General features: G+C 61.1%; 113 protein-coding genes, 3 tRNA genes and 1 pseudogene (2 of these 117 cut by a window edge). 41 read left to right on the forward strand and 76 right to left on the reverse strand.

Annotated elements, in window-relative coordinates:
• A protein-coding gene (locus tag ACZ41T_RS03830) for a CoB--CoM heterodisulfide reductase iron-sulfur subunit A family protein (RefSeq protein ID WP_464923155.1) crosses the window boundary here: on the reverse strand, positions 1 to 848 show its 5' portion. It extends 436 nt beyond the left edge of the window; the window shows 848 of its 1,284 coding nt (coding positions 1-848); its start codon is at positions 846 to 848; its stop codon lies off the left edge, out of view.
• A 434-nt stretch (positions 849 to 1,282) separates the two neighbouring features.
• Here ACZ41T_RS03830 and ACZ41T_RS03835 point away from each other — a divergent pair, with 434 nt between their 5' ends.
• From ACZ41T_RS03835 to ACZ41T_RS03845, 3 genes are read left to right on the forward strand one after another with little or no spacing between them, the layout of a single operon-like run.
• Positions 1,283 to 1,528, forward strand: coding sequence for a hypothetical protein (locus tag ACZ41T_RS03835; protein ID WP_464923156.1), 246 nt, complete (start codon positions 1,283 to 1,285; stop codon positions 1,526 to 1,528).
• A gap of 42 nt (positions 1,529 to 1,570) precedes the next feature.
• Positions 1,571 to 2,218: a rhodanese-like domain-containing protein gene (locus tag ACZ41T_RS03840; protein ID WP_464923157.1), complete on the forward strand. Its 648-nt coding sequence runs from the start codon at positions 1,571 to 1,573 to the stop codon at positions 2,216 to 2,218.
• A gap of 38 nt (positions 2,219 to 2,256) precedes the next feature.
• Complete coding sequence (locus ACZ41T_RS03845; protein ID WP_464923158.1) at positions 2,257 to 2,949, forward strand: rhodanese-like domain-containing protein; 693 nt, start codon at positions 2,257 to 2,259, stop codon at positions 2,947 to 2,949.
• 76 nt (positions 2,950 to 3,025) lie between these two features.
• Here ACZ41T_RS03845 and ACZ41T_RS03850 read toward each other — a convergent pair whose 3' ends face one another.
• Both ACZ41T_RS03850 and ppa read right to left on the reverse strand, forming a co-directional pair.
• Positions 3,026 to 3,577: a metallophosphoesterase family protein gene (locus ACZ41T_RS03850; RefSeq protein WP_464923159.1), complete on the reverse strand. Its 552-nt coding sequence runs from the start codon at positions 3,575 to 3,577 to the stop codon at positions 3,026 to 3,028.
• 111 nt (positions 3,578 to 3,688) lie between these two features.
• Positions 3,689 to 4,237 carry an inorganic diphosphatase gene (gene ppa, locus ACZ41T_RS03855; RefSeq protein ID WP_464923160.1) on the reverse strand — a complete coding sequence of 183 codons (549 nt, stop codon included), beginning with the start codon at positions 4,235 to 4,237 and terminating at the stop codon, positions 3,689 to 3,691.
• A gap of 94 nt (positions 4,238 to 4,331) precedes the next feature.
• Here ppa and mfd point away from each other — a divergent pair, with 94 nt between their 5' ends.
• The 4 genes from mfd (at position 4,332) to ACZ41T_RS03875 (ending at position 9,973) form a co-directional block, all read left to right on the forward strand.
• Positions 4,332 to 7,754 carry a transcription-repair coupling factor gene (mfd, locus tag ACZ41T_RS03860; protein WP_464923161.1) on the forward strand — a complete coding sequence of 1,141 codons (3,423 nt, stop codon included), beginning with the start codon at positions 4,332 to 4,334 and terminating at the stop codon, positions 7,752 to 7,754.
• 8 nt (positions 7,755 to 7,762) lie between these two features.
• Positions 7,763 to 8,998, forward strand: coding sequence for a DUF1015 domain-containing protein (locus ACZ41T_RS03865; RefSeq protein WP_464923162.1), 1,236 nt, complete (start codon positions 7,763 to 7,765; stop codon positions 8,996 to 8,998).
• Between the two features lie 88 nt (positions 8,999 to 9,086).
• Positions 9,087 to 9,395: a flagellar biosynthesis anti-sigma factor FlgM gene (gene flgM / locus ACZ41T_RS03870; RefSeq protein WP_464923163.1), complete on the forward strand. Its 309-nt coding sequence runs from the start codon at positions 9,087 to 9,089 to the stop codon at positions 9,393 to 9,395.
• Between the two features lie 368 nt (positions 9,396 to 9,763).
• Positions 9,764 to 9,973: a heavy-metal-associated domain-containing protein gene (locus ACZ41T_RS03875; protein ID WP_464923164.1), complete on the forward strand. Its 210-nt coding sequence runs from the start codon at positions 9,764 to 9,766 to the stop codon at positions 9,971 to 9,973.
• Between the two features lie 21 nt (positions 9,974 to 9,994).
• Here the strand turns inward: ACZ41T_RS03875 and ACZ41T_RS03880 are convergent, their stop codons facing one another.
• Genes ACZ41T_RS03880 through ACZ41T_RS03900 form a run of 5 tightly spaced genes read right to left on the reverse strand, consistent with a single transcriptional unit; the run spans position 9,995 to position 14,914 of the window.
• Positions 9,995 to 12,088: an EAL domain-containing protein gene (locus ACZ41T_RS03880; RefSeq protein WP_464923165.1), complete on the reverse strand. Its 2,094-nt coding sequence runs from the start codon at positions 12,086 to 12,088 to the stop codon at positions 9,995 to 9,997.
• A complete protein-coding gene (locus tag ACZ41T_RS03885; protein ID WP_464923166.1) occupies positions 12,088 to 13,044 on the reverse strand; it encodes an ABC transporter substrate-binding protein in 957 nt (318 codons plus the stop codon). Before ACZ41T_RS03885 ends, ACZ41T_RS03880 begins: the two co-directional genes overlap by 1 nt.
• Complete coding sequence (gene dnaQ / locus ACZ41T_RS03890; RefSeq protein WP_464923167.1) at positions 13,041 to 13,739, reverse strand: DNA polymerase III subunit epsilon; 699 nt, start codon at positions 13,737 to 13,739, stop codon at positions 13,041 to 13,043. The genes ACZ41T_RS03885 and dnaQ overlap by 4 nt, the downstream gene beginning before the upstream one ends.
• 7 nt (positions 13,740 to 13,746) lie before the next feature.
• Entirely contained in the window at positions 13,747 to 14,187 is a 441-nt protein-coding gene (gene rnhA, locus ACZ41T_RS03895) for a ribonuclease HI (RefSeq protein ID WP_464923168.1), read from the reverse strand.
• Positions 14,177 to 14,914 carry a class I SAM-dependent methyltransferase gene (locus tag ACZ41T_RS03900; protein WP_464923169.1) on the reverse strand — a complete coding sequence of 246 codons (738 nt, stop codon included), beginning with the start codon at positions 14,912 to 14,914 and terminating at the stop codon, positions 14,177 to 14,179. The genes rnhA and ACZ41T_RS03900 overlap by 11 nt, the downstream gene beginning before the upstream one ends.
• A 29-nt stretch (positions 14,915 to 14,943) precedes the next feature.
• On the opposite strand from ACZ41T_RS03900, the gene gloB reads away from it, so the two are divergent.
• Together gloB and ACZ41T_RS03910 are read left to right on the forward strand one after the other, a co-directional pair.
• The gene (gloB, locus tag ACZ41T_RS03905; RefSeq protein ID WP_464923170.1) at positions 14,944 to 15,714 is read left to right on the forward strand and encodes a hydroxyacylglutathione hydrolase; all 771 of its coding nucleotides are present in this window, start codon (positions 14,944 to 14,946) and stop codon (positions 15,712 to 15,714) included.
• Between the two features lie 328 nt (positions 15,715 to 16,042).
• The gene (locus tag ACZ41T_RS03910; protein WP_464922210.1) at positions 16,043 to 16,990 is read left to right on the forward strand and encodes an IS110 family RNA-guided transposase; all 948 of its coding nucleotides are present in this window, start codon (positions 16,043 to 16,045) and stop codon (positions 16,988 to 16,990) included.
• Positions 16,991 to 17,111: 121 nt separating this feature from the next.
• Here the strand turns inward: ACZ41T_RS03910 and ACZ41T_RS03915 are convergent, their stop codons facing one another.
• The 5 genes from ACZ41T_RS03915 to ACZ41T_RS03935 form a co-directional block, all read right to left on the reverse strand.
• The gene (locus ACZ41T_RS03915) at positions 17,112 to 17,309 is read right to left on the reverse strand and encodes a hypothetical protein (RefSeq protein WP_464923171.1); all 198 of its coding nucleotides are present in this window, start codon (positions 17,307 to 17,309) and stop codon (positions 17,112 to 17,114) included.
• Positions 17,310 to 17,326: 17 nt separating this feature from the next.
• Positions 17,327 to 19,288, reverse strand: a complete 1,962-nt coding sequence (locus tag ACZ41T_RS03920) for an ABC transporter ATP-binding protein (protein ID WP_464923172.1) — start codon at positions 19,286 to 19,288, stop codon at positions 17,327 to 17,329.
• Positions 19,285 to 20,691, reverse strand: coding sequence for an ABC transporter permease (locus ACZ41T_RS03925; RefSeq protein ID WP_464923173.1), 1,407 nt, complete (start codon positions 20,689 to 20,691; stop codon positions 19,285 to 19,287). The genes ACZ41T_RS03920 and ACZ41T_RS03925 overlap by 4 nt, the downstream gene beginning before the upstream one ends.
• A 145-nt stretch (positions 20,692 to 20,836) precedes the next feature.
• A complete protein-coding gene (locus ACZ41T_RS03930) occupies positions 20,837 to 21,814 on the reverse strand; it encodes an ABC transporter permease (RefSeq protein ID WP_464923174.1) in 978 nt (325 codons plus the stop codon).
• On the reverse strand, positions 21,814 to 23,970 hold the full coding sequence (locus ACZ41T_RS03935) for an ABC transporter substrate-binding protein (protein WP_464924020.1): 2,157 nt from the start codon (positions 23,968 to 23,970) through the stop codon (positions 21,814 to 21,816). Before ACZ41T_RS03935 ends, ACZ41T_RS03930 begins: the two co-directional genes overlap by 1 nt.
• Positions 23,971 to 24,046: 76 nt before the next feature.
• Between ACZ41T_RS03935 and fabI the strand changes: the two genes are divergently transcribed.
• A complete protein-coding gene (gene fabI / locus ACZ41T_RS03940) occupies positions 24,047 to 24,829 on the forward strand; it encodes an enoyl-ACP reductase FabI (RefSeq protein WP_464923175.1) in 783 nt (260 codons plus the stop codon).
• Between the two features lie 67 nt (positions 24,830 to 24,896).
• Here the strand turns inward: fabI and ACZ41T_RS03945 are convergent, their stop codons facing one another.
• The 9 genes from ACZ41T_RS03945 to ACZ41T_RS03985 all read right to left on the reverse strand — a co-directional run bounded on the left by ACZ41T_RS03945 (position 24,897) and on the right by ACZ41T_RS03985 (position 33,657).
• Positions 24,897 to 26,792, reverse strand: a complete 1,896-nt coding sequence (locus ACZ41T_RS03945; RefSeq protein WP_464923176.1) for a SurA N-terminal domain-containing protein — start codon at positions 26,790 to 26,792, stop codon at positions 24,897 to 24,899.
• 130 nt (positions 26,793 to 26,922) lie between these two features.
• Positions 26,923 to 26,999 (reverse strand) — tRNA-Asp (locus ACZ41T_RS03950).
• A gap of 72 nt (positions 27,000 to 27,071) precedes the next feature.
• Positions 27,072 to 27,147: transfer RNA gene (locus tag ACZ41T_RS03955), tRNA-Val, on the reverse strand.
• Positions 27,148 to 27,208: 61 nt separating this feature from the next.
• On the reverse strand, positions 27,209 to 27,481 hold the full coding sequence (locus ACZ41T_RS03960) for an HU family DNA-binding protein (protein ID WP_464923177.1): 273 nt from the start codon (positions 27,479 to 27,481) through the stop codon (positions 27,209 to 27,211).
• 149 nt (positions 27,482 to 27,630) lie between these two features.
• Positions 27,631 to 30,048 (reverse strand): endopeptidase La, encoded by a 2,418-nt coding sequence (gene lon, locus ACZ41T_RS03965; RefSeq protein WP_464923178.1) that lies wholly within the window; start codon positions 30,046 to 30,048, stop codon positions 27,631 to 27,633.
• 232 nt (positions 30,049 to 30,280) lie between these two features.
• Complete coding sequence (clpX, locus tag ACZ41T_RS03970) at positions 30,281 to 31,552, reverse strand: ATP-dependent Clp protease ATP-binding subunit ClpX (protein ID WP_464923179.1); 1,272 nt, start codon at positions 31,550 to 31,552, stop codon at positions 30,281 to 30,283.
• A 13-nt stretch (positions 31,553 to 31,565) separates the two neighbouring features.
• A complete protein-coding gene (gene clpP / locus ACZ41T_RS03975) occupies positions 31,566 to 32,222 on the reverse strand; it encodes an ATP-dependent Clp endopeptidase proteolytic subunit ClpP (protein WP_464923180.1) in 657 nt (218 codons plus the stop codon).
• Positions 32,222 to 33,520: a trigger factor gene (gene tig, locus ACZ41T_RS03980; protein ID WP_464923181.1), complete on the reverse strand. Its 1,299-nt coding sequence runs from the start codon at positions 33,518 to 33,520 to the stop codon at positions 32,222 to 32,224. Before tig ends, clpP begins: the two co-directional genes overlap by 1 nt.
• A 52-nt stretch (positions 33,521 to 33,572) precedes the next feature.
• Positions 33,573 to 33,657, reverse strand: a tRNA-Leu gene (locus ACZ41T_RS03985).
• Between the two features lie 116 nt (positions 33,658 to 33,773).
• Here ACZ41T_RS03985 and hpnC point away from each other — a divergent pair.
• From hpnC to ACZ41T_RS04010, 5 genes are read left to right on the forward strand one after another with little or no spacing between them, the layout of a single operon-like run.
• A complete protein-coding gene (gene hpnC, locus ACZ41T_RS03990; RefSeq protein ID WP_464923182.1) occupies positions 33,774 to 34,580 on the forward strand; it encodes a squalene synthase HpnC in 807 nt (268 codons plus the stop codon).
• 2 nt (positions 34,581 to 34,582) lie between these two features.
• Positions 34,583 to 35,428, forward strand: a complete 846-nt coding sequence (gene hpnD / locus ACZ41T_RS03995; protein ID WP_464923183.1) for a presqualene diphosphate synthase HpnD — start codon at positions 34,583 to 34,585, stop codon at positions 35,426 to 35,428.
• A complete protein-coding gene (gene hpnE / locus ACZ41T_RS04000) occupies positions 35,425 to 36,696 on the forward strand; it encodes a hydroxysqualene dehydroxylase HpnE (RefSeq protein ID WP_464923184.1) in 1,272 nt (423 codons plus the stop codon). Before hpnD ends, hpnE begins: the two co-directional genes overlap by 4 nt.
• Entirely contained in the window at positions 36,693 to 37,436 is a 744-nt protein-coding gene (locus tag ACZ41T_RS04005) for an SDR family NAD(P)-dependent oxidoreductase (RefSeq protein ID WP_464923185.1), read from the forward strand. The genes hpnE and ACZ41T_RS04005 overlap by 4 nt, the downstream gene beginning before the upstream one ends.
• Positions 37,424 to 37,657, forward strand: coding sequence for a hypothetical protein (locus ACZ41T_RS04010; RefSeq protein ID WP_464923186.1), 234 nt, complete (start codon positions 37,424 to 37,426; stop codon positions 37,655 to 37,657). The genes ACZ41T_RS04005 and ACZ41T_RS04010 overlap by 13 nt, the downstream gene beginning before the upstream one ends.
• A 116-nt stretch (positions 37,658 to 37,773) precedes the next feature.
• Here ACZ41T_RS04010 and ACZ41T_RS04015 read toward each other — a convergent pair whose 3' ends face one another.
• From ACZ41T_RS04015 to hisD, 14 genes are all read right to left on the reverse strand, one after another.
• Positions 37,774 to 37,983 carry a hypothetical protein gene (locus tag ACZ41T_RS04015; protein ID WP_464923187.1) on the reverse strand — a complete coding sequence of 70 codons (210 nt, stop codon included), beginning with the start codon at positions 37,981 to 37,983 and terminating at the stop codon, positions 37,774 to 37,776.
• A gap of 63 nt (positions 37,984 to 38,046) precedes the next feature.
• On the reverse strand, positions 38,047 to 39,249 hold the full coding sequence (locus ACZ41T_RS04020; RefSeq protein WP_464923188.1) for an ammonium transporter: 1,203 nt from the start codon (positions 39,247 to 39,249) through the stop codon (positions 38,047 to 38,049).
• Positions 39,250 to 39,397: 148 nt separating this feature from the next.
• The gene (gene tatC / locus ACZ41T_RS04025; protein WP_464923189.1) at positions 39,398 to 40,258 is read right to left on the reverse strand and encodes a twin-arginine translocase subunit TatC; all 861 of its coding nucleotides are present in this window, start codon (positions 40,256 to 40,258) and stop codon (positions 39,398 to 39,400) included.
• Positions 40,255 to 40,731: a Sec-independent protein translocase protein TatB gene (gene tatB, locus ACZ41T_RS04030; protein ID WP_464923190.1), complete on the reverse strand. Its 477-nt coding sequence runs from the start codon at positions 40,729 to 40,731 to the stop codon at positions 40,255 to 40,257. The genes tatC and tatB overlap by 4 nt, the downstream gene beginning before the upstream one ends.
• Positions 40,732 to 40,802: 71 nt before the next feature.
• Positions 40,803 to 41,021, reverse strand: a complete 219-nt coding sequence (gene tatA, locus ACZ41T_RS04035) for a Sec-independent protein translocase subunit TatA (RefSeq protein WP_464923191.1) — start codon at positions 41,019 to 41,021, stop codon at positions 40,803 to 40,805.
• A gap of 19 nt (positions 41,022 to 41,040) precedes the next feature.
• Positions 41,041 to 41,379 carry a histidine triad nucleotide-binding protein gene (locus ACZ41T_RS04040; protein WP_464923192.1) on the reverse strand — a complete coding sequence of 113 codons (339 nt, stop codon included), beginning with the start codon at positions 41,377 to 41,379 and terminating at the stop codon, positions 41,041 to 41,043.
• Positions 41,372 to 41,689, reverse strand: coding sequence for a phosphoribosyl-ATP diphosphatase (locus ACZ41T_RS04045; protein ID WP_464923193.1), 318 nt, complete (start codon positions 41,687 to 41,689; stop codon positions 41,372 to 41,374). Before ACZ41T_RS04045 ends, ACZ41T_RS04040 begins: the two co-directional genes overlap by 8 nt.
• Positions 41,686 to 42,087 carry a phosphoribosyl-AMP cyclohydrolase gene (gene hisI / locus ACZ41T_RS04050; RefSeq protein ID WP_464923194.1) on the reverse strand — a complete coding sequence of 134 codons (402 nt, stop codon included), beginning with the start codon at positions 42,085 to 42,087 and terminating at the stop codon, positions 41,686 to 41,688. The genes ACZ41T_RS04045 and hisI overlap by 4 nt, the downstream gene beginning before the upstream one ends.
• Complete coding sequence (hisF, locus tag ACZ41T_RS04055; protein WP_464923195.1) at positions 42,084 to 42,839, reverse strand: imidazole glycerol phosphate synthase subunit HisF; 756 nt, start codon at positions 42,837 to 42,839, stop codon at positions 42,084 to 42,086. The genes hisI and hisF overlap by 4 nt, the downstream gene beginning before the upstream one ends.
• Before the next feature lie 17 nt (positions 42,840 to 42,856).
• On the reverse strand, positions 42,857 to 43,612 hold the full coding sequence (gene hisA / locus ACZ41T_RS04060; RefSeq protein ID WP_464923196.1) for a 1-(5-phosphoribosyl)-5-[(5-phosphoribosylamino)methylideneamino]imidazole-4-carboxamide isomerase: 756 nt from the start codon (positions 43,610 to 43,612) through the stop codon (positions 42,857 to 42,859).
• 29 nt (positions 43,613 to 43,641) lie between these two features.
• Positions 43,642 to 44,328, reverse strand: a complete 687-nt coding sequence (hisH, locus tag ACZ41T_RS04065; protein ID WP_464923197.1) for an imidazole glycerol phosphate synthase subunit HisH — start codon at positions 44,326 to 44,328, stop codon at positions 43,642 to 43,644.
• Between the two features lie 61 nt (positions 44,329 to 44,389).
• Positions 44,390 to 44,977: an imidazoleglycerol-phosphate dehydratase HisB gene (gene hisB, locus ACZ41T_RS04070; RefSeq protein WP_464923198.1), complete on the reverse strand. Its 588-nt coding sequence runs from the start codon at positions 44,975 to 44,977 to the stop codon at positions 44,390 to 44,392.
• A gap of 30 nt (positions 44,978 to 45,007) precedes the next feature.
• The gene (gene hisC, locus ACZ41T_RS04075) at positions 45,008 to 46,072 is read right to left on the reverse strand and encodes a histidinol-phosphate transaminase (protein ID WP_464923199.1); all 1,065 of its coding nucleotides are present in this window, start codon (positions 46,070 to 46,072) and stop codon (positions 45,008 to 45,010) included.
• Positions 46,073 to 46,085: 13 nt separating this feature from the next.
• Positions 46,086 to 47,390 (reverse strand): histidinol dehydrogenase, encoded by a 1,305-nt coding sequence (gene hisD / locus ACZ41T_RS04080; RefSeq protein ID WP_464923200.1) that lies wholly within the window; start codon positions 47,388 to 47,390, stop codon positions 46,086 to 46,088.
• A gap of 333 nt (positions 47,391 to 47,723) precedes the next feature.
• On the opposite strand from hisD, the gene infA reads away from it, so the two are divergent.
• Positions 47,724 to 47,984 carry a translation initiation factor IF-1 gene (infA, locus tag ACZ41T_RS04085; RefSeq protein WP_464923201.1) on the forward strand — a complete coding sequence of 87 codons (261 nt, stop codon included), beginning with the start codon at positions 47,724 to 47,726 and terminating at the stop codon, positions 47,982 to 47,984.
• A 103-nt stretch (positions 47,985 to 48,087) separates the two neighbouring features.
• Here the strand turns inward: infA and ACZ41T_RS04090 are convergent, their stop codons facing one another.
• The 3 genes and pseudogenes from ACZ41T_RS04090 to ACZ41T_RS04100 form a co-directional block, all read right to left on the reverse strand.
• Positions 48,088 to 48,399: a hypothetical protein gene (locus ACZ41T_RS04090; protein WP_464923202.1), complete on the reverse strand. Its 312-nt coding sequence runs from the start codon at positions 48,397 to 48,399 to the stop codon at positions 48,088 to 48,090.
• A gap of 11 nt (positions 48,400 to 48,410) precedes the next feature.
• Positions 48,411 to 48,950 (reverse strand): annotated as a pseudogene (locus ACZ41T_RS04095) (Mu transposase domain-containing protein); the annotation flags it as partial.
• A 230-nt stretch (positions 48,951 to 49,180) separates the two neighbouring features.
• A complete protein-coding gene (locus ACZ41T_RS04100) occupies positions 49,181 to 50,731 on the reverse strand; it encodes a transposase (RefSeq protein ID WP_464921023.1) in 1,551 nt (516 codons plus the stop codon).
• 435 nt (positions 50,732 to 51,166) lie between these two features.
• Between ACZ41T_RS04100 and ACZ41T_RS04105 the strand changes: the two genes are divergently transcribed.
• Positions 51,167 to 52,258: a tellurite resistance/C4-dicarboxylate transporter family protein gene (locus ACZ41T_RS04105; protein WP_464923203.1), complete on the forward strand. Its 1,092-nt coding sequence runs from the start codon at positions 51,167 to 51,169 to the stop codon at positions 52,256 to 52,258.
• A gap of 401 nt (positions 52,259 to 52,659) precedes the next feature.
• Here the strand turns inward: ACZ41T_RS04105 and ACZ41T_RS04110 are convergent, their stop codons facing one another.
• From ACZ41T_RS04110 to ACZ41T_RS04135, 6 genes are all read right to left on the reverse strand, one after another.
• A complete protein-coding gene (locus ACZ41T_RS04110) occupies positions 52,660 to 53,715 on the reverse strand; it encodes a tetratricopeptide repeat protein (protein WP_464923204.1) in 1,056 nt (351 codons plus the stop codon).
• Positions 53,699 to 54,199, reverse strand: a complete 501-nt coding sequence (locus tag ACZ41T_RS04115) for an FKBP-type peptidyl-prolyl cis-trans isomerase (RefSeq protein WP_464923205.1) — start codon at positions 54,197 to 54,199, stop codon at positions 53,699 to 53,701. Before ACZ41T_RS04115 ends, ACZ41T_RS04110 begins: the two co-directional genes overlap by 17 nt.
• Before the next feature lie 6 nt (positions 54,200 to 54,205).
• Entirely contained in the window at positions 54,206 to 54,556 is a 351-nt protein-coding gene (locus ACZ41T_RS04120; RefSeq protein WP_464923206.1) for a hypothetical protein, read from the reverse strand.
• Between the two features lie 142 nt (positions 54,557 to 54,698).
• On the reverse strand, positions 54,699 to 56,570 hold the full coding sequence (gene aprA, locus ACZ41T_RS04125) for an adenylyl-sulfate reductase subunit alpha (protein WP_464923207.1): 1,872 nt from the start codon (positions 56,568 to 56,570) through the stop codon (positions 54,699 to 54,701).
• Complete coding sequence (gene aprB, locus ACZ41T_RS04130; RefSeq protein WP_464923208.1) at positions 56,570 to 57,049, reverse strand: adenylyl-sulfate reductase subunit beta; 480 nt, start codon at positions 57,047 to 57,049, stop codon at positions 56,570 to 56,572. Before aprB ends, aprA begins: the two co-directional genes overlap by 1 nt.
• Positions 57,050 to 57,088: 39 nt before the next feature.
• The gene (locus tag ACZ41T_RS04135) at positions 57,089 to 57,859 is read right to left on the reverse strand and encodes an adenylyl-sulfate reductase (protein WP_464924021.1); all 771 of its coding nucleotides are present in this window, start codon (positions 57,857 to 57,859) and stop codon (positions 57,089 to 57,091) included.
• Between the two features lie 19 nt (positions 57,860 to 57,878).
• On the opposite strand from ACZ41T_RS04135, the gene ACZ41T_RS04140 reads away from it, so the two are divergent.
• Positions 57,879 to 58,352 carry a hypothetical protein gene (locus ACZ41T_RS04140; protein ID WP_464923209.1) on the forward strand — a complete coding sequence of 158 codons (474 nt, stop codon included), beginning with the start codon at positions 57,879 to 57,881 and terminating at the stop codon, positions 58,350 to 58,352.
• Between the two features lie 110 nt (positions 58,353 to 58,462).
• Here the strand turns inward: ACZ41T_RS04140 and ACZ41T_RS04145 are convergent, their stop codons facing one another.
• The gene (locus ACZ41T_RS04145) at positions 58,463 to 59,080 is read right to left on the reverse strand and encodes a SagB/ThcOx family dehydrogenase (RefSeq protein WP_464923210.1); all 618 of its coding nucleotides are present in this window, start codon (positions 59,078 to 59,080) and stop codon (positions 58,463 to 58,465) included.
• Positions 59,081 to 59,279: 199 nt separating this feature from the next.
• Here ACZ41T_RS04145 and ACZ41T_RS04150 point away from each other — a divergent pair, with 199 nt between their 5' ends.
• On the forward strand, positions 59,280 to 59,528 hold the full coding sequence (locus ACZ41T_RS04150; protein WP_464923211.1) for a hypothetical protein: 249 nt from the start codon (positions 59,280 to 59,282) through the stop codon (positions 59,526 to 59,528).
• A gap of 63 nt (positions 59,529 to 59,591) precedes the next feature.
• On the opposite strand, the gene ACZ41T_RS04155 is transcribed toward ACZ41T_RS04150, so the two are convergent.
• Positions 59,592 to 60,098 carry a 3'-5' exonuclease gene (locus ACZ41T_RS04155; RefSeq protein ID WP_464923212.1) on the reverse strand — a complete coding sequence of 169 codons (507 nt, stop codon included), beginning with the start codon at positions 60,096 to 60,098 and terminating at the stop codon, positions 59,592 to 59,594.
• A 328-nt stretch (positions 60,099 to 60,426) separates the two neighbouring features.
• Between ACZ41T_RS04155 and ACZ41T_RS04160 the strand changes: the two genes are divergently transcribed.
• A complete protein-coding gene (locus ACZ41T_RS04160; RefSeq protein WP_464922210.1) occupies positions 60,427 to 61,374 on the forward strand; it encodes an IS110 family RNA-guided transposase in 948 nt (315 codons plus the stop codon).
• Positions 61,375 to 61,544: 170 nt separating this feature from the next.
• Entirely contained in the window at positions 61,545 to 62,846 is a 1,302-nt protein-coding gene (gene msrA / locus ACZ41T_RS04165; protein WP_464923213.1) for a peptide-methionine (S)-S-oxide reductase MsrA, read from the forward strand.
• Positions 62,847 to 62,950: 104 nt separating this feature from the next.
• On the opposite strand, the gene ACZ41T_RS04170 is transcribed toward msrA, so the two are convergent.
• Entirely contained in the window at positions 62,951 to 63,133 is a 183-nt protein-coding gene (locus tag ACZ41T_RS04170; protein ID WP_464923214.1) for a type II toxin-antitoxin system RelE/ParE family toxin, read from the reverse strand.
• 91 nt (positions 63,134 to 63,224) lie between these two features.
• The gene (locus ACZ41T_RS04175; RefSeq protein WP_464923215.1) at positions 63,225 to 63,497 is read right to left on the reverse strand and encodes a hypothetical protein; all 273 of its coding nucleotides are present in this window, start codon (positions 63,495 to 63,497) and stop codon (positions 63,225 to 63,227) included.
• 318 nt (positions 63,498 to 63,815) lie between these two features.
• Between ACZ41T_RS04175 and ACZ41T_RS04180 the strand changes: the two genes are divergently transcribed.
• From ACZ41T_RS04180 to ACZ41T_RS04190, 3 genes are all read left to right on the forward strand, one after another.
• Positions 63,816 to 64,004: a hypothetical protein gene (locus tag ACZ41T_RS04180; protein ID WP_464923216.1), complete on the forward strand. Its 189-nt coding sequence runs from the start codon at positions 63,816 to 63,818 to the stop codon at positions 64,002 to 64,004.
• An 80-nt stretch (positions 64,005 to 64,084) separates the two neighbouring features.
• A complete protein-coding gene (locus ACZ41T_RS04185) occupies positions 64,085 to 64,273 on the forward strand; it encodes a hypothetical protein (RefSeq protein WP_464923217.1) in 189 nt (62 codons plus the stop codon).
• A 222-nt stretch (positions 64,274 to 64,495) separates the two neighbouring features.
• Positions 64,496 to 64,831 carry a hypothetical protein gene (locus ACZ41T_RS04190; RefSeq protein ID WP_464923218.1) on the forward strand — a complete coding sequence of 112 codons (336 nt, stop codon included), beginning with the start codon at positions 64,496 to 64,498 and terminating at the stop codon, positions 64,829 to 64,831.
• A 261-nt stretch (positions 64,832 to 65,092) separates the two neighbouring features.
• Here ACZ41T_RS04190 and ACZ41T_RS04195 read toward each other — a convergent pair whose 3' ends face one another.
• Positions 65,093 to 65,449, reverse strand: coding sequence for an RnfH family protein (locus ACZ41T_RS04195; RefSeq protein ID WP_464923219.1), 357 nt, complete (start codon positions 65,447 to 65,449; stop codon positions 65,093 to 65,095).
• Positions 65,446 to 65,880 (reverse strand): type II toxin-antitoxin system RatA family toxin, encoded by a 435-nt coding sequence (locus tag ACZ41T_RS04200; protein WP_464923220.1) that lies wholly within the window; start codon positions 65,878 to 65,880, stop codon positions 65,446 to 65,448. The genes ACZ41T_RS04195 and ACZ41T_RS04200 overlap by 4 nt, the downstream gene beginning before the upstream one ends.
• Positions 65,881 to 65,929: 49 nt before the next feature.
• Between ACZ41T_RS04200 and smpB the strand changes: the two genes are divergently transcribed.
• From smpB to mnmH, 3 genes are all read left to right on the forward strand, one after another.
• Positions 65,930 to 66,379: an SsrA-binding protein SmpB gene (gene smpB, locus ACZ41T_RS04205; protein ID WP_464923221.1), complete on the forward strand. Its 450-nt coding sequence runs from the start codon at positions 65,930 to 65,932 to the stop codon at positions 66,377 to 66,379.
• A gap of 98 nt (positions 66,380 to 66,477) precedes the next feature.
• On the forward strand, positions 66,478 to 66,711 hold the full coding sequence (locus ACZ41T_RS04210; protein ID WP_464923222.1) for a hypothetical protein: 234 nt from the start codon (positions 66,478 to 66,480) through the stop codon (positions 66,709 to 66,711).
• A 234-nt stretch (positions 66,712 to 66,945) separates the two neighbouring features.
• Positions 66,946 to 67,983, forward strand: coding sequence for a tRNA 2-selenouridine(34) synthase MnmH (gene mnmH / locus ACZ41T_RS04215; RefSeq protein ID WP_464923223.1), 1,038 nt, complete (start codon positions 66,946 to 66,948; stop codon positions 67,981 to 67,983).
• Here mnmH and ACZ41T_RS04220 read toward each other — a convergent pair whose 3' ends face one another.
• Genes ACZ41T_RS04220 through ACZ41T_RS04240 form a run of 5 tightly spaced genes read right to left on the reverse strand, consistent with a single transcriptional unit; the run spans position 67,984 to position 74,865 of the window.
• Positions 67,984 to 68,391, reverse strand: coding sequence for a hypothetical protein (locus tag ACZ41T_RS04220; RefSeq protein ID WP_464923224.1), 408 nt, complete (start codon positions 68,389 to 68,391; stop codon positions 67,984 to 67,986).
• A 15-nt stretch (positions 68,392 to 68,406) separates the two neighbouring features.
• Entirely contained in the window at positions 68,407 to 70,548 is a 2,142-nt protein-coding gene (locus ACZ41T_RS04225; RefSeq protein ID WP_464923225.1) for a RelA/SpoT family protein, read from the reverse strand.
• Complete coding sequence (locus tag ACZ41T_RS04230) at positions 70,545 to 72,890, reverse strand: DNA internalization-related competence protein ComEC/Rec2 (protein ID WP_464923226.1); 2,346 nt, start codon at positions 72,888 to 72,890, stop codon at positions 70,545 to 70,547. Before ACZ41T_RS04230 ends, ACZ41T_RS04225 begins: the two co-directional genes overlap by 4 nt.
• Positions 72,891 to 72,902: 12 nt before the next feature.
• Positions 72,903 to 73,628 (reverse strand): lipoprotein-releasing ABC transporter ATP-binding protein LolD, encoded by a 726-nt coding sequence (gene lolD / locus ACZ41T_RS04235; protein WP_464923227.1) that lies wholly within the window; start codon positions 73,626 to 73,628, stop codon positions 72,903 to 72,905.
• Positions 73,621 to 74,865, reverse strand: a complete 1,245-nt coding sequence (locus tag ACZ41T_RS04240; protein ID WP_464923228.1) for a lipoprotein-releasing ABC transporter permease subunit — start codon at positions 74,863 to 74,865, stop codon at positions 73,621 to 73,623. Before ACZ41T_RS04240 ends, lolD begins: the two co-directional genes overlap by 8 nt.
• Before the next feature lie 179 nt (positions 74,866 to 75,044).
• Here ACZ41T_RS04240 and ACZ41T_RS04245 point away from each other — a divergent pair, with 179 nt between their 5' ends.
• Entirely contained in the window at positions 75,045 to 76,043 is a 999-nt protein-coding gene (locus tag ACZ41T_RS04245; RefSeq protein WP_464923229.1) for a hypothetical protein, read from the forward strand.
• Between the two features lie 19 nt (positions 76,044 to 76,062).
• Here the strand turns inward: ACZ41T_RS04245 and ACZ41T_RS04250 are convergent, their stop codons facing one another.
• The 3 genes from ACZ41T_RS04250 to ACZ41T_RS04260 all read right to left on the reverse strand — a co-directional run bounded on the left by ACZ41T_RS04250 (position 76,063) and on the right by ACZ41T_RS04260 (position 76,963).
• Positions 76,063 to 76,236, reverse strand: a complete 174-nt coding sequence (locus ACZ41T_RS04250; RefSeq protein ID WP_464923230.1) for a hypothetical protein — start codon at positions 76,234 to 76,236, stop codon at positions 76,063 to 76,065.
• A gap of 85 nt (positions 76,237 to 76,321) precedes the next feature.
• Positions 76,322 to 76,618: a hypothetical protein gene (locus ACZ41T_RS04255; protein ID WP_464923231.1), complete on the reverse strand. Its 297-nt coding sequence runs from the start codon at positions 76,616 to 76,618 to the stop codon at positions 76,322 to 76,324.
• A gap of 192 nt (positions 76,619 to 76,810) precedes the next feature.
• Positions 76,811 to 76,963, reverse strand: a complete 153-nt coding sequence (locus ACZ41T_RS04260) for a hypothetical protein (RefSeq protein WP_464923232.1) — start codon at positions 76,961 to 76,963, stop codon at positions 76,811 to 76,813.
• A 177-nt stretch (positions 76,964 to 77,140) separates the two neighbouring features.
• Between ACZ41T_RS04260 and ACZ41T_RS04265 the strand changes: the two genes are divergently transcribed.
• The 4 genes from ACZ41T_RS04265 to ACZ41T_RS04280 all read left to right on the forward strand — a co-directional run bounded on the left by ACZ41T_RS04265 (position 77,141) and on the right by ACZ41T_RS04280 (position 88,891).
• Positions 77,141 to 78,118 (forward strand): IS1595 family transposase, encoded by a 978-nt coding sequence (locus ACZ41T_RS04265; protein ID WP_464923233.1) that lies wholly within the window; start codon positions 77,141 to 77,143, stop codon positions 78,116 to 78,118.
• 9 nt (positions 78,119 to 78,127) lie between these two features.
• Positions 78,128 to 79,132 carry a YihY/virulence factor BrkB family protein gene (locus tag ACZ41T_RS04270; RefSeq protein ID WP_464923234.1) on the forward strand — a complete coding sequence of 335 codons (1,005 nt, stop codon included), beginning with the start codon at positions 78,128 to 78,130 and terminating at the stop codon, positions 79,130 to 79,132.
• A gap of 317 nt (positions 79,133 to 79,449) precedes the next feature.
• On the forward strand, positions 79,450 to 88,011 hold the full coding sequence (locus tag ACZ41T_RS04275; protein WP_464923235.1) for a glycoside hydrolase family 94 protein: 8,562 nt from the start codon (positions 79,450 to 79,452) through the stop codon (positions 88,009 to 88,011).
• 193 nt (positions 88,012 to 88,204) lie between these two features.
• The gene (locus tag ACZ41T_RS04280; RefSeq protein ID WP_464923236.1) at positions 88,205 to 88,891 is read left to right on the forward strand and encodes a hypothetical protein; all 687 of its coding nucleotides are present in this window, start codon (positions 88,205 to 88,207) and stop codon (positions 88,889 to 88,891) included.
• A gap of 86 nt (positions 88,892 to 88,977) precedes the next feature.
• On the opposite strand, the gene ACZ41T_RS04285 is transcribed toward ACZ41T_RS04280, so the two are convergent.
• The gene (locus tag ACZ41T_RS04285; protein WP_464923237.1) at positions 88,978 to 89,172 is read right to left on the reverse strand and encodes a hypothetical protein; all 195 of its coding nucleotides are present in this window, start codon (positions 89,170 to 89,172) and stop codon (positions 88,978 to 88,980) included.
• 459 nt (positions 89,173 to 89,631) lie between these two features.
• Here ACZ41T_RS04285 and ACZ41T_RS04290 point away from each other — a divergent pair, with 459 nt between their 5' ends.
• The 3 genes from ACZ41T_RS04290 (at position 89,632) to ACZ41T_RS04300 (ending at position 94,471) form a co-directional block, all read left to right on the forward strand.
• On the forward strand, positions 89,632 to 91,095 hold the full coding sequence (locus ACZ41T_RS04290) for an ATPase domain-containing protein (RefSeq protein ID WP_464923238.1): 1,464 nt from the start codon (positions 89,632 to 89,634) through the stop codon (positions 91,093 to 91,095).
• 25 nt (positions 91,096 to 91,120) lie between these two features.
• On the forward strand, positions 91,121 to 92,602 hold the full coding sequence (locus tag ACZ41T_RS04295) for a hybrid sensor histidine kinase/response regulator (protein ID WP_464923239.1): 1,482 nt from the start codon (positions 91,121 to 91,123) through the stop codon (positions 92,600 to 92,602).
• 363 nt (positions 92,603 to 92,965) lie between these two features.
• The gene (locus ACZ41T_RS04300; RefSeq protein WP_464923240.1) at positions 92,966 to 94,471 is read left to right on the forward strand and encodes a putative bifunctional diguanylate cyclase/phosphodiesterase; all 1,506 of its coding nucleotides are present in this window, start codon (positions 92,966 to 92,968) and stop codon (positions 94,469 to 94,471) included.
• 44 nt (positions 94,472 to 94,515) lie between these two features.
• Here ACZ41T_RS04300 and ACZ41T_RS04305 read toward each other — a convergent pair whose 3' ends face one another.
• The 7 genes from ACZ41T_RS04305 to ACZ41T_RS04335 all read right to left on the reverse strand — a co-directional run bounded on the left by ACZ41T_RS04305 (position 94,516) and on the right by ACZ41T_RS04335 (position 102,946).
• Complete coding sequence (locus ACZ41T_RS04305; protein WP_464923241.1) at positions 94,516 to 94,674, reverse strand: DUF3309 family protein; 159 nt, start codon at positions 94,672 to 94,674, stop codon at positions 94,516 to 94,518.
• Between the two features lie 318 nt (positions 94,675 to 94,992).
• A complete protein-coding gene (locus ACZ41T_RS04310) occupies positions 94,993 to 96,591 on the reverse strand; it encodes a methyl-accepting chemotaxis protein (RefSeq protein WP_464923242.1) in 1,599 nt (532 codons plus the stop codon).
• 85 nt (positions 96,592 to 96,676) lie between these two features.
• Positions 96,677 to 97,105, reverse strand: a complete 429-nt coding sequence (locus ACZ41T_RS04315) for a type 2 periplasmic-binding domain-containing protein (RefSeq protein ID WP_464923243.1) — start codon at positions 97,103 to 97,105, stop codon at positions 96,677 to 96,679.
• 10 nt (positions 97,106 to 97,115) lie between these two features.
• A complete protein-coding gene (locus ACZ41T_RS04320) occupies positions 97,116 to 98,315 on the reverse strand; it encodes a porin (protein ID WP_464923244.1) in 1,200 nt (399 codons plus the stop codon).
• A gap of 466 nt (positions 98,316 to 98,781) precedes the next feature.
• Complete coding sequence (locus tag ACZ41T_RS04325; RefSeq protein WP_464923245.1) at positions 98,782 to 100,239, reverse strand: phospholipase D family protein; 1,458 nt, start codon at positions 100,237 to 100,239, stop codon at positions 98,782 to 98,784.
• Between the two features lie 7 nt (positions 100,240 to 100,246).
• Complete coding sequence (locus ACZ41T_RS04330) at positions 100,247 to 100,657, reverse strand: type 1 glutamine amidotransferase family protein (RefSeq protein WP_464923246.1); 411 nt, start codon at positions 100,655 to 100,657, stop codon at positions 100,247 to 100,249.
• Positions 100,658 to 100,834: 177 nt separating this feature from the next.
• Entirely contained in the window at positions 100,835 to 102,946 is a 2,112-nt protein-coding gene (locus ACZ41T_RS04335) for a catalase (RefSeq protein WP_464923247.1), read from the reverse strand.
• A gap of 409 nt (positions 102,947 to 103,355) precedes the next feature.
• On the opposite strand from ACZ41T_RS04335, the gene ACZ41T_RS04340 reads away from it, so the two are divergent.
• From ACZ41T_RS04340 to ACZ41T_RS04355, 4 genes are all read left to right on the forward strand, one after another.
• Entirely contained in the window at positions 103,356 to 104,678 is a 1,323-nt protein-coding gene (locus ACZ41T_RS04340) for a cation:proton antiporter (RefSeq protein WP_464923248.1), read from the forward strand.
• 309 nt (positions 104,679 to 104,987) lie between these two features.
• Positions 104,988 to 105,200 (forward strand): CsbD family protein, encoded by a 213-nt coding sequence (locus ACZ41T_RS04345; RefSeq protein ID WP_464924022.1) that lies wholly within the window; start codon positions 104,988 to 104,990, stop codon positions 105,198 to 105,200.
• Between the two features lie 69 nt (positions 105,201 to 105,269).
• Positions 105,270 to 106,454, forward strand: a complete 1,185-nt coding sequence (locus tag ACZ41T_RS04350) for a hypothetical protein (RefSeq protein ID WP_464923249.1) — start codon at positions 105,270 to 105,272, stop codon at positions 106,452 to 106,454.
• A 217-nt stretch (positions 106,455 to 106,671) separates the two neighbouring features.
• Positions 106,672 to 107,139, forward strand: a complete 468-nt coding sequence (locus ACZ41T_RS04355; RefSeq protein WP_464923250.1) for a hypothetical protein — start codon at positions 106,672 to 106,674, stop codon at positions 107,137 to 107,139.
• A gap of 154 nt (positions 107,140 to 107,293) precedes the next feature.
• On the opposite strand, the gene cls is transcribed toward ACZ41T_RS04355, so the two are convergent.
• The 3 genes from cls to ACZ41T_RS04370 form a co-directional block, all read right to left on the reverse strand.
• Positions 107,294 to 108,700 carry a cardiolipin synthase gene (gene cls / locus ACZ41T_RS04360; RefSeq protein WP_464923251.1) on the reverse strand — a complete coding sequence of 469 codons (1,407 nt, stop codon included), beginning with the start codon at positions 108,698 to 108,700 and terminating at the stop codon, positions 107,294 to 107,296.
• 61 nt (positions 108,701 to 108,761) lie between these two features.
• Positions 108,762 to 108,920, reverse strand: a complete 159-nt coding sequence (locus ACZ41T_RS04365) for a DUF3309 family protein (protein WP_464924023.1) — start codon at positions 108,918 to 108,920, stop codon at positions 108,762 to 108,764.
• Between the two features lie 25 nt (positions 108,921 to 108,945).
• Positions 108,946 to 109,203, reverse strand: coding sequence for a hypothetical protein (locus tag ACZ41T_RS04370; RefSeq protein ID WP_464923252.1), 258 nt, complete (start codon positions 109,201 to 109,203; stop codon positions 108,946 to 108,948).
• On the opposite strand from ACZ41T_RS04370, the gene ACZ41T_RS04375 reads away from it, so the two are divergent.
• Both ACZ41T_RS04375 and ACZ41T_RS04380 read left to right on the forward strand, forming a co-directional pair.
• Positions 109,202 to 109,375, forward strand: a complete 174-nt coding sequence (locus ACZ41T_RS04375; RefSeq protein ID WP_464923253.1) for a hypothetical protein — start codon at positions 109,202 to 109,204, stop codon at positions 109,373 to 109,375. The genes ACZ41T_RS04370 and ACZ41T_RS04375 overlap by 2 nt on opposite strands.
• Positions 109,376 to 109,506: 131 nt before the next feature.
• The gene (locus ACZ41T_RS04380; protein WP_464923254.1) at positions 109,507 to 109,728 is read left to right on the forward strand and encodes a hypothetical protein; all 222 of its coding nucleotides are present in this window, start codon (positions 109,507 to 109,509) and stop codon (positions 109,726 to 109,728) included.
• 86 nt (positions 109,729 to 109,814) lie between these two features.
• On the opposite strand, the gene ACZ41T_RS04385 is transcribed toward ACZ41T_RS04380, so the two are convergent.
• The 6 genes from ACZ41T_RS04385 to ACZ41T_RS04410 form a co-directional block, all read right to left on the reverse strand.
• Positions 109,815 to 110,108: a YqjK-like family protein gene (locus tag ACZ41T_RS04385; protein WP_464923255.1), complete on the reverse strand. Its 294-nt coding sequence runs from the start codon at positions 110,106 to 110,108 to the stop codon at positions 109,815 to 109,817.
• 9 nt (positions 110,109 to 110,117) lie between these two features.
• Positions 110,118 to 110,510, reverse strand: a complete 393-nt coding sequence (locus ACZ41T_RS04390) for a phage holin family protein (protein ID WP_464923256.1) — start codon at positions 110,508 to 110,510, stop codon at positions 110,118 to 110,120.
• Between the two features lie 9 nt (positions 110,511 to 110,519).
• The gene (locus tag ACZ41T_RS04395) at positions 110,520 to 110,834 is read right to left on the reverse strand and encodes an ElaB/YgaM/YqjD family protein (RefSeq protein ID WP_464923257.1); all 315 of its coding nucleotides are present in this window, start codon (positions 110,832 to 110,834) and stop codon (positions 110,520 to 110,522) included.
• A gap of 140 nt (positions 110,835 to 110,974) precedes the next feature.
• Entirely contained in the window at positions 110,975 to 111,187 is a 213-nt protein-coding gene (locus ACZ41T_RS04400) for an LPXTG cell wall anchor domain-containing protein (protein WP_464923258.1), read from the reverse strand.
• Between the two features lie 126 nt (positions 111,188 to 111,313).
• On the reverse strand, positions 111,314 to 111,460 hold the full coding sequence (locus tag ACZ41T_RS04405; protein WP_464923259.1) for a lmo0937 family membrane protein: 147 nt from the start codon (positions 111,458 to 111,460) through the stop codon (positions 111,314 to 111,316).
• 172 nt (positions 111,461 to 111,632) lie between these two features.
• Positions 111,633 to 112,337 carry the 3' portion of an OmpA family protein gene (locus ACZ41T_RS04410; RefSeq protein ID WP_464923260.1) on the reverse strand. 363 nt of this gene lie beyond the right edge of the window, so only the last 705 of its 1,068 coding nucleotides appear in the window; the start codon falls outside the window, past its right edge; the stop codon is at positions 111,633 to 111,635.

Here is a 112,337-nt window from a genome sequence, read left to right on the forward strand (position 1 = left end):
TACTTCTCGCGCACGTAATGGGTCTGTTTCAGCGAGGCCATGCAGCAGAAGCGCGAACAATGGCGCAGGTGGTTCTCGTCGCGCGAACCGGCGCACTGGATGAAGGCGATGTTCTTCGCTTCCTTACCATCGGACGGGCGCAGGATCTTGCCGCCGGTGGGGCCGTGGATGTCCGCCAGGCGCTCGAACTCGACGCTGGTGATGACGTTCTTGAAGCGGCCGTAGCCGTAGGGCTGAATCTTTGCCGCGTCATAGGGCTTCCAGCCGGTCGCCCACACCACCGCGCCGGCCTTGACCTGGATCGTTTCTTCCTGCATGTCGAGGTCGATCGCACCGTACTTGCACGCTGCCTTCGCGCGGTCGGCGTCGGGCGTGCCGATGATCGCCGGATCCAGCACATAGCGCTGCGGGTAGGCCATCGCGTTCGGCAGAAAGGCCGCCTTGTGCTGGCCGAGGTTGTAGTTGAACGGATCGTCCACCATCGTCTCGACCGCGCGCGCGCAGTCGCCGCAGGCGGTGCAGTTCTCGTTCACATAGCGCGGACGGACCTTGATGGTGGCGGTGTAGTTGCCGGCGCCGCCTTCGATGCCGGTCACTTCGGCCAGCGTCAGCAAGCGTATGCGGGGATTGCCCTTGAGGCGGCGCTGGTTGATCTCCAGTCCGCAGATGGGGTGGCACAACTTGGGAAAGTAGCGATAGAGCTGGGAAGTGCGTCCGCCCAGCGCGGGATTCTTCTCAACCAGAACGACGTTCTTGCCGGTTTCGGCCGCTTCGAGTGCGGCGGTCATGCCGGAAATCCCGCCGCCCACTACGAGTATGGTCTCGTTGGTCGCAACATGCTCCGTCATTGTTTCCTCCATCCGATGGATGCAAAGTAATCTGAAACCATCCGGAATACCCTCCCGGACAGCCGGGTTATTAGCCCGGAGTGAATCCCTGAAATGGTACCCCGAAGGCCGCACCTGCCGCCACGGGCAAGTGCGCATTTTCAATCGAAGTTTTCTATGTGCGAATAAACGAGGATGTGTGCGGCACGGGTACGCGGGCGGGCACAGATGGGCCGGGAAGGAAAACGGCCCGTTACCCCCCTCTCCTCGCTTTCAGAGGCCAAACAATGATATCCCCCCCCGCTGTCATGACAACATGACAGGCCACCTGACAACACTGTCAGTTTTTTGAGCGCAAACATAAGGATAAAATCTATTCCAATCAAGGCAATAAGGCGCTGGCACGCAAGGTGCTTATATCAAGATGCTTTTATCTCAGCACACCAAGGAAACAGATGACGAAGACAACCCGCTTATCTTGCGTGATGATAGTCGTGCTGCACCTGACTTGTGGTATTGCCATGGCCGCAGACCATCCAGCAGACAATACCGAAGTGCAGCACGCCGAGCCCACTGCCGTAAACGCCCCTGAAAACCAGTCCACGCCCCGGGAGGAAGCCACCCAAAACTCATCGCAAAGCAAAACACCCGCAACCCAAGAAGCGCCGGCCAAAACCCAACAAGAACCGGACTGCAATTAATCGTCACGATTGCTTGTCCAGCATATTCCAGGAGACATACCTATGAAGCTTCGCACCCTATTCGCCGCATCCGCCCTGTTTACCGCCCTCGCCACGCCGATGGCGGCAAGCGCATTGGATGTCAACATCGCCGCCGGCCTGCCCTCGGTCGAGGTCATGCATGGCGGCCAGAAAGTCGCGATCATGCGCAATCAGGACCAAAACAACACCATCAATCCTGACTTTGCCAAGACTTCGCGCAAATGCCCGCCCTTCTGCATCCAGCCGGGCGAACTGGCGCCGGGCGTCGCGACCATCGGTGAACTGGAAGTCATTCATTATTTGAAGATGATGAGCGACGGCGACACGAGCATCATGGTGGTCGACTCGCGCACCCCGGACTGGGTCGCGAAAGGCACGATCCCCGGCGCGATCAACATCCCATGGGACAAGCTCAACATCGGCAAGTCCGATCCCATCACCGTTCAGGACATCCTTGAAAAGCATTTCGGGGTCAAGAACCAGGACGGCTTCTACATGTTCGACAACGCCAAAACCGTCGTCATGTTCTGCAACGGACCCTGGTGCGGCCAATCGCCAACCAACATCAAGGGCCTGCTGAAGATCGGCTACCCGGCTGACAAGATCAAATGGTACCGGGGCGGCATGCAGGATTGGGAAATGCTCGGCCTGCACACGGTAAAGCCTTGAACCGGCAATAAGCTTACAAAATTCAGAGGATGAAATTCATGAAGAAAAATCTGCTCAAGCTTTCTGGTCTTGCCCTGGCGCTTGCCACCACAATCGGCATGTCGGGCTGCGCTTCCACTGGCAACACGGCCGCCACGCCCGACAAACCCCTGGAAGTCGCCCTTGCCGCCGGCCTGCCGTCGGTGGACGTGATGCACAACGGCCAGAAAATCAGCATCCAGCGCAACCAGAATCAAAACAACACCGTCAATCCTGACTTTGCCAAGACCTCGCGCAAATGCCCGCCGTTCTGTATTCAGCCCGCTGTGCTGGCTCCCGGCGTGCAGACCATTGGTGAACTTGAAGTCATTCACTATTTGAAGATGATGAGCGACGGCGACACGAGCATCATGGTGGTCGACTCGCGCACCCCGGACTGGGTCGCGAAAGGCACGATCCCGGGCGCGATCAACATTCCTTGGGACAAGCTCAATATCGGCAAGTCCGATCCCATCACCGTTCAGGACATTCTTGAAAAGCATTTCGGGGTCAAGAACCAGGACGGCTTCAACATGTTCGACAACGCCAAAACCGTCGTCATGTTCTGCAACGGGCCCTGGTGTGGCCAGTCGCCGACCAACATCAAGGGCTTGCTGAAAATCGGCTACCCGGCAGAGAAAATCAAATGGTACCGGGGCGGCATGCAGGAATGGGAAGTACTCGGTCTGACCACCGTCAAGCCGGCGAAATAAATAAAGCTGTTTCACCCATAAAAAACGGGGCTTCGTGCCCCGTTTTTTTATTCATTCAAGCCCCAGATACCTGCCATTAGACATGCGGGGTAACCGGAGGCAGCACCGAGGTCGGCGCGGCATCGACGGTGACGATCTCGAACTGCATGGTGGCGAGGTCGGCCATGATGTAGGTGGGCGGCGCACCGACGCCGCCCACAGTACCGGGGTTGATCAGCCAGGTCTGCCCGCCCTTGACGGTGGCGACCTGCGCGATGCTGGATTTGTGGTCGTGACCGCAGCACACCAGATCGTAGTCGCCGGTACAGGCAAGCGCGCGCGCATAGTGCGGGTAATGCACCAGGAACAGGTTGCGGTCGGCCAGGGTGATGGATGCATCCTGGCCGTGGTAACGGATCACGCTGTTGGGCTCGGCGGCAAGCCGGCTCATGTTGTAGAGGTCGCCGGTGTTGTTGCCGTGGATGACATGCACCGGCAGCTCGAACTTCTGCAGCACCCGCAGCGTAGTCGGCGCGACCACATCGCCGCAGTGCAGCACAGCTTCTGCCCCGTGCGCCCTGGCGTGCTCGACCGCCGCACCTAAAAGACGGCGGTTGTCGTGAGAGTCGGAAAGAATGCAGATTTTCATTTGGTTATTGAGGGGTCAGGGGCCAGGATGCAGGGGTCAGGGGTGGAGCGGCCTGCGGCCGCGCATGTAACCAATGCGAAAGCACCCTCCCCTGAATCCTGACCCCTGCTGTCAGAACGCCGGCTTGTCCGCCGCGTTGCGATAACGCTCCACACCGGCCAGGATTTCTGCGCGGGCATCGTCGACGCCGACCCAGCCTTCGACCTTGACCCACTTGCCTTCTTCGAGATCCTTGTAGTGCTCGAAGAAATGGGAAATCTGCGCCAGCAAGAGGGCTTGCAGGTCTTCGGGGCGGCTCACGCCCCGGTAGAGGCCGCACAGTTTGTCGACCGGCACGGCCAGCAGCTTGCCGTCCACCCCGGCCTCGTCGATCATCTTCAGCATGCCGATGGGACGGCAGCGCACCACCACGCCGGTGATCAGCGGAATCGGCGTGATCACCAGCACGTCGACCGGGTCGCCGTCTTCCGACAGGGTGTGCGGGATGTAGCCGTAGTTGCAGGGGTAATGCATGGCAGTCGACATGAAGCGGTCGACGAACATCGCGCCGGATTCCTTGTCCACTTCATACTTGACCGGTTCGCCGTGAGCGGGGATTTCGACGATGACGTTGAAATCGTCGGGCAGGTTACGGCCGGAACTGACTTTATTAAGTCTCATGGAGTGCCACACAAACAAGGAAAGGCGAGCATTATACCCGCCCCCCCACCGCGCTTCGCCCGCCCGCGATTAACCCTATAATCCTGCCATTTGCATGATGTTCTTCTCTTCCACCTCCCAGCCTTCCAGCCTTCCGCACAACGCATCCGGACTGGCCGGCGCAGCCGATGCCCTTTACCTGGCCGAGATGGCGCGCCGTGCCGCGCCGCTGGTGGTGGTGTGCGCGAGCGCGTGGGACGCCAACCGCCTGACCGAGGAGTTGCGCTGGTTCGACCCCGGCCTGCGGGTATGCACTTTCCCCGACTGGGAAACCCTGCCCTACGACAGTTTTTCGCCTCACCCCGACCTGATTTCCGAGCGGCTGGCGACGCTGTACCAGATTTCGCGCGGCGAATTCGACATCGCGGTGGTGGCGCTCCCCACCGCGCTGTATCGGCTGGCGCCGCCGGCCTTCCTCGCCGCCCACACCTTCTTTCTTAAGCAGAAAGACATTCTCGACGAAGCCGCTTTCCGCGCGCAGATGGCGCTGGGCGGCTACACCCATGTCAACCAGGTCTACTCGCCGGGCGAGTTTTCGGTCCGCGGCGGCCTGATCGACCTGTTCCCCATGGGCAGCGCCCTGCCCTATCGCATCGACCTGTTCGACAACGAAATCGAGACGCTGCGTGCGTTCGACGTCGACACCCAGCGCAGCATCTATCCGGTGAGCGAGGTGCGGCTGTTGCCGGCGCGCGAGTTCCCACTCGACGAAACCGGCATCACGCGCTTCCGGCAGAATTTCCGTGAGCGCTTCGAGGGCGACCCCTCGAAATCCAAGCTGTACAAGGATGTCAGCAACGGCCTCGCGCCGGCCGGCATCGAGTACTACCTGCCGCTATTTTTCGAGGAAACGGCGACGCTGTTCGACTACCTGCCCGCGCAGACAAGATTCGTCAGCCACGGCGCGCTCGACTCCACCGGCCAGGCGTTCTGGACCGACGCGCAAAGCCGCTTCCGCCTGCTGTCGGGCGACAAGGATCGCCCGCTCTTGCCGCCCGCCGAGCTGTTTTTGCCGACCGACGCCTTTTTCAGTTTGGCCAGGGCCTATGACCGACTGAACGTGGAACAGACCGGCAGTGGGCTGGCCCGCCCCGTTCCACCCATTTCGGTCGACCGCCGCGAAGCACACCCGGTCGCCAAGCTGCGGGGCTTTATCGACAGCTTTCAGGGCAAGGTGCTAATCGTCGCGCCGTCTGCCGGGCGGCGCGAAACCCTGCATGAATACCTCGCCGAGCACGGCCTTGACGCCATCCTGTGCGAGGGCTGGGCCGACTGTCTGCCACGCGCCGAGCGCATCCTGCTCACACACGGCCCGCTCGCCGAGGGTTTCATCGTCAGCGACGACCCGCTTGCCGTCATTACCGAAACCGAGCTCTACGCCATTCCGCCGAAAACCCGGCGCGCACGCGAGGCCCGCGCGACGCAGATCGACAACCTGCTGCGCGACCTCTCCGAGCTCAAGCCCGGCGACCCGGTGGTGCATGCGCAATATGGCGTCGGCCAGTACCTTGGCCTCGCCAACATGGACCTCGGCGACGGCGACACCGAGTTCCTGCAGCTCGAATACGCCAAGGGCGACAAGCTCTACGTGCCGGTCGCCAGCCTGCACCTGATTTCGCGCTACAGCGGCACCGGCGAAGGCGCGGCGCCGCTGCACAGGCTGGGCACCGACCAGTGGGAGAAGGCGCGCCGCCGCGCCATGCAGGCGGCACGCGACACCGCAGCCGAACTGCTGAACCTGTACGCCCTGCGCGCCGCACGCGAGGGCCACGCATTCAAGTTCTCGCTGCACGACTACGAAGCTTTTTCCGAAGGCTTCGGCTACGAGGAAACCCCCGATCAGGCCGCCACCATCGCCGCGGTGATGGCCGACATGCAGACGGGCAAGCCGATGGACCGCCTGGTGTGTGGCGACGTCGGCTTCGGCAAGACCGAAGTCGCGCTGCGCGCCGCCTTCATGGCGGTGATGGGCGGCTACCAGGTGGCGGTGCTGGTGCCGACCACGCTGCTCGCCGAGCAGCACTTCCAGAATTTCTCCGACCGCTTCTCGGCCTGGCCGGTGAAGCTCGCCGAGCTGTCGCGCTTTCGCAGCCCCAAGGAACAGGCCGAAGCGCTGCAGGCGCTCGCGGACGGCAAGCTCGACATCGTCATCGGTACCCACCGGCTGATCCAGAAGGACGTCAAATTCGCCCGCCTCGGCCTGGTCATCCTCGACGAGGAACACCGTTTCGGTGTGCGCCAGAAGGAGCAACTGAAGGCACTGCGCGCCGAGGTCGACGTGCTGACGCTGACCGCCACGCCGATTCCACGCACGCTGGCGATGTCGCTCGAAGGCATCCGCGACTTTTCGGTGATTGCCACCGCCCCGCAGAAACGGCTGGCGGTGAAGACGTTCGTCCAGTCGTTTTCCAACGGGCTGATTCGCGAAGCGGTGCTGCGCGAACTGAAGCGCGGCGGCCAGGTGTATTTCCTGCATAACGAGGTCAGCACCATCGAGGCCATGCGCGAGCGGCTGGAAAAGCTGCTGCCGGAAGCGCGCATCCGCGTCGGCCACGGGCAGCAGAGCGAGCGCGAGCTGGAACAGGTAATGCGCGACTTCTACCAGCAGCGCTACGACATCCTCCTGTGCACGACCATCATCGAGACCGGCATCGACGTTCCTACTGCCAACACGATCCTGATCAACCGCGCCGACAAGTTCGGCCTGTCGCAGCTGCACCAGCTGCGCGGCCGGGTCGGGCGCTCGCACCATCAGGCCTTCGCCTATCTGCTGGTGGACGAGGATCGCATCCTCACGCCGCAGGCGAAAAAACGCCTGGAAGCAATTCAGATGATGGAGGAACTGGGTGCCGGCTTCCATCTCGCCATGCACGACCTCGAAATCCGCGGTGCCGGCGAGGTGTTGGGCGAGAAGCAAAGCGGCGAGATTCTCGAAGTCGGCTTCTCGCTCTACAACGACATGCTCGCCGGGGCGGTGGCCAGCCTGAAAGCCGGCAAGGAACCCGACATGAGCCAGCCGCTCGGGGTGGTATCCGAAATCAACCTGCACCTGCCCGCGCTGCTGCCGGTGGACTATTGCCCCGACGTGCACGAGCGGCTGGTGCTGTACAAGCGGCTGGCGAGCTGCCACAACGCGGACGAGCTGACGCAGATGCAGGAGGAACTGGTCGACCGCTTCGGCGAGCTGCCCGATACCGCGCGCGCCCTGCTGGCGGTGCACCGTCTGCGCATGGCCACCCGCACCTACGGCATTGTCCGGCTGGACGTGTCCGGCGAGGGCATGAGCGTGCAATTCGTCCCCAACCCGCCCATCGATCCGGGTAAAATCATTCAGTTGATCCAGGGCAAGGCCGGATACCGGCTCGCCGGTCCCGACCGGCTGAAACTGACCACGCCCCTGCCCGATGTCGCCCGGCGTGTCGGTGCAGTGAACGCCTTCCTGGCCGCGTTGGGCGAACCCATTACTTCCGCAAAATAAATAATCTTATGAACCTGATCCAGCCTTTCGCCGCCCTCCGCCCCGCACCGGGACGCGCCAACGATGTCGTCGCGCCGCCTTACGATGTGCTGTCGACCGAGGAAGCGCGCGAACGCGTCAGCGGCCGCCCGTGGAGCTTCCTGCACATTTCCAAGCCGGAAATCGACCTTCCCGCCGGCACCAATCCCTACGCGCCGGAGGTGTATGCCAAGGGGGCGGAAAACCTGCAGGCCCTGATCCAGGCCGGCGTGCTGGCACGCGACCCCGCGCCCTGCTACTACGCCTACCGCATCGTGATGGGCAGCCACAGCCAGACCGGCATCGTCGCCGCCGCCTCGGTGGCCGACTACGATACCAACCGCATCCGCAAGCACGAATTCACCCGTCCCGACAAGGAAGACGACCGCGTGCGCCAGATCGACGCGCTCGATGCCCAGACCGGCCCGGTGCTGCTGGCCCATCCCGCCGCACCCGAAGTCGATGCCATCCTGGCCGAGGCCTCGACGGGCATTGCCGATTCCGATGCCGAGCTCGACGGCGTGCGTCACACCCTGTGGGTAATCCGCGACCCCGCGATCCAGGCGCGCATCACCGCCGCGTTCAACGCCATGCCCGCGCTCTACATTGCCGACGGCCACCACCGTTCGGCATCGGCGTCGCGCATCGCTGCCGCACGCCGTGCCGCCAATCCCGTGCACACCGGCAACGAGCCCTACAATTTCTTCCTGTCGGTTGTTTTCCCCGCGCACCAGATGCGAATCCTGGACTACAACCGGGTCATCGCCGACCTCAACGGGCTCTCTACGCAGGCTTTCCTCGAACGCGTGAATGTCGCCTTCGGCGTCGAACCTGCCGCCAGCGCGGTCAAACCCGAGCGTCCGGGCGTTTTCGGCATGTACCTCGACGGCAAATGGCACCGCCTGAGCATCCGCCCCGAGCTAATTCCGGCCGATCCGGTGGGACGCCTGGATGTGAGCCTGCTGCAGAACAACCTGATCGCGCCCATCCTCGGCATCGCCGACCCGCGACGCGACAAACGCGTCGATTTCGTAGGCGGTATCCGCGGCTTGCCCGAACTTGAAAAGCGGGTGAACAGCGGGGAGATGGCGCTGGCTTTCGCGCTCCACCCCACCCGCATGGAAGACCTCATGGCGGTGGCCGATGCCAATGAGGTCATGCCGCCCAAGTCCACTTGGTTCGAGCCCAAACTGGCGGATGGACTGGCGTCGCATATGCTGGTGTAAATCGGCGCTAAGGTTTTCCGGATAGATGCCGTATTACCATCCAACAATAAGCAATATCCGGAAAACTGGCCAACAGGTAATCAAGCCCGTGAAAATCGACAAACGCATCACCCCGCCCGCCACGGCCAAAGCTTCTGCCACCAAGGGCAAAGGGAGGGGCAAGGCGTCCGCCTCCACGGCGGGCGGCAGCGACTCGCTGACGCTGACCGAGTCGAGCACCCGTGTCCGTTCGCTGGAAACCCAGCTGGCCGCGGTCGATGTCACCGACATCGGCAAGGTTGAAGCGGTCAAGGCGGCCCTTGCCGACGGCTCATTCACCGTCGATGCCGAAGTGGTGGCCGACCGCCTGATCGATCACACCAAAGAAGCCCTGCGCAAGCGCCCGCGCAAGAAATAATCCCGGGAAAAACAGTTAATCACAGAGACACAGAGTCAAAAAACCAGAAGAAGTCAGATGGCGGATCTTCCTGCAACCTGTTTATTTTTGGCTCTTTCACCGTTATTTGTTGGTGTTGGCCAACCTCGTGGGAGCGGCTTTAGCCACGATGCGGGTGCTAGCAGCCTGGCGGCACATCGCGGCTAAAGCCGCTCCCACGGAGTCGCCTGCGAGATGCCGCAGGGTAGGGGCCTCATCGGAGAGGGAGCAAGATATATAACGTCAACAGCAAACAGTGACATAGCCTTGTTTTCTCTGTGCCTCTGTGTCTATGTGGTGAATGAATTGAAATAAAATCAAGCTTCGAATATTCTTTCGGGATTCAGCACATGAGCGAAATCATTTTATCCGTGACCGGCATGACCTGCGGCGGCTGCGTCAACAGCGTGCAGAAGGTGCTGGCGGCCTTGCCGGGCGTGCAAAGCGTCGAGGTCTCGCTGGCGCCCGGTCAGGCGCGCGTGGTGGTCGAACCCGCCCGTATTGACCGCGCCACGCTGGCGCAGGCCATCATCGATGCGGGATTCGGCGTGGGCGACTGACCCGTCTGCCTGCTTCCGCACTCAGGATTTTCCGTACAGGCTTTCCAGCGACTCTGGGCAGCGCACCCAGTTGCCCTGCACATAATCCACCCTGATCTCGCGCAATACGGCCAGCGTCTGCTCCGACTCGACATATTCGGCCACGGTCTTCAATCCCATCTGGTGGCCGATGCGGTGGATCGCCTCGACCATGGAACGGTCGACGGGATTGGTCGTGATATCGCGAACGAACGCGCCATCGATCTTGAGGAAATCCACTTTCAGGTTCTTCAGATAGGTGAAGGACGACAGGCCGCTACCGAAGTCGTCGAGCGCAAAACTACAACCGAAGCCGCGCATGGCATCGATGAATTCGTTGACGATGGCGAGATTGCCGATGGCTGCGGTTTCGGTAATTTCAAAGCACAAGTGAGGCCCCAGCGTGGGATTTTCCTGCAGGCGCACCAGCAACATACGGCGGAATTCCGGGTCCTTCAGCGACGCGCCCGACAGGTTGACCGCAAACAGGCAATGCTGCTCGCGTTTGGCCGTCAGATACCGCTGGCACACACGCAGCGTTTCCCCGATCACCCAGCTGTCGAGGGCGGGCATGATGGAATAACGCTCGGCCGCGGGGATAAAAGCCATCGGTAGAATTTCGCTGCCGTCGTCGTCAATCATCCGCAACAACAACTCGACATGGCAGGGCGGCTCCCCCACACTATCGGTGCGGCGGATCTCCTGCCACAACAAGCGCAGGCGACCTTCCTCCAGCGCCCTCTGAATGCGCGTCACCCACCGCATTTCGCCGCGATGGCGCACCAGGTCGTGGCCGCTGCTTTCATACACATGAATCTGGTTGCGCCCGCGGTCCTTTGCCACATAGCACGCGGCATCCGCCGCCGACAACAGGCTCGCGACGGTGCCGCTGTCGCGATTGATCGCCACCATGCCCGCGCTCATGCCGATGGTGAAAATGCGGTCACCCCATTTGAAGCGAAAGCGCTGCACTTCGGCGCGAAACGTATCCGCCACCTCAAGCGCATCGGGAATGCTGCAATTTTCCAGCAGCAGGGCGAATTCGTCGCCACCCAGGCGCGCCAGGGTATCGCGTTCGCGCAAATTTCCTTTCAGTAGCAGCGCCAACTGGCGCAGCAGTTCGTCGCCCGCCGCATGGCCGCAGGAATCGTTGATCACCTTGAATTGATCGAGATCCATGTAGCACAGTGCGTGCTCCCGGTTCTGCTGCAGGGCCGACAGCAGCGTGCGCTCCAGCCGCTGCTCGAACTCGCGGCGGTTGATCAGCCCCGTCAGCGCATCGTGGCTGGCCTGATAAACCAGGCGCGCGGTGGCCTGGTCGATCTTTTCCTGCATCTCATCATGCATCGCCTGCAAATGGGCCGCCATGTGATTGATGCCGCGCTGCAGCGAGCCCAGCTCGGCCCCGCCGGTCTGCTCGACCCGTTCGTCCAGGTGGCCCTCGCCGATGCGGCTGACCGTGTGGGTCAAGTCCAGAATCGACCGGGAGATCTGGCGCCCGATGCGCCAGGCGAGATAGAGGCTCACGCCCAGACCGGCCAGCAGAAGCGCCAGGCTGCGCAGAATGACCTCGCGCTGGCTCTTGAAAGTGGCGCTGCGCGAAACGTCCAGGCCCACCCACCCCAGCAGCCGGGTCTGCGTGCCCGGCTGCGCGGTGCGCCCGTCCACCAGGTTGAAATCGTCCACCATCACCTCGGTACGGGTGATCGGCGCGTAGTACACCAGGCGGTCCTTGTATTCGATCTGAAGGATGCGATCGGTGGGCAGCCCGCCCTGAGCGGGTTCCGTCCAGGCACCCATGCCGACTTGCGACAGCGCCTGGCCGTTATCGGCAAATACCGCCACCCCACGAACGTCAGGCTCGATCGCCACTTTTTCGAGCAGGGTCTGCAATACTTCGATGTTGCCTGCGGCGACGCCATATTCCGTTGCCGGCGCGAGCTGGCGGGCAATGGCCACGGCACGGTTGCGCAGCGACTGATCGAGATCGTCGATTTTCCCGGCGATGAGCTGGAACAGCAGCAGCACGCCGATGATGGCCATCGGCACCACGGCCAGGCCGATGACACGCCCACGTATCCCCAATGAAGCCGCCATCAATATCCCTCGCCCAAACGTCTTTCCAGCTCGGCCTCCGGCGGCAAAGTGAAACCGAGCGAGCGCGCCACCTGTTCATTGATTGAAATGCTGAAATAGGCCGGGTGCGCGGGCGGCGGCAAATTCACCGGCGTGTCCTGAATGGTGCCCTTCACCCATTCGGCGGTCTGTCGACCGATTTGCGCAGGACTGGAATGCAGCGACAACAGCGCACCCGCCCGCGTCAACGAATGCGAGTAGCCCAGAACCGGGACATGGTAACGATAGGACGTCAGAAAAAGGCTTTGTGCGGTGTTGCGATTGAATATCAGTGGGTCGGGCACCGCCAGCAGCAATTCAGCATCCGACAACACGTTTTCGAGCGCAGTGATCAGCCGCTCCTCGCCGGACAGCGTGACATGAACCAGACTGAGCCGCTGTGCCTGCAAGGCTTCATCCAGCTCGCCCACCAGCCCACTTTGCTCGGCGCTCACCAGCATTCCCACGCGTCGCACCTCGGGGAAAGCCTGGCGAATCAGCCGTACCTGACGCTCGAAGGGCTGATCGAGATAGATTGCCGAGGCGCTCCGGCCACCGCCGCTCAGGCGGGTGCGCCCGATTTTGGCATACCATACGCGCGGCACCAGCACCGCCAATACTGGCGGCCGAACCGGCAATGCGGCCAGCGACTCCGCCGCGCGCACCCCCACTGCAACGGCCAAACGCGACTCATTCAACGAAACCGCATTCAATCTCTTGGCGTACACCCGGATAACCTCGTGGGAGGTGTCGTCAAGATAGGCGCGGATGACCTGATAGACCTCCTGATACGACGCCGAATCGTCGCTCAATACCACCGTCACCCGCGCCGCGACAGCCGGTGCCGACACCAGGAGCAGACAGGCGCAAGCCAGCCCCAACCGCACGATACGCTGGAGCGCGGTCCGTCTGCGCGACACCCCATCCGTCAACTTCACTCCTGCTCCATGCTCCACAGGCAGGCGCCCTTGCTTTCCTGGGCGATGGCCCCGAGCAGGCTGGCATGCGCGGCCAGTTCGTCAGCCGACGCCTGCAACAATACAGCCTTGGGGCGCGCGCGCGCAGCCACCCGATCGGCCTGCACGCTGCGTACCTCCAGCCCGATCGACAGGCTTTCCTGCCCGCGCGTCAGCGCCAGGTACACCGCCGCCAGAAGTTCGCAGTCCACCAATGCGCCGTGCAGCGTGCGCGCCGTGTTGTCCACGCCATAGTGTTTACACAGTGCATCCAGGTTGTTACGCTGGCCGGGGCGCAGCGCCTTGGCCATCGCCAGGGTATCGGTCACGCCGTCGCACCAGTTGGGCAGCGGCGCCATATCAAGCAGACGCAGCTCCATGTTGAGAAAGCCGACGTCGAATGGCGCATTGTGTATGACGAGTTCGGCGCCCCGAATGAAGTCGACGAACTCGTGCGCGATGTCGGTGAAGCGCGGCTTGTCCTGCAGGAATTCCGGGGTGATGCCGTGCACCTGCATCGCCCCGGCGTCGATGTCGCGATCCGGATTCACATAACGATGCAGATGATTGCCGGTGAGCCGCCGGTTGACCATTTCCACCGCCGCCACTTCGATGATGCGATGCCCCTGTTTCGGGTCGAGGCCGGTCGTTTCGGTATCGAGGATGATTTGTCGCATATTGGTCTTATTGCGCCTGCAGTACGCCCTGGTTGGCCAGTTCGTCGGCACGCTCGTTTTCCGTGTGGCCGTTGTGGCCGCGCACCCATTTCCATTCGATGCGGTGCAACTGGCTCAGGGCATCCAGCTGCAGCCACAGATCCTGGTTTTTTACCGGTTTGCCGTCGGCGGTGCGCCAGTTGCGGCGCTTCCAGCCGACCATCCATTCGCTGATGCCTTTTTGCACGTACTGCGAATCGGTATGGACTTCGACCGTGGACGGGCGCTTCAGCGATTCCAGCGCACGAATGACTGCAGTCATCTCCATGCGGTTGTTGGTAGTGTTGGCCTCGCCCCCGCAGATTTCCTTGCGATGCCCGTCCGTCACCAGCAGGGCGCCCCAGCCGCCCGGGCCGGGATTGCCCTTGCAGGCACCGTCACTGTAGATATAAATGGTGTCAGCGTTCACGACCTACCCGATATTGTTTGAGATTGATGACTTTTGCCGCCGGTGACAACAGGCGTTGTGCAACCGGCGTTTTCCACTGCGGCAAAATAATGTTCATACCCTGCACACGCTTCACCGCCTGCAGGAAATACACGCCGCCGCCCATCGCCCACCAGCGGTCGCCGGCAGGCTCCATGAAACGCAGCCGGCGCAGCCAGGTTTCACGGTTGATCGGCGGACGGTAGCAGCACATCCTGCCCGCCGCCACTTCGAGTCCCAGCAGGACCATCCAGTCCTTCACCCGAGAGATATTCAGGAAGCTGCCGTTCCACGGGTAGCCGCGTTCGCCGCCCTGCAGCGTGCGCGCCAGCCCCCACAGGCTGCGCGGGTTGAATCCGGCCAGCACCAGGCGGCCCTCCGGGCGCAGGACGCGCCCGGCCTCGCGCAGCACCTGGTGCGGATTGGCGCTGAATTCCAGCACATGCGGCAACAACAGCAAGTCGAGCGACTGGTTCTCAAACGGCAAAAACATGGGATCGGCCCGCACCTGGGCCGGGGTTTCCACTGCACAGGTCACGCGCAGCGGAATGCGGCTGTTGCGCAGGAAATCGATCTGCGGCAAGCCGACCTGCACCGCATTGAAACCGAACACGTCCGATACGGCATCGTCGAAATAGCGCTGTTCGCGAAACAGCAAGTGTTGCCCCAACGGCGTTTCAAACCATCCTGTATTCAACTTGGATAACATAGCCATCTCTCCTTTCCGGCAGTCCCGACATGTTGACCCTCATTTCCCTGCCAGCGTTCGAAGACAACTACATCTGGGTGTGGCACGACGGACGTCATGCCGTTGCGGTCGATCCCGGCGATCCGGCGCCGCTGATCGCCTTTCTCGACGCGAATCGGCTTGTGCTGACAGCCGTGCTGATCACTCACCACCACCGTGACCATACTGGCGGCAACGCATCCCTGCGTCAACGCTATCAATGTGCCATCTATGCACCGGACAACCCGCGCATTCCCGCTGTCACCCATGTCCTGCGCGGCGGCGATGTGGTGGACATCGCCGAACCGGGCTTGCACTTCGACGTCCTGGCGACACCGGGCCACACGCTCGATCACCTCAGCTATGTCGGCCACGGCTGCCTGTTCTGTGGCGATACCGTATTCGGCTGCGGCTGCGGCAAACTGTTCGAAGGCAGCCCCGCGATGATGGCCGCCAGCCTCGATGCCATTTTAGCGCTGCCCGATACTACCCGGGTCTGCTGCGCGCACGAATACACCTTGAGCAATATTGACTTTGCCAAAACCATCGATGGCGACAATCCTGCACTGCTTGAACGCGAGCGCGCCGACCGCGCCCTGCGCGCGCAAAATCGACCCACCCTGCCCTCCACCCTGGCGCTGGAAAAAGCCACCAATCCGTTTCTGCGCTTTCACGCGCCCGACATGACGGCCTTTGCCGCCCGCTATCTGAAACGCCCGCATCCCGGCCTGGCCGAGGTATTCGGCGCAATCCGCGCCGCCAAGGACGCCTGGGACGGTTGACCGATCCCCATCCGGCCACTCAAACAGGATGAGACCGTGTTGAGTACGGGGTAAGCGGTCGTCGTCAGAAATCCCTAAGGAACCGCTGATTAATTTGTCATCCTATGCTTGCGCCAACTCGTTTTGAATAGGATATTCGAGACGAGCCAGGAGAAGGGTCTGAAGCCGAAGTTGTCATGAGTCGTTCGAGGCTGTTCGCAATGGTGGTTGCCCTTCTCCGCCCTTACTGATTCCGGACAGTTCATTGGGGCGTGACCCCGCATTCAGGATGGATGGAAAGTGTAAGTGGCTGGTTTTTCATACATTTCCAAGGATTCAGGGGTGATTGATGATTGTAGGCATTGATATCAGCAAGAAATGGTTTGATGCGGCCTGGCAGGTGGATGGTCAGGGCCGGCATCAGCGCTTTGAGTACACCGATGAAGACATCGGCCAGTTGTTGGCGCAAACGCCCGAGGCGGCACACTACGTGATGGAAGCAACGGGAACCTACCATGCGCGCTTGGCGCTCAGGCTGCATGAGTCGGGGCGGCGAGTGAGCGTAGTCAACCCGCTGGTCATCAAGCGCTTTTCCCAAATGCAGCTGTCACGGGTAAAGAGCGACCGTGCGGATGCCGAGTTGATCCGGCGCTATGGCGAACAGCAGCCCTTGTCGCCCTGGGCGCCCGCCACGGATGAAGTACTTGAATTGCAGCAGGCGCATGGCTGGCTGAACGACCTGATCGGGGAGCGCACCCGGCTGCTCAACCGGCGCGAAGCCCATGCCCACCACGCCAAACCCAACGCCTTCGTCATTTCGCAGATGGCAGCGCAGTTGCAGCAACTGGACGGACAGATCAAGACATGCGAACGGCATCTGGAGGTGATGGTAAAAAAGTCTTTTACCGAGTTGTTTGAGCGGCTGCTCACGATTCCCTCGATCGGCGCCAAGACGGCGATCGAGCTGATCATCGTGACGGACGGCTTCAGGCGCTTCGAGGACGTCAAGGCGCTGTGCGCCTATATCGGGGTGAGCCCGACGACATTCCGCTCGGGCAGCTCGGTCAATGGCAAAGGCGGGATCGCCAAGCTGGGGCAGGGGCGGATGCGTCAATTGCTCTACCTGTGCAGTTGGACCGCGAAGACCTGCAATCCGGCCTGCAGGGCACTGTATGCCCGCTTGAAAGCACTGGGCAAGCCGCCGAAGGTCATCAACGTCGCAATTGCGCATAAATTGTTGAGGCAGGCCTTCGCGGTGGCAACGACCAATGCGCCTTTCTCGACAGAATATGCTTGACGAGAAGCACAGTTCATTGCGAGGCGCGCAGCGACGCGGCAATCCAGAAATGCCCGCTTAATCAAAGCGCTCGCAATGACGGCCATATCGAATTAATCAGCGCATCCCTAAAGAGTGAGTTTCAGTCGGGCGCAGGCGGTTCTTCGCGCTTGTCCGACATCACCAGCGCCATACCCACGGCCGCCAGCACCATCCACAGCACCGCCGCCCAGATCCCCAGGGCGTCCGACAACGGCCCCATAAAAAACAGCGTCAGCATGGCCACCACCAGCACCGCATTGCCGATCCAGAAGTTGTGACTGCGTTTGCCGATATTCAATTGACGCTCCAAAATTCCTAAGCCTGTCCTGCCACCCAGTGGCAGCGGACCCAATGCCCGTCGCCCAGCTCGGTCTGCTCGGGGTAGGTTTGCCGGCATACTTCCATTGCATGCGGGCAGCGCGGGTTGAAATGGCAGCCATCAGGGGGGTTGAGCGGCGATGGCTGGTCTCCAGCCAGGCGAATGATGCCCGGCCCGGTCTGCGCCTCGATGCGCGGCACCGCACTCACCAGCGCCTGCGTGTAGGGATGGCGCGGCGCGCGCAGCACGTCGGCCGCGACGCCATGTTCGACGATGCGCCCGAGATACATCACCGCCACCTCGTGCGCCAGATAATCGACCACCGCGAGGTTGTGGGTGATGAAGAGGTAGGCCAGCCCCAGGCTGTCCTGCAGATCCTTCAGCAGGTTCAGGATCTGTGCCTGCACCGAGACGTCGAGCGCGCTGGTCGGCTCGTCGCAGATCACCAGCCGGGGCGACACTGCGAGCGCCCGCGCGATCGCGATGCGCTGCCGCTGGCCGCCGGAGAACGCATGCGGATAGCGGCCGCCGGCATCGTCCGGCAGCCCGACCTGATGCAGCAGGCGCGCCACCGCGTCGCGGCGGTCGGCGGCCGCGCCGATGCCCAGCGCGTCCATGCCCTCGAGCAAAATATCCGCCACCCGCATGCGCGGATTAAGTGAGCTGAACGGATCCTGGAACACCATCTGCGCCTGCCGCCGCAGGGTGGGGACATTCTTCGCGATCATGGTCTCGCCGCCCAGCACAATGCTGCCCGCGGTCGGCTCGATCAGCCGCAGCAGCGCCTTGCCCACGGTGGTCTTGCCGCAACCCGATTCACCCACCAGCGCCAGCGTGCGGCCCGCCTGGATGTTCAGCGACACGCCGTCGACTGCGCGCACGTGGCCCACGGTGCGCTGGATCAGGCCGCGCCGGATCGGAAAATGCACTTTCAGTCCGTCCACCTGCAGCAGCGATTGTGCAGCCTGTTTTACCGAATGTGCGGTGCGTTCGCGCGCGCTGCGCGCAGGCAAGGTGCCCGCCAGGTGGCAACGCACCCGCTGATCGTCGATCACCTGCCAGCCGGGCGATTCAGCGCGGCAGCGCGCAAGCGCAAACGGACAGCGCGGCGCAAAGCGGCAGCCGCGCATCGGACCGTCGAGCGGCGGCACCTGGCCGGGAATCGTGACCAGCCGGCCGCTGTCGCCGGGGCGCGGCAGCGCCTCGAACAGCATGCGGCTATATGGGTGCTGCGGGCTGGCGAAGAACGCGTCGCGCATACCCTCCTCCACCAGCTCGCCGGCATACATGACGCCCACGCGATCGGCATTCTCGGCCACCACGCCAAGGTCATGCGAGATCAACAGCATGCCCATCCGCTGATCGGCCTTGAGTCTGCGCAGCACGTCGAGCACCTGCGCCTGGATGGTTACGTCGAGCGCCGTGGTCGGCTCGTCGGCAATCAGGAGTTGCGGCCGGCCGGCCAGCGCCATTGCGATCATCACCCGCTGGCGCAGCCCGCCCGAGAGTTCGAATGGATAGGTGTCGAGCCGGCGCACCGCGTCCGGCACGCCCACCGCATCGAGCAGCCCCCGCGCAGCGTCGCGCGCAGCCTGCCCGCTGAGGTTCTGGTGCAGCGCCAGCGCTTCGCCGATCTGTTCACCGACCTTGATGACCGGATTCAACGCCAGCATCGGCTCCTGGAAGATCATCGCCATCTGCCCGCCGCGCACGCGCCGCATGTCGCGCTCGGGTAGGGCCAGCACATCGGTTTCGCCAAGCTGCACGCTGCCCGAAATCACCCGGCCGCCATCCGGCAGCAGCCGCATCAGCGACAGCGCAGTGATCGACTTGCCACAGCCGGATTCACCCAGCAGCGCATAGGTTTCGCCTGCCGCAACCCGAAACGACACGCCATCGACCACGCGCACCCGACCGAAGCCGGTAACGAGATCGCGCACCTCGAGCAGAGGTTTCATCGACGTCCTCCCAGACGCGGGTCGAAGGCATCGCGCACGCCGTCGGCAAACAGGTTGGCGGCCAGCACCAGGGTGAACATGAAGGCGAACGCCGCGCCGAGCTGCCACCAGACGACCGGCTCGCGCGCCAGTTCGAGGCGCGCGCCGTTGATCATGTTGCCCCAGCTGTACATGGCGGGATCGACGCCGACGCCGATGTAGGACAACACCGCTTCGGCCAGCACCAGGCCGGAGAAATCGAGCACGATGGCGATCAGCACCAGATGGAACAGGTTGGGGAAGATGTGGCGGCTGATGATGCGGGCGTTCGATACGCCAAAGGCACGCGCCGCCTCGACGTAGTCCAGCGTTCGCAGCTTCAGCGATTCGCCGCGCAAGAGACGCGCAAGACCCGTCCAGCTGGTCACGCCCATGATGAGGCAGAGCGCCAGCAGGCGGATGTCGGCACGCGCGGCAGCGGTATCGAAAATGTCGGGATTGGATTCGATATAAACCTGCACGATGAGCACCGCCGCGGCGATCAGCAGCACGCCGGGGATCGAATTCAGCACGGTGTAGAGGTACTGGATGACGTCGTCCACCCAGCCGCGAAAGTAGCCGGCGGCGATGCCGAAACCGATCGCCAGCGGCAGCGTGACCAGGGTGGTCAAGGTGCCGATGACCAGGCCGGTGCGGATGCTCTTCAGGGTGATATAGAGCACGTCCTGCCCGACCTTGTCGGTGCCGAAGACATGGTAGCCGGAGGCCAGCTGCGCCAGCGTGCCGCCGAGCACCAGCAGCAGCGCCACCATGAGAACAAGCGTCCGCCCCGGCCAGTTCAGGTCGCCCTGTCGCCACGCCGCCAGCCACGCGCCCACTGAAACCTGCGTCCGCCGCGCCCGCCACCCGGCCAACAGGCCGAACAGCAGCAGGCTCGCCAGCCCCCCCTGCGTGGCGCCGACGAGCGTGCGGCGGGTGATATCCGGCAGTCGCTCATCCGCGTGTTGCAGGTGCGCGCCGCCGTATTGCAGGCGCGGATAATCGCGCACCGTCGCGCTGTCGCGCTCGACGAACTCCTTGGCGTACAGTTGCATCGCCAGCGGGGCCGAGTAGGTTTTTTCCTGCCGCGCACGCAGCTCGCTCGTCAGCGCGTCGAACACGGACAGCACCTCGACCGAATAGTGCGGCGCATCGGCCGGGCTGTCGGTCAGCTGCGCCCGATAATGCAACGAGTCGAGCAGGCCGATGACCACGAACACGCCCAGCACCAGTGCCGCCCCCATCGCCATCGGGCGCTGCGCCACCATCCTCCACGGCGCCAGCAAATGTTCGTGGCGGCGGATCAGCCACACCAGCGCCAGCACCACCGTCAGCAGCGCGAAGATCAGCGCATCGGTCCACAGGATAACGGGCTGGATGGTCATCTTGAAGAAAGCCCATTAACCACAGAGGCGCAAAGACACAGAGGAAAATCAAAGCAATGCAATGCCTTAACACCCTTCTCTGTGCCTCTGTGTCCCAAGGGATACCGTCCCTGCGAGACATATCTCTGTGGTGAGGGGTTCATACTCATTGCAGCCGAACCCGCGGATCGACCCACGAATAGGAAATGTCGGTGAGGATCAGGCCGACGATGTAGAGGAAGGAGCCGAGGAACACCATCGCCCTCACCACAGCGAAATCCTGCGCCTGGATGGCGTCGATGGTGTAGCTGCCCAGCCCCGGAATGCCGAAGAAGGATTCGGTAATCAGGCTGCCCATGAACAGCAGCGGCAGTACCACCACCGCACCGGTGAGGATCGGGATCATGCCGTTTTTCAGCACGTGGCGAAACAGCACACGCCCCTCGGAGAGCCCCTTGGCGCGCGCGGTGCGCACGTAGTCCTTGCCGATTTCCTCGAGGAAAATTGTGCGGTACCAGCGCGAGCCGCTGCCGATCCCCGCCACCACACCGACCAGCACCGGCAGCAGGATGAAGCGGATGCCGTCGATGCCGCCGGCGAATCCCGAGATCGGCAGCAGGTTCCACAGTTTGGCAATGAAATACTGTCCGGCGATGATGTAAAACAGCCCAGATATCGACATCAGCACCACGCAAAGCACCACGCCCCACAGATCGAGATAGGTGGTACGGAAGAACACCATCAGCAGGGCGAAGCTGACGTTGACCAGCAAGCCGATGACAAACACCGGCAGCGCAATCGCCAGGCTCGGCCCCATGCGGGTACGGATTTCGTTGCCGATGTTGCGTCCGTCATCGCCCTTGCCGAATTCGAACACGAACATGGCAGCCGAGTGCTTGAAGAAAATCGTGTCGGTGAGCTGCGCACTGCCGGTAGCCTGCGCATTCAGCAGCAGCGGCTTGTCGTAGCCGTGCTCGACCTTCCAGCGCTCGATCGCTTCAGGCGTCACGTGCTTGGCGCCGAGCTGTAGCCGCGCCATGTCGTCCGGCGTGTTGACGACGAAGAACAGTGCGAAGGTCAGCAGGTTGACCCCGATCAGGATCGGGATGGCGTACAGCAGGCGGCGCAGGATATAGGCCAGCATCAGGCGGTTTTCCTCTCATGCCGCCGCCAGCCGATCACCGCCGGCGCGATGACGGCCATCAGCGCTGCGACCAGCAACACGATCGGCCACAGCACCGGGTGATTCCATTCGGCGCGCCGGCTTGTGCGCAGGTCGGGGTCGATGCGGCGATACTTGAGCGTGTTGTTGGCCATCAGGTTGGGCTTGACGTTATGTACCCAGCCGTGGCGCAGGCCGAAGGACTTGGGGTAGTAGGCGAAGATCCACGGCGCGTCGCGGCGCACGATCTCCAGCATGGCGTCGATCACCTGCTGACGCGCGGGGCCGTTGTCCATGTCCTTCATGCGCTCGAACAAAAAATTGAATTCAGCACTGTCGTAGTTGGCCGCATTCTCGCCGCCGCTGCCCACCTTCTTGTGCGGCCCGTACAACAGGAACAGGAAGTTCTCCGGGTCTGGATAGTCGGCGTTCCAGCCCCATTCGAACAGCTGCGCGTTGCCCTTGCGGATCTTGTCCTGGAAGCGGTTGTAGTCGGTGCCGCGCACCACCAGCTGCACATTGAGCTTGTCGAGCTGCTTCTTCATCCAGTCGAGCCGCGACTTGGCATCAGGCCCGCTCGCCATGGTGTCGAAATACAGCACCAGCGGCTCGCCCGTCTTCGCATTGCGCCCGTTCGGGTAGCCCGCCTCGGCCAGCAGTTTCCGGGCGTCTTCGATCGGGCGGCGCTGGATGCTGCCGTCGCGCGCTTCGTACACGTAGGGGTTCAGCCCGGCCACGCCCTCGACATAGCCGAACAGCCCCGGAGGGATCGGTCCCTGCGCAGGGATGCCGCGGCCATTGAGAAAAATCGAAATGAATTCATCGTAGTCGAACGCGATGGAGAGCGCCTGCCGCAATTTCTGGCGGTCTTCGCCCAAACCCCCCACCACCGGATCGAGCATGTTGAAGCCGACATACCAGAGCGAAGCCGCCACCGCGGTGATGAGGTGGATGTCCTGCTCGCGCATGCTGTCGGTCAGCTGCGGATCGCCGCCGGACGTGAATTGCACGGCCTGGTCGAAGCTGTCGGAGCTGATCCCGGAGCTGTCGTAGTAGCCCTGCAAAAACTTGCTCCAGTAGGGAATGGTTTCCTTCTCCAGGCTGTAAATGGCTTCGTCGACAAACGGCAGCGGCTTGCCGGCGTCGGCCAGCCGGCCGGCACGGCGGTCCTCCTCGCTGCCTTCCCCCGGATAGGTTTCGCCGTGGAAGTGGGGATTCTTCTTCAGCGCCATACGGCGGTTGGGATCGTTCTGCGCCAGATAATAGGGCCCGGTGCCGACCGGCTGCCAGTCGAGCGTGAGGTTCTTGTCGGCCATGCCGGGCTGCGCGTAGAACACCTCTGCTTCCCACGGCACCGGCGCAAAGAACGGCATCGCCAGCCAGTAGATGAACTGCGGGTATTTGCCCTTGATGCGGATGCGGTAGGTGTGGCGATCCACCACTTCGGCCCCTTCAAGCGGGAAGTCGTCGAGCTTCAACGCCGCATCGGGATCAGCCTTGGCGACTTTTTCAAGCATTTCGCCCAGCGCCTTCAGGCCGACGATGTGCTCGCTCATCAGGCCGAAAATCGGCGAGCTGAGCCGGGGGTTGGCCAGCCGCTTGATCTGGTACACGTAATCCGCCGCCACCAGTTCGCGCGTGCCGCTGTGCTCGAAATCCTGGATACGGGTATTTTTGGCGATATCCGCGGCCGTGAGCGCGTGGTAGCGGTAGCGTCCCGCCGCATCGCGCGCAAACGCCGGATGCGGCTGGTAGCGGATACCGGGGCGGATGCGAATTTCGTACGCGGTCTCGGCGATCGACGCTGCCGGCGCATCGTCCGGCAGCGCTTTCCCGGCGGCGTCGAAATAGCGCGGTCTGGGCACTGCCTCGGAGGTCAACGGGACCAGCGTGTAGGGACGTTTGAGGAAGTGGTATTGCAGCGGCGGTTCGTAAATCTGCCCGGTGAACTCGATCTCGTCGGCGCTGTATGAGCGTGCCGGATCGAGATGCTTGGGGCGCTCGGAAAATGCGCTGTAAAGCACATTGGCGTCAGCCTGGCTGCCCGGATAGGGGTTATTCCAGTTGTCGGAGCAGCCTGCCATCAGGCCTAGCCCCAGCAGGCCCATCCCCAATAAAATCGCCCCGATGCGCACCATCTCGCAAGTGTACCCAAGCACGCCGCCAACGTCAGCCGTTATAATCCCGTGCTACATAACTTTCTTCGAGACCATCATGGGATTTCTTGCAGGAAAACGTTTGCTGATCACCGGCGTGATATCCAACCGTTCGATCGCGTACGGCATCGCCACCGCATGCCAGCGCGAAGGCGCCGAACTGGCCTTCACCTACCAGACCGATCGCATCAAGGATCGCGTCACCGAATTCGCCCAGGAGTTCGGCTCCAGCCTGGTGTTCCCGTGCGACGTCGGCAGCGACGCGCAGATCGACGCGCTGTTTGCCGACCTCGGCAAACACTGGGACAGCCTCGATGGGCTGGTGCATTCGATCGCGTTTACACCGAAGGAAGCCCTCACCGGCGATTTCCTCTCCGCGGTCACCCGCGAAAATTTCCGCATCGCCCATGACATCAGCGCCTACAGTTTCGCCGCGCTGGCCAAAGCCGCTCTGCCGATGATGGAAGGCCGCCAGGCCGCACTGCTGACGCTGACCTATCTCGGTGCGGTTCGCTCCGTGCCCAACTACAACGTCATGGGACTGGCCAAGGCCAGCCTTGAATCCGGCGTGTATTACATGGCGCAAAGCCTCGGCCCCAAAGGCATCCGCGTCAACGCCATCTCGGCCGGTCCGATCAAAACGCTGGCCGCCAGCGGCATCGCAAACTTCGGCGAGAAGCTCGACATCGCCGCCAAGAACGCGCCACTGCGCCGCAATGTGACCATTGACGAGGTCGGCAACGTCGCCGCCTTCCTGCTGTCCGACCTGGCCTCAGGCATCACCGGTGAAATCACCTACGTCGACGCAGGCTTCAACACCACCGCCGGCGCCGAAAGCTGACTCGTTTTTTTCATCCAATAAAAAACGCGCCTCGGGGCGCGTTTTTTATTGCTTCCCGCAACCCGGTTTATCTGCCTTCGATCGCATTGGGCTGGATTTTCACTTTTTGCCCGACGGTAATCAGCGCGACCATCGCCTTCATGTCCGCACGCTGCTGCGCCTGCACGACGCCGGACTCGATCGATGCCAGCAGCATGGGGTCGAGCGCAGGCGCCTCCAGCACGCGGCTCACCCGCACGATGCGATAAATGCCGTCAGGGCGAGTAAAGCCGGTGTAGGCCGGCAGCTTGTCGGCGCTCACCCGGAATACCGCCTTGGCGCCGGCGGCATCCAGCACAGCCGAAGCCTGACGCCCGACTACCTGGAAATCCGACCAGTTCAAGTTCGCTTCCTCGCCTTTGGCCAGAACCTGGACCGTAGCCTCGCCTTTTTGCGCCAGCAGCCGTGCGCTCTGCGCGGCACGCAGTTTGGCCTCGATAGCCACCGACACTTCGGCTAGCGGACGCAGCCGCGCCGGGCGATGCTCCACGATCCGCGCAGCCACCAGGGTGCCGGGCTGAACCTCGATGGCCTCGGTATTCTGCCTGGATTTGATTGATTCCTGGCTGAACAGCGCGGCCGACAGTGCGGGATGATTGAATGGCGACGGTGCATTTTTTGCGGTCATCCAGCCGCTTTGCTTGACGGTCAGCTTGGCAGCTGTCGCTGCGGGCTGCAGGGAGGTCGCATTTTCGTACACCAGATTGCTGAAGTTCTCGGCCAGATCGGCAAACATCTTCTGCGCCTGCTGCCTGCGCAACTCGTCCACAACCGCCGCACGCACCTCGGCCAGCGGTGCGGTCTGCGCAAGCTCGACGCCATCCAGGCGGATGATGTGATAGCCGAAATCGCTTTCGACCGGGCCACGGATTTCATTCGGCTTCATGCTGAATACGGCATCCTCGAAAGGCTTGACCATCATGCCGCGGCCAAAGCTGCCAAGACTGCCATCCTGTGCAGCCGAGCCGGGATCCTGCGATTCGGTGCGCGCCAGCTCGGCGAAACGCTCCGGTGTTTTCTGCAGGGCTTGAATCAGTTCGGCTGCTTTTGCCTTGGCCCGAGCGCGCGTTGCGGCATCCGAATTTTTATCGACGGCAATCAGAATATGGCTCGCACGACGCTGCTCGGGTTGCCCGAACTGCGCAGCATTGGCCGCGTAGTAATCCGCCACCGCCTGCTCGTTCACGGCAATGCCCGCTGCCACACTTGCGATGTCCAGCACCAGTTGCTCGGCGCGAATCTGCTCTGGCTCGGTGAATTCGGTCTGGTTGGCCGCGTAATACTGTTCCACGTCGGCGGTCGTCACCTGGATCTGCGACGCCACCGTAGAAGCCGGCAGATCCGCCCAGGCGATCTCGCGTTGCTGCGCCACCAGGTGGGCAATCTGCGTCAGCGAGGTATTCGAGGGGAAGGCCGCGAGCGAAACCGGACTGGTAATGGCCTCGAGCATGAAGGCCTGGCGCAATTCATTTTCAAACTGGGCAGGCGCGCGGCCGTTCTGACGCAGCACCGCCTCATAGCGCTGCTGCGAAAATGTGCCGTCCTGCTGGAAGGTCGGAATCTGCCCCAGCACCGATGCAACATACGCATCCGGCGCCAGGAACCTGAGCTTCTGCGCTTCCAGCAGCAGCGCCTTGCGCTCGATCAGGTTATCGAGCACCTGTCTGCGAAAGTCGGCTGTTTCGGTGACGGCGGGATCAAATGCGGGGCCGCGCGCCTCGCGCATGCGGTCACTCTGCGCCTGGATTTCCCGCGTCAGCTCTTCACGCGAAATCCTCACATCCCCGACCTCGGCGATCTTGCCGCCGCTTTTGTCACCCGATATGTAGGAATCCACGCCGAACAGGGCGAAGGTAACAATAATCAAGGCCAGTATGACTTTGGCCAGCCAGCCCTTTGCATGCCTGCGGATTGCTTCGAGCACGGTCTTCTACTCCGAAAAAAATCGCCAGCGCGAATTTTCGCGCACTTTGCGTCTCGCGTCTCGCCTTGCTGTGATGAAAAGACGCTGTATGAAATGAAAAAAGGCGAACTTGCGTTCGCCTTTTAGATGTTGGCGGAGTGGACGGGACTCGAACCCGCGACCCCCGGCGTGACAGGCCGGTATTCTAACCAACTGAACTACCACTCCCTGATGCTACAAAAAAACGTCGGTGAACACCGTTTCACTGCATAAAATCGACTGCTTGTCCTTGATCCCCGCTGGTGGGTGCTGAGGGGCTCGAACCCCCGACATTCGCCGTGTAAAGGCGACGCTCTACCAGCTGAGCTAAGCACCCGACGAAGCCAAAGATTCTACAACAGATTCCCGACCTTGCCAAATGAAAACTGCATTTTTTATTAATTGATGGCGTCCTTCAGCCCTTTGCCTGCACGGAACTTCGGCACTTTGGCAGCCTTGATCTTGATGGCAGCACCGGTACGTGGATTGCGGCCCATGCGTGCGGCGCGCTTGCCAACATAGAAACTGCCAAAACCCACCAGCGTCACCATGTCTCCTTTCTTCAGCGCTTTCTTGACCGCTTCAACCGTTGCATCCAGCGCACGGCCGGCAGCAGCCTTGGAAATATCAGCCGAGTCGGCGATGGCATCAATCAATTCGGATTTATTCACGTGTTATCCCCTTCGCTCAAGTGGTACAGGAAAACCCCTGTGGGGGCTTTTATAGCAACCCGCAAAACCTTGTGTCAAGCGGTTTTCCGGGTAGGCACAAAAAAACCCCGCGACTGGCGCGGGATTCCGGGGAGCGATTAAAAAAACACTCAGTGCTTGATTGCCGCGGCGGTGGTTTTTTGCTCTTCCGGCACGGCAATTGCAGGCGTTTCCGCTTCAGGCTCATCCTGCAAGGGCTCGGGCGCATGTTCCAGTGCCAATTCAAGAACCTGGTCAATCCACTTGACCGGATGAATATCGAGCTTGTTCTTGATGTTGTCGGGAATCTCGATCAAATCCTTGACATTCTCGTGCGGGATCAACACCGTCTTGATGCCGCCACGATGCGCGGCCAGCAGTTTTTCCTTCAGCCCGCCGATCGGCAGCACTTCGCCCCGCAACGTAATTTCGCCGGTCATCGCCACATCGGCACGCACCGGAATCCCGGTGAGGACCGATACCATCGAGGTGCAGATTGCGACACCCGCCGACGGACCGTCTTTCGGCGTTGCGCCTTCCGGCAGATGAATGTGGATGTCGCGCTTTTGATAGAAGTCGTCCTGGATTCCCAGCTTGCGCGCACGCGAGCGCACCACGGACAGCGCGGCCTGAATGGATTCCTGCATCACCTCGCCGAGTTTACCGGTCGTGATCGTCTTGCCGCGACCCGGCAGCGAGACCGCCTCGATGGTCAGCAGTTCGCCGCCCACCTCGGTCCACGCCAAACCCGTCACCTGCCCCACCTGGTTCTTCTGTTCGGCGACCCCAAAGCTGACGCGCCGCACCCCGAGGTATTTCTCCAGATTGCGCGACGTGACCGAGATTCGGGTCGATTGCTTCTTCAGCAACAGGGCCTTGACGGCCTTGCGGCAGATTTTTGAAATTTCCCGCTCAAGGCTGCGCACGCCGGCTTCGCGCGTGTAGTAACGCACGATGTCGCGAATGGCCGATTCGGCTATAACGAGTTCGCTTTCCTTGATGCCATTGACCTTGAGCTGCTTGGGCACCAGGTAGCGCATCGCGATATTGATTTTCTCGTCCTCGGTGTAGCCCGACAGGCGAATCACTTCCATCCGGTCCAGCAAGGGCGCGGGCAAATTAAGCGAGTTGGCGGTGGCAACGAACATTACGTCGGACAGGTCGTACTCGACCTCGATGTAATGATCCTGGAAGGTGTGGTTCTGCTCGGGGTCGAGCACTTCCAGCAGCGCCGAAGACGGATCGCCGCGAAAATCCTGCCCCATCTTGTCGACTTCATCGAGCAGGAACAGCGGATTTCTCACCCCGACCTTGGTCAGGCTTTGCAGGATCTTGCCCGGCATCGAGCCGATATAGGTGCGGCGGTGACCTCGAATCTCGGATTCATCGCGCACCCCGCCCAGCGCCATGCGCACGAACTTGCGGTTGGTCGCACGCGCGATGGACTGGCCGAGCGAGGTTTTGCCGACGCCGGGGGGACCCACCAGGCAGAGGATCGGCGCCTTGACCTTGTCGACGCGCTGCTGCACCGCAAGATATTCGAGGATGCGTTCCTTGACCTTGTCGAGGCCGTAGTGGTCTTCGTCGAGCACGCGCTCGGCCTTGACCAGATCCTTGCTGATCTTGGTTTTCTTCTTCCACGGCAGGCCGACCATGGCCTCAATGTAGCTGCGGATCACGGTGGCTTCGGCCGACATCGGAGACATCATGCGCAGCTTTTTCAGCTCACCCATGGCCTTGGCTTCCGCCTCCTTGGACATGCCGGCCTGCTTGACGCGGCTTTCCAGTTCCTCCAGTTCGGCGCCTTCCTCGATGTCGCCCAGTTCCTTCTGGATCGCCTTGACCTGCTCGTTCAGGTAGTACTCGCGCTGACTCTTCTCCATCTGCCGCTTGACGCGGCCGCGGATGCGCTTTTCCACCTGCAGAATGTCAAGCTCGCCTTCCAGCAGGCCGAGCAGGTGTTCGAGGCGCTTGTTGACGCCGATCATCTCCAGCACTTCCTGCTTCTGTTCCAGCTTCAGCGGCAGGTGCGCGACAATGGTGTCGGCCAGTCGGCCGCCCTCGTCGATGCCCGACAACGAGGTGAGGATTTCCGGCGGAATCTTCTTGTTCAGTTTGACATACTGATCGAACTGCGTCAGGAGGGCGCGGCGCATCGCCTCGACTTCCACCAGTTCTTCGCCCTCGGCGGGCAGGATTTCGGCACGTGCGGAGAGATGGGTCTCGGCATCGGTGACTTTCAGCACGCGGGCACGCTGATTGCCTTCGACCAGTACCTTGACGGTGCCGTCCGGCAGTTTCAGCATTTGCAGGACAGTGGCCACGCTGCCGGTGTCGTACAGGTCTTCCGGTGTGGGGTCGTCCTGGGCGGCGGTCTTTTGCGCGACCAGCAGGATGCTCTTGCCGGATTCCATCGCGGCTTCCAGCGCCTTGATCGATTTGGGACGGCCGACGAACAAGGGAATGACCATGTGGGGGAACACCACCACATCCCTAAGCGGCAACAGCGGTAGATCGACCTGTTCCTTGGATACGTTGTCGCTCATCATGATTTCCTGGTAAGAGTTGAGGAAAGGATGCGCGGCATTCAACCACGCTCTACCCGTAAAGGGCAGGCCGTGGTTGTCCCCGCAAGGGGGAGGCCGTGGTTGTAAAGCCGACAAGTCGGCAACAACCACGCTCTAAAGCCGAAAAATCGGCAACAACCACGCTCATCCATAACTGGGGGGCATAGGTTGGAATTCAAGATGGCTGACAGGTTCCCCGTCAGCCATTCGATATTCAGGCTCCGGCGGCCAGCGGTTGCTCGCCCTGGTCCGAGTAAATCAGCAAGGGCTTGCCGTCGCCGCCGATCGTTCCGTTGTCCACCACAACCTTGCTGACGCCCTTGAGCGATGGCAGGTCATACATGGTATCGAGCAGGGAATGCTCGATGATCGAACGCAGGCCGCGTGCACCGGTGCGTCGCGCCAGCGCACGCTTGGCGATGGCATTCAGCGCGTCCTCGCGGAATTCGAGTTCGACGCCTTCCATTTTGAAGAGCTTGATGAACTGCTTGGTCAGCGCGTTCTTCGGCTCGGTCAAAATCTGCACCAGCGCGGCCTCATCCAGTTCGTCCAAGGTTGCGACCACCGGTAAACGTCCGACAAATTCCGGGATCAGGCCATATTTAATGAGATCTTCGGGCTCGACCTGGTGCAGCAATTCGACGTCGCGCTTGGTTTCGTCGACATTCTTGACCTGCGCACCAAAGCCGATGCCACCTTTTTCAGTACGGCCGCGAATGACCTTTTCCAGCCCGCTGAATGCACCGCCGCAAATGAACAGGATGTTGCTGGTGTCGACCTGCACGAATTCCTGGTTCGGATGCTTGCGTCCGCCCTGCGGCGGAACCGAAGCGGTAGTGCCTTCGATCAGTTTCAGCAGCGCCTGCTGCACGCCCTCGCCAGACACGTCGCGGGTAACCGAAGGGTTGTCGGCCTTGCGCGAAATCTTGTCGATTTCATCGATGTAAACAATGCCCTGCTTGGCCTTCTCGACATCGTAATCGCATTTTTGCAGCAGCTTCTGGATGATGTTCTCGACATCCTCACCCACATAACCGGCTTCGGTCAGCGTGGTGGCGTCGGCAATCACGAACGGCACGTTCAACGTGCGTGCCAGCGTTTGCGCCAGCAGGGTCTTGCCGGAGCCGGTCGGGCCGATCAGCAGGATGTTGCTCTTGGCCAGCTCGACTTCGCCAGTGTCGGCGTTGCTGCGCAGGCGCTTGTAGTGATTGTAGACGGCAACCGCGAGCGCTTTTTTCGCCGGCCCCTGGCCGATCACGTATTGATCGAGCATGCCGCTGATTTCGTGCGGCGTCGGCAAGCCGGAACCACCGCTCTTTTGGGTGTCGGCCTGCTGGATTTCTTCACGGATGATGTCGTTGCATAGTTCGACGCATTCATCGCAGATGAATACCGACGGCCCCGCAATCAGCTTGCGTACCTCGTGCTGGCTTTTGCCACAGAAGGAGCAGTAAAGAAGTTTGTCGCCCGAGCCTTTGTCTGCCATACCCGTTCCTTGCTTAATTGCCTGATGCTTCGTTGCGGCTGATCAGCACCTTGTCAATCAGACCGTAATTCACCGCCTCGTCCGCGCTCATGAAATTATCGCGGTCAGTGTCGCGCTCGATCACCTCCATGCTCTGCCCGGTGTGCTTGGCCAGCATGTCGTTGAGGCGCGCTTTCAAATAGAGGATTTCCTTGGCGTGGATGGCAATGTCCGACGCTTGCCCCTGGAAACCGCCCAGTGGCTGGTGAATCATCACGCGCGAGTTCGGCAGGCAGTAGCGCTTGCCATGGGCGCCCGCGGTGAGCAGGAATGCGCCCATGCTGGCCGCCTGGCCAATGCACAGGGTGGACACATCCGGCTTGATGAACTGCATGGTGTCGTAGATCGCCAGCCCGGCCGAAACCGATCCGCCGGGTGAGTTGATGTAGAAAAAGATGTCTTTGTCGGGATTTTCCGACTCCAGGAACAGCATCTGCGCAACCACCAGATTGGCCGTGCCATCGTTCACTGGACCCACAAGGAAAATGACCCGTTCCTTGAGCAGGCGCGAATAGATGTCGTAGGCGCGTTCGCCGCGACCGCTTTGTTCGACGACCATGGGCACCAGCCCCAGACCTTGAGGTTCGAAGGACTGCGAATTGGAAATACCGCGTTCAAAATCAATGTGCATCAGGCACGTCCCATCAATTCTTCAAAGGAGGTTGTCACGTCTTCCACTTGGGCCTGACCTGCAACCCATGCTACCACATTCTCTTCCAGCGCCAGGGACTCGATCTCCTGCATTCGTTCCGGGCTCTGGTAGTACCACTGCATCACCTGCTCGGGCTCTTCGTAGCTTTGCGCCTGCTCCTGAATCAGGGCCCGAATCTGCTCGGGCTGTGCCACCAGCTTGTGCACCTGCACGATCTCGGCCAGGATCAGCCCCAAGCGCACGCGGCGCTCGGCCTGCCCGGTAAACATATCGGTAGAAAGTTTCACAGTCTGAACCCCACGCGACTGCATATCGGCTTCGGTCATTTTCATCAGGCGCTCGGTTTCCATCGCCACCAGGCTTTGCGGCAGATCCAGCGTGCTCTTCTGCAGCAGCAGTTCCATCGCCTGCTCTTTCAGTTTTGCCTGCACGCGACGTTTGGCTTCACGTTCCAGGTTGGTCTTTACCTCGGCCTTGAGTTTTTCGACGTCGCCGTCTTCGATCCCCAGCGCCTTGGCAAATTCCGCGTCCACCGGCGGCAGCACGGGGGCCTGCACGTCTTTGACCTGCACTTCGAAATGCGCGACCTTGCCGGCGAGGTCCTTGGCAGGGTATTCAGCCGGAAAGGTCAGATCGAAGCCCTTGCTGTCGCCGGTCTTGATGCCGATCAGGTTCTGCTCGAATTCTTGCAGCAGACGGCCTTCGCCGATCACCGCGGCGAAGTCTTCGCCGTTTCCGCCGTCAAATGCTGCGCCATCGACTGTGCCCTGATAATCGAACTTGGCCAAATCGCCTTCCGCCGCCGCCCGATCGGTGGATTCGAATGTGCGACGCTGCTTCTGCAGCACTTCCAGCGTCTTCGCCACATCGGCCTCGCCCAGGTTGACGACCGAACGGCTGATCTTACCCGCGCTCAGGTCATCGATCCTCACTTCGGGATAGACCTCGAAGCTGGCGCTGAACGTCATTTCCGTCGTGTCAGTCTGCTCCGTTTTCGGCTCGAATCGCGGATAGCCCGCAATTTTCAACTGATGCGTCTGCACCGCCTCGCCAAAGCGGGTCTGCAGGGTTTCGCCCAGCACTTCCTGACGCACGCCGGAGGCATGCCGGAGCGCCACGGCGGCGAGCGGCGCCTTGCCGGGACGGAAACCATCCATCTTGACGTTGCGTGCCAGGCGCTTGAGGCGGCCCTGTACTTCGGTTTCCAGCTGGTCCATGGGCACACTGATGTCCAGGCGGCGGACCAGTCCTTCGAGAACTTCAAGATTTGCTTGCATCAAAATGCTTCCTGGCTGAATTTAAAGGATGGGTGAAGAGCAAAAAAAACGATGGTGCGAAAGGGGGGACTCGAACCCCCACGCCTTGCGGCGCTGGAACCTAAATCCAGTGCGTCTACCAATTCCGCCACTCTCGCGGCGTAGCCGCAAAACTATCGACTAATAAGTGTAATATAATCAATACGATGCTGTCACCCAAGCGAACCCGGCATCCCACCTAAGTCATTATTCTCATTCCGTTTTTTTGTTGCCGGTGCCGGTCGATCATTACGAAAACTTCCCTGTTGCGTCCTGGTTGCTGCCCAAACGGCTGCGCCAGCCGGTCGAAGCCATCTACCGGTTTGCTCGCAGCGCGGACGATATTGCCGACGAAGGCGATGCCCCCGCAGCCACGCGCCTGGGCCAGCTGGCAGCCTATCACGCCGAACTGGACCGCATCGAGCGCGGCGAGTCTTCCCGCCATCCGGTTTTTGTTCCGCTTGCGGCAGCCATTCGCGATTACGCCATCCCACTATCGCCGTTTCGCGACCTGCTGTCAGCCTTCGTGCAGGACGTCGAAAAAACCCGTTATGCCAATTTCGGCGAAATCATGGACTACTGCCGCCGCTCGGCCAACCCGGTGGGACGCCTGATGCTGCACCTGTACGGCGACCGCGACCCGCGTCACCTGGCCTATTCGGATGCCATTTGCAGCAGCCTGCAACTGATCAACTTCCTGCAGGATATTTCGGTCGATTACCGGAAAGGCCGCATCTACCTGCCGCAGGACGAGCTGGACGCGCACCGCGTCAGCGAGACGCAGATTGCGCAGGGCGACGCACGCGGCCTGTGGCACATGATGATGCATAAGCAGATCGAACGTGCCCGAAAGTTATTGCAGGCCGGAGCACCGCTCGGCCGGCAGATCAAAGGGCGCATCGGGCTGGAACTACGCGTGACCATCCTCGGCGGCGAAGCCATCCTGCGCAAACTCCACGCCGACCCCGGCTGCGTGTTCCACAACCGTCCGGTGCTCACCAAAAAGGACTGGATCGTCATGCTCGGACGCGGGATTTTTTGAACGTGGATGCCCATCGGTATTGCCAGGAACGCGCTGCGGCCAGCGGCTCCAGCTTCTACTACAGCTTCGTCCTCCTGCCGCCCGAGGCGCGACGCGCGATCACCGCGTTTTACGCCCTGTGCCGCGAACTCGACGATGTGGTGGACGAATGCCGCGACCGTCAGGTGGCCGAAGCCAAGCTCGACTGGTGGCGCGGGGAAATCGCACGCTTTGCTGCCGGCGCGCCGGAGCATCCGGCGACCCGCGCCCTATTCGATACCCAACAGGGCTGCAACGCGCCCGCCGCCCTGCTGCTGGAAATCGTCGATGGCATGGCAATGGATCTCGATTGTCTGCGCTATCCCGATTTCAAGTCGCTCAACCTTTATTGCTACCGCGTGGCCGGCGTGGTCGGCGAAGTGGCGGCAGCGATTTTTGGTGGCCCGCGCAACGAGGACGACCGCGACATTCGCCGTTATGCGCATGAGCTGGGCCTTGCGTTCCAGCTCACCAACATCATCCGCGATGTCGGCGAGGATGCGCGGCGCGGACGCATCTACCTGCCGCAGGATGAGCTGGCGCGCTTCGGCGTCGCCGAGACCGACATTCTGAATGGCCGCAGCACGCCCGAATTCCAGGCGCTGATGCAGTTCCAGTTCGAACGCGCCAGCGCACATTACGCAAGCGCCTTCGCTGCCCTGCCCGCACGCGCGCGCCGCGCGCAGCGCCCGGGGCTGGTGATGGCGGCGACTTACCGCACCCTGCTGGACGAAATCCGGCGCGCCGGATTTCCCGTGCTGAATGCGCGCATCTCGCTCACGCCGCTGCGCAAGCTGTGGCTGGCCGGCAGGACCTGGCTGTTCCCATGAAGTCGCGTGTGGCCGTCATCGGCGGCGGCTGGGCCGGTTGCGCCGCCGCGCTGACGCTGGCCGAAGCGGGCGTCGCCGTCACGCTGTTCGAAGCCGGGCGCACCCTGGGCGGACGCGCCCGTTCGGTCGACATTGAAGGCCAGCCGCTCGACAACGGCCAGCACATCCTGCTCGGCGCCTATGAACAGACCCTGCAACTGATCGACCGCCTGCGTCCCGCCGCCTCGCCCGATGGCCTGTGGCGCCTGCCGCTTGCCCTTAACCAGCCGCCGGATTTCAGCCTGGCCTGCCCGCGCCTGCCGGCGCCGCTGCATTTGCTGGCAGGCCTGCTCGGCGCCCGCGGGCTGAGCTGGCGCGACAAGCTGGCCGCCGCCCGCTGGGCACATGGCCTGCTGAATGGCACGGATACGTCAGCCCACCTGAGCGTCAGCCAGCTCACCCGCAGCCAGCCCGAAAAACTGTGCCGCCTGCTATGGCATCCGCTGTGCGTATCCGCGCTCAACACGCCGCCGGACATGGCCAGCGCCAAGGTCTTCCGCGACACGATTCACGCCGCCTTCGGCGGACGCAACCGCCACAGCGACCTGCTGCTGCCGCGTCGCGACCTGACCGCGCTGTTTCCCGCGCCCGCAGCCGCACGGATCATCGAACTCGGCGGTGAAGTGCGTCAGTCCTGCCGGGTAACCACGCTCGACGCCGCAGCGGACGCCGTCAGCGTCGGAACGCGCGATGCGTCGATGGCCTGCAGCCACGTCGTCATCGCCGTCGCGCCGCAGCATCTGGAGGGGCTGGCTGCTGCGATTCCGCAACTCGAACCCGTGTTGCATGGGGTGGCGGCCTTCGCCTACCAGCCGATTGCCACCGCTTATTTCCAATACGACCCGGCCTTTCGACTGGAAAAACCGCTGTTCGCCCTGACGGATGGCCCGGCACAGTTCGTTTTCGACCGCGGCCAGAGCCATGACCAGCCGGGATTGCTGGCACTGGTTGCCAGCGCCGCGGCGAACCTGCCGGCGGACTGGATGGATCTGGCCGCCGCCCAGTTGCAGCGGATTGCCTGCCCGGGTCCACCACGCTGGCGCAAAAGCATCGTCGAAAAACAGGCGACTTACGCCTGTGTGCCGAACATGGCACGCCCCACCGTCCGCACCGCGCACCCGCGCGTTTTTCTGGCGGGCGATTACACTGCCGGGCTTTACCCCGCCACCCTCGAAAGCGCAACACTGAGCGGAGTACAATCGGCTCGCACCTTACTCGAACAGCTATGAAAGACTATTCTCCCCGTCCCGACCTGCTCGCAGGCCGCGTCATCCTCGTCACCGGCGCCAGTTCGGGCCTCGGCCGCGCCGCCAGCCTGGCATTTGCGCGCCACGGCGCCACCGTCGCCCTGCTGGCACGCAACGAAGCCAGACTCGAAGCGGTATACGACGAAATCCTGGCCGCAGGCGGTCCGGAACCGGCGATGTTTCCGTACGACCTCGCCGCTGCCGACGACCGCAGCCTGGAAGCGCTGACCGGCACCATCGCGCAACACCTCAAGCGGCTCGACGGCGTGCTGCACAGCGCACACCAGTTCTACAGCCTGACCCCGCTGGAACTGCAGACGCTGGAACAGTGGCAGGCCCTGATGCGAGTCAATCTGATCGCGCCGTTTGCGCTGACCCGCGCCTGCCTGCCGCTCCTGAAACAGGCTACGGACGCCTCGGTGGTGTTCACCGGCGAAACGCACGGCCATCAACCCAGCGCGTACTGGGGCGGCTATGCCGTGGCCAAGTCGGGCCTGGAAACGCTCACCCGCATCTGGACCGATGAGCTCGGCCCGTCTGCAAGCCCGCGCATCAACACCCTGATCCCCGGTCAAACCGCGACCACCCTGCGCTCACGCACCCACCCCGGGCTCGCTCCCGAAACCATACCCAGCGTCGACGATCTGATGCCGTGGTACCTGTACCTGATGGGTGCGGACAGCCGCGCGGTACGTGGCCAGATTGTGGAATGCCAGACCTGACGCTCGCCGTCCCTATTGTGAAAATCGGCCGCCACGAAATTCTCGATGAAGTGGGCCAGGGTGCGATGGGCACCGTTTACCGGGCACGCGATCCGCTGATCGAGCGTACGGTTGCCATCAAGACGGTGCCTTCCTGCCGCACTTCACACCTGCGGCTCATCGGCATTGGGCGTGCTGATCGCCGTGACGCTGCCGATCGCAGGCGGAATCATCGTCATTGACCACTTCATCGCTTCCTCCCAGCAACCGCCACTCACTCCCACGCCGCCTGCCACCAACACCTCGCAGGGTGTCGCTTCACAGCCGGCTGAAGCGGGGGGTATCGGACAAGCAGCCTTCATCGATGCTCGTTGAAACCGACAGCCCTGCGTCCAAACCGTCTATCGAACCGGATGAAGACCTTGCCGGCCTCGACAAAAAGCAGGTTGAACTGCGCATCAAGCGCACCGAACTGCTGCTGCAATACACCGAACAGCATCCCGACGTGGTGCAAATCGACCGGCAGCTCGAACAACTTCGCACCAAGCGCCGCAAGTATCTGCGGCAACGGCAGAAAGGCTGGGAAAGCCTGCCGGACTTAAAGAATCGGGCTGTCAGGCTCCTGAGCCGGCTACCAGTTGGTCTCACGCTCGGCGGTCGCCGACACTTTGTGAATGCTCAGATCGGCGCCGGTGAATTCCGCTTCCGGGTCCAGCCGCAAACCAATGGCACGCTTCAGAATGCCGTACACTACCAGGCTGCCGAGTGTGGCCACCGCCACGCCGCCCAGGGTGCCGATCAGTTGCGCAGCCAGACTGACACCGCCCATGCCGCCCAGTGCCTTGGCCCCAAAGATGCCCGCGGCAATCCCGCCCCACGCGCCGCACAAGCCGTGCAGCGGCCACACCCCCAGCACGTCGTCGATCTTCCACTTGTTCTGCGTGACCATGAACATCCGCACGAACAGTGCGCCAGCGATCGCGCCGGTGGCGAGCGCACCGAGCGGATGCATCAGGTCCGAACCGGCACACACTGCCACCAGACCGGCTAGCGGGCCGTTGTGGATGAAGCCGGGGTCGTTGCGGCCGATCACCAGCGCCGCCAGCGTGCCGCCCACCATCGCCATCAGCGAATTCACCGCCACCAGTCCCGACACCGCCTCGATCAGCTGCGCCGACATCACGTTGAAGCCGAACCAGCCCACCGTCAGGATCCACGCGCCGAGCGCCAGAAACGGGATGTTCGACGGCGGGTGCGCCGAGACCAGACCGTCCCTGGTGTAGCGCCCACGTCGCGCGCCCAGCAGCAGCACGGCAGGCAGGGCGATCCAGCCGCCCACCGCATGCACCACCACCGAGCCGGCAAAGTCGTGAAAGCGGGCGCCCAAGCTCACGGCCAGCCAGTCCTGGATGCCGAAGTTGCCATTCCAGACGATGCCTTCATAGAACGGGTAAACCAGCCCCACCAGCGCGAACGTGGCGGCCAGCTGCGGGTTGAAGCGTGCGCGTTCGGCAATGCCGCCCGACACGATGGCGGGAATCGCCGCCGCAAAGGTCAGCAGGAAAAAGAACTTGACCAGTTCGTAGCCGTTCCGGGCCGACAGCACCTCGGCGCTGGAATAGAAGCCGACGCCGTAGGCGACGCTGTAGCCGATGAAAAAATAGGCGACGGTGGAGACCGAGAAATCGGTGAGGATCTTGACCAGGGCATTGACCTGGTTCTTCTTGCGCACCGTGCCGAGTTCGAGAAAGGCAAACCCTGCGTGCATGGCCAGCACCATGATGCCGCCGAGCAAAACGAACAACACATCACTGCCTGATTTCAACGCTTCCATGCCCGGCTCCCAATTGAATTGGGACAAGCTGAAGCAAATAGCATTCCGACTGCTTAAGCCACTGAGTTCAAACGGTTTTACGTTTAACCACCGGCATGGGTGGCACCACATGAGTGCCTGGCGGCGCATTGCGCACCGCCAAGGTGCATCATTTAGGGTCGCGTGACCCGGATTCAGACTGGCCGGATTCGATGCGATCGAGCTCGGCCTCCATGTCGGACTCGGACATGGGCGTGTAATCCGCTTCGGCTTCGGCTTCGGCTTCGGCTTCGGCTTCGGCTTCGGCTTCCGGCTTGGGCTTGGTGATCATCGAGGCAACGACAATGCCCAGTTCGTACAGAACCCACATCGGCACCGCAAGCATGAACTGCGAAATTACGTCGGGCGGGGTGAAAATCGCGCCAACGACGAACGCCCCGACAATGACATAGGGGCGGATTTCACGCAGTTTTACAATCGACACCATGCCCATCTTGACCAGCAGCACCACCGCGACCGGCACTTCAAAGGTAATGCCGAAGGCAATAAACAAAGTCATCACGAAGTCGAGGTATTTGCCAATGTCGGTCATCACCGCCACGCCTTCCGGCGCCACCCCGACAATGAAACCGAACACCACCGGAAACACCAGGAAATAGGCGAACGCCATCCCCAGCAAAAACAGCACCACGCTGGCGATCACCAGCGGCACGCCGAGGCGTTTTTCGTTCTGGTAGAGACCGGGCGCGACGAACGCCCACATCTGATAGAACACCCATGGCAGCGCCAGCAGGAAGGCGGTCATCATGGTGACCTTGATCGGCACGAAGAACGGCGTGGTGACCTCGGTGGCGATCATCTGCCCGCCTTGCGGCAAGGCGGCCAGCATGGGCTTGGCGAGCAGTGCATAGAGATCCTGCGCCCATGGAAACAGCAGCACAAACAACACCACGATCGCAATCACAGCGCGCAGCAGGCGGTCACGCATTTCGACGAGATGCGAGATAAAGGTGTCTTCCGGATTGTTCATGTGGATTTTCCGACGGCTTCGACGTGCGCCTTTTCCGCCACGGACGGCGCGGGCGTTGCGGAATTCTGGTCGGGTTCTTCGAGCGGCAGGCTCTGCTGCGATGTTTGCGACGTCTCGATCTGCTTCATCGCGGGCTCAGTCACCGGACGCTCGCCTTCGGTCTCCGCCATCGCCGCAACCACTTTTTTGACGCTGCTCGCCTCGTCGCGCAAATAGTCGTCGACTGCCGTCGCCTGTTGCTCGACACCCGACACCGCCGACTCGACCGACGCCTTGAAATCCTGCCCGACACGGCGCATTTCATCCAACTGGATTTCGTTACTGATGTCAGATTTCACGGACGACACATAACGCTGCATGCGGCCATACAGAAGCCCGGCCGTGCGCGCCACCTTGGGCAGGCGCTCAGGGCCAATGACGACAAGCGCCACCACACCGATAGTGACGAGTTCAAGAAAGCCGAAATCGAACATGGGTCAGATACAAGATTCAAGCTGCAAGCCGCAAGGAAAGTCCTGGTAACTTGCATCCTGCAAATTGACGTTTAACTCTTCTGTTTGTCCTTCACGACTTCGACGTCGATGGTCCGATCGCCCTGATCGGCGCTGTCGCCGATCTTGGGTGCGTCGTCCTTCACGCCTTCCTTGAAACCCTTGACCGCACCACCCAGATCGCTGCCGATGTTGCGCAACTTTTTCGTGCCGAAAATCAGCAGCACGATGACCAGAACAATCAGCCAATGCCAGATGCTAAAACTACCCATGGCGTTTCTCCTTTTGGTTTTAACTGCGCTTGACGGGGTCCCCACCGCCAAATACGTGAACGTGAATGTGAAACACTTCCTGACCACCGCCGCGCCCGGTGTTGATCAGCGTCTTGAAACCGGCGTCGAGACCCTGCTCCTTTGCCAGACGCGGCGCCAGCAGCAGCATCTTGCCGAGCAGTCTCTCATGCTCGGGGGTGCAGTCTGCCAGCGTCGCGATATGCAGCTTCGGAATGATCAGGACATGCACCCGCGCGAACGGATGGATGTCGTGAAACGCCAGCAGCTCGTCGTCTTCGTAGGCCTTGCTGCACGGCAACTGGCCGGCAGCGATTTTGCAGAAAATGCAGTCACTCATGTCGACCCGCCTTTTCAGCCAGCCCGGACAGACCCTCGCGACGGGCCAGTTCGTTCAGCACATCCGCCGGCTTGAGTCCCTTGTGCGCCAGCAGCACCAGGGTATGAAACCACAAATCGGCGACTTCGTAGATGATCTTTTCGGGCTGGTCGTCCTTCGCCGCCATAACAGTCTCGGTTGCCTCCTCGCCGATCTTTTTCAGAATGGCATCGGTGCCTTTCGAATAGAGCCTGGCCACATAGGAGCTGTCGGGTGACGCCTGCTTGCGTGCCTCCAGCGTTTCGGCGAGACGGTCGAGGATGTCACTCATTTTCGGTAAATCTCGTCGGGGGTTTTCAGCACCGGGGCGGTCGTTACCCAGCGATTGCCACCTTGATCATCTCTGGCCAGCTTCTGGAAAAAGCAGGAGCGCCGGCCGGTATGACACGCAATCCCGCCAAGTTGTTCAATTTTCAACAGTACCACGTCGCTGTCGCAGTCGAGCCGGATTTCGCTGACGGTCTGCACGTGGCCGGATTCCTCGCCCTTGCGCCACAGCTTGTTGCGCGAACGCGACCAATAAACGCCGCGACCGGTGCGCGCGGTTTCCTCCAGCGCCTCGCGGTTCATCCACGCCACCATGAGAATTTCACCGCTGGCGGCATCCTGGGCGATTGCCGGCACCAGGCCTTGTGCGTCCCATTTGACGGTATCGAGCCAGTCACTCACAGCCGCACCTCGATACCGTGCTGCTTCATGTATTTTTTCGCCTCGTCAATGCCGTATTCGCCGAAGTGGAAAATACTCGCCGCCAGCACCGCATCGGCATGGCCTTCCTTGACGCCGTCGACCAGATGCTGGAGATTGCCGACGCCGCCGCTGGCGATGATGGGAACGTCGACCGCGTCGGAAATCGCACGCGTCAGTTCCAGGTCGAAGCCGCTCTTGGTGCCGTCGCGGTCCATCGACGTGAGCAGCAGTTCGCCTGCCCCCAGGCTCGCCATTTTCTTCGCCCACTCGACCGCATCGAGACCGGTGGCCTTGCGTCCGCCGTGGGTGAAGACTTCCCAGTGATCGCCCACCCGCTTGGAATCGATGGCCACCACGATGCACTGGCTGCCGTAGCGGTCGGCTGCATCCTTCACCAGCTGCGGGTTCACCACCGCCGAAGTATTGATGCTGACCTTGTCGGCGCCGGCGTTGAGCAGGCGCTGCACGTCGCCCACCTCGCGCACGCCACCGCCGACCGTGAGCGGAATGAACACCTCGGCGGCCACCTCCTCGATGATGTGCAGGATCAGGTCGCGGTCGTCGGACGACGCAGTGATATCGAGAAAGGTCAGCTCGTCGGCGCCCGCCTCGTTGTAGCGGCGCGCGATTTCGACCGGATCGCCGGCATCCTTCAACTCGACGAAGTTGATACCCTTGACCACGCGGCCATGGGTGACGTCCAGACAGGGAATGATGCGCTTTGCAAGCATGGCTGTCCTAATTCAAATCAGACGCCGAACACGCCGCCCGCAAGTTCGTCGGCGAGCTTCTGCGCTTCGACAAAATCGAGCGTGCCCTGGTAGATTGCGCGGCCGGTGATCGCGCCGATGATGCCGTCCTTGGCGACGGTGGACAATGCCCTGACGTCGTCGAGGTTGGTGACGCCGCCGCTGGCGATGACAGGAATCGACAGCGCCTGCGCCAGTCTCTGGGTGGCTTCGATGTTGACACCGCTCAGCATGCCGTCGCGCCCGATATCGGTGTAGATGATGGCTTCGACGCCGTAGCCTTCGAAGCGCTTGGCCAGATCGATGACATCATGGCCGGTGATCTTGGACCAGCCTTCTACCGCGATCTTGCCGTCACGGGCGTCGAGCCCGACCATCACGTGGCCGGGGAAGGCATCGCAGGCTTCATGCAGGAAGCCGGGGTTCTTTACCGCGGCGGTGCCGATGATGACGTAGCGCACGCCGTCGTCGAGATAGCGCTCGATGGTGGCGAGGTCGCGGATGCCGCCGCCCAGCTGCACCGGCATGTCGTCGCCCACCGCATCGACGATCGAGCGGATCGCCGCACCGTTGACCGGCTTGCCGGCAAAGGCACCGTTGAGGTCGACCAGATGCAGACGGCGCGCACCGAGTTCCTTCCAGTGGCGGGCGGTCGCCGCCGGGTCCTCGGAAAACACGGTGGCACTGTCCATCTCGCCTTGTTCCAGGCGCACGCAGTGGCCGTCTTTAAGGTCGATCGCAGGAATAATTAACATGGCTGATCAGCAGGGTCGCACAGAAAAAATTAGGCGCAGGCAGCGCCGGACATGTCGCAGGCAGAATCGATCTCGCCCGGATTCCAGGTTACAAAATTGCCGAGCAGCGTCAAACCGTCATTCTGGCTTTTTTCGGGGTGGAACTGGACGGCAAATATATTCCCGGACGCCACCGCGCAGGTGAACGGGAAGGGGTAATGCGAGAAGCCCGCAATCACCTCGGGCGAGGTCGGCTGCACGAAGTAGCTGTGGACGAAGTAGAAGCGCGCGTCTTCCTCGATCCCCGCCCACAGCGGATGCGGGACCGCCTGGTGGACGTTGTTCCAGCCCATGTGCGGCACCTTGAGCTTGCTGCCGGCCGCGTCGACCATCGCCTCGTGCGGAAAGCGCTGCACGGTGCCGGACAGGATGCCGAGGCACGCAGTATCGCCTTCCTCGCTGTGCTCGAACAGGACCTGCATGCCCATGCAGATGCCCAGAAACGGCTTGCTGCGGGCGGCGTCGATAATGACCTGGCGCAGGCCGCGCGCGTCGATTTCGCGCATGCAGTCGGGCGCGGCACCCTGCCCCGGAAACACCACGCGCCCCGCCGCGGCAATCACCGCGGGATCGGAGGTGACCACCACGCTCGCCGCCGGCGCGACATGCTCGATGGCCTTGGACACTGAACGCAGATTGCCCATGCCGTAGTCGATGACGGCGATATCGACGCTCACAGCGCAGCTCGCTTAATCTGCGATGCGCTCACAGCGCAGCCATGTTTAAATTGAGGTGCGCTCACAGCGCACCTTTGGTCGATGGCAGTACATCGCCCATGCGTGCGTCGGCTTCCACCGCCATGCGCAACGCGCGGCCAAAGGCCTTGAAAATCGTCTCGGCCTGATGGTGGGCGTTGATGCCGCGCAGGTTGTCGATGTGCAATGTGACCCCGGCGTGGTTGATGAAACCGCGGAAGAATTCGAGGAACAGGTCGACGTCGAATTCGCCGATGCGCGCACGGGTGTAGTTGACGTGGTACTCCAGTCCCGGCCGTCCCGACAGGTCAATCACCACGCGCGACAGCGCCTCGTCGAGCGGCACGTAGGCGTGACCGTAGCGACGGATGCCCTTCTTGTCGCCGAGCGCCTGCGCGAAGGCCTGCCCGAGCGTGATCCCGGTATCTTCCACCGTGTGATGGGCGTCGATGTGCAGATCGCCCTCAGCCTGGATGTCCAGATCGATCAGGCCGTGACGTACGATCTGATCGAGCATGTGGTCGAGAAACGGCACGCCGGTGGCAAGCCTGGATACGCCTGTGCCATCGAGATTGAGGCTGACCGTGATCCGGGTTTCGAGGGTATTGCGGGTAACTTGTGCAGTGCGCATGGCGTTGGAAAATAAGGCTGTAAAAGGATTCTAGCAGTTCACGATGGCTTTCAACGCAACGAGCAGCGCGTCAATTTGTGCATCGGTGCCGACAGTGATGCGCAGGAACGGCGCGATGCGGGCCGGATTCTTGAAATGGCGCACGATGATGCTGCGCTCGCGCAAGCTCGCGGCAAGTTCGGCCCCATCATGCGACGGATGCTGGGCGAAGATGAAATTGGCCGTTGAGGGCAGCACCTCGAAGCCCATTTCGGCCATCGCGGATGCCAGCCGGGCCCGGCTGGCCATTACCCTGGTGCAAAGGGACTCGAAATAAGCGTGATCCTCGATCGAAGCCAGGGCGCCGGCCTGGGCCAGGCGGTCGAGTGGATAGGAGTTGAAGCTGTCCTTGACCCGCTTGAGCGCCTCGATCAGATGCGCCTGGCCAATGGCATAGCCGACGCGCAGGCCGGCCAGCGCATGCGATTTCGACAGGGTACGGGTGACCAGCAACTGCGGATAGCGCGCGACCAGGCCCACTGCCGATTCGCCGCCGAAGTCGATATAGGCCTCGTCGATGATGATGACCGAGTCCGGATTGCCGTCCAGCAGACGCTCGATTTCCGGCAGTGCCAGCAGGCGCCCGGTGGGCGCGTTGGGGTTGGGGAAAATCACCCCGCCATTGGGCGAGCGGTAATCGCCAACCCTGATCTCGAACGCGTCTGTCAGCGGAATCTGGCGATAGGCGATCTCGTACAAGCCGCAATACACCGGATAAAAGCTGTAACTGATGTCTGGAAACAGGATCGGCCGCTCGTGCTTGAGCAAGGCCACAAACGCATGTGCCAGCACCTCGTCGGAGCCGTTGCCGACGAACACCTGCTCGGCGGCGACGCCATGCAATGCAGCAATGGCCGCGCACAGCCGGTCGGAACCCGGGTCGGGATACAGGCGTAACGTGTCGGCAACTTCCGCACGCACGGCGTCCAGCACCCGCGGGCTGGGGCCGTAGGGGTTTTCGTTGGTGTTGAGCTTGACCAGCTTGGTCAGCTTCGGCTGCTCACCCGGCACATAGGGCGTCAGGCCGTGCACCACGGCACTCCAATAGCGGCTCATCGGAATAGCGGACTCACTTATCAATCAGACGATATTCGGCGGAACGCGCGTGCGCCTGCAGGCCTTCACCGTAGGCCAGCGTGGCCGCGATCCGCCCCAGCGTTTGCGCGCCGGCCTGCGACACGTTGATCAGGCTGCTGCGCTTCTGGAAGTCGTAGACTCCCAGCGGCGACGAGAAGCGTGCGGTGCGCGAGGTCGGCAGTACGTGGTTCGGTCCGGCGCAATAGTCGCCCAACGCCTCGCAGGTGTTCCTGCCCATGAAGATTGCACCGGCGTGACGCAGCCCGGGCAGCAGCGCATCCGGGTCGGCCACCGACAGTTCCAGGTGCTCCGGCGCGATGGTGTTCGAGATCGCCACTGCATCGTCGAGGTCGCGCGTCTTGATCAGCGCACCGCGGTTGGTCAGCGAGGTGCGGATCACTTCACTGCGCGGCATCTCGTCGATCAGCCTGTCGATCGCCGCCGCCACCTCGTCAAGGTAGGCCGCGTCGGGTGACAGCAGGATCGACTGCGCCATTTCGTCGTGCTCGGCCTGCGAGAACAGATCCATCGCCACCCATTCCGCGGGCGTATTGCCGTCGGCGATCACCAGAATCTCGGATGGGCCGGCGATCATGTCGATGCCCACGGTGCCGAACACGCGGCGCTTGGCCGCCGCCACATAGGCATTGCCGGGGCCGACGATCTTGTCGACCTGGGGCACGGTCTGGGTGCCGTAGGCCAGCGCTGCCACCGCCTGCGCGCCGCCAATGGTGAACACGCGATCGACCCCGGCTATCGCGGCGGCGGCGAGCACCAGCTGATTGTGCTCGCCGCCCGGCGTCGGCACCACCATGATGAGCTCACCGACGCCGGCTACCTTCGCCGGAATCGCGTTCATCAGCACCGACGAGGGGTAGGCGGCCTTGCCGCCCGGCACGTACAGGCCGACGCGGTCGATCGAAGTGACTTTCTGCCCCAGCACAGTGCCGTCGTCCTCGGTGTAGGTCCACGACGTCTGGGTCTGCCTCTCGTGATAGCGGCGCACGCGATTCGCCGCAGCTTCCAGTGCCTGGCGGGTGTCAGCAGGCAGGTTCTCGAGCGCGGCGCTGAGCTGCGCCGTGCTGAGTTCAAGGCTGGCCAGCGAGGCTGCCGGCAGGCGGTCGAAACGCGCGGTATATTCCAGCACCGCGGCATCGCCGCGTGTTTTCACGTCATGCAGGATCGCGGCAACCGTCTGCTCAATGGCGGCATCGGCGGCGTCGTCGAATTGCAGCAGGCGGGCGAGGCGTGCCTGAAAATCAGGCTGCGCACTATCGAGGCGGGTGAGCGTAACCACAAGATTCCAGCTTCAAATTAGGATTGCAATGTGATCCCAATTGTACCGTTATTTGGCGTTTCACCGCGTCCGCTTAGGTCTTTCAAACTGCCGCACCGCGCTCCGGCAGCAGGCACTGCCTTGCCAAGACAGGCCATCCCCCCCATACTGTCAGACGCATTAGTCTTTTGGTTTGTCCCTCCGGCCCCTTGCGGGCATCTTGTCGGCTCTCCTCATTCGCAGCCGCGCCGCGCAACCCCGGCGCGGCTGCCGCAGTTCCCGCTGAGACTTTCGCACACACCCACGCCGGTGCACGCTTCGTCGTGCCATCGGCCAAGCATGAGGAATCGAAACATGGCAAAAGAAGAACTTGTAGAAATGGAAGGCGTCGTCAGCGAAGTGCTGCCGCAAACTCGCTTCCGCGTCACCCTGGACAACGGTTTTGAAATCACCGCTTACGCCTCCGGAAAAATGCGCAAGCACCGCATCCGCATCCTGGCCGGCGACAAAGTCACCATCGAAATGTCGCCCTACGACCTCACCAAAGGCCGCATCAACTTCCGCCACAAGGACACCAACTCAGGTCCACGGCCGGCCGCCATGCAAAGACGCTAGAAAAGCGCTGAACAATTCAGTACGGCCGTCATTGCAAGCGCGACGAAGCAATCCAGCGTATTGATCAAGCGTGCATTTCCGCTGCGCTCCTCGCAATAACGAATTAATCAGCGCTTCCCCAGACCCAATCCTGCAGCGCAAACGCAACGTCCTTGCGCATCCGGCTGATCGAATCAAAGTCATTTTGCGGCGCCTGCCGCATGGCTCGCCGCAAGCGGCCACGCATGCCGCTTCGCCCTGAGCCCCTTGACGCACTCAGGACAGAGCCTGTCGAAGGGTTAATCCCAGATTGTTCATCAGACGATTTATCGCGCGCAGGGTGCACTCTGTGCACCGATTGACGCCCTTCCGGGCCCGTCGCCAGACCGTTCAGTTTCAAGGTGCATAGCTGCGCCAGGGTGGTATGCATCATCATCTTCGAATTCCTTATTGGTAGTAGTCAGGGCCACGCACGTGGACGTGCTCGGGACTGATCCAGTCGCCAGCCGTTGCCGGCGTGTTCTGATCGCGGCTGTTGGTCAGGATGTCGCGCACATGGCGGTACTGGCAGGCGCCGATCTGCAAGGCCAGCGTGGAGGCTGCCTCAAGCCGGGGCTTGCCGTAGCGCCTGGCCAGCGACAGCAGCCCCAGGCAGGCGCGGTAGCCGTGCTCGGGATGCCTGTTCTCCGCCCTCAGCCGCGTCACCGCCTCGGCCGCGGCCGGGCCGATGCTACGCCCCCAGTGGATCAGGTGCTGCGGCGTCCACTCCATGTGGACGCGATGCGCGGCCGGCATGTGCGCGGCGGTGATGGTGAAGCCGTCTTGCCGGCTATTGCGGGCGTGGCTGGCCACACGCTGCCCACGATGCATGATCTCGACCACCGCTGTCGTGACGCGCGCTTCCAGCACCTGGCCCGCCAGCGAGTGCGGCATGCTGTAGCGGTAGCGCTCCACCTCGACGTGGCAGTCGATGTGCGCCTTGACGGTCAATCCCGAGCGTGACGCCATCATAAAAACGCATTTGGCTGGTAGCGATATTCAACCGTTGACGCTGTAGAAAAACCCCTTTTCAGCCAAATTGGCGACGTAAAAAACGGCGTGGAATTTCCACGCCGTTTTCAATTCATGATTTGCAACTTACCGAACCGATTCGGTGGGATGTTCCGATCAGTCATGGCAGCATCTGATTGACGTAGTGCGGGCTGCCCGCCCCGTCCCTACTGCGCATACCCGTGATGCGCCAGCTTCTCGATGTTGTGCACCAGGCAGTAGAGCTTCCACTGCGCATCCACTTTCTTCTGCCCCCGCAAGGTGAAGCGGTTGAGCTGTTTGTTGTGCCGCAAGTTGCCGAACACCGGTTCCACCGTGGCGAAGCGTCGTCCGTATCGCGCCTGTCCTTCCGGGCAATCGATACGGACTTTCATCTTGTCGGTGAAGGACTCCGTGCCGTCAGCCTTGCCCTGAAAGAAACTCACTTGCCGGGTCTTGGTCCTGGTCGGCGTGCGTAGACACTTATCCCGTTGTGCGCACGGTACGCAGTCCTGCTGCGCGCCCTGAAATTTGACGGCAACGAAACCATTGATGATGCAATGGCTGCCGTTGCCGTAGAGTGTCTTGCCCGCAGGGCAAACGCAGGTCTGCGCGTCCATGTCATAGCGAAAGTCTGCGGGGCGATAAACAGCAGTCGGCTTCTTCTCTTTCTTCTGGCCGGATTTGTCGTGCAGAGGATCGGGGGCCTGCTTGTGTTTGTCCTGATCCTTGAAGCGTGGATCGCGTTGCCGCATACCGTTGTCGGCAATCAAGGCGTCCACTTCCAGTTCAGTAAGTTGCTTAAGGTTGGCTTCTGAGTGGTAACCCGCGTCCGCTGTGATGAGGCTGGCCGGGGTGATGAGTGGAGCATCATTCAATGCGACCTGGATGGCTTTGACCACCGGTACCAGCAGTTCCTGTTCGCTGCCGGTACCGTGGGCCTGCGCGTCCACGATGATCTGGTGACGGGCATCGACGGCGGCCACACCCGTATAACCCTGGATGACGCCTTTGCTGGTCGCCATCTTGGCGGATTCGTTGTCGGTGCGGTTGCTCTTCCGTATCGTGCCTTTGCTGCCCTTGCGATCATCGGGATGAGCGGTGAGCCATTGACGCAGTTGGGCGGCATCGGTTTGCAGGCGGCTGATGCGCTGGACTTCTTTCTGTCTGAGGTCGGCCTCGACCGGTTTGCTGTCCTCTTCCCGATGCCGTTCGAGCATGACGCGGGCAGCGGCTTCGAGCTTGGTGGCCTGGTGCTCGAAGTCGGCACGGGTGCCGCTCTTCTGTTTGCTGGCGTTGCTGGGCAGCTTGACGCCGTCGATGGCAAACATCTCGCGTCCGATCAAACCCTGCCGGTCGCACAGGTAGAGGATTTGGGTGAAGACGCGGGCGATGTCGTCGGCAAGCTTCGAGACAAATCCGGCAATCGTGGTGAAGTGGGGCTGGGTGTCGCCTGACAGGGCGATGAAGGTGACGTGGTCACGGCAGACTGCTTCAATGTTGCGACTGGAAATAATGCCCTGGCTGTAGGCAAACAGCACGACCTTGAGCAGCATGGCAGGCGGATAAGCCGCCGCACCGGTCGCGTCGTTGTTGAAGCGGGCATCGAAGCTGGACAGGTCCAGCTCGTGGTCGATGAGGTGATTGAGCGCGTGCTCGAAAGTACCGGGAAGCAGTTGCCGTTGCAGGTCGACGGCAAGGAAACGGGGGCTGGTGTCGATATGCTTGTAGCGCGCCATGCGGTCTGTGCCATCACAAAATCAATGCAGCGATGTTGATGCAGGCGGGAGGCTGGGGCAAGATGCGGGAATGATTATTTTTAGGGGCTTTTTATACAGCCTCGTTGGCTATATGACCGATGCAACAACTACCTTGACACGCGCCGGAACGTCGGCCGCACGCTACGCCCCTTGATGGGCTGCGTGCGTCCACTTTCTGGCAGGCCGCCTTATGCGTGCTCTCAGCCATGAGCAGTCATCTCAGTATTTCTCCCACTGCAAACGTTCGGACCGGCTTATCATTACATATGCGGACAGACAGCCTCGACGAACCAGCCATGAATCAAGCAGTTACTGCACATCAGCATGTTCTGCGAATTTTAATCATTCAGACCGGTCGGTCTGTTGGAGCACGGCTATACATAACTTGCTCTTAGCTGAGCCAATCCGTACACCATGAGCTCAAACCTCGACGAACACGACACGCCGGCTCGGTGTAAGTCACTGGGCGAACGCTCGCTCGCAGAACTGGCCGGCATGTCGCCCGCGTATTTCGGTATGGTCATGGCGACGGGTATCGTCTCGCTCGCCGCTCACCTTCTGGCCCTGCCACGCATAGCGCAAGCGCTGTTGTACCTCAATATCGTCGTCTACGCTGCGCTGTGCCTTCTGACCGTGCTGCGCATGGTTTGCCACTCTCGCCTGTTCTTCGGTGACATGATCGATCATCTGCGCGGCCCTGGGTTCTTCACCACTGTGGCCGCGACCAGCGTCCTCGGGGGCCAGTTCGTGTTGCTCGCGGCTGACTATCGCGCGGGCACCGTGCTCTGGGTGGTGGCGATCATGCTCTGGATTGGGCTGACCTACACGATCTTTACGGGCTTCACCATCAAGGAAGATAAACCGACCCTCGACAAGGGGATCAACGGTGCCTGGCTGCTCGCAGTCGTGGCGACACAATCGATAGCGGTTCTCGGTGCGCTGCTCGCTGCCCACATCGATCAGCCTGGGAAGTTGGAGATGAACTTCCTCGCGCTCTCGATGTGGCTGTGGGGCGGCATGCTGTATATCTGGATGATGTCACTCATCTTTTACCGCTACACTTTCTTCCGGCTTTCTCCCGGTGATCTGACACCACCGTACTGGATCAATATGGGCGCAATGGCGATTTCGACCCTGGCCGGATCGCTGCTCATCATCAACGTGTCCGATGCGCCTTTCCTGACCTCGTTGCTGCCGTTTATAAAGGGGTTTACGGTTTTTTATTGGGCGACAGGCACCTGGTGGATTCCCATGCTGTTGGTGCTCGCCCTATGGCGCCATGTGTACAAACGCTACCCGATGAAATACGACCCTCTTTACTGGGGCGCGGTTTTTCCCCTCGGCATGTATGCGGCCAGCACCGACCGGATGATCGAAGCGATGGGGTTCGATTTCCTGGGGTTCCTGCCGCCAGTCTTTCTATACATCGCGCTTGTCGCATGGACGGCAGCATTTATCGGATTTTTCCTGGACCTGCTGCGCCGCGTACGCACATTTGGATCTTAGGTAGTCGGCCCTGCAAAATTCATTTGACGCCGCCATCAGCAACGCCAAGCGAGAGCCCTGCCGCCGGATGAGCTTGCTGGAGAGGATTCGTGCGCAGGAACGTTGCCAACAGCGCCAGAAATAACGGGCGCAGCAAGAATCCGCTTCAGGCGGGCGCGGAAAGAGTTTTGCAGGGGCGACTAAATAGAACTCACGCTTATTCAATGAGGCATTTTTTGATATATTTTTGAACGGTTACTACCATAGAAAAATAGGTGACGGTCACCAGCGCGCGCAAATATGGGGAACCGTCGCCAAGACAATCCGATTCTATGCGGATATTGGTGCGCTTATTAATGTTGAATATCAGCTTTCCGAAAGGACTTGACCGGTAAATATGTAGTGCCCCGCGTCTTGCTTGACTACTGCGCCCGACTGACTTCCAGATCATTGCCACTCAATGCTTCCACCATTGAGAGTGCATGCGCCAGCTGTTCTTTGCAGTGTTTTAAACAGAGTGGCTGGCAGGCGCTTTGAAATAATTCGACAATCAATTCAAAATCATCCGCAGTTTCTTGCGCAATGGCTGAATCTTTCGTTAACTCGGCCAGCACGCCACGGGCAGTCGCGATGTTTACCCGACACATTACGGCCAGATGAATCGGCAATTGCTGCTCCTGACACACCAGCAATGCTTTCTCGTAGGCTCTTATCGCTTCTTCCAGGCGCCCGGTATTCTCCTCCGATTCGCCTAAATGATGTAGTGCGGCACCGCGATTATTATGGGTAGCCACTAACTCCATGGCATGATTGTCCGCATCGAATACAGCCAGTGCATTTTTGTAGGCGACAACGGATTTTTGTAAAGTGCGATTACCTTTAAGAAGCATGCCATGCGCATGTAAAGTAGCACCCAGTTGATGCATGGTGGTTGCCCATTCCAGCGGCATCTGTTCCCGTGTCCATACCAGTAACGCGCTGGTATAGGCATCAGCGGCTTGTTTCAATAATTTCGGGTGACTCAGTTGCCTGCCCAGCGCTTGGGTTGCAGTGCCCAGGCCATATTGGGCTGTGGCCCAGGCCACAGGCGCATTTGCCTGATCCAGTTCTTCAAGCGCACTGTTAAACGACTGGACTGCCTTTTTATACAATTCCTCATCGCGGTGCCGTTGTCCCAATGCAGCGAGTAGATTACCAAGATCGACCTGTGTCGCCGCCCAATCCAAAGGCAGTTGCCCTCGGGTTTGCTTGGCCAGTTCAGCCTCGAGTAGCGCGCGTGCATTTTCGAATATATTTGAACCGTAACGGCGCTGCTCATAATTGCCGCGCGTGTGGGTAAAGTTATCCGGCACGGTTACTCGGGTATCGGGGTCAGATTTTCCGGCTATAGGCTCGGAAGTTAAGCTTATAGCGCGCGTAATGGCCCGTTCCAGCACCTTGTTGTCTGGATAGAAAATATAATTATTTGAGAATTTCATGGATGTCCGGGTCGGCACCCACAGCGCCACCGATGTCTATCTCTTCGTCAGTGGCGTCGCGAACTGTCAACACTTCAAGCGTAAAAACCACATCTCTTCCGCAAAGCGGATTATTCCCATCCACGGTCACTGTCTTGTCATCAACCCGGGTTACAATAAAGTCTCTGGGCTCACCTTTTGCGTTTTCCATCGTGATGGTGATACCGACCTCCCGGTAATCCTCCGGCACATTCTCAATTTGATCGACAAAAACAAGGGATTCATCTCTGGGCCCGTATAATTTGTCACAATCAATCGGCAGGTCGATCGTGTCGCCGACCATTTTGCCCTGCAATTCAGACTGCACTTGTTCGGATAAAACATCATTGGCGCCATGGACGTAGCCCAAAGGAAATTCAATCGTGGAGAGGACAATACTGGTTCGTTTATCAACAACCCGGTAGTTTAATTCTACAAATTTATTGTTTTGTATGGTGTCGGACATGGCAAGTTAAAATATAGTTGCCCCGAATATTCTTACCTTGTCTTTCTCATAACCCAGGACCAATCTGCCCAGCCATTCGCCTTCCATTTTGGTGTTTTTTTGTTTGTAAAGCACCGTGACATGTTCGCCACGGCGTATCATGCCGAGGTAGACAGCGTCACTGGACAGGTTTTTTGTCAGTTGGGACCTGGCAAATTGTTTACCCATTTCTATCTCGTTTGCACCCCGAAGCATTTCGGCGGAAAAATGTCTTGTAAACGCACCATAATTCTCTTCATTTGAGTATTTAATAAGGTCGGCCCACATGGGATTGGCAATCTTTAATATCTCTTCATCACTCTGATCAATTATATTCATGACAACGCTTCATTAAGAGACATTACGTATTTCCCAGAATCTCTATCGGAGCAATGTTTTCACTCACAATAGTCAAAAAAAAGACCAACAATTACAGGCCAGTCTTTTTTATGTAACAGACACCACACTCACACCGTTTAATTTACTCTTCGTCATCACCAACCAGATGATAGCAAGGCGCTTTCTCCATTGTATATTCCCCGGTCTTGCGGTCACGATGAGAAACGGTTAATACATGCCAGTTTTCGTCATCCAGCTTCATCGCATCACCACGGTAGTAGTAGCCGGGCCAGCGCGTTTCCTTGCGGAATAAAGTATGATGGAACACACACTCGGAAGTACGCGTGCGGTGTTTTAATTCCCAGGCACGCAACAGCTCGTGTATATCTTTTGCTGCGACATTCTCCAGGTCTTCCTCAAGCAGTTTGATCTTCTTGAGGCCGATATTCAGAAGTTTGTCGTTAGTCATGTAGTTAACGCCAAAACCACCACAATATTCATCCATCAGTTTCTGCAAGCGATCGAGGCCCTGTCTTGGGTTGATGAAGTTGGGATTAACCGTCCCTGCAACGACTTCGTTACTGTACACGGTATACGTTTCCAACGGCTTGTAAATCTTGGCTTTAAGGTCGGTAATTTGCTTGTCTGAAACCACTATGCCTTCGGCCTTGCCATCGTCAATGTATTGACAGGCCGCTTTTGCCGCCAGCCGTCCTTCCGTGAAAGAGCCGGATGAGAATGCGTGAGGTGTGCCGCCAATGGCATCCCCGGCACCGAACAAACCTTCAACGGTCATCATGCGGTTGTAACCCCAGAAATATTCCGGAGGGGAAACATCTTCAGGGCCTGACGCCCAGCCACCGCACCCCGTGGCGTGCGAACCCATCACATAAGGCTCGGAGGTTGTTAATTCAGGGTTTTCATATTTTGGGTCGACATTGGTTGCGGCCCACAAAACCGCCTGGCCAATGGTCATGCCCAGGAAGTTTTCCCAGCCCACTTCTTCCAGGTGCGGATCCTGGAAGGCTTCCATGGTCACCATGTAGATAGGACCGCGACCGGCATTCACTTCGGAAATAAATGCATGGTTACGCAAACAGGTCGGGATCGGCCGGTGGGTCCTGTGCGACGCTTCCGGATCCAGATATTCCTTGCCTACCATTTCCTGCAGTTGCGGAAACCATTTGGATTCGTACTCTTCACCGTTACCGTTTTGCGTATAGGTCTTGAGGTGCAGGAAGTAGGCGCCCACCGGACCGTAACCGTCCTTGAACCGTGCCAGTACGATGCGGTTTTCCATTTGGGTCATTTTTGCGCCGGCTTCAATCAGGAGCCCATAGGCGGAGCCTGATGACCACGGCGCATACCAAACGCGACCCGCCCCTTCACCGACCGAGCGCGGCTTGAAAATGTTCGACGCCCCCCCAGCGCCAACGATGACGGTTTTGGCCTTGAAGACGTGATAGTTGCCGGTACGCACATTGAAACCGACAGCGCCGGCGATGCGGTTTTCTTTCGCTTCATCGAGCAGCAGGTGCGTGACACAAATACGGTTAAACACCTTGTCGGCTGATTTCTTCGCTGCTTCGGCCACGATAGGCTTGTATGATTCGCCATGAATCATGATCTGCCATCGCCCTTCACGTAGATAAGCGCCAGTCTTGGGATTTTTCATTATCGGCAAACCCCACTCTTCAAACTGGTGCACCGCTGAATCAACATGACGGGCCATATCGAAGGCCAGATCTTCACGAACCATACCCATCAAGTCGATACGTGCATATCGGACGTGATCTTCCGGATTGTTCTCGCCCCAGCGGGTGCCCATATAACAGTTGATCGCGTACAGGCCTTGGGCGACCGCGCCGGAGCGGTCGATATTGGCCTTTTCCGCAATAACGATCTTCTTGTCGCGGCCCCAATACCTCGCCTCATAAGCAGCACCCGTACCGCCCAAGCCTGCACCCACGACAAGAATATCGATATCGTCTTCGTAAATTGTCTTGTAGCTCATTAGTAGTAGACCCCTTCCTTGAGTTTCAAGCCGGCAGCCTTAAGCGTATGTAAGCCACCATCATCGAAACGGATATTATTCGGCTCAAAACACAATAACTGGCTGTCTCGTATTTCCTTGCCTGGCTCAGGCAATTCAGCAAGTTTCGGAATTGCCGAACCCCAAGGTTTGGTCGTAATAGGCGACAGGAAATTCTTTTCACGTCCATCCCTGAACGTTATCTTCCAGGCAATTGTGCCTTTCTCTTCTTCGCGCAGGACGCGGACACTGTGCCCAAGTGGCGCAAAGTCGGCATAGCCACGTACATCGATCGCGTTCTGAGGACATGCCTTGACGCAGGAGTAGCACTCCCAGCACATGTCGGGCTCGATGTTATAGGCACGTCGGTGTGTTTCATCGATGTGCATGATGTCAGATGGGCAGATATCCACGCAGTGTCCGCAACCATCACAACGGGTCATATATACGAAAGTTGGCATATTCTCGCTCCGTCCTTGTCTAATTAAATTAGATAAAAGCTAGTAGTGGTTGGGTCTTTCACGTTTGATACCAAGCCCCATGTTCAAGGGTGCGTCTTTCAGCAATTCCATCGAATGCCTGTCCCTATCCCTGGGATTTGTTCTGTCAGCCATTTCAGGCAAGTTCTCTCTCGAGCCATCGGCCCGGGTAACCCGTTTCTGAAAAGCGGCGGCTGGCTTAAAGAACATGTGGGCGAATTTGGACCATAGAACGCTGCCAAAAAGCATGGTGCTGGAGACGATGAACAAAACAAAGAACAGGGTGGGCCATCCGGCAAGGCCTTGCGACTGGGTAAACGACCAAATTAATCCGAACGTCGCGGTCGTGAGCAGCGAGACGATAAACAAATCCGCACGCTCGAAGCGATACCACGAAAGGCCTTCCGCAGACACATCAACGCGGATAAAAAACCAGAACCAGTATCCACCCACGCAAAGCATCAGCGCACCGATATGCCAGAGTTGCGGCAGGATGGGGGGGGTAGGCGTCGCCGGCGTTGGGTAGCCAAAAATCATAATGACGGTAGTCACGACGAATATGATGAAGCCGTACATGGTCAACAGATGCGAAAGCCTGCGCCTTGTATTACAGAACTCGCCAGACGTGAGCACTTCGTTCGCCAATACCTGAATTGCAATCGATGCTTTTTCGCCGGTACCCACCGGCCGTTTTGCGCGTTTTTTCGCTTTTTTTGCATTCTCGAAAAAATACTGGGCGCTTTTCTTGTGAACCATGTCAAGTATTGTCCCGCCGACCACCAGCAGGACCATCAAGACGATATAACCCTGCATGATTGAGGGGGATATCGACGCCGAAAGCACGGAAAAGGGGTTGCTTATGAACATTGCGTTGTCCTCAAGTATTTTGGTCGCCAGAGTGCGTTTACAACCAGATCGCCATCGAGTACAGAAAAAACGGATCAACTCAAGTCTAGAACATAAATGGGCAACGGCAACGGTGGGGTCGCAACACCTTGCACACCCCGCGTCCGGGCGAAACAGCAGCCCGTGCTTCCTGCAATGGGACAGTGAACCTCAAAGCCATCTTCCCGGAACGCACATGGTCAACGAGGCCGCGCAGCTGGCGGCCCGGAAAAGCAAGCAACGAGGACACGGCCGCAAGCGGCTGAAAGGCGTGCAAAATAAATGCCAGGACAATCGATCCCGAAAGACTTCAAACAGCCCCGCAGCCGTTTCGGCGAATGGGCAGTGGCCCACACCAAGTCCGGCAGGCGGAGGGTTCAGCGAAGCCGGCGGCGGCTAGCCGAAAACGCTCTGGATCAGCCAGATCAAACCACCGGCAAGAGTCAGGCAGATCAGGCAGGCGAGCAGGATCTTGACGGATTTTGGCATCTGTTATCGGCTTGTCGTTGGCTATCTGGCGCCGCCGGCCGGATAGCCAACGGACTGCGCGAGGATGATGCGTCGATGGCGGCCCAGTCCCAGGGTTGCGCCCAGGGCATCGCGATCAACCAGGCCGCGTACCACCGCCGCCAAACCGGCTGACGCGCAATACAGGTACACGTTCTGGGCAATGAAGCCAGTGTCGGTCGCGCTGTAGAACACCTTGTCCTCCGCGCTGGCCTCGCTCATCCGGTCCAGGTCGGCCACATACACCAGGTTCACCGGTGCGGCGGCCACAAAGTCCTGCACGCCCGTCAGAGGGCGAATGTCGCCAGTCGCCACGCGTATCAGGGTATGGGTGGGTGGGTCGTAACGATACGCGCCGTCTGCGGTGGTCACGACCACATCGATCTCGCGCCAATCGCGGGCCGAAGGCGCGGTGCGCTGGCCCGACGCCGGCCGGTTCACCCCGCTTGCCGCCCACAGCAGGTTCGACAGCACCTGCGGCGGCAGCGGCTTGCTGTCCAATTCACGCACCGAGCGCCGCGCCTTCAGCGCCTGCATCAAGGACATGCCGCCCTCCGTTTCGGGCGGCGGCAGCTTGATCGCCCCGCTTTCCTGCGCCAGTCCCGTTCCCGTCATGTTCATAACAATCCCTCCATATCATCACCCGCCCAGCGTCGATTTTTCCCACGCAGAGAACGCGCAGTCCTTATCAATCTAGACCTGTAACCATGCGGGGCAAGCCCTCGTCTTCGGCCGGCCTGTGACCCGATGCCAGCTGATCTATACAAATAGTGTCGATGCAGAACGCCTTGTTTCTTGATTTCACATGAGGAGAACGACGATGGCTGTTGTGAATATTGGTCACTACTATGCCGAGTGGATGCCCTCCGGCTCGCCCGACAAACCCGGCCGCGGGCGCATCATCCTGCGCAGCGCTACCAACTTGGGCTCGGAGGACTACCGCAACCTGCGCCACATGCTGCAGACCGGAAAGCCCGTGTTCCGGGACAGCGAAGCGGGCTGGCTGCGAACCGCGCATCCGCAGATGCACAATGCCGAGCCGGTGGGGGAACAGGAAGGAAACGGATAAGCACAGGGCTCGGCATTGCGTCCGGCCCCGAACGCGAGCTCACTGCAGGCTGGAGACGAAACGCTATGCCCCATGGCGCCACCCGCCCGCCTGCGCTGCCATCACGATCCGCGCGCACGCTTCGGCATCCGAATCCGCCTGGTGATGCCGCAGATCGATGCTCAGATGGCGACACACATCGGGCAGCTTGGTCGGGCGAAGATCCCAGCACGCCCGTGCCAGCTTCACCGTGCACACGAAAGGCAGCGTCGGCGCCGCCAGACCGTAGGTCTCGCAGCAGGCGCCCAGTACGCCCTTGTCGAAAGGCGCGTTGTGCGCCGCCAGAAACGCCACCCCCGCCAGCTCGCGTGCCAATCCCGCCCACACCGCATCGAAGCACTGCGCGCCCTTCACGTCATCCCACGACAAGCCATGGATATGGGTAAACAGAAACTGACGCGACGGTGGGCGGATCAGCGCCGACAGACGATCGACGATGCGACCGCCCTCGACGATCACCACCCCCACCGCGCACGCGCTGTCACGGGCGTTGTTGGCAGTCTCGAAGTCAATGGCGGCGAAGCGGGTCATGGGTGGGTTGTTCGGTCTTGTATAAATATTTGTCAGGAATCGTCGCGATGCGCGACCTAATCCTTCTCAGGAAGGTCTAATTAATTCGATACTGCTGTCATCCTATGCTTGCGCCAACTCGTTTTGAATAGGATATTCGAGACGAGCCAGGAGAAGGGTCTGAAGCCGAAGTTGTCATGAGTCGTTCGAGGCTGTTCGCAATGGTGGTTGCCCTTCTCCGCCCTTACTGATTCCGGACAGTTCATTGGGGCGTGACCCCGCATTCAGGATGGATGGAAAGTGTAAGTGGCTGGTTTTTCATACATTTCCAAGGATTCAGGGGTGATTGATGATTGTAGGCATTGATATCAGCAAGAAATGGTTTGATGCGGCCTGGCAGGTGGATGGTCAGGGCCGGCATCAGCGCTTTGAGTACACCGATGAAGACATCGGCCAGTTGTTGGCGCAAACGCCCGAGGCGGCACACTACGTGATGGAAGCAACGGGAACCTACCATGCGCGCTTGGCGCTCAGGCTGCATGAGTCGGGGCGGCGAGTGAGCGTAGTCAACCCGCTGGTCATCAAGCGCTTTTCCCAAATGCAGCTGTCACGGGTAAAGAGCGACCGTGCGGATGCCGAGTTGATCCGGCGCTATGGCGAACAGCAGCCCTTGTCGCCCTGGGCGCCCGCCACGGATGAAGTACTTGAATTGCAGCAGGCACATGGCTGGCTGAACGACCTGATCGGGGAGCGCACCCGGCTGCTCAACCGGCGCGAAGCCCATGCCCACCACGCCAAACCCAACGCCTTCGTCATTTCGCAGATGGCAGCGCAGTTGCAGCAACTGGACGGACAGATCAAGACATGCGAACGGCATCTGGAGGTGATGGTAAAAAAGTCTTTTACCGAGTTGTTTGAGCGGCTGCTCACGATTCCCTCGATCGGCGCCAAGACGGCGATCGAGCTGATCATCGTGACGGACGGCTTCAGGCGCTTCGAGGACGTCAAGGCGCTGTGCGCCTATATCGGGGTGAGCCCGACGACATTCCGCTCGGGCAGCTCGGTCAATGGCAAAGGCGGGATCGCCAAGCTGGGGCAGGGGCGGATGCGTCAATTGCTCTACCTGTGCAGTTGGACCGCGAAGACCTGCAATCCGGCCTGCAGGGCACTGTATGCCCGCTTGAAAGCACTGGGCAAGCCGCCGAAGGTCATCAACGTCGCAATTGCGCATAAATTGTTGAGGCAGGCCTTCGCGGTGGCAACGACCAATGCGCCTTTCTCGACAGAATATGCTTGACGAGAAGCACAGTTCATTGCGAGCGCAATGCGGCAATCCAGCGCATTGATTAAGTAGGTATTTCTGGATTATCGCGTGGGTCGGCAAGCCCGGTCTACGCCCCGATCATAATGAACTGCAACCAAAACGAGTAATCGCCCATGTTTTCAACCCGAATTCTGCAAGCCCTCATGCTGACCCTCAGCCTGGGCACCCTCGTCAGTGCCTGCGCCAGGGAGGCTCCCGCCACGCCCGCCAAACCGGCGTCGAGCGGCCCCGCCGTCCAGCTCGACACCATCGTGCTGGGCATGGGCTGCTTCTGGGGCGCGGAAAAGCGTATGTCCGAGGTGGCGGGGGTGGTCGATGTGGAAAGCGGCTATGCCAACGGCGACATCGAGGGCAGCTACAAGGCCGTGCTCGCCCACGAGCGCGCCGTGCGTGCCGGCAAGACCCGTCAACGCAACCATGCCGAAGTGGTCAAGGTGAGCTTCGACCCCGCCCGCACCACGCTGGAAACCGTGCTGATCAAGTTCTGGGAAAGCCACGACCCGACCCAGGGCAACCGCCAGGGCAACGACATCGGCAGCAACTACCGCAGCGCCATCTACACCCATGGTCAGGCCCAACAAGCCGTCGCCCTGAAAACACGCGCCACCTACCAACAGGCGCTGACCAAGGCCGGGCGCGGAACCATCACCACCGAAATCGCCCCGCTCGAAAACTACACCGCCGCCGAGGACTACCACCAGGACTACCTGAAAAAAAACCCCAAGGGTTATTGCGGCCTGGGCGGCACCGGCGTCAAGTACCCGGGCTCGAACAGTGTCGCGCCAACTCCGCTGGCCGCGCCCCAGCTGGACGGCAAGGCCCTGGCCTTCGAGCGGCAACTGGTGATATTCGAGGCGGAGGACTGCGCGTTCTGCAAGCAATTCAAGGCCGACGTCCTCGACCACTGGAAGTCTCCCGTTGCCGTCACGCGCACGCTCAACCCCAACGCGCCCACCGGCTGGAAGCTGGAAAAGGCCTTGTTCGCCACCCCCACCATCGTGCTGTTCGAGCAAGGCCGTGAGGTCTCCCGCTATACCGGCTACAGCGGCGAACAGACCGCCTTCTGGAAGTGGCTGGGCTTTCGGCTGCTGACCCCCGCGCAGCAGAAAATCGCCTTCGAGCAGGGCACCGAGCGTGCCTTCACCGGATCACATCTGGACGAAAAGCGCGCCGGCACCTTTGTCGACCCCATCACCGGCGCGCCCCTGTTCCGCAACAACACCAAGTTCGAAAGCGGCACCGGCTGGCCCAGCTTCTTCGACCCGGTGGAAGGCGCCATCAGCCTGCATGAAGACAGCGGCCATGGCATGAAGCGCGTCGAAGTGCGCAGCGCCAGTTCCGGCATCCACCTCGGCCACGTCTTCGACGACGGTCCGCCACCCACCCACAAGCGTTACTGCATCAACGGCGACGTGCTGAAGTTCGTGCCCGATGCAGGGCAATAAGAAGATGCCACCACGGCTCATTTATGGCTTGCAGCACGCACCGGCCATTTTTTGAAACCCGAAACTGAACTGATCCCCCGTTCGTTTTTCTACCCAGCTCCCATTCACCCGTACACCTCGTCATGGCTGCCGATATCGAGCAGCAGGATTTCGTGCTCAGTGATTTGCAGCGTCAGGGTGATGTGGTCGCTGTAAGCCAGACTGACGGCCTGCATGCCCTGGAGTTTGCCGGTCAAGGGATGCAAACGCAGGCTGGGTTCGAAGGGATCGGCGCGTAGTTGCGCCATGGTTTCAATGAAGCGGGGTCTAAGGTCGGAGTGCCTGGTCAGAAACATCGAACATGGCGCTCGAGAAATACCGTGGCGGCCAGCGTTCAACTCATGCCGCCGGTTCGTTATCCAGGTGCCGCATCAGTGCTTCGACGCTGTCGTGGCGGGTGACGCGGCCGGCTTTGGCATCTTCCAGCGATACCTTGATACGGGCCAGTGTGGCTTCTTCCTGGGACTCGATCAGTTCGCGGTAGCGCTCTTCGGTCAGCACCACATATTGCGGGCGGTTGTTCTTGATGATGTACACCGGGCCTTGGGTCAGGACTTCATCCACGGCGGCGATGCCGCGACGCTTGATTTCCTGGGCGGGGACGACGTTCATGGCTGCCTCCTGTACTTTAATGGGTACCAATTAAAGCTCCGTATAGAGTATCTGTTGGAAATTTGCCTATCACTTTAGGGAAGCACTGATTAATTCGATATGGCCGTCATTGCGCAGCGAAGCAATCCAGCGTATCGATTAAGCGGGCATTTCTGGATTGCTGCGTCGCTGCGCTCCTCGCAATGAATTAATCAGCGTCTCCTAGGCTCTTTCACCGTTATTTGTTGATATTGGTCAGCCCTGATAAGGGTAGAGAAAGGCTCTCGCCCTCCCCTCCCGCCGAACCGCACGCACGGTTCGGAGTACATCAACCGCCATGTGACTAATCTGCTGGAGAAGCTTCTGATTGAGCAGACCAAGTCGCGCTTCCGGCAGACTAACGACAACGCACTGGGGGAGAACAAGAACGCATCAACGGTGAGGAAGCCTCTGGGCTACAGTCACATCCCGCAGCATCTGGCGGACGTGGTGAATGCATTTACCGCCGGGGGCTGTCACCGTATCTGAATTTCCACCGCCCGTGTCACTTCCCGACTGAATTTACCGACCAGAAGGGCAAAATCCGCAAGCGTTACCGCTATGTGGACATGATGACGCCTTACGACAAGCTCAAGTCAATGCCCGAGGCCGGAAGCTACCTGAAACCCGGTGTGACGTTTGAACAAATGGATAAAATTGCCCACGAATGCAGCGATAATGAAGCCGCCAAACACCTGAACTCGGCACGGGCTAAACTCTTTCAACTGATTAACAAATCCCGACAACGCGCCACCTGAATCAACGCTATTTGCCCCCGCCGCTCAGGCTCATGTCCGGATTGGAAAATACTGGCGGCGATCGCCGCGCCCGCATGCGGTTGTAATTTACCAGCCCAATCGCACGGCTGGCGGTTGACTCCCATGCCCGATGCGGCTAACTTTGCGTCAGCATTCAACCTGCTAGGGCGTGCGGTTCAACGCCCCCCCTGAAAGCCATACATAACTCGAGGAGATAAAACAATGTCCAAAGTTTTGCTTGCCCTGACTTCTGCCGCCCTGCTGGGCCTGTCTGGCTGTGTCGGTACGGAAACCAAGCCGACCGAAACGGCCCCTGTGGCCAAGACCGGCATCAGCGCCGAAGCGCAGGCAGCGCTCAGCGCCGCCCAGGCTGCGGTCAAGGATGCCAAGGCCAAGAATGCGCTGTGGACGACCGCCAGCGACGCGCTGAAGGCTGCCGAGGCCGCTGCCGCCAAAGGCGATAGCGACACGGTGATCAAGCAGTCCAGACTGGCCAGCGACCAGGCCAAGAAAGGCCTGGCCCAGCTCAACTACCCGATGCTAAAAGTCGGCGATTAAGCATCGGGAAGCACTGATTAATTTGTCATTGTGAGGCGTGCAGCGACGCGGCATACGATTCCACATGGGCTTCAGCCCACATTGGATCGGAGTTCTTCAGGGCAATCCAGAAATGCCCGCTTGGTCAATACGCCGGATTGCTTCGCTGCGCAATGACGGCCATATCGAATTAATCAGCGGTTTCTTAAAGTAGTCTGCATCAGCAAAAAGGCCTTCCGGCCTCAACTGGAAGGCCTTTTTTGTGCGCGGCGCCAGTGCGGCTCATGCCGCCGGGGGTTTGTCCGCCTCGGCGACTTTTCCCGGCGTGGCTTCGCCGCCGCCCTTGCTGGTGGCCTTGCCTTCTTCCGCGCGCTTGCGGCGCACTTCCTTGGGATCGGCGATTAGCGGACGGTAGATTTCCACCCGATCGCGGTCGCGTACTTTTTCATCCAGCTTGACCAGCTTGCTGAAAATCCCGACCTTGTTCCGGGTGAGATCGATTTCGGGAAAGGCTTCCAGCACGCCGGATGCGCGAATGGCGTCTTCCACCGTCGCACCCTCGGCAAGGTGGACGCGCAGCAGGACTTGCCGTGCCGGCAAGGCATAGACGACTTCGACGTTGATAGTGGCTGCGTTCATGTGGCATACACCTCGTCGGCGCGGCGCACGAAGCTATCGACAAAGGTATTGGTGATATGGCTGAAAACCGGCGCCAGAATGGTTTCCAGCATCCGGCTCGAAAACGCATATTCAAGACGGAACTCGATCTTGCAGGCCTCTTCCCCCAGCGGAGAAAACAACCAGTCGCCTTCCAGTTCGGAAAACGGGCCATCCTGCAGCCTGATCCGCATCTCGCGCGGATAGGTTTTGGTGTTTTCAGTAGTGAAGCTCTGGCGAATGCCCATGTAGGCGATATGGATCGTCGCCACCGTGCTCGCGTCATCGCGCCACTTCAACTCGGTGCCGCCGCACCATGGCAGGAAAGCGGGGTAATCCTCGACCCGGTCCACCAGTTCAAACATGCGTTCCGGGGTGTGCGCCACCAGCACACTTTTTTGTACACGCGCCATCTCTACCTAAAGCCTTGTAAAATCGAGGATTGTACGCAAGCTGTCAGCCATGAGCATCGTCGACAACAAAAAAGCCTTTCACGATTATTTCATCGAAGAGCGATTCGAGGCCGGCATCATGCTCGAAGGCTGGGAAGTGAAGGCCATTCGCGCGGGCCGGGTACAGCTGAAGGAAGCCTATGTGGTCGTCAAGAACGGCGCAGTCTATCTGATCGGCTGCCACATCAGCCCGCTGTCCACTGCATCCACCCATATCCATGCCGACCCCACGCGTTCACGCAAGCTGCTGCTGCACGCGGCGGAAATCAACAAGCTCATCGGCAAGACCGAACGCGCCGGCTACACCCTGGTGCCGCTCGACTTGCACTACGTCAAAGGCCGCATAAAGCTTGAGTTCGGCCTGGCCAAAGGCAAAAAACAGCACGACAAGCGCGCGGCCGAAAAAGACCGCGAGTGGGAGCGCGAAAAACAACGCATGGTGCGGAGTGCCCAGAAGTGAATGAAAGCAGCGCCGACAAACGGATGAAATAATCTGCCAGTCGGCGCATTGCCTCAAGTTAAAACCTTATCAAAGGTCTGATTCGGTCAAATTTGCGCTTGCGGGCCGTCGACATCCTGACTAAGATGCGTCGAAATATCGACAAAAAGGATAAGACCATGATGGCCCTTCCCGTTTATCAAGTTGAGTTCATTCCGCTGGAACGTCGTTTGGGTGACCGTCGCATCGCACCGCACGATGCTGTACCGCCGGCATGCATCACGGCAGATCGCCGCACGGCCGCCAGCCGGCGCACGGAAGATCGCAAATCCGCGACCTTTAAAGTCGCTTAGGAATCAAACGCCGGCGCGCCGCGCCGGGCTGCCCGTTTGTCCTGGCTGCAGCGCGACTGAACTGTCGTTCGCCATGACATCTTTGTTAGTTGCCCCCTACATTGCCAGAATGGCCACCGATGTGGTCCGAATCAGGATGACTCACGCCTGGCGGGCGCGGTCTTTAAGTGCGGCCGTGTAACAATGGCGGAAACTTGAACGTATTCCCTGTTTTCCCCGAAAGTCGAGCCCAGCTTGCCTGCCACCGTAGATGAACTCGCGGCCTTCGATGAGATCATCGATGTCCGTTCCCCTGGCGAATTCGCCGAAGACCACATCCCCGGCGCGATCAACCTGCCGGTGCTGAGCAACGCCGAACGCGAGCGTGTCGGCACGCTATACAAGCAGGTGTCCTCGTTCGAAGCGAAGAAAATCGGCGCGGCGCTAGTGGCGCGTAACATCGCGCTGCACCTGGATACCTGGTTCGCCGACAAGCCGAAGTCATACCGGCCGCTGGTGGTTTGCTGGCGCGGCGGCAGTCGCAGCGGAGCGCTGACGCACATCCTGCAGAAAATCGGCTTTGCGGCGATGCAGCTCGATGGCGGCTACAAGGCCTATCGGCGCCATGTAGTGGCCGAACTCACCCGCCTGCCGGCGCTGTTTGCCTACCGGGTGGTGAGCGGCCCCACCGGCAGCGGCAAGAGCCGCCTGCTGCTGGCGCTGGCCAGCGAGGACGCCCAGGTGCTCGACCTCGAAGTACTGGCCGCGCATCGGGGGTCGTTGCTGGGGGCGCTGCCGGGGCAAGCACAGCCATCGCAAAAAAGTTTCGAGAGCGCCGTCTGGGCGGCGCTGAATGGATTCGACCCCGCTCGGCCCGTGTTCGTCGAATCGGAAAGCAAGAAGATCGGTGCGCTGCGGGTGCCCGATGCGCTGATCGCGGCCATGCACGCAAGCCCCTGCCTGCGGCTGGACGTGCCGCAGGCAGCACGGGTTCAGTTGCTGACCGAAGACTACGCACACTTTCTGCACGATCCGGAGACGATCAACCGCCAGCTCGGCTTTCTCACTGCGCTGCGCGGCAGCGAAACCGTTGCGGCGTGGCAGGCGCTGGCCACCCGGCAGGCCTGGCCCGAGCTGGTGGCCGTGCTGCTGGAACAGCATTACGACCCGGCTTATCTGAACTCGCTGTCGCGCAATTATGCCCCCGCGGCCACCGACCTGAGCTTCCATGCAGAAGATCTGTCGGCCAGCGGAATGCAGCAACTGGCGCACAAGATTCTGGCGGCGATTTGATTAGATCAGTTTACCCAGCACGAAGCCGATCACGATGCCGATGATGAGCGCGATCGTGACGCCACGGTAGGTCAGCACGTCCTTCGAATAGCCGCGCCGGATGGCGACGTAGGCCACCAGATAACCGATGGCGTTGAGCAGCCAGATGAAGCCGATCGACAGCACCTTGACGATGATCGGACCGATGACCGGCACCAGCGCGATGATTCCCAGCAGCCAGACAAAGGCATTGGTGACCAGCCCCACCACCAACACGCTGCCGGCGATCACGCTGCGGTCGACGTTGAAATGCAGGCCCACCCCCACCAGCGCGGCAATCGCCAGCCACAGCGGCAGCATCACTTTCCAGTTGCGCCACCAACGCGCCTGCGGCGAGAAATCAGCCTTGATGTCGTCCGGTTCAGCCATGTCTCACACAGAAATTCAACTACGCACCACTTCGATCACGTTCGGCACGTGCTGCAGGCGCGCCAGCAGGTGCGACAACTGCTGCAGTTCCTTGACCCGCACGGTGAGACGCATGTTGGCATATTCGCCGCGGCTCTCGGTGTTGACGCGCAGCACATCGAGCTTGTCCTTGGCGATGACATCGGAAATGTCACGCAGCAGACCCTGGCGATCAAACGCTTTCAACAGGATATCCACCTCGAATGCCGCACCGGCGTCGGCCATCCATTCGGCCGGCATCCTGCGCGCGGGGTTGGCGCGCTTGAGCGCGGCGCAGTCGGCACGGTGCACGGTGACGCCGCGTCCCACTGTAGTGTAGGCGACGATGGCGTCGGGTGGCTGCGGCTTGCAGCAGCGTGCAAGCTGAAGCGGCACGTCGCCCAGTCCCAGGATGGTGACCGGGTTTCCGGTCTTGGCGCGCACCCGCGGTTTGCGGGTGGGTGCCAGCGCGGGAATGGCCTTGCCGGATTCCTGCAGGGCATTGATCAGGTCGCGCTGGCCGACATCGCCACGGCCGAGCGCGGCGAGAAACTCGTCGACCTTGCCGAACTTGAGCCGCTGCGCAAGTTTTTCCTGGCTCGCGTCCACCACGCCGAGGCGCTTGAGTTCCTTTTCCAGCAGGGTACGGCCAAGGCCGACCTGCTCGCCGACATCGCGCTGGCGGAACCACGCGCGCACCTTGGCGCGTGCGCGATGGGTGGCCAGATAGCCGAGCGCGGGGTTGAGCCAGTCGCGGCTGGGCGTACCTTCCTTGGCGGTGACGATCTCGACGCGCTGACCATTGTCGAGCACAGTGTTGAGCGGCACCATCGCGCCGTCGACCTTGGCGCCACGGCAGCGGTGTCCCAGATCCGTATGCAGCGCATAGGCAAAATCCACCGGCGTGGCGCCGCGGTCGAGCGCGACCACCCGCCCCTGCGGGGTCAGTATGTAGACCTGGTCGTGAAACAGTTCGGTCTTGAACTGTTCGGTGAATTCACTGCTGTCGGCAACATCGTCCTTCCATTCCAGAATGCGCCGCAACCAGGCGATCTTTTCCTCGTACTGCGCGTCCTGGCGGCCGCCTTCCTTGTAGCGCCAGTGCGCGGCGACGCCGAGCTCGGCCTGGTGGTGCATGTCGAAGGTGCGGATCTGCACTTCCAGCGCGCGGTCTTCGGGGCCGATGACGGCGGTATGCAGCGAACGGTAGTCGTTGCTCTTGGGCTGCGAGATGTAGTCGTCGAACTCGCCCGGGATCGGCTGCCACAGGTTGTGCGCCAGCCCCAGCACGGTGTAGCAGTCGATCTCGTGCTTCACCAGCACGCGCACCGCGCGGATGTCGTACAGCTGCTCGAAACTCAATCGCTTGCGCCGCATCTTGTTGACGATGCTGGCGATATGCTTGGGGCGGCCGCTGACTTCGGCCTTGATGCCGTGCAGCGCAATTTCCGCTTGCAGGCGTTCGATGATGCCATTGATGTAAGCCTCGCGGTCGGCGCGCTTTTCGTCGAGCTGCGCGGCGATAGCCTTGTAGGTGTCAGGCTCCAGATAGCGAAACGCCCAGTCCTCCATTTCCCACTTGATCTGCCACACGCCGAGCCGGTTCGCCAGCGGCGCGAACAGCTCGCGCGCCTGCTGACCGAGCGCCACGCGGGCGGCAACATCCTGGCTGGCAGCGCAACGCAGGGAATGGGTGCGCTCGGCCAGTTTCACCAGCACCACCCGGATGTCCTCCACCATCGCCAGCACCATCTGGCGCAGCGCCTCCAGTTGGGCGTGCGGATCGATACGCTTGTCGGTGGCGCTGGTGGCCAGCGTCTCGATGCGCGCCATCGCGGCGATGCCGCGGGCAAGCCGGGCGGCGATGCCGAACGTGGATTCGAATTCAGGGCTGTCGTCGATACAGTCGTGCAGCAGGGCCGCGGCCACCGCATCCGCCCCCACCCGCAGCTCGGCCACGATCAGCGCAGCGCCGACGCTGTGCGCGAAAGTCTGGCTTGGCCCAAGCTGTCGGTACGCATGTTCCAGCGCGCGCCAGGGCAAATGGTTTTTCGCCACCGGCAACACGCGCGCCAGCGCCTGCCTGGCGGATTCGAGGTCGGTGGCTTCAAAGCAGCGGGGCTTCGAGGGTTCGGTCATGGTTGCGAGAATTGAGTCTGCCAGTAACGACGATGCGTTGGCCGGTATTGTGAGGCCTTGACCCCTTCCTCGCCAAAATCGAAGCGGATCAGCCCGCTGCTGTCGCTGCGCAGCATGTGCGTATCGATCTCGCGAAAGCGCTCCATCACCGCGGGGTGCGGGTGGCCGTAGCGATTGCGATAGCCCATGGTGAAGACAACAAACCGGGGCCTGGCTGCCGCGACGAATTCGGTGATGGACGAGCTGCGGCTGCCGTGGTGCCCGGCCACCAGCACGGATGCGGCCAGATCCGTGCCGGATTCCAGCAACTCCAGTTCGCCGCGCCGCTCGGCGTCGCCGGTGACCAGCAGGCTTTGTCCGCCCCGGCTGACTTTCAGCACGCAGCTGAAATCGTTATCGCGGCGCCGGGATTGCGCATATGCGGCGGCGGCCGGATTCAGCATCTCGAAGTCAACACCGTCCCATTGCCAGCGCTGGCCGCGCACGCACTGGCGCGCTGGCGGTGCGCCGTCGAGCAGGGGACTGTTCGTGGGCATTCCATGCAGCAGCCAGCCGGTCGGAATGTCGCGCAGCACCGAGCGCATACCGCCGTTGTGGTCGTTGTCGGCATGCGAGATGACCAGCCCGGACAGCCGTCCGATCCCCGATGCGCGCAGGTAGGGGACGATGATGCGCTCGCCCGAATCGCTGTCGGCAAATGCTGCGCCGGTGTCGTACAGCAGGGTGTGATTCGCCGTGCGGATCAGCACGGCGGTGCCCTGCCCGACGTCGATCGCCTCGGCGCGAAAGTGGTTGGGTGCAATGGCATCGCGCAGCGGAAACAGCAGCGGCAGCCACAGCGCCAGCCCCAGCACCCGCAGCGGGAACCCGCGCGGCAACAGCAGCCACACTGTACCGGTCAGCGCCAGCGCCAGCGCCCACCCGCCCGGCGCGGGCAGCGTCGCCACCGCCAGCGGCAGGCTGCCCGCCCAGGTCAGCCCCGCGCCCAGCCAGGCCATCAGCCACGCCGCCACCTGCCACAAGGGCGGAATCAGCACCCCCAGCAACGCCAGTGGCGTGACCAGCCAACTCACCAGTGGAATCGCCACCGCATTGGCCAGCGGCGAAATCAGCGAGACCTGCTGGAACAGCAAAAACAGCACCGGCGCCAGCGCCAGTGTAACCGCCCATTGCACCGTGGCCCAGCCGCGCAGCTTGTCGGGCAGCGCGACGCGGCCGAAGCTCACCCACAGGATCGCGGCCATGGCGCCGAACGACAGCCAAAACCCGGCCGACAGCACCGCCCACGGATCGACCAGAAGCACGACGAAGAGCGCCACGATCAGCGCGGTGAAGGGGCGTGGCTCACGCCGTTCCCAGAAGGCCAGCGCCAGCACGATCAGCATGAACAGGGTGCGCTGCGCCGGCACCTGGAATCCGGCCAGCAGCGCGTAGGCGAGCGCCGCCAGCACCGCCGCGGCCAGCCCGGCCTGGCGCGCGGGCAGACGTTCCGCATGGCGCGGCAGACGCCGCCACACACTCGCCACCAGCCAGCCGGCAAGGACGGCGATCATGGTGACGTGGAGCCCGGAAATGGCGAGGAGGTGATTGACGCCGGTGCGCGTAAACGCGCGCCATTGGCCATGCGGAATACTGCGCTGGTCGCCCACCACCAGCGCGGCAATGACGCCCGCATAAGGGGCGTCGCCGAGCGTCGTGAAGATACGTTGGCGCACCGCCGCGCGGGTCGCGGCGATCCAGGCGGCGGGTGTGGCAGCCTGCGCCGCGAGGCGCTGCGGCGCGGGCGTTTCGCGCACATAGCCGCTGGCATTGATGCCGCGCTCCAGCATCAAGGCTTCGAGGTCGAAGCCGTGCGGATTGCTGGTGCCGTAGGGCATTTTCATCCGCACGGTCAGCTGCCAGCGTTCCCCTGCCCGCATTTGCGTTTTGAAATTTACGGCGCCGCGCGGCCAGTAGCGGGTCAGCTGGACCCGCTGCAGCGCTGGCGCATTCGGGGTGACGACCTGCTCGACGTCGAACACGAAGCGCTCGCCGCGCGCGTTGGCGTGCGGCAGGTCGGCGACCACGCCGACCAGCGCGATATCCACCCCCTGCCAGTGCGCGGGCAGGTGCTCGGCCAGCCGCACATCCGCCCGCCAGGCGGCCCAGGCAAAGCCGAGCGCCACGCACAACGACAGAACAGCCAGACGGCGAAAAAATTCGAAAACGGGGCGGGAGAAAACCGGCAACCACAGCGCCGAAAACAGCAGCGGCAGTAGCCACAGCCAGCGTGCCGGCGGCAGCTCGGGCTGTTGTTGCAGCCACCACACGCCGAGACAGAACGCGATGAGGGTGAGCCGCATCGCGAGCGTGAATCAGGCCGGCTGCAGGCTTCCGTCGACCAGGCACATGCGCCGGTCCATGCGCGCTGCCAGCTCGGCGTCGTGGGTGACGACGACCAGGCTCGTCGCGTGCTTGCGGTTGAGCTCGCGCATCAGGTCGAATACCGCACCGGCGGTATGGCGGTCAAGATTGCCGGTGGGCTCGTCGGCGAGGATGCACGCCGGTTGCGTGACCAGCGCGCGGGCGATGGCGACGCGCTGGCGCTCGCCGCCGGAGAGTTCGCCTGGCCGATGCGCGAGGCGATGACCGAGGCCGACTTCTTCGAGGATGACGGCGGCGCGCGCCAGCGCCTCGACCCGGTCCATGCGCCGGATGAAAAACGGCATGGCCGTATTTTCCTGCGCGGTGAATTCGGGCAGCAGATGGTGGAACTGGTAGACAAAACCGAGCGCACGGTTGCGCAGATCGCTGCGCTCGGCCTCGGAAATCGCGAAGGGGTCGCGCCCCATCAGCGTGATTTTTCCGGAAGTCGGCGTGTCGAGCCCGCCCAGCAGATGCAGCAGCGTGCTTTTGCCGGAGCCCGAGGCGCCGACGATGGCAAGCGACTCGCCGGCGCGGACGTCCAGGTCGACCTTATGCAGCACCGGCACGTCGATCCGACCCTGGTGAAAAGTCTTGCAAAGCTCCGCGCAAGCCAGCACTGTGCCACCACCTTGCCCTGAATCCTGCCCCCTGAGTTCCGACCCCTGCTCACTCATAGCGCAGCGCCTCCGCCGGATTGATGCGCGACGCACGCCAGCTCGGATACAGCGTCGCGATCAGGCTGATGAGCAGCGAAATCCCGGCGATGATGCCGACATCACTCCACACCAGTTTGGAGGGCAGTTCATTGATGTAGTAGACGTCCGCCGGGAACAGGTCTATGCCGGCCACGCGCTCGATGATGGGCACGACGGTTTCGAGGTTGAGCGCGAGCAGCACGCCGCTCGCCAGCCCCAGCAGCGTGCCGAACACGCCAATGAACGCCCCCTGGACAATGAATATTTTCATGATCGAAGCGGGCCGGGCGCCCAGCGTACGCAGGATGGCGATGTCGGACTGCTTGTCGGTCACCGCCATCACCAGGGTGGAGACGATGTTGAACGCGGCGACGGCAACGATCAGCAGCAGGATCAAGAACATCATGCGTTTTTCGATCGCCACGGCACGGAAGAAGTTGGCGTGGCTTTTGGTCCAGTCGGTCAGGTAATAGTGGCCGGCAAGGCTTTGCGACAGTTCCTGCGTGACGAAGGGTGCACGAAACAGCTCATTCAGCTTCAGCCGCACGCCGGATACATCCTCGCCCAGTCGCAGCAGTTTCTGCGCGTCCTGCAGATGGATCAGCGCAAGGCCCGAATCATATTCGAACATGCCGGCTTCGAAGATGCCGGTAACGGTGAATTGCTTGACGCGCGGCATCACCCCGGCCGGCGTAATGTTGCCCTGCGGGGTAAGCAGCACCAGCTTGTCGCCGGGAAACACGTTGAGTACGCGGGCGAGTTCGCCGCCAAGAATAACGCCGAATTCGCCCGCCTGCAGGTCGGTCAGCTTGCCGGCCTTCATGAAGCGGGAAAAATCCGCGACCTGGGTTTCCAGTTCCGGCAGCACGCCGCGAATGACCGCCCCGCGCACCAGGTCGCCGTTGGCCAGCATGCCCTGCGCATTCACGAAAGGCGCGCCGGCCAGCACCTCCTTGTTCTGCTTCGCCTGCGCCAGCACGCCGTGCCAGTCGGCCAGGCGATCCGCGGGACCGCTGATTTCCAGGTGTGCCGCCACGCCGAGAATGCGCGTGCGCAGCTCTTCCTGGAAGCCGTTCATCACCGAGAGCACCACGATGAGCGCCATCACCCCGAGCGCAATTCCCGCCATGGAGACGATGGAAATGAAGGAGATAAAATGATTGCGGCGCTTGGCGTGGGTGTAGCGCAGGCCGATCAGAAGCTCGTAGGAAAGCAAAGCAGAACTCGCAGAAGGAATCCCCGGAGTATGCCACAGCTGCCCTACTCGCTCAGCAGGTGCAGCGCCACCCTGCGCATCTGCGCCCCACGCCCCTTGCCATGAGTGGGGATGCTGATTTCGTGGAGAGCCTGTCGCATGGCCGACATTCTAACGAACCCGCTTGTTACACTCGATACATGCTGTTCATCATCCCCTATCTGTTCCCGTCCGCGCGCCTGCTGGAAGCGGCGGCACAGGACCTGTACCTGCCCGCGCTACAAACCTTGCTGGCGCGCGGCACCTCTCGGTCCTGCCCGGCCGAAGGCGTGGAGGCCGCCCTGTGCGAAGCGCTGGGCATATCCCGCCAGCAGGACTGGCCGCTTGCCCCGATCACCCTGGCGGCGGATGGCGGGACGGCCGGGGATGCCTACTGGCTGCGCGCCGACCCGGTGCATTTGCGGGTGATGCGCGACCGCATCGTGCTGGCGGGCGCCGACGCCCTTTCGCTGTCGCGCCAGGAAGCCGATGCCCTTGCCGCGGCCATCGGCCAGCATTTCGGTGCCGACCTGAGCCCGATGCCGCTCCATCCTCAGCGCTGGTACCTGCAATTTCCCCATGCGCCGCGCCTCGCCACCACGCCGTTGTCGGTTGCAACGGGATGCAATATCGACCCGCTGCTGCCGCAGGGCGACGACGCCCTGCGGTTTCGCACCGAATTGAATGAGCTGCAAATGCTGCTGCACGAGCATCCGGTGAACCAGGCGCGCGAAACGCATGGCGAGCTGCCGGTTAATTCGCTGTGGCTATGGGGCGGCGGCCGCCTGCCGGTCGCCTGCGCCACGCCTGTTCCGCTGTATGCGGAGAATGCCGAGGCGCAGGCAGTGGGCGCCTTCTGCAACGCGCGCGTGCAGGTGCCGCCCGCGCATCTGGACGCGCGACTGTTTGAATCGGAAGGGATCATCCTGCTGGATGCGCTGACACTTGCCGGGCAGACGGGCGACCCCTACGGCTGGCGCGAAGCGCTGCGGAAACTGGAACAGGACTGGTTCGTGCCACTGCTGGGCACGCTGCGTAAAATCGGTCCGCGAGGCCTGCGGTTAATGGACCCGGTCAGCGGCAAGGTCTTGCATCTGCACCGGCGCGACACCTGGAAGGTCTGGCACCGCCCGCACCGCCTGATCTCGATGCTGTCTTGAACCTGTCTGCGACGCCGGCTCAGACCGGTGTCGCCCACAGATCGTGTTCGTCGGCTTTCTCGACACACACCTTGAGACGCGTTCCCGGCTGCAGTTCGAACACACCTGCGAGATAGACCACGCCGTCGATTTCCGGCGCATCGGCATGGCTGCGCGCGAGCGTGCCGGCCTCATCCTCCTCGTCGACGATCACCTCGATTTTGCGACCGATCTTGGCGTCAAGTCTGGCAGTCGAAATTCTGCCTGCACTTTCACGACATACTCCAGCCGCTCTTCCTTCAGTTCTTCCGGCACGGCATCGGGCAGTTCGTTGGCCGCCGCGCCTTCGACCGGCGAATACTTGAAGCAGCCGACACGGTCAAGTTGCGCTTCTCCTGCACTGCAGCGTCGATAAAACCACAGGCGTTGACCATCACCACATCGGCATCGTCGTAGCTGCCTACAATACCGTAGCCTTCGGCGCGCAGTTGGGTCAGGATACACTCGGGGTCAATCGTCGTCTTCGGGCACCGAGCGAGCGTTAGGGAAGCACTGATTAATTCGATATGGCCGTCATTGCGAGCGCGGCGAAGCAATCCAGCGATTGATTAAGCGGGCATTTCTGGATTGCCCTGAAGGACTCCGATCCACTATGGGCTGAAGCCCATGTGGAATCGTATGCCACGTCGCTGCGCTCCTCGCAAATTAATCAGCGGTTCCTTAGGCCTTCGGCCTCCCCATATTTCTCGGTGCCAAAGCAAACCGCCTCTTGCACAGCGCCATCATGCTCAAATGCCACCAAAGCAAACATTATCAATCAACAATCGTTGATCCATCGCCTCAGCGCCGGCCCCGCAAGGTATTTGCCAACGTTGAAAGTACATCGGCAATTGCCCCGCCGTTTCCGGCGGCGGCAATGGCACTTTGATGCTTTCGGTCACGGCCGTCACTTTCGGCGGCGCCACAAGTTGCCCATCCGATCAGGCACAAATACTGATAACGCCCATTATTTTGCTTGTCGTCGATAGGTGGCGAGATATCAAGTTATATAAAAGCCATGTCACCGTTAAATATTGGTCTATCCTAACTTCAAGCGAATCAACAGGATAGGTGTATTAATGAAAGCGGAAGAATTTCGGCGGTTGACGGCGGAGCTTGAGAAGCTGACGCCACACCAGAAACAGATACTGGCGGATCGACTGCGCTCGACAGGTCAAGCTCAAATTGCGCGTGCGCTGATCGAAAGTCGGGTAGGCGCGACGCCGGCCTGCCCGCATTGCGGCCACGGACACGTCGCGCGTTGGGGCAAGGTCTCGGGGCTGCAACGCTATCGCTGCGGCGCGTGTCACGCCACCTTCAATGCGCTGACCGGGACGCCACTGGCGCGTTTGCGGCTCAAAGACAAGTGGTCGACTTACGCGCAACAGATGACCGAAGGGCAGAGTGTACGCAAGAGCGCCGCCGCCTGCGAAGTGCATCGCAATACGTCTTTCCGCTGGCATCGCCGCTTTCTCGAACTGCCCAATACCCAACGGGCGACACTGCTGTCGGGGATAGCCGAAGCGGATGAAAAGGCCTTCCTCGAATCGCTCAAAGGCAAAAAATGCGGGCTTCCTCGCGTACCCCGCAAGCGGGGCGGCAAAGCCAGCAAGCGCGGCCTGTCGGACGAACAGATTCCGGTGCTGATTTGCCGGGATTGCGCGGGCAGCATGGCGGACTTTGTGCTGGAACGCGTGGACAAGGAACATATCAACGCAGCCTTGAAGCCAATCCTGGCTGCCGACGCCATTCTGTGTACCGATGGCGGCAAGGCATTGGGCGCGGTCGCGCGTGGGATGGGTATCGTCCATCGACCGGTGAATCTGGCTCAAGGAATACGCGTGATCGCGGGTGTTTACCATGTCCGGAACGTCAACGCTTACGACAACCGACTCAAGGAATGGAAGCACCGATTCCATAGGGCCGCCACGCGCTATCTGGCGAATTATCCTGGATGGCGAAGGCTTATCGAACGCACGCATAATGCCCTGCAGCCGCGCACCGTACTGCGTGCTGCGCATGGCATGAACCACAATCAACAGTTAACAGCGACATAGCCAAAGTGAATGAAGGTCGAGGCGATTCCGGTGTGCCCGCCTGAGCCCCGTAGCACTGCGAGGAAGACCGCACTCAGCGGATTCGTCGCTCGCCTGGCCGATGCCCCGATCCACTGGGCAAGGCGTCTGAAGATCGTCCTGATCGGATCGCTGACATCCTGGATCGATCACCGCGCAGCGAGCAAAGGCGCAGCCCTGGCCTTCTATACCTTGTTCTCCATGACGCCCATCCTGGTGTTGGCCATCACGGTCGCCGGCTACGTCTTCGGTGCCAAGGCTGCCCAGGGTGAGATCGTTGCCCAAGTGCAAGGGCTGGTAGGCGCAAATGGCGCGCAGGCAATCCAGGCATTACTGGCAGGCGCGCGAGATCCCGTCTCCGGGATGGTGGCGACACTCGTAGCGAGCGTCCTGCTGCTGCTGGGTGCCACGACCGTCTTCGCCGAGCTGAAGGGTAGCCTGGATGAAATGTGGGGGGTCGGCAAGACTTCTCATTCAGCCTTCATCGTGCTCTTGAGAACCCGGCTCTTGTCCTTTGGCATGGTGCTGGTTCTGGCCTTTCTGCTGCTCGTCTCCCTCGTCGTCAGCGCCGTACTGGCCATGCTTGAACATTATGCGCATGGGATCTTGGGCAGCTCTGCCGCGGTTTTCGCGACGACCTCCTCCGTCATTTCGTTCGGCGTCATAGCCTGCCTGTTCGCAGTCATCTACAAGACCCTGCCGGACGCCCCGCTGTCGTGGCGGGACGTCTGGATCGGCGCCGCCTTCACGGCGGGGCTGTTCAGCCTGGGAAAATATGCGATCGGTTTGTATCTGGGCACCAGCGGCGTGGCATCGAGCTTTGGCGCCGCCGGATCGTTGATTGCTTTGCTGCTATGGGTGTACTACTCGGCGCAGATTTTCTTTCTGGGGGCGGAGTTCACGAGGCAGTACGCTCTGTGGTTCGGCAGCCTGCAGCATGAGAGGCTGCGCCTCGATGAAATGGAGCGCCTCGCCGCGCAACAGGGCGCTGAGTGAACCGCACGGAAGGAGTCCCTGCGACTGGGGCATTCGTGCAGATAAAATCCTGTCGCCGACCGAGGCCCTATGTACGGCGCCATACAGACTTCGCCTGGTCCAGCGACTATGCTTCCCATCATTAGCCCTCCAATCCCTGCTAAAGCAGCGTAAAAACAATTGTGATCGAATAACCGGTAAAGGCTGATGGCCCGCAAGCACCTGGGCTGCGCTTTCGGCAAATACAGGTCAGCCAGGGCTGCGCGACCATCCCACGTTTGAGCAAGGAGCATGTCATAGCCATCAAAGAATTCGGATTTCCGGCACGCACACGAAATGTGCTACGCCACGACCGGAATACCGAGCTGCTGCGCTCGGAGCTGTTCAGTATCGAACAGCTGAAGCGTCACGCGGTCACGCTGGCGGGCCAGCATGGGATCGATCCGCGTCCAGGACCGGACAGATTGCTGCCACGGCTGACGGACAATACGCGCGTCCTGCTGGCGGCGTATGACGTCGTGACGGTCGCCGCCACGCAGGGACAACGGATCGTGCCGGCGGAGGCCTGGCTACTCGACAATTTCTACCTCATCGAGCAGCAGATCGGTCTGGCGCGTCAGCATCTGCCGCGCGGATACAGCCGGCAGTTGCCGCGACTGGCCGATGGTCCGTCGGCCGGTTTCCCCCGTATCTACGACCTGGCATTGGAGCTGATTTCCCACATGGACGGCCGCGTCGACAGCGACAACGCCACCCAGCTCATCGCCGCCTACCAGACCGTCGAGCCGCTGAAGCTGGGCGAATTGTGGGCCTTCCCGATCATGCTGCAGCTGGCACTGCTGGAAAACCTGCGCCGCGTCGGGGTACGTATCGCCCAGCGGCGCGAGGAGCGCGATGCGGCCATCACCTGGGCGGACCGCATGCTCGCCACGGCCGAAAGCGAACCGAAACGGCTGATCCAGTTGCTGGCCGAGTTCGCCAATGCCGATGTGCCGCTGACCGCGCCGTTTGTGGAGGAGTTTTACGAGCGGTTGCAGGCGCAGGGGCCCGCCATGGCATTCGTGCAAACCTGGGTCGAGCACAAGCTGCTCGAACAGGGGGTGACCGCAACCGAGTTGTCGGAGGCGGCCGGCCGCACGGCCGCAGCCAACCAGATCTCCATCGCCAACAGCATCGGCAGTCTGCGCTTCATCGGCGCCATGGACTGGAAGCAGTACGTCGAGTCGCTCAGCGTCGTCGAACAGACCTTGCGCGAAGACCCGATGGAAAGCTACGCCAGCCAGGATTTCGCCACCCGCGACCGCTACCGGCATGTCATCGAGGACGTGGCGCGACGCAGCACATGCGGCGAAATGGCGGTGGCGCGCGAAGCCATTGTTCTCGCGCAGGCGGCTGCCGCGCAACAAGGCGTCCACGACCGCAGCGCACATGTCGGCTACTACCTTATCGATCAAGGGCGGCAGCAGCTGGAGCGTGCGGTCGGCTGCCGGCTGTCGCTGCTCACCCGCGTCAGGCGGGCGGGCCGGCGTGTCCGCCTGCCCCTGTACCTCGGCCCCATCCTGGTTCTCACGCTACTTGCGACAGTGTCCGCGCTCGAACTCGATCCGGGTGGGTTCGATCCGGGTGACGGGCGGCTCTGGTTTTTTGCGCTTCCGCTCGTCATCGCTGCCTCGGCGCTGGCCGTTTCGCTGGTGAACCTGCTAGTCACGCTCGTCCTGCCGCCGCGCGCCCTGCCCCGAATGGATTTTTCCAAAGGGATTCCGGACCGTCATCGCACCATGGTGATCGTCCCCACCCTGCTGACAAGGCCACAGGACGTCGACGACCTGCTCGAAGCCATGGAGATCCGCTATCTCGGCAATCGCGACTCCAATCTGTTCTTTGCCCTGCTGACGGATTTTCACGACGCGCCCGAGCAAACGCAACCGGACGACGCGGCTTTGCTCGCCCATGCGCGCGCCGCGATCGAGGCGCTGAACGAGACCTACCAAGAGGATCGTCCCTGCATCTTCTATCTGTTCCACCGGCAGCGGGTGTGGAATCCGTTCGAGCGGGTGTGGATGGGCTACGAGCGCAAGCGCGGCAAGCTGGAGCAATTCAACGCCCGCCTCCGGGGCGAAGCACAAACGGCCTTCTCGGACCTCGTCGGCGATCGGTCCATCCTTGGTTCGATCCAGTACGTCATCACCCTGGATACCGACACCCAGCTGCCGCGCGACGCGGCACGCACCCTGGTCGGCAACCTCGCCCATCCGCTCAACCGGCCGGTCTACGATGCCGCCAGGGGGCGCATCGTCGAAGGCTACGCGATCCTGCAGCCGCGCGCCTCGATCAGCCTGACCAGTGCCGGCCAGTCGCGCTTTACCAAGCTGTTCGCGGGCGACTCGGGACTCGACCCCTACACGCGCGAGGTCTCGGATGTCTACCAGGATGTGTTCGGGGAAGGCTCGTTCATCGGCAAGGGCATCTACGACGTCGATGCGTTTCGCCAGGCCGTCGACGGTCGCTTCCCGGAAAACCTCATCCTCAGTCACGACCTGCTGGAAAGCGGCTATGCGCGTTCGGCGCTGGTGACCGATGTCGACCTCATCGAGGAGCATCCGGCCAGCTATGCCATCGAGGCCAGCCGGCGCCACCGCTGGATACGCGGCGACTGGCAGCTTGCCGGCTGGCTGCTGCCGTGGGTGCCGGGGCCGACCGGGCCAAACGGCTCGAAGCCGAAGCGGCTACCCAACCCGCTCAGTGCGTTGTCGATGTGGAAACTGTTCGACAACCTGCGGCGCAGCCTGGTGGTGCCGGCGCTGCTTGCCTTGCTGGCAGGGGGATGGCTGTTGGCTCCGGGACCCGTGTGGGTGTGGACCCTGCTGGTCGTGACGGTGGTGTGCCTGCCCACCCTGCTGTCTGCCGTGATCGAGCTCATCCGCAAGCCTGAAGAACGCGATTGGCTGGTGCATCTGAGCCTGACCAGCAGGTCCGCGAGCCGCCCGATCATGCTCGCCTTGCTGACCCTGGCCTTTTTGCCCTACGACACGCTGATAAGCCTGGGGGCGATCCTGCGCTCGGGGGCGCGCATGCTGTTCACGCGACGCGGCCTGCTGCTGTGGCAGCTGCCCGCGTACGCACGCCGCAATACCAGCCGCACCTTGGCCGAATTTTTCCGGGAAATGTGGATCGCGCCTGTTCTGGCCGTGGCGCTGGGCGTGGCGCTGGCCATGGCAGGGACGACGTGGCTCACCGCTGCACCCATCCTGTTGCTGTGGCTGGTTTCGCCCATCGTCGGCTGGTGGATCAGCCAGCCGCTAGCCGCCCCCGCCCCGGATCTGAGCGTCGATCAGCGGTCGTTCCTGCGAACGTCGGCCCGGCGCACCTGGCGCTTTTTCACAGACTTCGTCGGTCCGGACGACAACTGGCTGCCGCCCGACAACTTCCAGGAATATCCGGCACCCGCCATCGCCTCGCGCACCTCGCCCACCAACATCGGCATGTCGCTGCTGGCGAATCTGACTGCATACGATTTTGGGTATCTCACGGCAGGGGAATGCCTGCAGCGCGTCGGCAACACCCTGGCCTCGATGGAAAAGCTGGAACGCTACCGCGGCCACCTTTACAACTGGTACGACACCCGCACCCTGCAACCGCTCCATCCGCAATACATCTCGTCGGTGGACAGCGGCAACCTGGCCGGCTGCCTGCTTACCCTGCAGGCAGGGTTGGCCGAGCTGAAACACCAGCCGGTACTGTCAGCCAACGCGTTGCAGGGGCTGCAGGACACCCTGCAGGTGCTCGCCGAACATGTGCCCACGTTGCCCACCCCGGATCTGGCGACGAAGATCAGCAATCTGCAGGACACGTTCCGCGCACTCACCAAGAATGGACAACCCCAGACACTGGCTGCCGCCGCCAGCGCGCTGGACGAGGTTCACCGCATCGGCGGCGAACTGGTTGCCTGGCTGCCGACGGATGTCGATATCGATGGCGAACTGGTTTACTGGGCGCAGGCATTCGACCAGCAATCCAGCGCCCTGCGGGACGAGATTGAATTCCTGGTGCCCGAGCCGCAGCGCTTCAGCTCCATTCCGACATGGATGGAGTTGGCCGGCGCGGGTACAGCCGGCGCGGGCGCGCGGATGCAGCTCGACACCATCGACGATCTGTTGAATCGCTGCCGCGCACTGGCAGCGATGGATTTCGAGTTTCTCTACGATGCCACGTGCGGCCTGCTGGCCATCGGCTACGACGTCGGCGAACGGCGCCGCGATCCGACCTGCTACGACCTCCTGGCATCGGAAGCACGCCTGGCCAGTTTCCTGCTCATCGCGCAGGGGCAGGTGCCGCAGAAGCACTGGTTCTCGCTCGGCCGTCTGCTGACCAGTCACGGCGGCAACGTCAGCCTGATTTCGTGGAGCGGCTCGATGTTCGAGTACCTGATGCCGCAGCTGATCATGCCAAGCTATCCGAACACGCTACTGGAGCAGACCTGCAAAGCCGCGGTGTCGCGCCAGATCGAATACGGCCGCCAGCGCGATGTGCCGTGGGGAATTTCCGAGTCCTGCTACAACGCCACCGACATGCACCAAGTCTACCAGTACCGGGCGTTCGGCGTACCCGGCCTGGGCTTCAAGCGCGGGCTGGGAGACGACCTGGTCATTGCGCCCTACGCCAGCGCACTGGCGCTGACGGTGATGCCGCAGGAAGCCTGCCGCAACCTGCAGACGCTGGCCAGCCACGGCTTCCTCGGTGCCTACGGCTTCTACGAGGCCATCGATTACACGCCAACGCGAGTGCCGCGCGGCAAGCCGCACGCCATTGTGCGGGCATTCATGGCGCATCACCAGGGCATGAGCTTCTTGGCCTTTGCGCAGGTATTGCTCGGCCAGCCGATGCAGCGCCGCTTCATGTCCGACCCGCTCGCGCGCGCGACCGAACTGCTGCTGCAGGAGCGGGTGCCGAAGAAGGGCGCCACCCTGCACCCGCACGCAGCCGAAGTAAGCGCCGCCGCACGTCCCCCCAGCGCGGACGTCGGCTCGATCATGCGCGTGTTCACCGACCCCAACACGCCGATCCCCGAAGTTCACCTGTTGTCGAACGGTCGCTACCACGTCATGGCGACCCATGCCGGCGGCAGCACCAGCCGCTGGCGCGACCTCGCCGTCACCCGCTGGCGCGAGGACGCCACCTCCGATGGCTGGGGCACCTTCATTTACCTGCGCGACCGCGACAGCGGGCGCTATTGGTCGACGGCGCATCAACCGACCCTGCGCCGTGCCGATCACTACGAGGCGATCTTCGTGCAGGCGCGCGCCGAATACCGGCGGCTTGACCAGGCGATCGATACGCACACCGAGATCACCGTGTCCCCGGAAAACGACGTCGAGATCCGCCGCGTCACCCTCACCAACCAGTCGTCGCGCACCCGTCACATCGAGGTGACGAGTTACGCGGAAGTGGTGCTGGCACCGTTGAATGCCGATCTGGCGCACCGCTCGTTCAGCAATCTGTTCGTGCAGACCGAAATCCTGCCCGAGCGCCAGGCGATCCTCTGCACCCGGCGCCCGCGCACACCGGGCGAGCAGGTGCCGTGGATGTTTCACCTGCTGGCCGCGCCGGGCGCGGTGGCCAACGCACCGTCCTACGAAACCGACCGCGCCCGCTTCATCGGCCGTGGCCGTAGCGCGGCCAACCCGCTGGTGCTGGACGACGGCGACAGCCCGCCGGCCCTGTCGAACACGGAAGGTTCGGTGCTCGATCCCATCGTGGCGATCCGCCGCACCCTGACCCTGTCGCCCGACGAGTCGGCCACCGTGCAGATCATCTCCGGGGTCGCCGATACGCGCGAGGCCGCGCTGGCCCTGCTGGATGAATACTGCGACCGCCACTTCGTCGAACGTGCGTTCGAGATGGCCTGGTTCCAGAGCCAGGAGGTGCTGCGCCACCTCGGCATCACCGAGGCCGATGCCCAGATCTATGGCCGCCTGGCCAACTCCGTGATCTACGGCAATGCCCTGCGCCGCGCCGCGCCCGGCATCATTGCCCGCAACCAGCTTGGGCAATCCGGGCTGTGGCGCTTTGCCATCTCGGGCGATCTGCCGATCGTCCTGCTGCACATCGGCGACCTCAACCGCATCGATCTGGTCAAGCAGGTGCTGCAGGCGCATGCCTATTGGCGCATAAAGGGTCTGGCCGCCGACCTGGTGATCGTGAACGAAGACTTCTCGGGCTACCGGGCGGTGCTGCAGGATCTGATCATGGGGCTGATCAACGCCGGGCCCGAAGCGCAGGTGCTCAACAAACCGGGCGGAGTCTTCGTGCGTCGCGCCGAGGAGCTGTCCGAGGACGAGCGGGTATTGCTGCAGACGGTCGCCCGCATCGTCTTCAGCGATACCGCCGAGACCCTGATCGAGCAGGTGGAGCGCCGCGTGTCGGCCGAGCGGGTGTCGGACCGCCTCGTGCCCTCGCAGCAGGCGGTGGCCGAACCGGTCTATCCGCTGGCAGCGCGCGAGCGCATTTTCAGCAATGGCCTGGGCGGCTTCACCCCCGATGGGCACGAATACGTCGTCACGCTCGAACCCGGCCAGACCACGCCGGCGCCGTGGGCCAACGTGATCGCCAGCCCGCATATCGGCACCGTCGTCAGCGAGAGCGGCAGCGCCTATACCTGGGTAGAAAACGCGCACGAGTTCCGCCTCACCACCTGGCATAACGACCCACTCTCCGACGCCAGTGGCGAGGCGCTTTACATCCGCGACGAGGAAACCGGCGCGTTCTGGTCGCCGACGCCGCTACCCGCCCGTGGCAAATCGGGCTATGTGTGCCGGCACGGCTTCGGCTACAGCGTGTTCGAGCACTACGAAGCCGGCATCGCCTCGGAATTGTTCACCTACGTCGCCATGGACGCGCCGGTGAAGTTCGTGGTGGTCAAGCTGCGAAACCAGTCGAAGCGCGCGCGCAGCCTGTCGCTGACCGGGTATTGGGAGCTGGTGCTGGGCGAGTGGCGACATGCCAACCTGATGCATATCGTCACCGAAACGGATCCGAATACCGGGGCGCTGTTTGCCCACAATGCCTATGGCCGCGAATGCGCCAATCGGGTGGTGTTTGCCCATGTCAACGAGCGGGAGCGGTCGGTGAGTGGAAACCGCACCGAGTTCATCGGCCGCAACGGCTCGCTGGCCAGCCCGGCGGCGATGCGCCGCAAACGGCTATCGGGCAGGACCGGCGCCGGCCTGGATCCGTGCGCCGCGATCCAGGCGCGGATCGAACTGGCCGCTGGCGAAACGCGCCAGATCGTGTTCGTCTTCGGTGCGGCCAGCAACGCCGACGAAGCGCGACATTTCATCCAGCGATTCGGTGGGCGCGCGGGCGCGCAGCAGGCACTGGAGACGGTATGGGAACACTGGAACCACACCCTGGGCGCGGTGCAGGTAGACACGCCAGACCCCGCGCTGAACGTGCTGGCCAACGGCTGGCTGGTCTATCAGACCCTGTCCAGCAGGCTGTGGGGGCGCAGCGGCTATTACCAGTCCGGTGGCGCCTACGGCTTTCGCGATCAATTGCAGGACACCATGGCGCTGGTGCATACGACGCCCTGGCTCGCCCGCGAGCAGCTGATCCGCTGCGCCGGGCGCCAGTTCCTCAAGGGCGACGTGCAGCACTGGTGGCATCCACCCGGCGGACAGGGCGTACGCACCCATTTCTCCGACGACTACCTGTGGCTGCCGTATGCCGCCTGTCGTTATGTACTGACGACCGGTGATACGGGTGTGCTCGACGAGTCCATCCATTTTCTGGAAGGCCGCGAGCTGTATCCAGAAGAGGAGGCCTACTACGACCAGCCGCAACGCTCACCCGAAACGGCCAGCCTGTATGAGCACTGCGTGCGTGCCATCAAGCATGGCCTGCGCTTCGGCATCCACCACCTGCCGCTGATGGGCAGCGGTGACTGGAACGACGGCATGAACCTGGTCGGCAAGGAGGGGCGTGGCGAAAGCGTGTGGCTGGGGTGGTTCCTGATCGAGAATCTCGAGCTGTTTGCTGGCCTGGCGCGTAGCCGGGATGACGCGGCCTTTGCCGAGGTGTGCAGCGGCCAGGCGGCGCAACTGCGCACCCACATCGAGGCCCAGGCCTGGGATGGCGACTGGTATCGGCGCGCCTGGTTCGACGACGGTACCCCGCTCGGCTCGGCCAGCAACGACGAATGCCAGATCGATTCGATCAGCCAGAGTTGGGCGGTCATCTCCAAGGGCGGCGACCCGGTACGCGCCCGCCAGGCGCTGGCGGCGGTGAACCAGCGCCTGGTGCGGCGCGACACGCAGATCATCCAGCTGCTCGACCCGCCCTTCGACAAATCGGCGCTGGAGCCCGGATACATCAAGGGTTATATCCCCGGCGTGCGCGAGAACGGCGGCCAATATACCCATGCCGCGATCTGGGCCACGATGGCGTTTGCCATGATGGGCGACACGGAACGCGCGTGGGAACTCTTCGCCATGCTCAACCCCGTCCATCACGGCAGCACGCCGGAGGCGATCGAACGCTACAAAGTCGAGCCCTACGTCATGTGCGCGGATATCTACGCTGCATCGCCGCACACCGGCCGCGGCGGCTGGACCTGGTACACCGGAGCGGCGGGATGGATGTACCGGCTGACCGTGGAAACCCTGCTGGGCCTGCAACTGGAAGTGGACCATCTGCGCATTGCGCCGTGTGTCCCGGCCCATTGGGGCGCCTACACCATCCATTACCGCTATCGCGAGACGGTCTACCACATCACCGTCAAGGGCATCGGTGAGCAGTCTGGACAGGTGAACCGCGTAACGGTGGACGGCGTCGAGCGTCCCGACGCCCGCATTCCGCTGATCGACGACCGCCAGGCCCACTACGTGGAGGTGACGCTGGGCTAGAGACTGCCTCCTTCCTCACCTTGTGCCCTCTGCCTGGCTGACGGTGCTGCATTGCGTGTCCGTCATGATCGCCTTATGGGAGATATCGAACAGCAACACCCGATAAATGCAGCTAGCATGTAAAAGTGGGATGGATGCCGCATCCCACTGTCAATCAGAACGACAAATGAATTTTCGAACGAGGGGTTACACCATGCTTAAAATTCGTAAGGTAATGCTTGTGCTGGGGATGCTGATGTCACCCCTGGCGCCTTCTGCTGCGCAGGTGAGCATCGGTATCGGAACGCCACACGTCAGCATCGGGATCAACCTGCCCGTCTACCCGCAGCTTGTCCGCGTGCCAGGCTATCCGGTCTACTACGCGCCAGGGCTGAATGCGAACTACTTCTTCTACGATGGCCTGTACTGGGTATTCCATGGCGACAACTGGTACGCCAGTTCCTGGTACAACGGGCCTTGGTCGTTTGTGGATTCATATGCGGTGCCGGCATATATCCTGCGCATTCCGGTGCGCTACTACCGCCAGCCACCATCCTATTTCCGCGGGTGGCGAGCCGATGCGCCGCCACACTGGCAGGAAAACTGGGGCCGCGACTGGGAACAGCGTCGAAACGGCTGGGACAAATGGGACCGCCGCGCTGCCCCCGCAGCTGCCCCGCTGCCCGGCTACCAGCGGCAGTATTCCAGGGATCAGTATCCCCGGCAGATGGAGCGCCAGCGCGAGCTTCAACAGGATCGTTACCGTTACCAGCCACGCGATCCCGTAGTGCAGCAACACTATCAGGAGCGCTATCAGAGACAGGATCAGGATCGGCGGCGGGATCAACAAAATCGTGGTCGGGATCAAGATCAGCGGCAGGATCGGGGTCGCAATCGGTAACCCAAGTCCAGCCGGCTGGCGACTCATGATTGACATCGCGCCCCATACTCTTCGGCGCGAACCAGGTGAATGGGCGCCCTATTTTGTCAGGCCGGCAGGCTGGGGCGTAGTACGATGTACTCGCCACCCTGCTCGCGGCTGGAGTCGAGCGCATCGCTCGAACTAAAAAACACGCCACAAAGCTTCAAAAAACAGGACGACGAATATGGCCAATATGCCTCCCATGCCTCCGGATAAAAATTTATCCAGTTCGGGATGCTTGCCCCGGAGAGCGGCTGCATGCCAGCATCGTCGTTGATATCGGCGGATTATTGATCTGTTGCCTATGGAAACCAGAGACCTGCCGCGGCACCAGTTAATCGAAAGACTCATGGCACAGCACCCTGAAAAGCTTGCTGATGCCGCGATTGACCTATGGGAGCGGATGGCGGCCCAAATCATTTCGATCATGGGTGAGGATGGGTTCAATTCACTGTATGCGAGAAGTGTGTTCCTTGCCCAGCCGACATTTCCCTGGCTCACAACCAGCTCACTGCCGCAACAGACCGATCAACGGTTCACGGAATTAAAAAAGGGGCTTGAAGGGCAAACGCCGTCGCAAGCCCGCGAAGCAAACAGCCTGTTACTACTCACGTTCACCGGCATCCTTGCCGCGTTAATTGGCGAACCGTTAACAACCCGTATTTTAGGTTCTGCCTGGGGCGATGACGCTTCGACCAGCATCAGCAAGGAGTTCAAGCATGAGTCGCAAGGTAAACATTCGTTGTCTGCCATCCGGCGTACCGGGCCTGGACAACCTGTTAGGCGGAGGTCTGCCGGAATTTTCGTTCAACCTGATTGCGGGCACGCCGGGAAGCGGAAAAACAACGCTCGCGCACCAGATCATGTTCTCGCTGGCCACCCCGCAATACCGGGCACTGTTCTTCACGGTACTCGGGGAACCCGCGTTGAAGATGCTCCGCTACCAACAGCAATTCACGTTTTTTGATCACGACAAAATCAATGAATCGATCCGCTTCGTCAACCTGTCTGCAGAACTTCTGAAGGGGGATTTTGACCGCGTCCTGGCACGTATCGCCGAGGAAGTGAAAACCTATGCACCCAGCCTGGTATTCGTGGATTCGTTTCGGTCAGTCGTGCAGTCGGCAAAACGCGAGGACCAGAGCGTGTCCAATCTGCAGCGGTTCGTGCAACAACTGGGTATGCAAATGACAGGCTGGCAGGCCACCACGTTTTTAATCGGTGAATATCTGACGCCAGAGGCGGAATCAAGTCCTGTCTTTACCGTGGCGGATGGCATCCTGTGGCTTTCGCAAAATTTGCACCGCAATTCTATGGTGCGCAAGATGCAAGTGGTCAAAATGCGTGGTCAGGCCCAGGCACCGGGTTTGCATACGTTCCGGATGAGCGATGCCGGACTCCAGGTTTTTCCGCGGGCGATTATCCAACCGCTCGCAGCGTCCGTACCCCCCATCGATACATCGACTGGAGAGCAACGCGTTCCCATGGGGATACCCGGTCTCGATGAAATGCTGGGGGGCGGCTTGCCGGCAGGCTATTCGCTGCTCCTGGTCGGGCCATCCGGTTCCGGAAAAACCATCCTGGCGACGGAATTTCTCGCCGAAGGGGTGCGTCGGGGCGAACCCGGTGTGATTGCGGCGTTTGAGAAAAGTCCCAGCCAACTGCTGAACAATAAACTGGCTGCGCTGGTCAAGGCTGGGCAGGTCGGGGTGATCAATACGCGTTCCCTGGATTTGTCGATCGATGAAACCTTGCATGACTTGATCAAAATGATTAACCGGATGCAGGCAAAGCGTGTCGTCATCGACTCCCTGTCCGGATTTGAGCTGGCACTGGCACCCGAATTTAGCGAAGATTTCCGCGGCTCGCTGTACCGGATGATTGCCGAGCTGACTGCCATGGGCGTGACGATATTGATGACCTCGGAACTGGAAGACCGCTACATTGATTTGCGCTTTAGTCCATTTGGAAGCGCCTTTCTCGCTGACGCCATTATCGTGCAGCGCTATGTCGAAATCGCGGGCCAATTCAAACGTGTCATCTCGGTGGTCAAAGTCCGCGGCAGTAAGCACAGCAAGGACATTCGATTGTTTGACATTACAGACGAAGGCATCGTTATTGGCGAAACCATGTCCGAGTATGCCGGAATCCTGTCGGGCCGGCCGACGCTCGGCCCCGGCTAGAACGGCCTGTGATGAAACGTGGCAAATGAACAGAAGTCATAGCAACGACACTGCTGAGCGCGACGATCCGGGTTCACCTGCGCCCATGGACGATAAGGCGGCCGTTCGAGGCCGCGAAACCTTGGCCACGGCGCGGGAAGATGCCGTGCATTTACGCGAGAATGCGGTTGACGTGCGCGAAGCGTCAGCCACCTCGCGCGAAGGGGAAATTCGCGCGGCGGAGACGACACAGGCAGCATCCGACGAACACATGTCGATGTTGCAGCAAGCGAATGCGCGCCTGATCATCTCGACCATCGAAGCACAAAAACTGGCCGAACAAGTCGAATTAGCCAAAGCTCAGCTGGAGGGCGCCAAGGCCTTGGCGGAAAAAGCCAACCTGGCCAAATCGGAATTTCTTTCCAACATGAGCCATGAGTTGCGCACCCCGCTCAATGCCATTCTCGGCTTTGCGCAGTTGCTCGAAACCGGTTCACCACCGCCAACGGCCACTCAGACAGAACGGCTGCACCAGATCATCAAGGCCGGCTGGTATCTGTTGGACCTGATCAACGAAATCCTCGATCTCGCGGTGATCGAATCCGGCAAACTTTCGCTGTCGCTGGAGTCCTTGTCGCTGTCCGAGGTGCTGCTCGAATGCCAGGCGATGATCGGACCCCAGGCGCAACAACGCGGCATCGACATCGTCTTCGCCAAAGTCGACCCTGCCTGTTTTGCCCATGCCGACCATACCCGGGTCAAGCAGGCGCTGATCAACCTGCTGTCCAATGCGATCAAATACAACCGCGAGCATGGAACGGTCGACGTGGCATGCAGCGCGACCCCGGAACGCATCCGCATCGGCATCAAGGACAGCGGTGCGGGATTGCCGCCGGAAAAGCTGGCGCAGCTGTTTCAGCCTTTCAACCGTCTAGGTCAGGAAACCGGCACCGAGGAAGGGACGGGCATCGGCCTGGTGGTCACCAAGCAGCTGGTCGAGCTGATGGGAGGCTCAATCGGCGTAGAAAGCACCGTCGGAGCGGGCAGCGAATTCTGGGTCGAATTGATCCGGGACGTTACACCGCAACTTGCCGTTGGCAACGCGATGCCCGCAGAACTTGCACCGCAAGCTCAGGGAAACACGGCGCTGCGCACCCTGCTCTATGTGGAAGACAATCCGGCCAACCTGATGCTGGTCGAGCAGATCATCGAGGGCCACCCGCATGTGCGCATGCTGAGCGCGCGCAATGCCAATCTCGGCATTGCACTGGCGCGCGTCCATCAGCCGGAGGTGATCCTGATGGACATCAACCTACCTGGCCTCAGCGGCATTCAGGCGCTGAAAATCCTGCGTAACGATCCGGTCACGGCGCATATCCCGGTGTTGGCCATCAGTGCCAATGCCATGCCACGCGATATCGAGAAAGGCCTGGAGGCAGGATTCTTCCGCTATCTCACCAAGCCGATCAAAATCAACGAATTCATGCAAGCGCTAGATAGCGCGCTGGAACTGGCGGAAACAGGATAAGGCGGCGCAAGTATTCTTGGCGGCCAGCTATTCCACTCCGGATTGTCAGGGGCAGTTTCCGATCGAATGCCCTGAAGACCGACCCGTTGTTCGTGATCCTAATGTCCTGCAATATGGTCTATACCACCATGATCACGGCCGTGATCAGCATCGGTATCAGCCCCAGGCTCTGTGCGTTAGCGTACCGACTGTTGCAGGCAACACGCCTAGCCTTCCTGGACTCCCGCCAGAACCGCGTAATGGAGGATGGTAATGGTCAGAAATAATCAATACGGCGCTTCGGATCCCGCACAGGGCATGGACGATAAAGCGGCAGTCCCAGGCCGTGATAAATTGGCCACGGCACGGGAAGATGCCGTGGGTTTGCGTGAAAAGGCTGTCGACGTGCGCGAAGGGGCCATCACCACGCGCGAGCGGGAAATTCGCACGGCAGCGACGACACAGGGAACGTCCGACGATCGGATAAGCATGTTGCGGCAAGCGAACGCCCAGCTGGTCATCGCCACCATTGATGCACACAAGCTGGCCGAGCAGGTGCAAACGGCGAAGATCGAACTGGACCATCTGGCGCATCACGATGTACTCACCGGCTTGCCCAACCGAACCCTGCTGTACGACCGGCTGGCCCAGGCTATTACGCAGGCGCGGCGCTCCGGCAAGCAGCTCGCAGTGATGTTCATGGACCTGGACCGCTTCAAGCATATCAACGACTCGCTGGGACATACCGTGGGTGACCAATTGCTGCAGTCGATGAGCCGGCGCCTGCTGGGTTGCGTGCGCCAGTCGGACACAATCAGCCGCCTGGGCGGGGATGAGTTCGTGGCGCTGCTTCCCGATATTGATCATCCGGAAGACGCCGCGTTATCTGCACAAAAGATGCTCATCGCGATCGCGTTACCTCACCTCATCAACCAGCACGATCTGCATATCGGCGCGAGCATCGGCATCAGCATCTACCCGGAAGACGGCCTGGATGCGGAAACCCTGATCAAGCATGCGGACACCGCGATGTTTCACGCCAAGGATAACGGCCGCAACACCTACGCATTCTTCGAGCAGGAAATGACTGCCCGCGCCATGGCGCGACAATCCATCGAGGCCAGCCTGCGCCTCGCACTGGAACGGCAGGAATTCGTGTTGCACTATCAGCCGAAAGTAAATCTTCTCAGCGGCACGATCGTCGGCATCGAGACGCTCGTCCGCTGGCAGCATCCGCAACGCGGGCTGCTGGAACCCGCACAGTTCGTGCCCATCGCCGAAGACAGCGGCCTGATCCTGCCGCTCGGCCGCTGGGTGCTGCGCGAAGCCTGTCTCCAGACCCGCGCCTGGCAGGATGCGGGTTTGCCGCCGATCACCGTTGCCGTCAATACCTCCGCGCCTGAGTTCCGTGCCGGGGACTTTCTCGAATACTTACGCGCGACCCTCGAGGAGTCGCGTCTGGAACCGCGCTATCTGGAACTTGAACTGACCGAAAGCATCCTCATGCGGGATGCCGCCTCCGCCGATTCCGTTCTGCACGCGCTCGCAGACCTGGGCGTCAAGCTTGCAGTCGATGACTTCGGCACCGGCTATTCCAGCCTGAGTTATCTGCAGCAGTTTCCAATCAATACCCTGAAGATCGACCAGTCGTTCGTAAGCCGGATAACCCGCAACCCGGACGATGCCGCCATCGTCAGTGCCGTGATCAACATGGCAAAAGCACTCAGGCTCCGTGTCATTGCGGAGGGCGTCGAAACAGCAGAGCAGGCTGCTTTTCTTCTGGCCCAGCATTGCGACGAGGGCCAAGGCTATTTTTTCGGCCGTCCGGTGGGGGCAGAGGCGCTCGCTATCTTGCTGCAGACAGGCGTATCGCCTGCCCTTCCCCATTGATGGCCCAAGAAAACGCAGGCGACAGGATTCAGCACGAAGGCACGCTACAGCTTGCCTAACAGAAACAGAATGAGCAGGATCAGCAACAACAGCCCAAGCCCCCCGCTGGGGCCGTATCCCCATCCACGACTGTGGGGCCAGGCAGGGATCGCGCCGATCAGCAGCAGAATCACAAGAATCAGCAGAATTGTTCCTATTGACATGTCATGTCTCCCAACAGTGAGTAGCGGCACAGCGTTCAAGCACATGCTCGCAGCGCGTCAATGCTGCTTCCCTCGGCGCGCCCGCATCCTTCTTCCAACCAGATACCGCGCGCCGAATCTTCTTGATGGCCTTGACACCTCAAGGAACATAAACCGCTGCCATACCTATCCGTTTTTTCGGGAAAACATGCGTCAACTTATTTAAGTTCAATGAAATTTCCGGGAAAAACGCGGAACCTGAACATTTCTTTCTAGCGGCGCACGTTTGTGGCTGCCGGCCGCACAGGTCCGCCATGCCCCCGAAACTCAGAACTCCTGCTAGGCACCCCCGGCGCCGACAACTGCCAGGACTTTCTGCGGGGTTGGTTCGATTCGTGTGGACGCCCGGGTGGTATACGCAGCCTGCATAACGACTCCGCTCTCGCTGTTTTCAGCGTCGGATAGTTTGAAGAAAGCCACCTGCTGCAATAGCATGTCGGCCTGCTCCTGCATGGCGCGGCTCGCGGCAGAGGCCTGTTCGACCAAGGCTGCATTCTGCTGGGTGCTTTCGTCAATGCTGGTGACGGCGCGGCAGACCTCGTCGATACCGGTAGCCTGTTCCTGACTGGCGGCGACGATATCCGTCACCGTGTCGGTAACCTTCTTAACCCCGTCGATGATGTCGGTGAGTGTGCGGCCCGAACGTTCGACCAGTTCGCTGCCCACGGTAACTTTTTCGACGCTATCCTTGATCAGGGTTTTGATCTCTTTGGCGGCGCCTGCCGAGCGCTGGGCCAGGTTGCGAACTTCACCAGCCACCACCGCAAAGCCGCGCCCCTGTTCGCCGGCACGCGCCGCTTCGACAGCAGCGTTCAGTGCCAACAAGTTGGTCTGAAACGCAATTTCGTCAATCAATCCCACGATGTCACCGATACGCTGGCTGGAAGTGTTGATGGCTTGCATCGCGTCGTGAGTGTCGCTCATCACCTGGCCACCCTGCTCGGCTTGTTTGCGCGCATTGCGGGTGATCTGATCGGCCTGACTGGCATTGCTAGCGTTGCGCTTGACCAATGCAGTCATCTGTTCCATTGACGCGGCGGTCTCTTCCAGTACAGCGGATTGGGTCTGTGTGCGATGCGAGAGATCGTCATTACCTTGCGCAATCTGTGCCGAGGCATCGCGGACTTCCTGCGATACATGCCGGATCGATCCGACAATTTGTGCGAGTCGGGTCGCCATGACTTGTAGCTTGCCGAGCACTGAGCGGTCGTCGATCTGGCTGTCATTGCCAGTTTGCAGGTCACCGGCAGCAATGCGTTCGACGACAGTGCGCAGATATTCGGGTTCAGCGCCGAGATCACGGGCAATAGCGCGAAGCACCAGCCAGGCACCGAGCAGAAGGACTAGCACTATAGCCACGCCTGACACCGCATTGGAAATCATCATGTAGCGTACGCCCAGCCGCGAGGCATCAAGGCGCGCCTCCACGTTGTGCCGTGCAGTCTTGGCTTCACGATCCAGCACGGTGGTCAGCACCTTCTGCGCCTGCTGCATGGCAGCGACCTTGCTAGCCGTATCGTCGCCGGTTTCCAGCATGCTGCGCGCCGCGTCGATGGCGGCGTCGGAGTATGTGGTATACGCCTTTCCGACTGCGCCAGCGCCAGTCTCGCGCTCATCCAGTGCAACGAGTCGTTGCACCGTGGCAGTGACCGTGGTGGAAATTTCCTTTACGTCATCCAGCTTGCTCTTGTCGCCCTCGGAGACCGCACTCTGGGTGGTCTGGGTAGTGCGTTTGGCCAGCTCGTCAAGCTGGTTCATGCCTTCGAGGTAGGGGTAGTCCACCCCGCCCAGCGTCGCTACCGAGGTGGCGGTTTTCGAGGCGAGGGTTGCGCTCACCAGCCAGCCGGCAACGAACAGCGCCAGGGTGATGGCCGGCAACAGCAGAATACGTGTCTTGAATTTCATTGGGATTCACTCCGGCGAAAATGCCCGCGCAGCGCCTGGCGATGCGCGGGCATGGGTGTCACGGCAGCTTGGACACGGTCTGGACGGAACTGTCCACGGCGCTGGCGTCCACATAGCCAACGGCGCCGGGATCAGCAGCCACGGCTTTGACCACGTCGGCATCGCTGGGCAACTCTTTCGGTGGCAGCGCGCGGCCGCTGAATACCAGCCGCGACCAGATCGACTTGACCTGGCCGGCCGACTTGCCGGTGGCCGCCTGGTAGAACTTCTCGCGGCCGGGATTGGCATCGGCCAGGTCGTACAGCTTGGCGTTGCCACCACCGGGCAGACTGCTGGTCTTGCCCAGATAGAGGGCGGCCACGTCGTCTTTGCTCAGGGTCTTCACCGAGCTCTTGGCGCTGGTGATGACCACCATGTCGGCGAACGCAGGCAGGGCGACACAGGTCAGAGCGCCGGCGAGGATGTAGTTTCGAATAATGTGACGCATGGGACGATCCTCAGAATACGAAGTCGGCAACGACGGAAAAGACGTTCACCGAGTGGCCGTTATAGTCAGCAGCGACGCCACTAAAGGTGCCACCCTTGGTGGACGGCAATACGTGGTCTATCTGCGCCTTGATGGCAACGTTGTCACGTACGTCTACCCGCACACCTAGCGAGACAGTGTGCTGACTGTTACCCGCTGCCAGGCTATCCACACCCACGGACAGCGGATTGGAGGCTGAAATGGTGTAGCCGCCAGTCTGGTTGCTTTTGCCGTAACCGGCATAGGTCACGTAGGGCATCCATTTTCCCAGGCGGTAGCCGAAGGTGCCATACCAGCCATAGGCATCGTCAAGCACTCGTGAAGTAGAACTGCGCTGGCCGTATTCGCCCATCAGCAGGATGTTGTTGGCATCGTAGGTGGCACCCAGACTGGTGAAGGTGGCGCGGGAGTCGTGGACCCGGAACAGGTCGACGACGTTGTCGAGTCCAGCCTGGTTCAGGCCGGCAAAAAGCTGGTCGGCACCGCTGACCCGTTGAGAGGCCAGGCCGGTACTCAGTCCGCCGCGCACACGCAGATTGCCGATCTCGTAGGTGATATAGCCGCCGGTCAACTGGTTGACTTTCATGCGTCCGCTGTCCGAGCGGGTGTCGACTATCGGCGCAGACATGTGTCCGACCAATGCTTGCACGGTGAGATAACCGTCAGCCAGACTGTGTTGCCAACTGATGTCGGCGCCCTCGAAGTAGTCGATGGGGGCGAGCTTGTACACTTCCTGTGGCGCGCGTGCCCACGGGTTGGCATAGCCGACGTAGCGGTAATCGGATACGAGGTAGGCGGGAAAGCCGAGCCGGCCCACGCGCAGCGTCGTGTTGTCGCTTATCTTGTAGCGCAGGAAGGCCCATTCCAGTTGTGGCCTGAAGTCGCCCTTGGTGTCCTGCTTGGCGACAAGCTGCGTGGTGGCGCTCAGCACTTGATTAAAGTTGAGGTCGAGCTGGCCGCCGATACGCGAATCGACCAGGACGGACCCGTTTTCGCGCGCGCCCCTGATCTGATTGGGATTGGTCAGCAGCACGTCGTTCGTGTCGGTGGCTGCGTAGCCGAGCGTACCGAAGCCGGAGAGGCGATAGCTGAAGCCATCCTCGGCGTGAGCCGCAGAAGCCGCCGCAAATGACATCGCGAGGACGGCGGCGAGATTTTTTACTGGTGACATAGTTGTTTCTCGAGTGGGAGTTGAAGGAAGGTGAGTGCTTTGCTGTATTGGGTGAGTCGGCATATGGATAACAAACTTTAGCCATGGCCGAACACCGCAAACTCAACTGCACCTGCCGTCCCCGGTTTCTCGATCTCGAGTCAGCGATCCAGCCTGAGCTGGGTTTAGTCGCACCAGAGGATATGCGCGAGTATCCCTTTAGCCCCGTTCGGCATGGCCAAATCTGCGTTGCGCGGGTTGTTGGACCGGACGAGGGTGGGCACGACGCTGCCAACGGCCGCCGCCCTACTGAGCTGATTTTTTTTGAATCGCGCGCTACGGATTGATTGATTCCGCCCGATAACATTTGAAGCGGACCCGTCGAGATTTCTCCATCTGGGGCTTCAAGTGGCCGAGCGAAAAGGTAAATTCTGTTTACCGGCGCTGGGGTCGACAATGCACGGAGTGCGGGCGAGCCATCACACGCTCACAGCAGCCACTCGATCGGCAGCATCCCCAATAAATGAATCCAGCCGCGTTGCCAGACGCTGCTGCCCGGTTCGGTGAGGTGCTCCACCTGTCGGCCGTCACCACGGTCGGTCCACATCAACTGCTCGTCGTCAGATAGCCGCACCTCGTATGCACTATCCGGGACAACGGTATCGAAAGTTGCGTCGATTTCGCGCGCCATGACTGGATCTTCGATGATGAAACCGAGCTCGGTATTCAGCTGCGCGGAACGCGGATCGAAGTTGAACGAGCCGACAAAGACGCGTGCATGGTCGACCGAAAAGGTTTTTGCGTGCAGGCTCGTCGCCGAACTGCCGCCAAGGATCTTACCTGTCAGACGCAAAGCCTTTTGCTTGACCGAGTTACCGGCGCTGCGACGCAATTCGTACAACTTGATCCCGGCCTCAAGCAGCGCCTTGCGGTATTTTGCGTAGCCGGCATGCACCACTGCCACATCGGTGGCCTCCAGTGCATTGGTCAAAACCGTGACCTGTACGCCGCGCGCAGCCAACGTGCTCAGTGTCTTGACGCCCGCGCGGGTCGGTACGAAATAAGGCGACACGATGTTCAAGCTGGTTTTCGCGTCATCGATGACCTCCAGCAGTCCCGGCAGCAACATCGCGTTGGCATCCGCCAAGCCCAGCCCTTTGTCGGGTGAGTCGCTGAGCATGCGCGTGGGCGACCATCGCAAGCTGAACCGGCCCGCCAGCAAGTCGTCGATGAAGGGCGATTCGCGCACCGCCATCCGATACGCGGCAGCCGCTGGATCGTTGGCCACCCGTGAGGCGACAAGAGTCAATTCATTCAGCGCCGCAGCTGGGGCGGGCTTGAACAGGCGCGCGACCGGATAGGACGATCCGCTAGCCCAGTAGCGATCGAAATCCTTCGACACGTCGTCAACCACCGGGCCGATCGCGATGACGTCAAGATCGGCGAACAGCACGCCGTCGGTGGCCCCAAAATACTCGTCGCCGACATTGCGCCCACCGATGATCGTCGCCTGGTTGTCGGCAGTGAAAGACTTGTTGTGCATGCGCCGGTTGGCGCGAGAAAAGTCGGTCAGATACGACAGTTGGCGCAACCGGCGAAAGACGAATGGGTTGAACAGCCGCACTTCGATGTTCGGATGGCTATCGAGTGCGGCCAGCGTCGAATCGAGCCCGGCGATATTATTATCGTCGAGCAGCAAGCGCACCCGCACGCCGCGTTCGGCTGCAGCGTGCAGGGCTTCGAACAGCAGCGTGCCGGTGAGGTCCTTGCGCCAGATGTAATACTGGACGTCGAGGCTTCGTTCGGCGGCCCGCGCCAGCAACATGCGCGCGGCAAAGGCGTCGTGCGCATCAGCCAGCGCGTGAATACCGGATTGCCCCGGATGCAATGTGACCTGTGGCGAAACGGCTTTGCCGAGCGTGGTTGACGAGGTGTCAGTCAGCACCGTGGATTCACTTCGACCTTCGAGCGAGGGCAGGCCGGTACAGCCTGCCAGCAGGCTCGTGCCAACGATAAGCGCAATGCAGGACAGCCGTGAAGTGCGACGCAATATTCGCCCGCAGAGCGATGGCTGCGCGCCGCTCAACGGGACGCAATTCAACGAAATTGGCGGTGTCATGCTTGTCCAGCGGCTTCGGCTGAGCCATTGGCGGCAGGCCGGCACGGATAAGATCTATCGCCGCGCGGTGATCCAAGACGCCTGCGTCCTGTTCGACATTCGCTTTTTTTAGAAGCATCTGGCCGCCCTGGTTCACGGGAATGGCCTTGAGGTGACTGAAAGCAGCGTGAACGAAATCGATCGCGGCGCCTTCCTTCAATAGTACCTTTTCACCTTTGTCGGAGAGGATTACGTTAGCTGGCATCTATTGCAACGGAGTTGTTTCAGGTGCACCCACGCAGGAGATACAACACCAGCAAAATCGGGATCGGGACTCCCACGAGCCAAAGCAAAATCCACCCTATCTTTCCTTCTTCTTTGTTACGCATGGCGCTCTTCCTTTCCTTCATCGGTTGGACTTTTTCTGCGTTTTTCATTGCTTTTATGCCAAGGTTCGAACCGACTTTTCCCGATCCCATTGGCGCGTCTTGGCCGCAGCAATAAATGCATTCCTGTCGTTGGCATCCACGACGCCCGCGTCCTGTCCCACATTCGCTGCTTTCAGAAGCGCCTGACCGCCCTGGTCGACGGCGATGGCCTTGAGGTGACCGAAGGCATCGCGCACGAAGTCGATCGCGGCGCCTTCCATCGACAGGACTTTTGCGCCTTTGTCGGAGAGGATGACGGCGACGGCGTCGAACAGCACGGAAGGCGTGCCCGCCAGTTGTCCGTCAGCCGCCAGCATCGAGCCGTCGGCAAGCTTCGCGCCGCCCACTTTCGGGGCGACGATCTTCACGTTGGCGCCCGCATCGGTCGCGGCCTTTTTGATCCTCTTGATCGCCGCGCCGTCCGAGCCATCCGCGATCAGGATGCCGACCGCCCGCCCCGCGAGCGTGTCCTTCATCTTGCCGATGATCTGCAATGCGGGTGATGGCGCCATTTTTCGCACAGGCGCTGCCGCCGCCGGCGCGTCGGGCATGGTGTCGAACCCGAGACCGACGGCGACCCGTTTGGCCAGATCCTTTTCGATATGAAGCAGGTGGCCGACCATGGCTACACGTATATGCGGATGTTCGACCTTGGACAACTCGAACACCAGCGCCGAAGCGATGTGCGCCTGTTCATACGCGGTCTGGCTGAGATAGAACTGCCTCGCCTGGCTGTAGTGGTCGGCGAAACCCTCGGCGCGGATACGGCCTTTGTCGCCGTTTTCTGTGATGGAGGCGCTGTGAAAACCCTGCGGCGCCTCGCGTGGCGAGGTGTCGGAGAGGGAATTTGGCTCGTAGGCGACACGGCCGGCTGGTTGCGCCATCTGCATATGGCCGTCGCGTTGAAGGTTGGCGAACGGGCACTTGGGCGCGTTGACCGGGATCTGGTGGAAATTGGGCGAACCCAGGCGTGAAAGCTGGGTATCGAGATAGGAGAACAAACGCCCTTGCAACAGCGGATCGTTCGAGAAATCGATGCCCGGAACGACATTGGCGGGACAGTAAGCCACCTGTTCGGTTTCAGCGAAGAAATTGTTCGGCCAGCGATCCAGCACCATGCGGCCGATCACTTTCAGCGGCACCAGTTCTTCGGGAATCAGCTTGGTGGCGTCCAGGTGATCGAACGGGAAGCTGTCCGCCTGCTCCTGCGTGAACAGCTGCACCGCGAATTCCCACTCGGGAAAGTTGCCGGCTGCGATGGCATCGAACATGTCGCGGCGGTGGAAATCCTGGTCGGCGCCGGAAATCTTGACGGTCTCGTCCCAGATGGTGGACTGCAGGCCGAGCTTGGGACGCCAGTGGAATTTGACGAAAGTCGATTCGCCGGCGGCGTTGATCAGACGGAAACTATGCACACCAAAGCCTTCGATCATCCGCAGCGAACGCGGAATCGTGCGATCCGACATGATCCACATCACCATGTGCATGGATTCAGGCGTGAGCGAAATGAAATCCCAGAAGGTGTCGTGCGCGGTCGCCGATTGCGGAAAGCCGCGGTCGGGCTCCATCTTGACGGCATGAATGATGTCGGGGAATTTGATGGCATCCTGGATGAAGAAAACCGGGATGTTGTTGCCGACCAGATCCCAGTTGCCTTCCTTGGTGTAAAACTTGACGGCGAATCCGCGCACGTCACGCGGGGTGTCGACCGAGCCGGCTCCGCCTGCCACGGTCGATATGCGCGTAAACACGGGTGTTTTCTCGCCGACCTCGGTAAGAATCCTGGCGGTGGTGTATTGCTTCAACGAGGCGGTCAGCTCGAAGAATCCATGCACGCCCGTCGCGCGTGCGTGGACGATGCGCTCGGGAATCCGCTCGTGATCGAAATGGGTGATCTTCTCACGGAAGATGAAATCCTCCAGCAGCGTGGGGCCGTGCGGGCTGGTCCGGAGCGAGTTCTGATTATCGGAAAGTGCGACGCCTTGGTTGGTGGTGAGCACCGGGTGCCCGCCCCCCGCGACCTGATGGAGCTCGCCGCCGGCTGCCTGGTGTGTGCCTTTGGCCGGAGTGGAGCCTTTTTCCGGTTTGCGTTTTCCAGAATTATCCGTTGTCTTTGCTTTGCTCATGACCGATCTCCTGGGTGAGTCACGTCGGCCTACTGGCTGTCAGCGGCTGATGTGTGATGTGTGATGTGTCCGAGTCAAAGTTATAGGCACCAGACGATTTTTGACAAGCCGCGCCGGATCAAACAGCGTGTGTTTTTCCCGCTGTTTGGTGGTCACAAATGAATGTGCTTGTCTCCGCTGCACCTTAGGCAGGCATAACCCATGCGTCTGTACGGTGGCGTACACCCGAAAATATTGAACCGGATTACGCTGAACGCGTCAGACGCTGATCAACCACAATTAATGAACATTCCAGGCTGCTCTCCGAGGCTGCGACGGATAATCGAATCCTGTCTGGCGAATTCCCTGCCCAACAACACCGCTAAAGCAGTCACGTCGAACTGGACTCCAATGAACCGAACGAACCACCATGACTAACGCACAATGGTTTTTACTCGTGGGAGGTCTGCTGCTTGCCAGGGGCTTGACCGCGCCGCTGCTCCAGCGCCTGCCGGTCACTCCGGCCATTGTCTATCTGGCCGTTGGACTACTGGTCGGACCGACGGTACTCAATCTGTTTCACTTCAACCCGCTCAAGGAATCGGCGCTACTGGAAGTGCTGACCGAAGTGGTGGTGCTGATTTCGCTGTTTTCCGCCGGCGTCAAAATGCCCGTGCCGTTCAGCTTCGCCCGCTGGCGCACGCCGATTCTGCTGGCCTCTGTCTCCATGGCGGTCAGCGTCGGGCTGGTCGCCGCCTTTGCCTATTATTTGCTTGGCTTGCCACTCGGCGCGGGCATCTTGCTCGGCGCGATCCTGGCGCCCACCGATCCGGTGCTGGCGACCGACGTGCAGACCCGCCATCCCGGTGATCGCGACCGGCTGCGCTTCACCTTGACCTGCGAGGCGGGGATGAACGATGGCAGCGCCTTTCCGTTCGTGATGCTGGGGATGGGATTGCTCGGGCTGCACGAGCTCGGTGAATTCGGCCTGCGCTGGGCGCTGGTCGATGTACTGTGGGCCACCGTGGCAGGGGTCGCCATCGGGGTCGCGTCCGGCGTCGCACTCGCCCGTCTGGGACGGAAACTGCGCGGCAATCCACCCGTGCACAAGCTCATGGACGACTTCCTCGGGCTCGGCCTGATCGGTATGGTGTACGGCCTGAGCGTGCTGGTCGATGCGTGGGGATTTCTGGCGGTTTTTTTTGCTGCCGTCGCGCTGCGCCAGACCGAACTTAAACTCGCCCGCGCCGATCTGGTTCACCCGAATCCGCCACAAACCGACCCAATCGAACTGGAAGCGGCAATCGCAATCCCGGATAACGAGCCCGCGCCGACCGTCAGCGCTGGGTCGCTGGTATTCAAGGAACATCTGGAGCGACTCTCGGAATTGATGCTCGTCCTGTTGATCGGCGGCACGTTGTTTCTCGATTCCTGGAGCTGGCGTGCGGTGGGGCTCACGTTATTCCTGTTTATGGTGGCACGTCCGGTCAGCGTCTTCGTTGGCCTGATGGGCACGCGTACCTTATGGCCGATACGCGGCATGGTGGGCTGGTTCGGGGTGCGCGGCATCGGTTCGCTGTACTACCTGATGTTCGCCATTCAGCATGGCCTCCCCGAGGCGCTGGCGCTGGATCTGATCCGGTTGACGCTGATTGCGGTCACGCTTTCGATTCTCGTCCACGGCACCAGCGTCAAGCCGCTGATGAGCCTGCTTTCAGCTTACCGAAAGCGTCCACATCCGCCACCGCCATGAATATCCCCGCCGAGGACCGATGGCGAGTTGCTGGCGCTGGATCGAACCCGTGCGCTGCGGACCTTTTGACACCCCGGCAAGTCTATCAACCAACGTCGCGCTATGTACGCCGCCGTACAGACGGTGCATGGGTATGCGACTAGTCTTGAATTTTAATCGGGCGCGTCTATAAAAGTGTCCAGATGGTCACCGTCCTTCCCGGCTGCCATACTCGTAGCAGAAAATGCGCATACAGTGGACAGTGAGCTGGAACAGTGGATGCCCGATTGGCAATACCGCCAGTCGGAACCCAAACCCAAGGAGATTGAAATGGACTGGAATATCGTAGAAGGCAACTGGAAGCAGTTCAAGGGCAAGGTGAAGACGCAGTGGGGCAAGCTTACCGACGACAACCTCGACGTGATCGGCGGTAAGCGCGATCAGCTGATGGGCAAGATCCAGGAGTCATATGGGATCACGAAGGACGAAGCCGAGAAGCAGATCAAGGACTTTGAAGAGAAGAACAAGGACGACCTCGCCTGATGTCCCGTCTGGCCATCCCTTCATGACACGTTTCAGACGGCCTGACGGCACGGGCTATTCCTCTCCAGGATGCACGCCCTCGCCGACCCTGCGATCCGCGTGCCACGCCGGTTCGTTGATTTGCTCATGAGCATGTTCATCACAGTCAGCCGCTTCCGCTGCGGCTCGACGGATTGCGGCCGGGAAGGAAACCTGCGCGTGAAGCGGCATCCCTGGTTGATACAGGGCCGGGGTGAGCGGCATGGCGGAGGACATGCCGCCATGGCAGCTGCCGCTGAAATCCGTGACGATCATCTCGACAGGCAGAAGACAAAGGCCGATGAATACGCATTCCGGAAAAACCCGTTGCCCTGGCTGACCAGGATGTTGCTCGGCGTGATCGCGTTTTCCAGCGCGGGGCTGGCTTTTGCCTCCGTGCCGCTCACACAACCCGCCGCATCGCTCCACGCCCAATACGCGTCTCTGGCTGAACGACTCCAGCACACCCCGTTCCAGCGTGCGCTATCCCTCGACTCGTCGGAATCATCGGGCGAATTGAAGGGCGACATCTACGCGCGGGTTGATTATCCGTTTGCCACGGTCAGCAAGGCCCTCAATGACCCGGCGCACTGGTGTGACGTGCTGATCCTGCATATCAACACCAAATACTGCCGTGCCACGACCGATGAGTCGACCACCGCCCTGGCGGTCAGTATCGGCAGAAAAACGCCTCAGCCTCTCAAAGAGGCCTACCTCATCGAGTTTTCCTATCGCGTCGCCGCGGCGACCGCGAAATACCTGGATATCCAGCTCGATGCGCAGGAGGGGCCACTGAGCACCCGCAATTATCGTATCCAGCTGCAGGCTGTCCCGGTTGGAAACGGCCAGACTTTTCTGCATCTCACCTATTCGTATGATTACGGCCTGGCGGGGCGACTCGCCATGAAGACCTACCTCGCGACCCTTGGCCGCGGCAAGGTAGGGTTCACCCAGACCGGCGGGCAATCCAGCGGCCAGCCAGAACACATCGGCGGCATGCGTGGCGTGGTGGAACGCAACACCATGCGCTATTACCTCGCCATCGACGCCTATCTTGGCGCATTGGCCACCGCGCCGTCTCTGCAGCTCCAGCAACGCCTGCAAAGCTGGTTCAGTGCCACCGAGCAATACCCCCGCCAATTGCACGAAATCGACCGGGCCGCTTATATGGATATGAAACGGAGTGAATATCTGCGCCAGCAGACACCGCGAAGCGTACGCAAAACGCCAGGCTGAACACGTCGGCGGATCAGCTCGCAGAAGCGCGGGCTCGATGTTGAACCGGTTTTAATCTGCGGAGGCACCCGTCAAACCCATGCCGAAACCAACTCCTATACTGTGAGAGGCGCCTTCTTTAATAAACGGGGATCGTCCAATAGTAAAACTGCGGCATTCCGGCGAAAGCCGGAAAGCTGGGCTAATGGTTTATTTTCGATCGATGAAAGGGAACGTAATGAATATTCTTGGCGCAATCATCCTGGTGGCATTGTTTCTGCTGGGTGTCTTCACCCTGGTCAACTGGCCGGTACTCATCGCGCCCACCACGCTGTCATTCGTGGCATTCGATATCGAGGGTCCGCTGGGCGTGATCCTGCTTGGCGTCACGCTGGTCCTGGTGGCGCTTTTCGTCCTCTATGCCCTGGCGCTGCGCACCAACATGTTAATGGAGTCGCGCCGCCACAATCAGGAGCTGGAGGCGCAGCGAAAACTGGCGGAAAGTGCCGAAACCTCGCGCATCCATGAATTGCGCACGCAGATCGAGCAGGAATTTGCGCAATTGCGTGGGGTGATCCTGGCTGTCGACACGCGCATGGACACGGTGACGCAGTCGACGAAGCAATCCATCGACGAGGCCACCAACAGCCTGGCCGCCCTGGTCGGCGAGATGGACGACAAGATCGATCGCGCGCTCGCGCGATAAGGTTCGAGCCCCTGCAACCGACCACGGTTGCAAGGGGGTTGGGAGGTCGATCCAGTTCCAGGCACGCCTCAGGAAGGGCGCCGGCATTCAGTCCGGAGGAGAGCGAAGCGGGCCACGACAACAATCGCGATGTGCTTGTTGTCGTGGCCTCGGCTCACAGCCAGTACTCCCAGACCCGCGCGAACCATTCCTTGAGTCGCAGGCCGAGCGGGCGGCGCTGCCACTGCTCGAGCGTGATTGTGTCGGACGCCGCCAGATCCCGGTCGAACATCGCCTGCACCTGCTTGCCAAACTCCGACCCCAGCACGACCGCATTCAGCTCGTAGTTGTGCAGGAAACTGCGCCAGTCGAGATTGGTCGAGCCGACCGTGGCCCAGACGCCGTCGATCAGCGCGGTCTTGGAATGCAAAATCGCGCCCTGCCGTTCATGGATTTTCACCCCCGCGCGCAGCAGCCGGTCGTAGTAGTTGCGGCCGGCGTGGAACACCAGCCAGGAGTCGGTCTGGCTGGGCAGGATCAGGGCCACGTCGACGCCGCGTCCGGCGGCCGCTTCGAGCGCGTCGAGTAGCTGCGGGTCGGGGGCGAAATACGCATTGGTGATATTCACGCTGACTTCGGCGCTGGTGATGGCCGACAGCAGCGTGACATAAATCAGGCTGAAGGGGTCATCGGGCGAGCTGCCGATCGCGCGCACCACGTGCGGGCCCACGTGCTCGGGGGGCGGAAAGTAGTTCTTCTCGGGCAGCGGCTCGCCCTTCTGCTTTTCCCATGTGGCGAGGAACAGCTTCTGCAACTCGGCCACCACCGGTCCCTGCAGTTGCAGGTCGGTGTCGCGCCACGCCACACCGGTGTCGGGCCGATGACGTGAGCGCCGGCTGAACGAGCCGCCGGAGTAGACGCTGCTGATGTTGATGCCGCCAAGGAACGCCGTGTGCCCGTCGACGATCAGCAGCTTGCGGTGGTCGCGCTGATTCAACGTCCATTCCTTGCGTGACAGCAAGGGGTTGATGGGGTTGAATTCGAGCACCTGCACGCCGCTGTCGGTCAGTTGCTGGAACAAGGCCGGCGGTGTACCGAGAGTGCCCACGCTGTCACGGATGAGATTGACCTGCACGCCCTGCGCCTGCTTGACAATGAGCGCCTGCACAAAACGCTGACCGACCTCGTCGTCGTCGAGGATGTAGGTTTCCATGTTGATGTGGTCCTGCGCCGCCAGGATGGCTGCGTACATCGCCTGGTAGGTGGCCGGGCCGTCCTGCAGCAACAGGACCTGGTTGCCCGCGGTTAACGGGCTGCCGACAATGGCCTCTTCGCGCGCCAAGTGGTGGTCGAAGATGCCGCTACCCTGGCTGCGGTTCTCCAGGCGATCGAGGATCGCCTTGCTGTGCGCGGACGATAGCGGGCCACGTGCCCCTTCCAGTTGCACGGCCGGGCCGGGCCGGGCCAGATCGGGCACGATAGTCGGCAGGCTGCTGCAACCGGCCAGCACGAACAGAAAAGCGGCCAGCCAATACCACAGATACGACTGCCGACGCGTCGATTTCAGCGTCGTTGAAACCATCAACCCTCCATCGACCGCGCGCAGATGCGGTGTCACATCAGCCTGTCCACGCGACAACCCGTTACAGCCGTCCCATCAACAGCAGCACGATGACGATGATCAATACCAAACCCAGACCGCCGCTGGGACCGTAGCCCCAATTCCTGCTATGCGACCAGCGCGGAACGGCGCCGAGCAGCATCAGGATCAGGACGACCAACAGTATAGTTCCCAACATCAGACGCTCCTCGAATGGATGAATGGATTCAGTTCGCTTCGGGCGGCACCACGATTACCGTGGTTTGATCGCCGGTCGCACCGGTTTCGCCCTGGATACCTTCGTCGCCCTGGCTGCCGGTCTCGCCCTGATAGCCGGTTGCACCCTGGCTGCCGGTCTCGCCTTGCGGACCCGCGGGGCCGGGAACGGCGACGGGCGTGGCGGGCACATTGACCACCGTCGGCTTGTCGCAGGCGGCCAGGCTGAGCGTTGCGAGCAGAGCGGAAATTAATAGCGTATGGTTCATGGTCAATCCTTTTGAAGTGGTCAATCGTGGCACGAAGAGCATCAAGCCGTCCGCGAGAAACCGGTTCGACTTGGGATGTCGCACCCGGCAGATCAACAGCGTAAGCGAATGCCGCACGCAGTTCAGTGCGCTGGCGAACATAGAGACGATTGATCGCGTGAAGGGCCAATAAGCCCGCTATGTACGTTCGCGAACAGACCCGGATTCGACGGTGCGCCATATTGCGGGTTCGGATGTGCCGGGCGCCGGGATCGATCTCCCGGTTCGACACGGGTCCCGGCTTCCCCCTTACAGGATTCAGCAATGAATGCACGATCCAGGATCGCGCGGGTGATGGCCGGCGTGGCGATTGCCTCGCAAGCGGCCGCACAGGTCACCTTTTACGAACGTCAAGGCTTTGAAGGCCGGTCTTTCACCACGGAGGAACCGGTCAGCGACTTCAGGCGCCACGACGGACAGGGCCTTCATTTCAGCCACCCCTTGCCCGCAGAGGACTTCGCGCACTTGCTCGTTACCGATTATTAAGTCGCTGCAACAACAACAGCCCGGTATCTTCAGGATTTGATGGGATGGGCAGGCAGCCAGCTGCCTGTTGGAACGCTAAGCGGCGACTATCTGCCGCGCAGTTTATGCACCACCCGCCACGTTGCCCAGCCGCGCGTCAGCCATTTTCCGACGCCGGCGGCCCTGACGCGACCAGGCCGCAACACCGCCAGCAAGGCGACGCCACCGACAATCCAGGCGGGATGGCGCTTGATATAGCGCAGCGCGGCCAGCCCCTGGTCGGCCCGCGCCAGAGGCACACGCCACGGCTCGATGTTCTGCGCCAGCGCCATTCGTTGAACTGCAGCCTGTGCTACCAGGCGTTCACGTCGTTCAGCCAGGCGGATCAGTTTTTCGTTCATGATCGTCCTTTACGACCTGGAAACGAGCTGCTGCCGGTCTTTCAACAATTCCGACAGACTCGCCGCAAACAGTCTCGGCTTCGTTCTCGCTTTGTGCAGGGCGTACGCCCATGCCCCCACGCCCGCCGCCAGAAAGAATCCGGCAAGCGATCCCAGCGCCAGGAGGCGGTGGCTGTCCCAGAAAGCGACCACGAACAGGATCGTCCCCAGCACCACCCCCACCCCGATGAAAAACAGGGTGGCCAGTGCCAACACCAGCAGCGACAGTACATGTGCACGGTCTTCCTCCACGTCTGCGGACAGAAGATCGAGTCGCGTGTGCGCGATGGCAACCAGCGTGGCGGCCAGCGTACTCAGCGACTCGAGCAGCCCCCTGCTTTCGCCGGGCGTCTTCTCGCTCATGGCGAGCGACTAGCGGCGGCCGATGAGCAGGCCGATCACCAGGCCGACACCGGCGGCGGCGCCGATGGCTCTCCATGGATTTTCATGGACATAAACGTCGGTGGCCTTGGCTGCCGCTTTGGTTTTGACCAGCAGTGCCGCCTGCGCCTCATCCATCCTGTGTTTCACAACCCGAAGGGACTCTTCCGCCTTGGCGCGTATCTCGGCCATCTTCTCACCACCCTGGCTGGCCGTCGCCTTCAGCAGCGCTTCCGCATCGGCCACCACCACCTTGAAATCAGTGATCAATTGTTCTTTAGTGATGTCACCCAATAATTTTTCCATGCTTTTTCTCCATTGCCAGTTCTATCGTGCTCATAGGAGGATTCCTAATCGTATTGCTTTGCTGATTATCCGTCAGACTGGGCAGATCCGGTATACGACTATCCGGGTAGCAACCTGATTCGCCCGCAGGCTGAACGATGCTACTTGCGTACAAAAAGCAGGCCCACACCCGCTACCATCAACCCCAGACCGGCCCAGATCGGGATGTTTACCGTCTGCGTCTCCTTGACCGACATCTCGACCGGACCGATCTTGGCCTGGTGCGTGTCCTTGGTGTAAGTGAAGCCGCCATACGCCAACGCCAGGCCACCGGCCACGATCAGCACGATTGCCAACATCTTGATTGAGCTCATCCTATCCTCTCCCGTGGAAATGCATTTGTATTTGTATTGGCAACGGGAATCCGGATCAAGCAAAAACCGAGAACAGCCGGATCGCCACCGCCCGCTCGCCCCATCGCCTTAAAAACTTCAGAGTCTTTACAGGCGTCGACCCTGAATGACACGCACCAGTATCACCACGATTGCGATGACCAGGAGAATGTGGATGAAACCGCCCATGGTGTAGGCGGAAACCATTCCAAGCAGCCAGAGGACAATCAGGATAATTGCAATTGTTCCGAGCATTTTTCCACTCCCTATAAAATATAAAACCTGACAGACGAGCAGACTCGCTTCGAAACGTTTAGTTTGCCCGTCATGCTTGACGGATTTTCACACCGCTCACGATGTGAAAATAAACACCGCCTTTAGTACCGGCCAGCGAGCTGACGAAGCCGCTTGACCAATCGTCATCCGACTAGCGCGGAACGATGTTTCCGCTGTCGTCGGAAAGGATGATTTCCACACGTCGATTCAGTTGACGACCCGCGGCCGTGTTGTTGCTGGCAACCGGATGGGCATCGGCATAACCACGCGTTTCAATGCGGTCGCCGCTGATCCCCATGCCGACCAGAGCCGTCCGCACGGCATCGGCGCGTCGCTCGGAGAGCGGCTGGTTGATACTGAGGCTGCCGGTGCTGTCGGTGTGGCCTTCAATCAACACCTTGCGTTGTGGGTACTGGTTGAGAAAATCGGCCAGTTTTTGTACGTTGCGCACGCCACCCGACGACAGCTTCGCCTTGTTGACGCTAAACAGCACGTCGCCCAGCGTGATCACCATGCCGCGAGCCGTTTGCTTGGCATCCAGTTCCTTGAGCTGCTGCTCCTGCTGCGTAATCATTGCCTGGTCGCGCTCCGCCTGGGCGCGGGCCGCCTCCAATGCGGCCGCTTTCTCCTCGGCGGTCTGCTGGGCAATCAACGCCTGCTGCCTGGCCGCTTCGAGTTCAGCCTGTCTCGCCGCAATCAGTGTCTCGTCACGTTGCGCCTGGGCACTGGCGGCCGCCAACGCGGCAGCTTGCCGCTCAGAGTTTTGCTGCGCGATTGCGGCCTGCCGTCTGGCTTCATCGACTTCAGCCTGTGACATCGCCGCCTGCCGTTTGGCCGCTTCGGCTTCAGCCGTTCT

It is taken from the genome of Thiobacillus thiophilus (genome assembly GCF_055378705.1).

Excerpts from the sequence above, each read along its gene's own strand:
- ACZ41T_RS03835 (WP_464923156.1), top strand. The coding sequence starts at position 1,283 with ATGACGAAGACAACCCGCTTATCTTGCGTGATGATAGTCGTGCTGCAC.
- ACZ41T_RS03840 (WP_464923157.1), top strand. The coding sequence starts at position 1,571 with ATGAAGCTTCGCACCCTATTCGCCGCATCCGCCCTGTTTACCGCCCTC.
- ACZ41T_RS03845 (WP_464923158.1), top strand. The coding sequence starts at position 2,257 with ATGAAGAAAAATCTGCTCAAGCTTTCTGGTCTTGCCCTGGCGCTTGCC.
- ACZ41T_RS03850 (WP_464923159.1), bottom strand. The coding sequence starts at position 3,577 with ATGAAAATCTGCATTCTTTCCGACTCTCACGACAACCGCCGTCTTTTA.
- ppa (WP_464923160.1), bottom strand. The coding sequence starts at position 4,237 with ATGAGACTTAATAAAGTCAGTTCCGGCCGTAACCTGCCCGACGATTTC.
- mfd (WP_464923161.1), top strand. The coding sequence starts at position 4,332 with ATGATGTTCTTCTCTTCCACCTCCCAGCCTTCCAGCCTTCCGCACAAC.
- ACZ41T_RS03865 (WP_464923162.1), top strand. The coding sequence starts at position 7,763 with ATGAACCTGATCCAGCCTTTCGCCGCCCTCCGCCCCGCACCGGGACGC.
- ACZ41T_RS03875 (WP_464923164.1), top strand. The coding sequence starts at position 9,764 with ATGAGCGAAATCATTTTATCCGTGACCGGCATGACCTGCGGCGGCTGC.
- ACZ41T_RS03880 (WP_464923165.1), bottom strand. The coding sequence starts at position 12,088 with ATGGCGGCTTCATTGGGGATACGTGGGCGTGTCATCGGCCTGGCCGTG.
- dnaQ (WP_464923167.1), bottom strand. The coding sequence starts at position 13,739 with ATGCGACAAATCATCCTCGATACCGAAACGACCGGCCTCGACCCGAAA.
- ACZ41T_RS03900 (WP_464923169.1), bottom strand. The coding sequence starts at position 14,914 with ATGTTATCCAAGTTGAATACAGGATGGTTTGAAACGCCGTTGGGGCAA.
- gloB (WP_464923170.1), top strand. The coding sequence starts at position 14,944 with ATGTTGACCCTCATTTCCCTGCCAGCGTTCGAAGACAACTACATCTGG.
- ACZ41T_RS03910 (WP_464922210.1), top strand. The coding sequence starts at position 16,043 with ATGATTGTAGGCATTGATATCAGCAAGAAATGGTTTGATGCGGCCTGG.
- ACZ41T_RS03920 (WP_464923172.1), bottom strand. The coding sequence starts at position 19,288 with ATGAAACCTCTGCTCGAGGTGCGCGATCTCGTTACCGGCTTCGGTCGG.
- ACZ41T_RS03925 (WP_464923173.1), bottom strand. The coding sequence starts at position 20,691 with ATGACCATCCAGCCCGTTATCCTGTGGACCGATGCGCTGATCTTCGCG.
- ACZ41T_RS03930 (WP_464923174.1), bottom strand. The coding sequence starts at position 21,814 with ATGCTGGCCTATATCCTGCGCCGCCTGCTGTACGCCATCCCGATCCTG.
- ACZ41T_RS03935 (WP_464924020.1), bottom strand. The coding sequence starts at position 23,970 with ATGGTGCGCATCGGGGCGATTTTATTGGGGATGGGCCTGCTGGGGCTA.
- fabI (WP_464923175.1), top strand. The coding sequence starts at position 24,047 with ATGGGATTTCTTGCAGGAAAACGTTTGCTGATCACCGGCGTGATATCC.
- lon (WP_464923178.1), bottom strand. The coding sequence starts at position 30,048 with ATGATGAGCGACAACGTATCCAAGGAACAGGTCGATCTACCGCTGTTG.
- clpX (WP_464923179.1), bottom strand. The coding sequence starts at position 31,552 with ATGGCAGACAAAGGCTCGGGCGACAAACTTCTTTACTGCTCCTTCTGT.
- clpP (WP_464923180.1), bottom strand. The coding sequence starts at position 32,222 with ATGCACATTGATTTTGAACGCGGTATTTCCAATTCGCAGTCCTTCGAA.
- tig (WP_464923181.1), bottom strand. The coding sequence starts at position 33,520 with ATGCAAGCAAATCTTGAAGTTCTCGAAGGACTGGTCCGCCGCCTGGAC.
- hpnE (WP_464923184.1), top strand. The coding sequence starts at position 35,425 with ATGAAGTCGCGTGTGGCCGTCATCGGCGGCGGCTGGGCCGGTTGCGCC.
- ACZ41T_RS04005 (WP_464923185.1), top strand. The coding sequence starts at position 36,693 with ATGAAAGACTATTCTCCCCGTCCCGACCTGCTCGCAGGCCGCGTCATC.
- ACZ41T_RS04010 (WP_464923186.1), top strand. The coding sequence starts at position 37,424 with ATGCCAGACCTGACGCTCGCCGTCCCTATTGTGAAAATCGGCCGCCAC.
- ACZ41T_RS04020 (WP_464923188.1), bottom strand. The coding sequence starts at position 39,249 with ATGGAAGCGTTGAAATCAGGCAGTGATGTGTTGTTCGTTTTGCTCGGC.
- tatC (WP_464923189.1), bottom strand. The coding sequence starts at position 40,258 with ATGAACAATCCGGAAGACACCTTTATCTCGCATCTCGTCGAAATGCGT.
- tatB (WP_464923190.1), bottom strand. The coding sequence starts at position 40,731 with ATGTTCGATTTCGGCTTTCTTGAACTCGTCACTATCGGTGTGGTGGCG.
- tatA (WP_464923191.1), bottom strand. The coding sequence starts at position 41,021 with ATGGGTAGTTTTAGCATCTGGCATTGGCTGATTGTTCTGGTCATCGTG.
- ACZ41T_RS04040 (WP_464923192.1), bottom strand. The coding sequence starts at position 41,379 with ATGAGTGACTGCATTTTCTGCAAAATCGCTGCCGGCCAGTTGCCGTGC.
- ACZ41T_RS04045 (WP_464923193.1), bottom strand. The coding sequence starts at position 41,689 with ATGAGTGACATCCTCGACCGTCTCGCCGAAACGCTGGAGGCACGCAAG.
- hisF (WP_464923195.1), bottom strand. The coding sequence starts at position 42,839 with ATGCTTGCAAAGCGCATCATTCCCTGTCTGGACGTCACCCATGGCCGC.
- hisA (WP_464923196.1), bottom strand. The coding sequence starts at position 43,612 with ATGTTAATTATTCCTGCGATCGACCTTAAAGACGGCCACTGCGTGCGC.
- hisB (WP_464923198.1), bottom strand. The coding sequence starts at position 44,977 with ATGCGCACTGCACAAGTTACCCGCAATACCCTCGAAACCCGGATCACG.
- hisC (WP_464923199.1), bottom strand. The coding sequence starts at position 46,072 with ATGAGCCGCTATTGGAGTGCCGTGGTGCACGGCCTGACGCCCTATGTG.
- infA (WP_464923201.1), top strand. The coding sequence starts at position 47,724 with ATGGCAAAAGAAGAACTTGTAGAAATGGAAGGCGTCGTCAGCGAAGTG.
- ACZ41T_RS04090 (WP_464923202.1), bottom strand. The coding sequence starts at position 48,399 with ATGATGATGCATACCACCCTGGCGCAGCTATGCACCTTGAAACTGAAC.
- ACZ41T_RS04100 (WP_464921023.1), bottom strand. The coding sequence starts at position 50,731 with ATGGCGCGCTACAAGCATATCGACACCAGCCCCCGTTTCCTTGCCGTC.
- ACZ41T_RS04105 (WP_464923203.1), top strand. The coding sequence starts at position 51,167 with ATGAGCTCAAACCTCGACGAACACGACACGCCGGCTCGGTGTAAGTCA.
- ACZ41T_RS04110 (WP_464923204.1), bottom strand. The coding sequence starts at position 53,715 with ATGAAATTCTCAAATAATTATATTTTCTATCCAGACAACAAGGTGCTG.
- ACZ41T_RS04115 (WP_464923205.1), bottom strand. The coding sequence starts at position 54,199 with ATGTCCGACACCATACAAAACAATAAATTTGTAGAATTAAACTACCGG.
- ACZ41T_RS04120 (WP_464923206.1), bottom strand. The coding sequence starts at position 54,556 with ATGAATATAATTGATCAGAGTGATGAAGAGATATTAAAGATTGCCAAT.
- aprA (WP_464923207.1), bottom strand. The coding sequence starts at position 56,570 with ATGAGCTACAAGACAATTTACGAAGACGATATCGATATTCTTGTCGTG.
- aprB (WP_464923208.1), bottom strand. The coding sequence starts at position 57,049 with ATGCCAACTTTCGTATATATGACCCGTTGTGATGGTTGCGGACACTGC.
- ACZ41T_RS04135 (WP_464924021.1), bottom strand. The coding sequence starts at position 57,859 with ATGGTCCTGCTGGTGGTCGGCGGGACAATACTTGACATGGTTCACAAG.
- ACZ41T_RS04140 (WP_464923209.1), top strand. The coding sequence starts at position 57,879 with ATGATTGAGGGGGATATCGACGCCGAAAGCACGGAAAAGGGGTTGCTT.
- ACZ41T_RS04145 (WP_464923210.1), bottom strand. The coding sequence starts at position 59,080 with ATGAACATGACGGGAACGGGACTGGCGCAGGAAAGCGGGGCGATCAAG.
- ACZ41T_RS04150 (WP_464923211.1), top strand. The coding sequence starts at position 59,280 with ATGGCTGTTGTGAATATTGGTCACTACTATGCCGAGTGGATGCCCTCC.
- ACZ41T_RS04155 (WP_464923212.1), bottom strand. The coding sequence starts at position 60,098 with ATGACCCGCTTCGCCGCCATTGACTTCGAGACTGCCAACAACGCCCGT.
- ACZ41T_RS04160 (WP_464922210.1), top strand. The coding sequence starts at position 60,427 with ATGATTGTAGGCATTGATATCAGCAAGAAATGGTTTGATGCGGCCTGG.
- msrA (WP_464923213.1), top strand. The coding sequence starts at position 61,545 with ATGCTGACCCTCAGCCTGGGCACCCTCGTCAGTGCCTGCGCCAGGGAG.
- ACZ41T_RS04170 (WP_464923214.1), bottom strand. The coding sequence starts at position 63,133 with ATGGCGCAACTACGCGCCGATCCCTTCGAACCCAGCCTGCGTTTGCAT.
- ACZ41T_RS04175 (WP_464923215.1), bottom strand. The coding sequence starts at position 63,497 with ATGAACGTCGTCCCCGCCCAGGAAATCAAGCGTCGCGGCATCGCCGCC.
- ACZ41T_RS04185 (WP_464923217.1), top strand. The coding sequence starts at position 64,085 with ATGATGACGCCTTACGACAAGCTCAAGTCAATGCCCGAGGCCGGAAGC.
- ACZ41T_RS04190 (WP_464923218.1), top strand. The coding sequence starts at position 64,496 with ATGTCCAAAGTTTTGCTTGCCCTGACTTCTGCCGCCCTGCTGGGCCTG.
- ACZ41T_RS04195 (WP_464923219.1), bottom strand. The coding sequence starts at position 65,449 with ATGAACGCAGCCACTATCAACGTCGAAGTCGTCTATGCCTTGCCGGCA.
- ACZ41T_RS04200 (WP_464923220.1), bottom strand. The coding sequence starts at position 65,880 with ATGGCGCGTGTACAAAAAAGTGTGCTGGTGGCGCACACCCCGGAACGC.
- smpB (WP_464923221.1), top strand. The coding sequence starts at position 65,930 with ATGAGCATCGTCGACAACAAAAAAGCCTTTCACGATTATTTCATCGAA.
- ACZ41T_RS04220 (WP_464923224.1), bottom strand. The coding sequence starts at position 68,391 with ATGGCTGAACCGGACGACATCAAGGCTGATTTCTCGCCGCAGGCGCGT.
- ACZ41T_RS04225 (WP_464923225.1), bottom strand. The coding sequence starts at position 70,548 with ATGACCGAACCCTCGAAGCCCCGCTGCTTTGAAGCCACCGACCTCGAA.
- ACZ41T_RS04230 (WP_464923226.1), bottom strand. The coding sequence starts at position 72,890 with ATGCGGCTCACCCTCATCGCGTTCTGTCTCGGCGTGTGGTGGCTGCAA.
- lolD (WP_464923227.1), bottom strand. The coding sequence starts at position 73,628 with ATGAGTGAGCAGGGGTCGGAACTCAGGGGGCAGGATTCAGGGCAAGGT.
- ACZ41T_RS04245 (WP_464923229.1), top strand. The coding sequence starts at position 75,045 with ATGCTGTTCATCATCCCCTATCTGTTCCCGTCCGCGCGCCTGCTGGAA.
- ACZ41T_RS04265 (WP_464923233.1), top strand. The coding sequence starts at position 77,141 with ATGAAAGCGGAAGAATTTCGGCGGTTGACGGCGGAGCTTGAGAAGCTG.
- ACZ41T_RS04270 (WP_464923234.1), top strand. The coding sequence starts at position 78,128 with ATGAAGGTCGAGGCGATTCCGGTGTGCCCGCCTGAGCCCCGTAGCACT.
- ACZ41T_RS04280 (WP_464923236.1), top strand. The coding sequence starts at position 88,205 with ATGCTTAAAATTCGTAAGGTAATGCTTGTGCTGGGGATGCTGATGTCA.
- ACZ41T_RS04285 (WP_464923237.1), bottom strand. The coding sequence starts at position 89,172 with ATGCAGCCGCTCTCCGGGGCAAGCATCCCGAACTGGATAAATTTTTAT.
- ACZ41T_RS04290 (WP_464923238.1), top strand. The coding sequence starts at position 89,632 with ATGAGTCGCAAGGTAAACATTCGTTGTCTGCCATCCGGCGTACCGGGC.
- ACZ41T_RS04295 (WP_464923239.1), top strand. The coding sequence starts at position 91,121 with ATGAACAGAAGTCATAGCAACGACACTGCTGAGCGCGACGATCCGGGT.
- ACZ41T_RS04305 (WP_464923241.1), bottom strand. The coding sequence starts at position 94,674 with ATGTCAATAGGAACAATTCTGCTGATTCTTGTGATTCTGCTGCTGATC.
- ACZ41T_RS04315 (WP_464923243.1), bottom strand. The coding sequence starts at position 97,105 with ATGCGTCACATTATTCGAAACTACATCCTCGCCGGCGCTCTGACCTGT.
- ACZ41T_RS04320 (WP_464923244.1), bottom strand. The coding sequence starts at position 98,315 with ATGTCACCAGTAAAAAATCTCGCCGCCGTCCTCGCGATGTCATTTGCG.
- ACZ41T_RS04330 (WP_464923246.1), bottom strand. The coding sequence starts at position 100,657 with ATGCCAGCTAACGTAATCCTCTCCGACAAAGGTGAAAAGGTACTATTG.
- ACZ41T_RS04335 (WP_464923247.1), bottom strand. The coding sequence starts at position 102,946 with ATGAGCAAAGCAAAGACAACGGATAATTCTGGAAAACGCAAACCGGAA.
- ACZ41T_RS04340 (WP_464923248.1), top strand. The coding sequence starts at position 103,356 with ATGACTAACGCACAATGGTTTTTACTCGTGGGAGGTCTGCTGCTTGCC.
- ACZ41T_RS04345 (WP_464924022.1), top strand. The coding sequence starts at position 104,988 with ATGGACTGGAATATCGTAGAAGGCAACTGGAAGCAGTTCAAGGGCAAG.
- ACZ41T_RS04350 (WP_464923249.1), top strand. The coding sequence starts at position 105,270 with ATGCACGCCCTCGCCGACCCTGCGATCCGCGTGCCACGCCGGTTCGTT.
- ACZ41T_RS04355 (WP_464923250.1), top strand. The coding sequence starts at position 106,672 with ATGAATATTCTTGGCGCAATCATCCTGGTGGCATTGTTTCTGCTGGGT.
- cls (WP_464923251.1), bottom strand. The coding sequence starts at position 108,700 with ATGGTTTCAACGACGCTGAAATCGACGCGTCGGCAGTCGTATCTGTGG.
- ACZ41T_RS04375 (WP_464923253.1), top strand. The coding sequence starts at position 109,202 with ATGGTCAATCCTTTTGAAGTGGTCAATCGTGGCACGAAGAGCATCAAG.
- ACZ41T_RS04370 (WP_464923252.1), bottom strand. The coding sequence starts at position 109,203 with ATGAACCATACGCTATTAATTTCCGCTCTGCTCGCAACGCTCAGCCTG.
- ACZ41T_RS04380 (WP_464923254.1), top strand. The coding sequence starts at position 109,507 with ATGAATGCACGATCCAGGATCGCGCGGGTGATGGCCGGCGTGGCGATT.
- ACZ41T_RS04385 (WP_464923255.1), bottom strand. The coding sequence starts at position 110,108 with ATGAACGAAAAACTGATCCGCCTGGCTGAACGACGTGAACGCCTGGTA.
- ACZ41T_RS04390 (WP_464923256.1), bottom strand. The coding sequence starts at position 110,510 with ATGAGCGAGAAGACGCCCGGCGAAAGCAGGGGGCTGCTCGAGTCGCTG.
- ACZ41T_RS04395 (WP_464923257.1), bottom strand. The coding sequence starts at position 110,834 with ATGGAAAAATTATTGGGTGACATCACTAAAGAACAATTGATCACTGAT.
- ACZ41T_RS04400 (WP_464923258.1), bottom strand. The coding sequence starts at position 111,187 with ATGAGCTCAATCAAGATGTTGGCAATCGTGCTGATCGTGGCCGGTGGC.
- ACZ41T_RS04405 (WP_464923259.1), bottom strand. The coding sequence starts at position 111,460 with ATGCTCGGAACAATTGCAATTATCCTGATTGTCCTCTGGCTGCTTGGA.